This window comes from Bradyrhizobium sp. SOJA106, assembly GCF_059448745.1.
In genome coordinates, this window is record NZ_CM182549.1 from 6958884 (window position 1) to 7073876 (window position 114993).

Annotated in this window: 107 protein-coding genes and 10 pseudogenes (2 of these 117 running past the window's edge); 33 read left to right on the top strand and 84 right to left on the bottom strand. The window is 61.0% G+C overall.

What is annotated here, in order from left to right; all coding sequences use genetic code 11:
* The 4 genes in view from AC5V87_RS32845 to AC5V87_RS32860 are tightly spaced (at most 14 nt apart) and all read right to left on the bottom strand, a layout consistent with a single transcriptional unit that may run on beyond the window.
* A protein-coding gene (locus tag AC5V87_RS32845; protein WP_495368962.1) for a CaiB/BaiF CoA transferase family protein crosses the window boundary here: on the bottom strand, nt 1–1180 show its 5' portion. 47 nt of this gene lie to the left of the window's left edge; only the first 1180 of its 1227 coding nucleotides appear in the window; it begins with the start codon at nt 1178–1180; the stop codon falls past the left edge of the window.
* Complete coding sequence (locus AC5V87_RS32850) at nt 1177–1647, bottom strand: MaoC family dehydratase (protein ID WP_456842961.1); 471 nt, start codon at nt 1645–1647, stop codon at nt 1177–1179. The genes AC5V87_RS32845 and AC5V87_RS32850 overlap by 4 nt, the downstream gene beginning before the upstream one ends.
* A gap of 14 nt (nt 1648–1661) precedes the next feature.
* On the bottom strand, nt 1662–2048 hold the full coding sequence (locus AC5V87_RS32855) for a VOC family protein (protein ID WP_495371987.1): 387 nt from the start codon (nt 2046–2048) through the stop codon (nt 1662–1664).
* Between the two features lie 4 nt (nt 2049–2052).
* Nucleotides 2053–2997 carry a ketopantoate reductase family protein gene (locus AC5V87_RS32860; protein WP_495368963.1) on the bottom strand — a complete coding sequence of 315 codons (945 nt, stop codon included), beginning with the start codon at nt 2995–2997 and terminating at the stop codon, nt 2053–2055.
* 102 nt (nt 2998–3099) lie between these two features.
* Between AC5V87_RS32860 and AC5V87_RS32865 the strand changes: the two genes are divergently transcribed.
* On the top strand, nt 3100–4080 hold the full coding sequence (locus tag AC5V87_RS32865; protein ID WP_495368964.1) for a LysR family transcriptional regulator: 981 nt from the start codon (nt 3100–3102) through the stop codon (nt 4078–4080).
* A 220-nt stretch (nt 4081–4300) separates the two neighbouring features.
* Here AC5V87_RS32865 and AC5V87_RS32870 read toward each other — a convergent pair whose 3' ends face one another.
* Nucleotides 4301–5251, bottom strand: a complete 951-nt coding sequence (locus AC5V87_RS32870) for a sigma-70 family RNA polymerase sigma factor (protein WP_495368965.1) — start codon at nt 5249–5251, stop codon at nt 4301–4303.
* Nucleotides 5252–5271: 20 nt separating this feature from the next.
* Nucleotides 5272–5580 (bottom strand): hypothetical protein, encoded by a 309-nt coding sequence (locus tag AC5V87_RS32875; protein ID WP_495371988.1) that lies wholly within the window; start codon nt 5578–5580, stop codon nt 5272–5274.
* A gap of 265 nt (nt 5581–5845) precedes the next feature.
* On the opposite strand from AC5V87_RS32875, the gene AC5V87_RS32880 reads away from it, so the two are divergent.
* Nucleotides 5846–6049 carry a hypothetical protein gene (locus AC5V87_RS32880; protein WP_456842957.1) on the top strand — a complete coding sequence of 68 codons (204 nt, stop codon included), beginning with the start codon at nt 5846–5848 and terminating at the stop codon, nt 6047–6049.
* Between the two features lie 188 nt (nt 6050–6237).
* On the opposite strand, the gene AC5V87_RS32885 is transcribed toward AC5V87_RS32880, so the two are convergent.
* The 9 genes from AC5V87_RS32885 to AC5V87_RS32925 all read right to left on the bottom strand — a co-directional run bounded on the left by AC5V87_RS32885 (nt 6238) and on the right by AC5V87_RS32925 (nt 14345).
* Nucleotides 6238–7074 (bottom strand): c-type cytochrome, encoded by an 837-nt coding sequence (locus tag AC5V87_RS32885; protein WP_495368966.1) that lies wholly within the window; start codon nt 7072–7074, stop codon nt 6238–6240.
* Between the two features lie 508 nt (nt 7075–7582).
* Entirely contained in the window at nt 7583–8257 is a 675-nt protein-coding gene (locus AC5V87_RS32890; protein ID WP_495368967.1) for a class I SAM-dependent methyltransferase, read from the bottom strand.
* Between the two features lie 330 nt (nt 8258–8587).
* Entirely contained in the window at nt 8588–9304 is a 717-nt protein-coding gene (locus AC5V87_RS32895; RefSeq protein WP_495368968.1) for a substrate-binding domain-containing protein, read from the bottom strand.
* Nucleotides 9305–9342: 38 nt separating this feature from the next.
* Nucleotides 9343–10347 (bottom strand): 3,4-dihydroxyphenylacetate 2,3-dioxygenase, encoded by a 1005-nt coding sequence (gene hpaD / locus AC5V87_RS32900; RefSeq protein WP_495368969.1) that lies wholly within the window; start codon nt 10345–10347, stop codon nt 9343–9345.
* Nucleotides 10348–10430: 83 nt separating this feature from the next.
* Nucleotides 10431–11159 (bottom strand): ribonuclease activity regulator RraA, encoded by a 729-nt coding sequence (locus AC5V87_RS32905; protein WP_495368970.1) that lies wholly within the window; start codon nt 11157–11159, stop codon nt 10431–10433.
* A 22-nt stretch (nt 11160–11181) separates the two neighbouring features.
* A complete protein-coding gene (locus AC5V87_RS32910; RefSeq protein ID WP_495368971.1) occupies nt 11182–11517 on the bottom strand; it encodes a cupin domain-containing protein in 336 nt (111 codons plus the stop codon).
* A 237-nt stretch (nt 11518–11754) separates the two neighbouring features.
* Nucleotides 11755–12396, bottom strand: coding sequence for a glutathione S-transferase family protein (locus AC5V87_RS32915; protein ID WP_495368972.1), 642 nt, complete (start codon nt 12394–12396; stop codon nt 11755–11757).
* A 245-nt stretch (nt 12397–12641) separates the two neighbouring features.
* Nucleotides 12642–13685 (bottom strand): carbon-nitrogen hydrolase family protein, encoded by a 1044-nt coding sequence (locus AC5V87_RS32920; RefSeq protein ID WP_495368973.1) that lies wholly within the window; start codon nt 13683–13685, stop codon nt 12642–12644.
* Nucleotides 13686–13721: 36 nt separating this feature from the next.
* Complete coding sequence (locus AC5V87_RS32925; protein WP_495368974.1) at nt 13722–14345, bottom strand: NAD(P)-dependent oxidoreductase; 624 nt, start codon at nt 14343–14345, stop codon at nt 13722–13724.
* 402 nt (nt 14346–14747) lie between these two features.
* Here AC5V87_RS32925 and AC5V87_RS32930 point away from each other — a divergent pair, with 402 nt between their 5' ends.
* Complete coding sequence (locus AC5V87_RS32930; RefSeq protein WP_495368975.1) at nt 14748–15668, top strand: LysR family transcriptional regulator; 921 nt, start codon at nt 14748–14750, stop codon at nt 15666–15668.
* 94 nt (nt 15669–15762) lie between these two features.
* On the opposite strand, the gene AC5V87_RS32935 is transcribed toward AC5V87_RS32930, so the two are convergent.
* From AC5V87_RS32935 to AC5V87_RS32960, 6 genes and pseudogenes are all read right to left on the bottom strand, one after another.
* Nucleotides 15763–16803, bottom strand: coding sequence for a phenylacetaldoxime dehydratase family protein (locus AC5V87_RS32935; RefSeq protein WP_495368976.1), 1041 nt, complete (start codon nt 16801–16803; stop codon nt 15763–15765).
* 798 nt (nt 16804–17601) lie between these two features.
* Nucleotides 17602–17766 carry a hypothetical protein gene (locus AC5V87_RS32940; RefSeq protein WP_456842954.1) on the bottom strand — a complete coding sequence of 55 codons (165 nt, stop codon included), beginning with the start codon at nt 17764–17766 and terminating at the stop codon, nt 17602–17604.
* A 68-nt stretch (nt 17767–17834) separates the two neighbouring features.
* Nucleotides 17835–18668, bottom strand: coding sequence for an alpha/beta fold hydrolase (locus tag AC5V87_RS32945; protein ID WP_495368977.1), 834 nt, complete (start codon nt 18666–18668; stop codon nt 17835–17837).
* 42 nt (nt 18669–18710) lie between these two features.
* Nucleotides 18711–19027, bottom strand: a pseudogene (gene nuoB, locus AC5V87_RS32950) (NADH-quinone oxidoreductase subunit NuoB); the annotation flags it as partial.
* Nucleotides 19028–19403: 376 nt separating this feature from the next.
* Nucleotides 19404–19565 (bottom strand): DUF2267 domain-containing protein, encoded by a 162-nt coding sequence (locus tag AC5V87_RS32955; protein ID WP_495371989.1) that lies wholly within the window; start codon nt 19563–19565, stop codon nt 19404–19406.
* Between the two features lie 111 nt (nt 19566–19676).
* Entirely contained in the window at nt 19677–20054 is a 378-nt protein-coding gene (locus AC5V87_RS32960) for a hypothetical protein (protein ID WP_495368978.1), read from the bottom strand.
* Between the two features lie 35 nt (nt 20055–20089).
* Between AC5V87_RS32960 and AC5V87_RS32965 the strand changes: the two genes are divergently transcribed.
* Complete coding sequence (locus AC5V87_RS32965) at nt 20090–20893, top strand: TetR/AcrR family transcriptional regulator (RefSeq protein ID WP_495368979.1); 804 nt, start codon at nt 20090–20092, stop codon at nt 20891–20893.
* Between the two features lie 48 nt (nt 20894–20941).
* On the opposite strand, the gene AC5V87_RS32970 is transcribed toward AC5V87_RS32965, so the two are convergent.
* The 3 genes from AC5V87_RS32970 to AC5V87_RS32980 all read right to left on the bottom strand — a co-directional run bounded on the left by AC5V87_RS32970 (nt 20942) and on the right by AC5V87_RS32980 (nt 22345).
* The gene (locus AC5V87_RS32970; protein WP_495368980.1) at nt 20942–21592 is read right to left on the bottom strand and encodes a TetR/AcrR family transcriptional regulator; all 651 of its coding nucleotides are present in this window, start codon (nt 21590–21592) and stop codon (nt 20942–20944) included.
* Between the two features lie 4 nt (nt 21593–21596).
* Entirely contained in the window at nt 21597–21782 is a 186-nt protein-coding gene (locus AC5V87_RS32975; RefSeq protein ID WP_495368981.1) for a hypothetical protein, read from the bottom strand.
* A gap of 308 nt (nt 21783–22090) precedes the next feature.
* Entirely contained in the window at nt 22091–22345 is a 255-nt protein-coding gene (locus AC5V87_RS32980) for a hypothetical protein (RefSeq protein WP_495368982.1), read from the bottom strand.
* Nucleotides 22346–22493: 148 nt separating this feature from the next.
* On the opposite strand from AC5V87_RS32980, the gene AC5V87_RS32985 reads away from it, so the two are divergent.
* The 8 genes and pseudogenes from AC5V87_RS32985 (at nt 22494) to AC5V87_RS33020 (ending at nt 30422) form a co-directional block, all read left to right on the top strand.
* Complete coding sequence (locus AC5V87_RS32985; protein WP_495368983.1) at nt 22494–22694, top strand: hypothetical protein; 201 nt, start codon at nt 22494–22496, stop codon at nt 22692–22694.
* Nucleotides 22691–22846, top strand: coding sequence for a hypothetical protein (locus tag AC5V87_RS32990; RefSeq protein WP_495368984.1), 156 nt, complete (start codon nt 22691–22693; stop codon nt 22844–22846). The genes AC5V87_RS32985 and AC5V87_RS32990 overlap by 4 nt, the downstream gene beginning before the upstream one ends.
* Before the next feature lie 67 nt (nt 22847–22913).
* Nucleotides 22914–23237: a hypothetical protein gene (locus tag AC5V87_RS32995; protein ID WP_495368985.1), complete on the top strand. Its 324-nt coding sequence runs from the start codon at nt 22914–22916 to the stop codon at nt 23235–23237.
* Nucleotides 23234–24604 carry a threonine/serine exporter family protein gene (locus tag AC5V87_RS33000; RefSeq protein ID WP_495368986.1) on the top strand — a complete coding sequence of 457 codons (1371 nt, stop codon included), beginning with the start codon at nt 23234–23236 and terminating at the stop codon, nt 24602–24604. Before AC5V87_RS32995 ends, AC5V87_RS33000 begins: the two co-directional genes overlap by 4 nt.
* 9 nt (nt 24605–24613) lie before the next feature.
* On the top strand, nt 24614–26245 hold the full coding sequence (locus AC5V87_RS33005; protein ID WP_495368987.1) for an NAD-dependent malic enzyme: 1632 nt from the start codon (nt 24614–24616) through the stop codon (nt 26243–26245).
* 910 nt (nt 26246–27155) lie between these two features.
* Nucleotides 27156–27590: pseudogene (locus AC5V87_RS33010) on the top strand (DUF4118 domain-containing protein); the annotation flags it as partial.
* Nucleotides 27591–27720: 130 nt separating this feature from the next.
* A pseudogene (locus AC5V87_RS33015) lies at nt 27721–27852 on the top strand (transcription termination factor Rho); the annotation flags it as partial.
* A 35-nt stretch (nt 27853–27887) separates the two neighbouring features.
* The gene (locus tag AC5V87_RS33020; RefSeq protein WP_495371990.1) at nt 27888–30422 is read left to right on the top strand and encodes a PAS domain-containing sensor histidine kinase; all 2535 of its coding nucleotides are present in this window, start codon (nt 27888–27890) and stop codon (nt 30420–30422) included.
* Between the two features lie 745 nt (nt 30423–31167).
* Here AC5V87_RS33020 and AC5V87_RS33025 read toward each other — a convergent pair.
* On the bottom strand, nt 31168–31596 hold the full coding sequence (locus AC5V87_RS33025) for a hypothetical protein (RefSeq protein ID WP_495368988.1): 429 nt from the start codon (nt 31594–31596) through the stop codon (nt 31168–31170).
* A gap of 46 nt (nt 31597–31642) precedes the next feature.
* Nucleotides 31643–33913 (bottom strand): DUF3141 domain-containing protein, encoded by a 2271-nt coding sequence (locus tag AC5V87_RS33030; RefSeq protein ID WP_495368989.1) that lies wholly within the window; start codon nt 33911–33913, stop codon nt 31643–31645.
* A gap of 318 nt (nt 33914–34231) precedes the next feature.
* Between AC5V87_RS33030 and AC5V87_RS33035 the strand changes: the two genes are divergently transcribed.
* Genes AC5V87_RS33035 through AC5V87_RS33045 form a run of 3 tightly spaced genes read left to right on the top strand, consistent with a single transcriptional unit; the run spans nt 34232 to nt 39316 of the window.
* A complete protein-coding gene (locus AC5V87_RS33035; protein ID WP_495368990.1) occupies nt 34232–35311 on the top strand; it encodes an HlyD family secretion protein in 1080 nt (359 codons plus the stop codon).
* Nucleotides 35308–38091, top strand: a complete 2784-nt coding sequence (gene rbbA, locus AC5V87_RS33040) for a ribosome-associated ATPase/putative transporter RbbA (RefSeq protein WP_495368991.1) — start codon at nt 35308–35310, stop codon at nt 38089–38091. The genes AC5V87_RS33035 and rbbA overlap by 4 nt, the downstream gene beginning before the upstream one ends.
* Before the next feature lies 1 nt (nt 38092).
* Nucleotides 38093–39316 (top strand): ABC transporter permease, encoded by a 1224-nt coding sequence (locus AC5V87_RS33045; RefSeq protein ID WP_495368992.1) that lies wholly within the window; start codon nt 38093–38095, stop codon nt 39314–39316.
* A gap of 44 nt (nt 39317–39360) precedes the next feature.
* Here the strand turns inward: AC5V87_RS33045 and AC5V87_RS33050 are convergent, their stop codons facing one another.
* Complete coding sequence (locus AC5V87_RS33050) at nt 39361–40362, bottom strand: bifunctional enoyl-CoA hydratase/phosphate acetyltransferase (RefSeq protein ID WP_495368993.1); 1002 nt, start codon at nt 40360–40362, stop codon at nt 39361–39363.
* A 17-nt stretch (nt 40363–40379) separates the two neighbouring features.
* Nucleotides 40380–40649 (bottom strand): hypothetical protein, encoded by a 270-nt coding sequence (locus tag AC5V87_RS33055; protein ID WP_495368994.1) that lies wholly within the window; start codon nt 40647–40649, stop codon nt 40380–40382.
* 481 nt (nt 40650–41130) lie between these two features.
* On the opposite strand from AC5V87_RS33055, the gene AC5V87_RS33060 reads away from it, so the two are divergent.
* Both AC5V87_RS33060 and AC5V87_RS33065 read left to right on the top strand, forming a co-directional pair.
* Entirely contained in the window at nt 41131–41454 is a 324-nt protein-coding gene (locus tag AC5V87_RS33060; RefSeq protein WP_495368995.1) for a hypothetical protein, read from the top strand.
* Entirely contained in the window at nt 41451–41702 is a 252-nt protein-coding gene (locus tag AC5V87_RS33065; RefSeq protein ID WP_495368996.1) for an alpha-hydroxy-acid oxidizing protein, read from the top strand. Before AC5V87_RS33060 ends, AC5V87_RS33065 begins: the two co-directional genes overlap by 4 nt.
* Before the next feature lie 1557 nt (nt 41703–43259).
* Here the strand turns inward: AC5V87_RS33065 and AC5V87_RS33070 are convergent.
* The 5 genes from AC5V87_RS33070 to AC5V87_RS33090 form a co-directional block, all read right to left on the bottom strand.
* Nucleotides 43260–45152 carry a TRAP transporter large permease gene (locus AC5V87_RS33070; protein WP_495368997.1) on the bottom strand — a complete coding sequence of 631 codons (1893 nt, stop codon included), beginning with the start codon at nt 45150–45152 and terminating at the stop codon, nt 43260–43262.
* Nucleotides 45149–46174: a TRAP transporter substrate-binding protein gene (locus AC5V87_RS33075; RefSeq protein ID WP_495368998.1), complete on the bottom strand. Its 1026-nt coding sequence runs from the start codon at nt 46172–46174 to the stop codon at nt 45149–45151. Before AC5V87_RS33075 ends, AC5V87_RS33070 begins: the two co-directional genes overlap by 4 nt.
* A 179-nt stretch (nt 46175–46353) precedes the next feature.
* Nucleotides 46354–47364, bottom strand: coding sequence for a transketolase family protein (locus AC5V87_RS33080; RefSeq protein ID WP_495368999.1), 1011 nt, complete (start codon nt 47362–47364; stop codon nt 46354–46356).
* Nucleotides 47361–48200 (bottom strand): transketolase, encoded by an 840-nt coding sequence (locus AC5V87_RS33085; RefSeq protein ID WP_456842914.1) that lies wholly within the window; start codon nt 48198–48200, stop codon nt 47361–47363. The genes AC5V87_RS33080 and AC5V87_RS33085 overlap by 4 nt, the downstream gene beginning before the upstream one ends.
* A 24-nt stretch (nt 48201–48224) precedes the next feature.
* Nucleotides 48225–48974 (bottom strand): SDR family NAD(P)-dependent oxidoreductase, encoded by a 750-nt coding sequence (locus tag AC5V87_RS33090; RefSeq protein ID WP_495369000.1) that lies wholly within the window; start codon nt 48972–48974, stop codon nt 48225–48227.
* A 108-nt stretch (nt 48975–49082) separates the two neighbouring features.
* Between AC5V87_RS33090 and AC5V87_RS33095 the strand changes: the two genes are divergently transcribed.
* The 4 genes from AC5V87_RS33095 (at nt 49083) to AC5V87_RS33110 (ending at nt 53943) form a co-directional block, all read left to right on the top strand.
* Nucleotides 49083–49979, top strand: a complete 897-nt coding sequence (locus tag AC5V87_RS33095; protein WP_495369001.1) for a LysR substrate-binding domain-containing protein — start codon at nt 49083–49085, stop codon at nt 49977–49979.
* Nucleotides 49980–51721: 1742 nt separating this feature from the next.
* Complete coding sequence (locus tag AC5V87_RS33100; RefSeq protein WP_495369002.1) at nt 51722–52033, top strand: hypothetical protein; 312 nt, start codon at nt 51722–51724, stop codon at nt 52031–52033.
* Between the two features lie 31 nt (nt 52034–52064).
* Nucleotides 52065–52541: a S1/P1 nuclease gene (locus AC5V87_RS33105; protein WP_495369003.1), complete on the top strand. Its 477-nt coding sequence runs from the start codon at nt 52065–52067 to the stop codon at nt 52539–52541.
* A gap of 592 nt (nt 52542–53133) precedes the next feature.
* Nucleotides 53134–53943: an effector protein NopP gene (locus AC5V87_RS33110; RefSeq protein WP_495369004.1), complete on the top strand. Its 810-nt coding sequence runs from the start codon at nt 53134–53136 to the stop codon at nt 53941–53943.
* A 147-nt stretch (nt 53944–54090) separates the two neighbouring features.
* On the opposite strand, the gene AC5V87_RS33115 is transcribed toward AC5V87_RS33110, so the two are convergent.
* Entirely contained in the window at nt 54091–54519 is a 429-nt protein-coding gene (locus AC5V87_RS33115; protein ID WP_495369005.1) for a hypothetical protein, read from the bottom strand.
* 319 nt (nt 54520–54838) lie between these two features.
* On the opposite strand from AC5V87_RS33115, the gene AC5V87_RS33120 reads away from it, so the two are divergent.
* Nucleotides 54839–55162, top strand: coding sequence for an AAA family ATPase (locus AC5V87_RS33120; protein WP_495369006.1), 324 nt, complete (start codon nt 54839–54841; stop codon nt 55160–55162).
* Between the two features lie 463 nt (nt 55163–55625).
* On the opposite strand, the pseudogene AC5V87_RS33125 reads toward AC5V87_RS33120, so the two are convergent.
* The 10 genes and pseudogenes from AC5V87_RS33125 to AC5V87_RS33170 all read right to left on the bottom strand — a co-directional run.
* Nucleotides 55626–56370: pseudogene (locus tag AC5V87_RS33125) on the bottom strand (integrase arm-type DNA-binding domain-containing protein); the annotation flags it as partial.
* A gap of 149 nt (nt 56371–56519) precedes the next feature.
* A complete protein-coding gene (locus AC5V87_RS33130; protein WP_495369007.1) occupies nt 56520–57422 on the bottom strand; it encodes a terpene synthase family protein in 903 nt (300 codons plus the stop codon).
* Entirely contained in the window at nt 57419–58969 is a 1551-nt protein-coding gene (locus tag AC5V87_RS33135; RefSeq protein WP_495369008.1) for a hypothetical protein, read from the bottom strand. The genes AC5V87_RS33130 and AC5V87_RS33135 overlap by 4 nt, the downstream gene beginning before the upstream one ends.
* A gap of 287 nt (nt 58970–59256) precedes the next feature.
* Nucleotides 59257–60255 carry a polyprenyl synthetase family protein gene (locus tag AC5V87_RS33140; protein WP_495371991.1) on the bottom strand — a complete coding sequence of 333 codons (999 nt, stop codon included), beginning with the start codon at nt 60253–60255 and terminating at the stop codon, nt 59257–59259.
* 129 nt (nt 60256–60384) lie between these two features.
* Nucleotides 60385–61728 carry a cytochrome P450 gene (locus AC5V87_RS33145; RefSeq protein WP_495369009.1) on the bottom strand — a complete coding sequence of 448 codons (1344 nt, stop codon included), beginning with the start codon at nt 61726–61728 and terminating at the stop codon, nt 60385–60387.
* Nucleotides 61728–62573 (bottom strand): SDR family oxidoreductase, encoded by an 846-nt coding sequence (locus tag AC5V87_RS33150; protein WP_495369010.1) that lies wholly within the window; start codon nt 62571–62573, stop codon nt 61728–61730. The genes AC5V87_RS33145 and AC5V87_RS33150 overlap by 1 nt, the downstream gene beginning before the upstream one ends.
* On the bottom strand, nt 62560–62868 hold the full coding sequence (locus AC5V87_RS33155) for a ferredoxin (protein WP_495369011.1): 309 nt from the start codon (nt 62866–62868) through the stop codon (nt 62560–62562). Before AC5V87_RS33155 ends, AC5V87_RS33150 begins: the two co-directional genes overlap by 14 nt.
* Complete coding sequence (locus AC5V87_RS33160; protein WP_495369012.1) at nt 62856–64157, bottom strand: cytochrome P450; 1302 nt, start codon at nt 64155–64157, stop codon at nt 62856–62858. Before AC5V87_RS33160 ends, AC5V87_RS33155 begins: the two co-directional genes overlap by 13 nt.
* A 92-nt stretch (nt 64158–64249) precedes the next feature.
* Nucleotides 64250–65452, bottom strand: a complete 1203-nt coding sequence (locus tag AC5V87_RS33165) for a cytochrome P450 (RefSeq protein ID WP_495369013.1) — start codon at nt 65450–65452, stop codon at nt 64250–64252.
* A gap of 615 nt (nt 65453–66067) precedes the next feature.
* Nucleotides 66068–66151 (bottom strand): hypothetical protein, encoded by an 84-nt coding sequence (locus AC5V87_RS33170; RefSeq protein ID WP_456843548.1) that lies wholly within the window; start codon nt 66149–66151, stop codon nt 66068–66070.
* A gap of 474 nt (nt 66152–66625) precedes the next feature.
* Here AC5V87_RS33170 and AC5V87_RS33175 point away from each other — a divergent pair, with 474 nt between their 5' ends.
* Together AC5V87_RS33175 and AC5V87_RS33180 are read left to right on the top strand one after the other, a co-directional pair.
* Nucleotides 66626–67255, top strand: a complete 630-nt coding sequence (locus AC5V87_RS33175) for an FMN-binding negative transcriptional regulator (protein WP_495369014.1) — start codon at nt 66626–66628, stop codon at nt 67253–67255.
* Between the two features lie 968 nt (nt 67256–68223).
* Nucleotides 68224–69129: a TauD/TfdA dioxygenase family protein gene (locus tag AC5V87_RS33180; protein ID WP_456842900.1), complete on the top strand. Its 906-nt coding sequence runs from the start codon at nt 68224–68226 to the stop codon at nt 69127–69129.
* Between the two features lie 189 nt (nt 69130–69318).
* Here the strand turns inward: AC5V87_RS33180 and AC5V87_RS33185 are convergent, their stop codons facing one another.
* The 18 genes from AC5V87_RS33185 to AC5V87_RS33270 all read right to left on the bottom strand — a co-directional run bounded on the left by AC5V87_RS33185 (nt 69319) and on the right by AC5V87_RS33270 (nt 86970).
* On the bottom strand, nt 69319–69558 hold the full coding sequence (locus AC5V87_RS33185; RefSeq protein WP_456842899.1) for a DUF2274 domain-containing protein: 240 nt from the start codon (nt 69556–69558) through the stop codon (nt 69319–69321).
* 4 nt (nt 69559–69562) lie between these two features.
* The gene (locus AC5V87_RS33190) at nt 69563–70768 is read right to left on the bottom strand and encodes a TraB/TrbI/VirB10 family type IV secretion system protein (RefSeq protein ID WP_495369015.1); all 1206 of its coding nucleotides are present in this window, start codon (nt 70766–70768) and stop codon (nt 69563–69565) included.
* Nucleotides 70765–71799 (bottom strand): P-type conjugative transfer protein TrbG, encoded by a 1035-nt coding sequence (gene trbG, locus AC5V87_RS33195; RefSeq protein ID WP_495369016.1) that lies wholly within the window; start codon nt 71797–71799, stop codon nt 70765–70767. The genes AC5V87_RS33190 and trbG overlap by 4 nt, the downstream gene beginning before the upstream one ends.
* Nucleotides 71796–72479 carry a conjugal transfer protein TrbF gene (gene trbF, locus AC5V87_RS33200; protein WP_495369017.1) on the bottom strand — a complete coding sequence of 228 codons (684 nt, stop codon included), beginning with the start codon at nt 72477–72479 and terminating at the stop codon, nt 71796–71798. Before trbF ends, trbG begins: the two co-directional genes overlap by 4 nt.
* A gap of 98 nt (nt 72480–72577) precedes the next feature.
* The gene (trbL, locus tag AC5V87_RS33205) at nt 72578–73807 is read right to left on the bottom strand and encodes a P-type conjugative transfer protein TrbL (RefSeq protein WP_495369018.1); all 1230 of its coding nucleotides are present in this window, start codon (nt 73805–73807) and stop codon (nt 72578–72580) included.
* Nucleotides 73804–74181: a putative entry exclusion protein TrbK-alt gene (gene trbK-alt, locus AC5V87_RS33210; RefSeq protein WP_495369019.1), complete on the bottom strand. Its 378-nt coding sequence runs from the start codon at nt 74179–74181 to the stop codon at nt 73804–73806. The genes trbL and trbK-alt overlap by 4 nt, the downstream gene beginning before the upstream one ends.
* The gene (trbJ, locus tag AC5V87_RS33215) at nt 74181–74912 is read right to left on the bottom strand and encodes a P-type conjugative transfer protein TrbJ (RefSeq protein ID WP_495369020.1); all 732 of its coding nucleotides are present in this window, start codon (nt 74910–74912) and stop codon (nt 74181–74183) included. Before trbJ ends, trbK-alt begins: the two co-directional genes overlap by 1 nt.
* Complete coding sequence (trbE, locus tag AC5V87_RS33220; protein WP_495369021.1) at nt 74909–77350, bottom strand: conjugal transfer protein TrbE; 2442 nt, start codon at nt 77348–77350, stop codon at nt 74909–74911. The genes trbJ and trbE overlap by 4 nt, the downstream gene beginning before the upstream one ends.
* Nucleotides 77351–77360: 10 nt before the next feature.
* Entirely contained in the window at nt 77361–77624 is a 264-nt protein-coding gene (locus tag AC5V87_RS33225) for a VirB3 family type IV secretion system protein (RefSeq protein WP_495369022.1), read from the bottom strand.
* Entirely contained in the window at nt 77624–77914 is a 291-nt protein-coding gene (locus AC5V87_RS33230; RefSeq protein WP_495369023.1) for a TrbC/VirB2 family type IV secretion system protein, read from the bottom strand. The genes AC5V87_RS33225 and AC5V87_RS33230 overlap by 1 nt, the downstream gene beginning before the upstream one ends.
* A gap of 34 nt (nt 77915–77948) precedes the next feature.
* Complete coding sequence (gene trbB / locus AC5V87_RS33235; protein ID WP_495369024.1) at nt 77949–78863, bottom strand: P-type conjugative transfer ATPase TrbB; 915 nt, start codon at nt 78861–78863, stop codon at nt 77949–77951.
* 229 nt (nt 78864–79092) lie between these two features.
* Nucleotides 79093–80421, bottom strand: a complete 1329-nt coding sequence (locus tag AC5V87_RS33240; RefSeq protein ID WP_495369025.1) for an MFS transporter — start codon at nt 80419–80421, stop codon at nt 79093–79095.
* Nucleotides 80422–80554: 133 nt separating this feature from the next.
* Nucleotides 80555–80980 (bottom strand): CopG family transcriptional regulator, encoded by a 426-nt coding sequence (locus AC5V87_RS33245; RefSeq protein ID WP_495369026.1) that lies wholly within the window; start codon nt 80978–80980, stop codon nt 80555–80557.
* 6 nt (nt 80981–80986) lie between these two features.
* Complete coding sequence (locus AC5V87_RS33250; RefSeq protein ID WP_495369027.1) at nt 80987–82975, bottom strand: conjugal transfer protein TraG; 1989 nt, start codon at nt 82973–82975, stop codon at nt 80987–80989.
* A gap of 36 nt (nt 82976–83011) precedes the next feature.
* Nucleotides 83012–84775 (bottom strand): relaxase/mobilization nuclease domain-containing protein, encoded by a 1764-nt coding sequence (locus tag AC5V87_RS33255; RefSeq protein WP_495369028.1) that lies wholly within the window; start codon nt 84773–84775, stop codon nt 83012–83014.
* A gap of 400 nt (nt 84776–85175) precedes the next feature.
* Nucleotides 85176–85994, bottom strand: coding sequence for a lytic transglycosylase domain-containing protein (locus AC5V87_RS33260; RefSeq protein WP_495369029.1), 819 nt, complete (start codon nt 85992–85994; stop codon nt 85176–85178).
* A 2-nt stretch (nt 85995–85996) separates the two neighbouring features.
* Entirely contained in the window at nt 85997–86509 is a 513-nt protein-coding gene (locus AC5V87_RS33265; protein WP_495369030.1) for a S26 family signal peptidase, read from the bottom strand.
* Nucleotides 86506–86970, bottom strand: a complete 465-nt coding sequence (locus AC5V87_RS33270) for a DUF2840 domain-containing protein (protein ID WP_456842883.1) — start codon at nt 86968–86970, stop codon at nt 86506–86508. The genes AC5V87_RS33265 and AC5V87_RS33270 overlap by 4 nt, the downstream gene beginning before the upstream one ends.
* A gap of 278 nt (nt 86971–87248) precedes the next feature.
* On the opposite strand from AC5V87_RS33270, the gene AC5V87_RS33275 reads away from it, so the two are divergent.
* The gene (locus tag AC5V87_RS33275; protein WP_495369031.1) at nt 87249–88295 is read left to right on the top strand and encodes an IS110 family RNA-guided transposase; all 1047 of its coding nucleotides are present in this window, start codon (nt 87249–87251) and stop codon (nt 88293–88295) included.
* A 587-nt stretch (nt 88296–88882) separates the two neighbouring features.
* Here the strand turns inward: AC5V87_RS33275 and AC5V87_RS33280 are convergent.
* The 13 genes and pseudogenes from AC5V87_RS33280 to AC5V87_RS33340 form a co-directional block, all read right to left on the bottom strand.
* On the bottom strand, nt 88883–89764 hold the full coding sequence (locus AC5V87_RS33280; RefSeq protein WP_495371992.1) for a replication initiator protein A: 882 nt from the start codon (nt 89762–89764) through the stop codon (nt 88883–88885).
* A 22-nt stretch (nt 89765–89786) separates the two neighbouring features.
* A complete protein-coding gene (locus AC5V87_RS33285) occupies nt 89787–90068 on the bottom strand; it encodes a helix-turn-helix transcriptional regulator (RefSeq protein ID WP_128921270.1) in 282 nt (93 codons plus the stop codon).
* 131 nt (nt 90069–90199) lie between these two features.
* Nucleotides 90200–90461, bottom strand: a pseudogene (locus AC5V87_RS33290) (DUF2285 domain-containing protein).
* Between the two features lie 303 nt (nt 90462–90764).
* Complete coding sequence (locus AC5V87_RS33295) at nt 90765–90959, bottom strand: transcriptional regulator domain-containing protein (RefSeq protein ID WP_456842879.1); 195 nt, start codon at nt 90957–90959, stop codon at nt 90765–90767.
* Between the two features lie 174 nt (nt 90960–91133).
* Entirely contained in the window at nt 91134–91454 is a 321-nt protein-coding gene (locus tag AC5V87_RS33300; RefSeq protein ID WP_456842878.1) for a DUF736 domain-containing protein, read from the bottom strand.
* A 471-nt stretch (nt 91455–91925) separates the two neighbouring features.
* Nucleotides 91926–92393: pseudogene (locus tag AC5V87_RS33305) on the bottom strand (hypothetical protein); the annotation flags it as partial.
* 338 nt (nt 92394–92731) lie between these two features.
* Nucleotides 92732–93793: a DUF7146 domain-containing protein gene (locus AC5V87_RS33310; protein WP_495369032.1), complete on the bottom strand. Its 1062-nt coding sequence runs from the start codon at nt 93791–93793 to the stop codon at nt 92732–92734.
* A 98-nt stretch (nt 93794–93891) separates the two neighbouring features.
* Nucleotides 93892–95385, bottom strand: a pseudogene (locus tag AC5V87_RS33315) (strawberry notch family protein); the annotation flags it as partial.
* 183 nt (nt 95386–95568) lie between these two features.
* Nucleotides 95569–95760 (bottom strand): hypothetical protein, encoded by a 192-nt coding sequence (locus AC5V87_RS33320; protein ID WP_495369033.1) that lies wholly within the window; start codon nt 95758–95760, stop codon nt 95569–95571.
* 29 nt (nt 95761–95789) lie between these two features.
* A pseudogene (locus tag AC5V87_RS33325) lies at nt 95790–96261 on the bottom strand (DNA-binding protein); the annotation flags it as partial.
* Nucleotides 96262–96491: 230 nt separating this feature from the next.
* Nucleotides 96492–97433, bottom strand: coding sequence for an ArdC family protein (locus AC5V87_RS33330; protein WP_495369034.1), 942 nt, complete (start codon nt 97431–97433; stop codon nt 96492–96494).
* Nucleotides 97434–98083: 650 nt separating this feature from the next.
* Nucleotides 98084–99115, bottom strand: coding sequence for an IS110 family RNA-guided transposase (locus tag AC5V87_RS33335; RefSeq protein WP_495369035.1), 1032 nt, complete (start codon nt 99113–99115; stop codon nt 98084–98086).
* A gap of 338 nt (nt 99116–99453) precedes the next feature.
* On the bottom strand, nt 99454–100494 hold the full coding sequence (locus tag AC5V87_RS33340; protein WP_495369036.1) for an IS110 family RNA-guided transposase: 1041 nt from the start codon (nt 100492–100494) through the stop codon (nt 99454–99456).
* 1101 nt (nt 100495–101595) lie between these two features.
* On the opposite strand from AC5V87_RS33340, the gene AC5V87_RS33345 reads away from it, so the two are divergent.
* Nucleotides 101596–101859, top strand: a complete 264-nt coding sequence (locus AC5V87_RS33345; protein ID WP_495369037.1) for a hypothetical protein — start codon at nt 101596–101598, stop codon at nt 101857–101859.
* Nucleotides 101860–101901: 42 nt separating this feature from the next.
* On the opposite strand, the gene AC5V87_RS33350 is transcribed toward AC5V87_RS33345, so the two are convergent.
* Nucleotides 101902–102090, bottom strand: a complete 189-nt coding sequence (locus tag AC5V87_RS33350; RefSeq protein ID WP_495369038.1) for a DUF3606 domain-containing protein — start codon at nt 102088–102090, stop codon at nt 101902–101904.
* A gap of 104 nt (nt 102091–102194) precedes the next feature.
* Here AC5V87_RS33350 and AC5V87_RS33355 point away from each other — a divergent pair.
* Nucleotides 102195–102572 (top strand): annotated as a pseudogene (locus AC5V87_RS33355) (ATP-dependent DNA ligase); the annotation flags it as partial.
* Between the two features lies 1 nt (nt 102573).
* Here AC5V87_RS33355 and AC5V87_RS33360 read toward each other — a convergent pair.
* Nucleotides 102574–102813, bottom strand: a pseudogene (locus AC5V87_RS33360) (cell envelope biogenesis protein TolA); the annotation flags it as partial.
* 142 nt (nt 102814–102955) lie between these two features.
* On the opposite strand from AC5V87_RS33360, the gene ligD reads away from it, so the two are divergent.
* Nucleotides 102956–103903 carry a non-homologous end-joining DNA ligase gene (ligD, locus tag AC5V87_RS33365; RefSeq protein WP_495369039.1) on the top strand — a complete coding sequence of 316 codons (948 nt, stop codon included), beginning with the start codon at nt 102956–102958 and terminating at the stop codon, nt 103901–103903.
* A 75-nt stretch (nt 103904–103978) separates the two neighbouring features.
* Here ligD and AC5V87_RS33370 read toward each other — a convergent pair whose 3' ends face one another.
* The 3 genes from AC5V87_RS33370 to ku form a co-directional block, all read right to left on the bottom strand.
* Nucleotides 103979–104443 carry a metallophosphoesterase family protein gene (locus tag AC5V87_RS33370; RefSeq protein ID WP_495369040.1) on the bottom strand — a complete coding sequence of 155 codons (465 nt, stop codon included), beginning with the start codon at nt 104441–104443 and terminating at the stop codon, nt 103979–103981.
* Complete coding sequence (locus AC5V87_RS33375) at nt 104440–104943, bottom strand: NUDIX hydrolase (protein ID WP_495371993.1); 504 nt, start codon at nt 104941–104943, stop codon at nt 104440–104442. The genes AC5V87_RS33370 and AC5V87_RS33375 overlap by 4 nt, the downstream gene beginning before the upstream one ends.
* 285 nt (nt 104944–105228) lie before the next feature.
* The gene (ku, locus tag AC5V87_RS33380; protein ID WP_495369041.1) at nt 105229–106161 is read right to left on the bottom strand and encodes a non-homologous end joining protein Ku; all 933 of its coding nucleotides are present in this window, start codon (nt 106159–106161) and stop codon (nt 105229–105231) included.
* A gap of 146 nt (nt 106162–106307) precedes the next feature.
* Here ku and AC5V87_RS33385 point away from each other — a divergent pair, with 146 nt between their 5' ends.
* From AC5V87_RS33385 to AC5V87_RS33405, 5 genes are all read left to right on the top strand, one after another.
* Nucleotides 106308–106703, top strand: a complete 396-nt coding sequence (locus AC5V87_RS33385) for a hypothetical protein (protein WP_495369042.1) — start codon at nt 106308–106310, stop codon at nt 106701–106703.
* 46 nt (nt 106704–106749) lie between these two features.
* Nucleotides 106750–107199: a hypothetical protein gene (locus tag AC5V87_RS33390; protein WP_495371994.1), complete on the top strand. Its 450-nt coding sequence runs from the start codon at nt 106750–106752 to the stop codon at nt 107197–107199.
* Between the two features lie 82 nt (nt 107200–107281).
* On the top strand, nt 107282–108310 hold the full coding sequence (locus tag AC5V87_RS33395; RefSeq protein WP_495369043.1) for an IS110 family RNA-guided transposase: 1029 nt from the start codon (nt 107282–107284) through the stop codon (nt 108308–108310).
* 264 nt (nt 108311–108574) lie between these two features.
* Complete coding sequence (locus AC5V87_RS33400) at nt 108575–109300, top strand: SOS response-associated peptidase (protein WP_495371995.1); 726 nt, start codon at nt 108575–108577, stop codon at nt 109298–109300.
* Nucleotides 109301–109766: 466 nt separating this feature from the next.
* Nucleotides 109767–111785, top strand: a complete 2019-nt coding sequence (locus AC5V87_RS33405) for a pentapeptide repeat-containing protein (protein ID WP_495369044.1) — start codon at nt 109767–109769, stop codon at nt 111783–111785.
* Between the two features lie 273 nt (nt 111786–112058).
* Here AC5V87_RS33405 and AC5V87_RS33410 read toward each other — a convergent pair whose 3' ends face one another.
* The 4 genes from AC5V87_RS33410 to AC5V87_RS33425 all read right to left on the bottom strand — a co-directional run.
* Nucleotides 112059–112937, bottom strand: a complete 879-nt coding sequence (locus tag AC5V87_RS33410; protein WP_495369045.1) for a toll/interleukin-1 receptor domain-containing protein — start codon at nt 112935–112937, stop codon at nt 112059–112061.
* Nucleotides 112938–112977: 40 nt separating this feature from the next.
* Nucleotides 112978–113967 carry a DUF2971 domain-containing protein gene (locus tag AC5V87_RS33415; protein WP_495369046.1) on the bottom strand — a complete coding sequence of 330 codons (990 nt, stop codon included), beginning with the start codon at nt 113965–113967 and terminating at the stop codon, nt 112978–112980.
* Between the two features lie 7 nt (nt 113968–113974).
* The gene (locus tag AC5V87_RS33420; RefSeq protein WP_495369047.1) at nt 113975–114100 is read right to left on the bottom strand and encodes a hypothetical protein; all 126 of its coding nucleotides are present in this window, start codon (nt 114098–114100) and stop codon (nt 113975–113977) included.
* 61 nt (nt 114101–114161) lie between these two features.
* A protein-coding gene (locus AC5V87_RS33425) for a ComEC/Rec2 family competence protein (protein WP_495369048.1) crosses the window boundary here: on the bottom strand, nt 114162–114993 show its 3' portion. 368 nt of this gene lie beyond the right edge of the window; 832 of the gene's 1200 nt are visible here — the last part of the coding sequence; the start codon falls outside the window, past its right edge; the stop codon is at nt 114162–114164.

Genomic DNA, 114993 nt, shown 5'->3' on the forward strand with positions numbered 1-114993 from the left:
TCGCCTCGACGAGCTCGGCCGAAAGTCCCAGCGACTCTGCAATGCGGCGATTATCCTGGCCAAGCAGCGGCGCCGGAGTTCGCACCGTGGTGTCGCAATCGGAGAACCGGAACGGCAGGTTCGGCAGCGTCACCTTGCCGAGCACAGGATGCTCCTGCTCGAGCAGCATACCACGCGCATGAATCTGCGGATCCTTCACGACCTCTTCGATGGTCTGCACGGGAGCGGACGGCACACCTGCTTCGTCGAGTGCCGCGAGGCAGGCATCGCGAGACGGCTGCGACAGTGTCCAGTTGCGCACAATCTCCATCGCTTCGCCATAATGGGCGTTGCGCGCGGCAGGCGTGGTGAAGCGTTGGTCGGATGCCAAATTGTCTCCCCCGATCAGGGTCGCCAATCGTCGCCAGGCATCATCGACTTGCGCAGCGATGACGAGATTGCCGTCCCTGGCCGGAAAGACGCCGTAGACAGTAGAATCCGGCTGTCCGCTGCCGGTCTGCTTCGGCAGGTCGGTCCCGCCGGAGAGGAAGTAGCGCTGCACCGCATAGTCGTGCATCGAGACCATGCAATCGTACAGCGCCAGATCGATATGTTGGCCGCGCCCGGACGACGCGCGGCCGACCAGCGCTGCATTGATGGCCGCCACGCCGTGAATGCCGGTGTACATGTCGGCCAATGGCATCCGCAGCAGCGGCGGCGCCTCGCCGGGATTGCCCAGTTGCGCCAGGGCGCCAGACATCGCCTCTGCGATCAGACCGAAGCCTGGACGGTCGGCATAGGGACCGGTGTGACCATAGGCGGAGACCGAACAGTAGATCAGTCCGGGATTCCGCGCCGAGAGCACCTTGTAGCCGAGCCCGAGGCGTTCGAGTGCGCCGGGGCGATAGTTCTCGATGAAGACATCGGCTGTGTCGACCAGCTTCATCATCAGGTCGAGGCCACGCCTGTCGCGGAGATCGATACACAGGCCCTGCTTGCCCATGTTCTGCTGCAGGAAGTAGCCGGATTGTCCGTCCTTGAAATAGCCATGGGCGCGGCCCGCATCGCCTGCCTTCGGACGCTCCACCTTGATGACGTCCGCGCCCATCGCGGCGAGGCAGCGGCCCATGAACGGGCCCGCCAGGAAATGGCTGTAGTCGATGACGCGAATGCCTTTGAGCGGCAGATCTTGTGCGGTCATGCCTGCCCTCCCGCGACGCCGGCCTTCGGGCGCATCGGAATCATCAGCCGGTGCTCGCCGAGCTGCACCACTTCGCCGCGCTGATTGATCAACTCCGAGGGGAGCACCACGATGCCCCACCCATCACGCTTGGTGGCGCGCATCGAGCCGACGCGGAACTTCACGTGCACGGTATCGCCGAGCTTGATCGGCAGCTTGAAATCCCAGGTCCAGCCCAGCGACATTCCCGGAAGGAAGCGGTAGTCGGCACGGGTCTTCAAACCATCGGCCAGCGACAGACCAAACAGCCCGTGCGCGACGCGCGTGCCGAATGGTGTGGTCTTGGCGTATTCCTCGTCGACATGGACCGGCGTGAAATCGCCCGTCAGTTCGGCATAGGCATTCACCATCGCTTCGGTGACCGTCACCGCAGGGGTGATGCATTCGTCGCCGACTTTGGCGTCGTCCCAGTAGCGCTCATCGGTCATGTCGCGTCTTTCCTCTAGGCACGGGGATTGATCGCCAGGGCGGCTTCCACGGCGCCTGCGCTGGCTTGCAAGATCTCGATGTTCAGGCCGCCCGGCAGCTCGAGCCAGTTCGGGCCGGCAGGCAATGCCCTGGCGCCCCAAGCGGCGGCGCGGGCGAGGACGCCTTCGTAGTCGTCGACCATGATGCCGAGATGGGCGAGACGCCCCTCCGGCCCGACAAAGTGCGGATCCTCGATGAGTTGCACGCTTCCCAGTATCCATACCTGACGCGGCCGCGGGCCGTCGGCGGGTTGCTCGTCGCGAATGCCAAGGCCGAGCACCTCACGAAAGAAGTCGATGTGACGATCGACATCCGGCACTCGGATCGCGACGTGTTCGACATAGGCGCGAGGCAACGACATCATCTCAGGCCTTTCCCGGATAATCGCTGCGGGCGTATTCGAGCCCTTTGACCAACGCGACGAGGGTGGAGTTGACGGGCGTAGGGACGTTGAGCTTGGCGCCCCAGCGCACGACCGAGCCGTGAATGTAATCCACCTCGGTCAGATTGCCGGATTGCAAGCTCTGCAACATCGACGTCTTGAACTCGGACGGCAGTCCGGCAGACGCCATCGTCCAGGCCCGGCGCGGATCGGCAATCGAGATCTTCACGCCGGCAGCCTGCGCGACCGCGATGCCCTCCGAGATTGCGGCCAGCGCGCAGTCTTCCAGGATCGGCAGCGAATAGAGACCGCCGTAAGTCAGCCCGGTAACGGCGGTGATTCCTCCTCCGGCGACGTTGATGAACAACTTGTCCCACATCGTGCCCAGGATGTTGTCGCTGAGCACCGTGAGAATGCCGGCACGATTGAACGTCTCTGAAATCCGCTGTGCGCGTTCCGTCAACCGTCCGTCAAGCTCGCCGATGATGGTTTCCTTGCCGACCACTCCGGAGCGAACATGACCGGGGCCGAGCAGCACGCCGCCAACATAGGTCTTGCCTGCCATGACCCTGTCACGACCGACTTCCTCCGAAAGGATGTCCTCGTGACCAAGACCGTTTTGAAGCGACATCACGACCGTCTGCGGCCCGATGATCGGCGCTGCCGCGCGGATCGCATCGCGCGTGTGATAGGATTTGACGAGGACGATGACAAGGTCCGCCACGATGCCGACCTGGTCCGCGGAGATACAGGCAGAGACCTTTACCACGGTCTCGGCGTCACCTTCGAGCATCCGTAGACCAGCAGCATTGATCGCCTCGACATGGGCCTGAAACGGATCGATCAACCAAACCTCGGCACCACCGCGCGCCAGCGTGCCGCCGATAGTCGAGCCCAAGGCTCCCGCTCCGACAAAGCAGATCCTCATCCGAACGCTTCTCCCTCGCCCATTTTGGCGTTGGAAGCGTGCTAGCAGGCTGCTCCATATTTGGATATGATATGATCTTTATATCCATTATTGCAGATCGCAATGAAGCATCGAGACCTCTCAGAGACCCACCTGCTGGAGCCGCGCCTGCTCCGGTTGTTTGACGCATTGTTCTCCTCGGGCAGCGTCACCAAGGCGGCCGAGAAGCTCGGTCAAAGCCAGCCGACCATTTCGATCTGGCTGGCGCGCCTGCGAAAGCAGCTGGATGATCCGCTCTTCATCCGCTCTGCGGAGGGAATGCTGCCGACGCCGCGCGCGGAGGCTCTCATCGGCACGGCCCGACAGGCGTTGGAGATGCTGCGCCGTCTGGCGGAGCTTCGCCCTGAGTTTGATCCGGCGACCGCAAAGCGCCGCTTCGTCATCTGCATGACGGATGCGAGCCACATCACGCTGCTCCCGGCCATCCTCGCCTACGTTCGTCGTGTTGCTCCGGGCATCCGCATCGAGGCGGCGCAGATTGGCAGCGATACGCCACGAATGCTGCAGTCCGGGGAGGCCGACCTGGCGCTCGGCTACATCTCGGATCTCGACGCCGGGCACTTCCAACAGGCACTCTTTCCGCAGGATTGGGTCTGCCTGGCAAACGCAAAACATGCCCGGATCCACGACCGCATCACGGCAAAGGATTTCAGGCGTGAGGCGCACGTCCTCATTCGCTCCGGCACCGGACATCAATTGCTCGCGGACGCGCTACAGGAGCAGCGGATAGTCCTTGACGTTGCGCTTGAGCTACCTGGCTTCTTGGGGTTGCCCGCAATCGTCGGGACGACTGACCTGATCGCCACCCTCCCAAGGCACATCGGCGAAACGCTGGCTCACTACTACGGACTGCGCGTGCTCGACTGCCCGCTGGCGATCGCCGGCTTCACGGTGAAACAATATTGGCACGCCCGCTTCCACCACGACCCCGCAAGCCAGTGGTTGCGTGACGTGTGCGGGGAGCTTTTTCAACAGCAGGAAGTGCGCGGTCTTCACCGTTCCGGTCGACCAAGGAAACGAAAGCCACGCAATTTGACGACGTAGCGGACGCATGCTTCATGATCACGCCGGACTTTTTCTCAGCCATTCGGCGAGCCGCGAGGGCACCCAGGCGCGGTGGGCGGCGCCGCGGGGGATACGGCGTCTTGATAATCCGCCAAAAGCCGCCGTTCGTGCGCGATCCCTCTCCGGTTGAGAGTTGGCTCCGAGCGGGTTAGAATCGCGGCGGTCCCCGCGTCGCCCATAACCTCCCATTTGTCGCCGACTACGTTGCGGTGGACGACCTCGTCGATGCTCGAGAGGATGACGGCGCCTCGCTACGTACACCCATCCGGTCCACCACGCACTCGGCACCGTCGATAACGTACGCTGCGTGACGAAAATCCCTGATGGTGGCGAGCTTGTCGTCGGACCAGTTCAACAGCATGAAATATTTCGGCCGCCCGTCCGGTTCATTCGGATCGAACACCAGGATCGCGGGACGTCCCTCCACCTGCCCCGTCACCAGGTGCCAGTCGCTGATCTTCGAATAATTGCCGAAGTAATTCGACACCTCGGCCTTGCCTTTCAGCCTGGTGCGGTTGACGAGCTCAAGCCTGACGTCATCGGCGATCATGGCGCGGATCGCGTCGAAGTCGCGCGCATTGAAATGGCCGACATAGGCGTTGAGCCGCGTGCGGTCGGCTTCCGACAGGCCCGGCTGCGGCACGTCGTCCGGCTCCTCGGCGAACTCACGCAGCTGCGTGCGCCCACGATGCAGCGCGGCCTTCACCGCCGGCAGACTGAAATCCATGATATCGCAGACCTCGGCAAGCGAGCAGCCAAGCACGTCCATGAGGATCACGCTGGACCGCTGCGCCACCGGCAGCCGCATGAAGGTGCGCAGGCTGGTCGCAGCAATCTGGCGGCTTTCCACGTCATCGAGCCGGTCGGCAATCATCTCCACCTCCTCAGCCGAATGCAGCGCCTCCTGCCGGTTGCGGCGGCGCAGGAAATCCAGCGCGGTGTTGTGCGCGATGCGGAACAGCCACCCCTCCGGATTGGCGACGGGCCCGACCGATTGCAGCGCCTCCATCCCCTTGATCAGTGCATCTTGCAGCACATCCTCACCGTCGATGACCGAGCCGACCATGCGCGCGCAGTAGCGATGCAGTTTCGGGCGCATCGCCGCCAGCAGGGTCTCGATTTCGGTGATGGCCCGTGGATCTGGCGCCATTGCTCCTCCGCCTCACTTGTTCAGGACTCGTCCAGCATACGGTAGTTGCCCACGATCCTCACATCACGAACCAGCGGCGGCTCGACGCAGCGGTCGCGGATGCCGTCCTGGAACGCCTGAAACGCCTCGAGTTTCGGGATCGGGCTCGAGCCGTCCCCAGCAGCGGCCTCGACAAAATGGATGAAGGTGTCGTCCTCCAGCCGCAGCGTCAGATAGCGCACGCCGTCCGGCCTGGCCGCCTTCAATTCAGCAAACACTGCCGAAACCAGCTCGGCATTCCTGTCGGCCAACTCCGGCTTCGCCTTGTATCTGATCAGGGTCCTTCTCATCGCGTGCTCCTTGTTCATGTCGCGACCTCGATCGCGTTATCGCGGGCCGTCTCTCTACCCCAGCGTGATCTTCTCGGAAAACCGGTGCTCACTTTTCCGGTTCAAGCTCGAGTAAAACGGCCGCGTCAGCCCTTAGGACGTTTGCCGGCCGCCGAAGGATGCGGCCGGCGAAAAATTATTTCCGAGCGCTTCCTATGCCCCTCCGGCCTCGTCTAGCCCGCAGAACGCGCCGCGACAGGGTGGCGCGCCACACGGAGAGAGGGCGATGCAGACCCCGACCAATCGCGCCGAGCAGAACTGGGGGCTTGGCGTCACCGCGCTGGCATCTTTCACCCAATCAGCCGCTCTTCGGGCGGCGGCACGCCGGACCTTCAAGGGCCGCGACCATACCCTTGTAACCGGCAAGATCGCGGATCACGGCGCAGAGCTCAACGCGCTTGTTCGTGAAGATTTTTGCCAATTCGATTGAGTGTCATCTGATCGGACAGCGGCAATAGCCAAGGGCGGTTACTATGAGGCGCGGGCCTGGTCGCGCCGCTCCTTCCGTCGGGGCGTCGATCCACGGTCAAGCGGATTGCTGAAATTGACAAGCGTGGCGGCAGCGCAATTCTAAACACGTCCACCACTTGGGACCCAAAAAAACTCCTGGCGGAAGCCTCAGGGGCTCAGAGTGCCGAGGTAAGCGGCGACGGCAATCATGTCTTCTGTAGCCAACCTCTGCACGACAGGGGCCATCATAGCCACGGCGGGCCCGGAACGGGCGCCCGTTTTCATATCGTTGAGCTGGCGGAAGACATAGAGCAGAGGCCGTCCCGCGATGCCGGGTACGTTCCCGGAACCTCTCAGTCCAGGTCCGTGGCAACTGGCACAGGGAACTGTTCTGCCGCCGCCGGTCGTCGCGAGGACGCGCCCCCGCTCTATGCTGCCGACAGGCACATAGTCGATGAAGGTGGCGCGGGGATCCCGCAGATGCATGAGCGGCTCGTTCTCGGGCAAAGAGATGATACGGTTGCCCATCGCCTCTGTGCCGCCGGCGGGATCCGCAACGCGCAGGGCGTGTCCATAGATGATGCTTCTCGGCACTGTATCGACCTCGACCACCCTGGAAACGGAGCGGGGCTTTAGAGATGCGAAATACCCGCTCGCAGCCTTCATGTCATCATCAGACATGCCATCCACGATGACCTTCATCACATTTGCAAGCGAGTGCCCGGCTCGTCGTCCAGACTTGAACTCCAGGAGTTGTTGCTGAAGGTACTGGAACGGAAGGCCTGAAAGACCTGCCGATTGCGGGTGGCCGTTACCTGTCGGAGAGTGGCACCGGGCGCATGCAAATGTCCTTGGTCTCACGCCTTCCGCAACGACCTTCGGCATAATGGGATGCTCATCCGGAAACCAGTCAGCAACCTCGAACAACCCATCGATCTGAGCTTGGGTATATGTCCTGCTGCTGCCTGGAACCTGCCTTTGTTCTATGTTGTCGACGTCGCTCACCGGATTCGCGGGAGGGTACGCCCAAGACACGTCGTCACCAGCTCGCGGAGAATCAATACCGCAAATGAGCAGCATCGCCGCGATTATAGCGACGGAATTTATCGAAAATACTTTCGATGGCATCTCGTTCCCGCTTTCTTAGCATGCCCAAGGAAGGTCTCGCCCACGGATACAGAGAGCTGTTCCTCTGCAACGTACTGAGGCAAAGCGTCCGCAATGCAGGAGGAGAACACTTGAGCCGAAGCTGCGCAATTCGCATTACAGAAAGCCGCGCGGTCGGCAGTTGAAGTTATTGCAGATGATGCAGTTTATCGCCTAAGACGCTCCTGCGAGCTCGCACGTCGTCGCCCGTTCGATGTGGTTGCTCGCATTTTTCGAGAGACGAATAGGTCAAGCAGCGTGTAGAGCGTCCCATCATCATGTCCCCTGCCGCTACTGTGAGGCGGGGTTGAACGGGGCAACCTGCCGTTATCTTCAGGCCCATACTGCAAGGGTTTGTTAGCTGCGGCTACGCCTTGTAGCCGACCCACCCTCTGAAAGTGAATCCTGCATAGAAGAGGGCCACATCGGCGAACCCGGCGTCGCGCAAGATGCCTTCGTCCTGTTCTGGCGACAAGAGAGGCAACCGTTCATACATAGCTTGAATGGCGCTTTCGGCGTTCGCCACTGGTACTCCGGACGCGATGGCGAACGCAGCATAGCGAGAGAGCCATTTTGTCTTCTCTCCATCATTTTGCGGAAAGCTGTGATGAGCAACGACGAAGGGGGCACCTGGCCTCAACCGCTGATGTACCTGCGCGACCGTCCTTCGGCGCTCCTCCTCCGATAGAAAGTGCAAGGTCAAAAGACAGGTCGCTCCATCGAAGGGACCCGTGGGCGCGCCGTCAATGTAGCCTTCGTAGAAGTCGACTCGCGACGTGAGCGCGCCGAGCGTGCGGTCGGCCAATCTCAGCATCTCAGCAGACGGATCGACGCCGCAGAAGCGCCAAGCCGGCTGCGCCTCGGCAAAGGTCTTTAATTCCAATCCGCCCCCGGCGCCGAGAACCAGCACGTGGCCGTCGTCTCGCACCCGTTCAGCAAGGAGTATCGCGCTCATTTGTTGCAAGGCGTGGAAACCTGGAACTTGGCGCACGGGCCCCTCGACATAGCGCGCGACGGCGTCTGGATCGGAAAAGGCTGACAAAGGTTGCTCCCAGTGAAGACTCTTGTTGCTACGATGCGGATGTTTTGTGTCGAATGTACTTCGGATTGGAAACAGCGGCTATTGAATCACGATCTGATATTTCTTGCCGACGCAAGGGCCCCCTATCGCTGATGCGAGACCGGGATATCCAAAAACGGCTCTCTGCACACGAACGGCCAACGCGTACTGCCCGGCTGTATCAACGATACCTCTGATGATCGCGATCAGGTCGCGAGCAGCCGCCTCCAGATCTGGCCGGCGCGGCAGGTCCGGGAGCAGAACAGCCCTCCGAAATTGCATTGTCCTCTCTGAAGCAACTCGACAAGGTGTTCATGCGCCGAAGCCGGGCTCATCGAGGCCGGCTTGCTTTAGTTCTTCGCGAGCGAGGCTACCCGAGAGCGCATGGATAAGTTGACCGGCCAGCGCTGGATGCGCCGCAGTCGCAGGAATCGCCGCCGAAATGGCGGTGATATGCTGCACGTCCGCAGGAAGACGACCTGCAATGGAGATGCCCGGTATCGCTAGCAGCTCGCTCATTTGCTGAAAGCCTATCTCGGCCTCGCCCCGTGCGACCACGGCACCAACCCTTTCTCCCAAAATGCGTCGACATCGGGTTCGGACTTCTTCTGCGATTCCGAGCTTGGGAAGGAGTTGTTCTTCAAGATAGATTCCGCTGCCACTCGCGGAATACGCGATCGACGCCGCGTTGACAAGCACGGAGCGGAGCGCTGTGACCGACGAGATATCCCGGATGGTGGCGCCCGATCGAACAGCCATCCCAATGGACGAGTCGGCAATACGCCGCTTCGAATCGCCACGAAGGATTCCCTCCTGCGCCAATCCGTCCACGATGTCGTCGAATAGCACCGCAACATCGCATGGCTCGTGATTACGCAAACGAGGAGGAATGGCGTTCTTTCCAGAACCTATCGACGATCCCTGCCTGAGATCGAGCTCCACGTTGAGGAGCTTGCTTAGATAGGGTGTCATTCGCCGAAAGGCATCAATTGCCGCGCCGGAGCAGTAGACTATGATCTTCTCTGTCACGACTAATGACTCCGCGCTGCCCTGGTAAGGCGCTGGCTCTATGACTGCCCCGCCAAGAATGTCTCCAGCGTGACTGGATCGGCCTTCAGCAGGGGATCCTGAGGTACAACTCCGTCGAACGGCGTTGCTTCGAAGAACCACCGCTTGGTGGCAGGAAGGCCCCAGAGCTGCGATCGTTTCGTATCGCTGAGATCCCATCGCAGCGGGGCCTCGGACGGGTCTATCGTTTGGTAATGAGTATTGAAAAGTTCGACGCGATGACCGTCTGGATCACGAAAATATACAAACAGGGCATTTCCGATTCCGTGACGGCCCGGGCCGCGTTCGACTGCAGCACGATATCCCTTGCAGGCCGCAACGTCGCAGGCATGAATCAGGTCGCGAAGTTCAGGCACTGTATACGCGAAGTGGTGCAGGCGAGGACCGCGTCCATTGCTGAAAACAATATCATGTGGGTTACCCTTGCGCTGCAACCAGACGGCCCACAATTCGTCTGTACCATCCCTTGCCGTGTATTCGGTGAGCCGGAAGCCCAAGGCCGCGTAGAATTCGAAGGCCGCCTGGATGTTTGACGCAGCGACTTGAACATGATCGAGCCGCTGCGGGCTACCACCGTGGAACCGATCAAAGGCTTGCATGAGGCGAGGCCTGGTTTCCATGTCAACGCAAAACTCTATTGCGCAACCTGCCCCGTCGACGAGCCGCAACGTTCGTCCCTGGTACCTGGACTCGACCCACGTGCTGGATACCTCGTGCTCGTTGCACCATTCCCACGCCAGATCGAGCTCTGCCTCCGTCAGCACACGAAAGCCAATCGCCTGACAGGCGCCAGGTGCGGCGCTTCTGCGAAGAACCAGGCTGTGGTGACAAGCCTCCTCCAGGCCGCGAAGATAAAGTGAATGTTCGTCGCGATCACTCACGACGAACCCCAGCACGTCGCTATAGAACTTGGTGCTTGCTTCGAGATCACGAACCGTCAGAACAACGTGACTGATGCGCGTGACGTTGAAGGGAGGATTGAGGATTGGTGCAGGAATCGTCATTGTGTGCTCCAAGAACGCGCGTGATGCATCGCACCGCAATCGACACATCTCGGTGCGACTCCAAACCGACGCCACGATCACCTTCAGCCCGGGCTGTCCTTCGCCAGGCCCGCGGCCCATTGCCGATAGTCGGCCCGGATTTTATCGTTTATGGGATAGAGACCATTCAATCCTTCGCCCGCAGCGACTCGCATCTGGATGTATCGCTCGATACGTTCCTGCTCAACTGCGTCGCGCGCCACCTCATCCACTATCGCCTGCGGGATGACCGCTACTCCATCGGCATCGCCCACGATGATATCCCCCGGATAGATCGGTACGCCACCGCAGCCGATGGGAAGATTGTAGTCCACCGCATGATGCAAAACGCGGTTGGTTGGAGCGCTTGGCCCGGCGCAGAAAACGGGAATGCCCATTTGAGAGATCTGTTCGCTGTCACGGATCCCTCCGTCTGACACAAGCCCGGCGACTCCACGAACGCGCAACCTGGTCAGGTAGACATCTCCCGCTGAGGCAGCCCGGGCATCCTGGCGGCAATCCATGACCAGAACGTAGCCGGCTGGAACGGCCTCGATAGCTTCCCGCTGCAGGGCATTGGGGTCGGGCTTGACGCCGAACGAGTCGATATCTTCGCGAGCCGGGATGTAGCGAAGCGTGAACGCAGGCCCGACCAGATTCTCCGAGTGCTTTCCGAGAGCCCTGACATCCTGAACGAACGCGTTCCGAAAGCCCCTTCTAAAGAGCTGCGTTGTGATTGTGGCGGTACTCGTCGCCTTAAGGTCCTTGAGTGTTTGCTCGCTTAGTTTGGTCACGATTTGCCTCACCGCTTCCAGATCAACCGGCGTACTCGGACCGCTTTGGTGTGAAGACATCGAGCTCCAGCGCCTCCTTGTCGCCAACAACCTCGATGTAGTGCACCACGTTCGAGGGAATCACGATCAGACCGCCAGGCTCGAGAAAATGCACCTCCTCGCCCACATGAAACTTGGCGCTTCCCTCAAGCATGTAGACGATCTGCTCATAAACATGGCTATGAGGCCTCAATTCGTGTCCAGGCTTGATGCGGTGCAAAGCCAGGGTCGCCCCCTGGCCCGAGAAAGTCTTTCTTTCCATACCGCCGCGGATGGGCTCCCAGTCGATCCCCGCCCAGTTTACGCTGTGAATTGGCATGCGCAGTTCCTCCTGAAGCGGCCACGCAGGTCGACTGTGCAAGTCGCCGCTGATCCTTGTCGTCCGCGAGCCTTGCACGGCCGCTGTCCGGACCAAAACAAGCAAGCTTCATCTTTTCGCATTACGAATGCCGCATCAGATGCCGCGTTGCACGGCCAAGTGACTCGCATTGCGAACCTCCGCGTTGTCTGATGATCGAACTGTTAACTCTCAGCGAGACTGAACCTTGGATAGCCCCTAGTTCAGGGCTGCTTCCTTCGCAAGAATTCGCGCTACCGCGGGTCGCTCCACTACGCGCTCGCTGATCCTCGTCCAGGCTGGGAATCTTTCAGTGACAGGAATGCCAAGCTTCTGTGCGACGCGATAGAAGAAGAGCAAATAGGGATCTGCTATCGTGAAACCTCCTGGTACGGCCCAATCGCGCCCATGAAGCATCTTCTCGATGTATGCAAAGCCGTCATCGAGATTTTGTCGACCCTTGGCATTGATGTTTGGGAAATCATCAGGGTCGGTCGTAAAGCGTTGGGGACGAGACAATTGGCTCAACGCCACCGCATGAACGGAGCTCGCTGCCCACGCCAACCATTCATGGCAGCGGGCCTCAGCTTCCGGCTCGGCCGGCAGAAGCTTCGCCTCGGGATGCCGGCGCGCGAGGAACATCAGAATGGCATGTGTTTCGGTCAATATACGATCGCCAATCTTCAGTGCAGGAACGCGGCCTTTGGGATTGATCGCCAGATAGGCGGGATCCGTGAGCTTCTCGGCCCTGGACGCGATATCCACGCGCACCAGCTCGATGCTGTATGGTTGACCGATTTCCTCGAGCACGATGTGTGGCGCTACCGAGCACATCCCGGGCGAGAAATAGAGATGGTACATAAGTCAACCCCTTGCGGCATGTCCGTAGCGGAAATCGTCATCGACAATAGCGTTTCGCGTCGGAGCGTTAAGCAATCGAATTGTCAACTCTCTGTCTGGTCAGGGTGGACAATCTGATCCACCGCCGGCCTGACTGGGGAGCAAACCGAGCGAGCGCAAACCCTGCCCGTCTCGCTGCTCTCTCGAAAATCCTTTGATGTTGATCGCACCGATCCTCTAGCCAGGCGCATCAAAGGCCCCACCGACTAGCCTGGCGCCGGCAGTCGCATGGCCTCCAGACACGGCGCTCCCTCACCTGAGGCCGGCGGCCGATGCCCCTCCGTCTGAGACAAGTCAAATTCCTGCACCCGGACGTTCTTCGTCCGGTTGATCATCAAGCGAACCACGTCCGGCCGGGAATAATGACCGACCGGGTCCGCCGCTGCCTTCGAAAATGGAATTTGTCCAATGTCGATGTCGGCATAGAGAATGCCTTCCTCGTCTTCTTCAAGCGGCTCGCAAAGAGCGCGTCCATCTGGGCCGTAGATCATTGAATTTCCGCCGCCGGGCTTTCCGGTCTGCGCGCTGAGAATACGCACCTTGTCCGGAGTATCGCAGAGGAGATCAAACATTTCTTGGGAGAGCAGCGACCATGATGAGATTACAAAGCACTGCCCTTCCACGGCATACATCCGGCTCGCGGCGCTGTTTACCTCGGGTCCAAGGACATAGGGCTCGTGGAGCACGCTGGGCCACGAGGCGACATGCACCTGCTCGTTCATTGAATAGAGCGCATATCGCGACAAGGGCTGCAAATGCTCCCAGCAACACAGAGCGCCAATATTTCCATATGCCGTCCTGGCGACCTGGAAGTCGGATCCATCGCCTTCGCCAAACACCATTCGCTCGGCATGGGTCGGCTTCAGCTTCCGACGATTGAACAACAAGTTTCCGCCTGCATCGATCAGGCATTGCCCCATGTAGAGACTGCCTCCGTCCTGCTCACTGTATCCTAGCAAGACGAGTATTGCGCAGCGTTTTGCGGCTTCCCTGATCTTGAGCATCTCCGGACCATCCAGCCGGAGACTGTTTTCATAATACCGCTTTGTGAACTGCATGCTCCAGACTGGAGCCCCAAGCCAAATGAACCACGGATATCCCGGAATCAACGTCTCGGGAAACGCGACCAGTTTGGCTCCATTGGAAGCTGCTTCCTCGATGATGGCGATCGTTTTCGCCACCGTGCCTTCGAGGTCCAGATAGACCGGAGCCGCCTGGACGCAGGCTGCCTTGAATGGTGTGCTCTGCACGGCTACATCCTCGTCTCGCGATTGAAACACAATCGACTAGTACGCAACGGTGAAGCGCGTACGGCTGTGCTTTGGACTTTCGATCTCGTCCAGCATTGCTACGGCATAATCTTCGAGAGAAATCCTGCTTTCGCCTTTCGCGTCGGTAAGCAGTTGATCCTTGCCCACGCGATATGCTCCCGTTCGATCGCCCGGCGCCAATACTGCTGCGGGGCTGACGAATGTCCAATCGAGGCCGTCCTCCCGCCTCAGAATGTTCAGGAATTCAGCGGTAGCCAGGGCTCCTTCCTTCCATTCCTTTGGAAAGTCGGGAGAGTCGACGACACGCTTCCCCGGAGCGGCCTCGAGACTCCCCGCTCCTCCGACGACGACCAGCCGACGAACGCCCGCGCGCTTCGACGCCGCGATGATTGACCTGGCTCCATCCAGTCCTCCCGCGAGACCTGGGTTGAACGAGCTGACAACAGCGTCCTGGCCGGACAGGATCAGCGAGAGCTCATTCATATTTTTGACGTCGGTCTTGCGAGCGGCCAACTTCGGATGCTCAGGCAGCTTTTCGACGTGACGGACAATCGCCGTGACGTCATGTCCCCTGTTGAGGGCCTCCGTAAGGATCTTAGAGCCGACATATCCTGTCGCGCCGATTAACGCTATCTTCATTTGCCGCTTTCCGGTTTGCTTGAATTCAGACCGGAAGCACTATCACTGCTGTTCACGTGCTATAATCCGAGTATCCGCTAATTCTCTGTTCACCGGCGCAGCACAATTCTCATCATGCTAGGGAGAGGTGGCTAGAGGCCGGCCATCGGCTGCTGCTTATCCGACAAGGCGGTTTCTCCTGACGTCGCTTGTGAACGGCTATCGCATGACGATGCGACTTCGTGGCGCCTGCGCTCCGCGCGGCATCCACGCTCGGCTATTGCCGAGCGACAGACAAGCTGGGACAGCCTCCATGGCAAAGCCTAGTGACGTGGAGACTGGCTCCCTACAAACACAGATCCGACGGCCCAGACTTTCCAGAAAGCCCACGTTGCAATATTCTGTGTTCATTCAGGAGGGACAATGGTGACTCAGCTAAGCAGCATCAATCTCAATCGCCTCGTCGTCTTCGTAGCCGTTGTAGAAGCTGGATCGCTGACAGCAGCGGGACGGAAGCTCAATTTAACCAAGACACAGGTCAGCGCGCACATACGTCGATTGGAAGCGGAGGTTGGCGCAAGCCTAATCATTCGATCGACAAGGCGAATTAGCCTAACCCACGCCGGCGAACTGTTTTTCGAGGCAATACGTCGAGTTGTTCGCGACGTCGAGGAAGCGGTCTCCGTAGCGTCGCAAGATGCCCAGGAGCCGCGCGGAATACTGAAGGTGACAGCCCCGGTCGATTTCGGTGCCATGCTCGTAGCGCCTGTAGCTGCCGAGCTGTCCTCAAGATATCCCGACTTGAAGATTGACCTTATAACTGCCGACCGCGTCCTCGACCTCGTCGAGGGCGGAATAGACGTGGCAATTCGCGCCGGGAAGCTTGCCGATTCAAGCTATAAGGCCGTACGTATCGGCAGCTTTTCCGAATGGCTCGTCACGAGCCCGGATCTCCTTTCCCGGAGGCCACTCCCGGAAACCCCGGACGGCCTTGCGGGGTCACCATTCGTCGCATTATCGGTATTACCTCATCCGCTCTCGTGGACATTCGAAGATCCGGACGGAGCGAAGCACCCAGTGCGCTGGGAAGCCGTCATAACCGCGAACACCGCCCTCGCGGTTCGCGAGGTCGCGCTGGCGGGAGGTGGATTTGCAATCCTGCCGGACTTTGCTGTTGCGGAGTACGTGGCGAAAGGTCAACTGACGCGCGTTTTTCCCGAATGGAAACTTCCCGAAGGGGGGATCTACGCTGTGTTTTCCGCTGCGCGCCAGCCGCGCAGAAAGGTTCGCGTTTTCATCGATGGCTTTCGGGAGCACCTGGATCGTGCGTGGGGCCTTAAATGATAACGCCACGCAAGAGTGCTGATCCGACTTGCCGCGGCACCACAGGGCATAGGATCAGGCCTGCCCCGATTTCATCGATCCTGCCCCGGCAGAGCTAAGACTGCTCGATGGCCCGCAGCAAGCCCGTTTTCTCGTGGCATTTGAAGTATTCAAAGAACTGCTCTTTGGAACTGGCGACGGTAACCTCGTGATAGAGCCTGAGCTTTGCAGCCGGCCCCAGCTTGATCTGATACTTCATTGCGGCTCCAAAGATGGCGACATGAGTAGGGTGCGATTCTGCCCATCGTTCCAGGGCAGCGAGGCTCTTCCACCAGCTCATGCCATATGATTTCTCCACTGTCTTTCCGTCGGCGCCCAGAACTGTCATGTATCGATTGGCATAGCAGCCGATCGCCTGCCCCTCATCTCTCAGGAAATCCATTGCTTCGTGCAACACGGGCTCAACCTCCTTGAGGTACATATCGCGTTCGGCATTTTCCGTGTCCGACCAGTCTTGACCCGAACGAATGAGGCAGAGATTGTCATTCGGAAATACGCGGATACGAAGACCATCACGGATGTGACGCACGGGCCCGGCAGGCGACATCTCGCTCGTTTGCGATAGCGGTATCCGATCCCGCATACCTCCCCAATAGGCGTGCTCCTGGATCTCTCCGCTAATCCCTCCGGCAAGGACTGCCACCCCCTCGGGCCTGTCCGTCGAAGAGGCGAGCGTTTCGTAGCCCTCGACCGAGGGTGATAGTACTTCGATGAACCGGCCAGGTTTTTGCAGAAAGTGACGCTCGGCAGTCCATTCGGCACGCGCCGGCGCGAACCATCGATCAAACCTGGCATGATCGTCCCAATAGCCTGCCGACACGATATTGGTATAGCCGCCCTCGTCGACGTAGCAGGCCCTGTCCCAGTGCATCGCTCCGTCTTCCGCGGCAAAGGCAGCGCTGATCCAATCGAGCGCGCTCTGGGTCGACGCCGGCGGATCACCCAAAAACTGAATTCCGAAATAGGCCATGATAACCCGCTTTACGTTCGGCTTGAAACGAGCGACGTATGCCGGCACAGGTGGTTGATAGTCATCCGGAATGCGGCGTGTCCTCGTACGACGGGTGCGCAGATGCTCCGGGATCGCTGATTCCATAGTCATTCTCCTTGCCGATCGATCGTCGGGTGCTTGATCAGTTGAACGATTGCGGTCCTGGTCGGGTAAGCAATTCAAGCTCCGGCGCTGTGTCCCGCCCCATCTCAATACTCAGCGCCAGACTGAACAGCTTCGCATCTCTGCTCGGACCATTTCGGCGTCTTCTAGCCAGCGAGGACGCCGTCAAGCCGATTGAACACCAGCATGATGATCATGAAGTTCAGCATGCCATGGAAGTTCGCATCGTTACGAACTCCTCCGCCGCGGTAGGATCAATGCCAACGGTGCTATCTAACGCGCTACATCAGCTGATATCTTTTTCGCGCCTGACCCTGAAAACAATTCCCACGGCTGCAACGCGACTGATACGGCAAGGCCCTGCTCAAGAGTTGATAGAGCCGGAGCTGCCGCGTAGCACCAGCCGCACAGCGGGTCAAAAATGTAGCGAAGAGCCGGCCGAGAAGCGTAGAGCATTGTCGTCACTCTTACTGGATGCACCACAGATAGCGGCTTCGCGTCTCTTCAGAAAGATCGCGATTTTATTACTCATTGTCCACCGAAAGAGGCCCAATCGACTTTTGCGCTGGCCCGCCTCCCGATCCAAAGGATCTTGCGGCCTGAAAAACGGAAGGAGCGGCTCCCCATCGGGGCCCGGTCTTGGAACGCTCAATTCCGCGCCATTCCCATCGGAAGGGTGATGCTTCCTGAACAGCGGCAACTCAGAGACCGGGACATCGGCTCCGCGGCTAACACAATGACATGCACCGTTGTGGCCGGGCTCTCGAACGTCGAAGCCCATTAGAACTTCACTGTGACGCCGGAATAGAGCGATGACTCGGCGCAGCTTCGATTGCTGGGCGCTGCAATACAGGGAGTTGGTGGCGGGGGGAAGTCGAACCACGGCAGCAGTATCGGCTTCTGGAAGACGATCCCGATGTCGTCGCGCGGCTCGGTGACGGCCATACCGAAGATTTCGAGCCCACCCGAGGTCGGCTTGCGGCCGCTGCCACGCCGAATTCAACGATTGCGGATCACGTCGCCTCCAGCCTCCGCCAAAATTCGAGAACGGCCGCGACAATCGCCTCGGGGGCATCTTCCTGGACGAGATGCTTGGCGTCCGCGATCGCCGTGAACGACGCCCCCGAGATGCGGCGCGCAAGCTCCTCACCGTCCTTTAGCGGGATGAATTCGTCTTCGGCGCCCCACAGGATCGAGACGGGGCACCGGATTTCTCCATATCGCCCTTGCACCTCTTCGGAGTATTTGTCGTCCATCTGCGCGATCTGCCGCCAGAAACCCTTGCGTCCGTCTTGATCCAGCCACGGCTCGAGGTAAGGCCGCATGTCTTCTTCGCGCAGACTGTGCTTCATCGCGGCGCCAATGTAGGCGCGCAGGATCGCCTCGTGAATATAGAGGGGCAAGCCGGCCAACACTTCGGGGTGCGCCTTCGCCGCCTGGACCAACGCCGAACCTTGCGGGCTGATTGCGACTGGATCGATCAGCACGAGGCTTCGGTAATCGACCCTGTCCAAGAGGTGTGCACGCAGAGCGGCCGAACCACCGAAATCATGGGCGACGATGTCGGGCCGGTCGATGCTCCAGTGGTCCAGGAGCGCAGAGAACAACCTGTTCTGGGCACCATGCAAGACGTCGGCGTCCGGCTTGGCCGACTGGCCGTAGCCCAAGAGATCATAGTAGAACACGCGCCTGCGCATAGCGAGCCAAGGCGCGATCCGCCGCCATTCACGCGAGGAGAACGGCGAGCCATGCATCACGATGGCCGGCGGTCCTGCACCGATCGCTCCCCAGGCGATCGCATGTCCCTCGAACGAGAACCGCTCCGGCAGAACCCATTGCGCCATCATTGCTACTCCGGATCAATAAGTACTCATGTGGCTGCGGCCAGGGATGCGGTCGCATCCGCGAACCACCGAGTACGAGTAATGGCAGTACCCGCCGCCATTGGCGCAGGACCCCCATCGAAATGACGTATCGCGGCTCCGGCATCTGATCGTAGACTCTGCGAAATGCAGGCGCCATCTTGTTGCAGAGCGTTCCCGAAACGATCATACAATCCGACTGCCTTGGAGAGGCGCGAGGGGCGCATCCGACGCGTTCGACATTGTAACGAGGCATAGAAACCTGCATCTGCTCGATGGCACAACATGCCAGCCGAACGTGATCCACATCAGGGACCGGAGCGCGCCCCCGTGACGAGATCGTCGAGCGGCGCGACGAAGTAGCCGCGGTCAATCGAGCGTCTCGTTGACGATGTTCCAGGATGTGGCGCTTGCCTCTATCATCCGAATCTCCGATTCAAAGGACGATGCCGCTCAACAAGCGCGTGCAGGAGCGGTTGCTATTTTTCTGCCGATATTCATTGGAATCCAGCGAACGGGGCCGGGCAGCCAGAGACCTCACAGGCAAGACCTAGCGAGCCGAGACAACCAACAAAGCAGAAGAGAACAGCTCCAATCAGTCCGGCCAGGAAGATTGCCCGTCTTGTCCGGGTGCGCAAAATGATCTCACCACCTCTCGCCTTTTCCGCCGGATACGGTTGCTTGGGAGGAGCTGGCTCGGCTGGGCCTTCGCGAACCATATCAGGCGCGGCCGGCGGGCGCCGGATCGTCCCAAAGTGCACGCACCTCTTCAGGCAGCGCTTCTCTGACGTTGGCGGCCTGCCCGGAGGTTAGGTGCCGAGACAGGACGTGAAACACTGCCCGAAGGGCATCCCTCAAATCGACAGTCTTGGTGAACCGCATTTCGGGTTCGATCGTCTTCAGGAACTCGTCGAGTGTGCGGGCGTGCCCTGGCAGTTCCGATGGATGAAACTGGTCGGAGCTCTGGCACGACTTGCGCTGGCGCCCGTTCAACTAATGACGGGCTGGGCCCCGGAGCGCTGGTCTCGTGCGCAGCGCCGATCGCGAGCGCGATGGCGGGCTGACCGTTGTATCTGAACAGCGTTGAGGGTGAACCGCGCGGCGCATGCCACAGCCCAGGTTGCGAATGGAGGTCGCGGCATGGGTCAGCGTGTCGCCCGCGGGCATCGCCAGCGCACGATGCACGTCAGCGTAGCCATGCAGCAGCTCGACGACATCACTGAGAGCGCCCTTGGCTTCCGTCCGCTCGACCCGGATGGCCGCGGCGGAGACCAGGTTGATGGCGAAGGCGATACCGTAGGTGGCCCTGTGATGCAGTTCACGCAGCAGCACGCCATGCAAGCCTGACGACTCTGGGTTGGAAATAGTCACAACATTCTCCTCATTCGGCTCGGACGATCGGGGTCGTGCGCGCCCGCCTTTGCGCCCCGATCATTCAAGAGCACTGGCGATTTCAATTAATATACTATACCGTATATTTTCTTTTCCTTGCCTTTCTTAGCCGACCATGTCAAGGGGGAAAGCGACGCGCACAAACTCGTGATTTCGGAGGACCAATAATGAAGAAGACGAAGCGAGGCAGACCGCCCAAGGATTTCGCCGGCGACGCGCAGGCTCGCATTCTCGATGCGGCCCAGCAGCTGTTTCTGGAGAAGGGCTTTCGCAGCGCCAGCATCGACGACATTTCCGAGCTCGCTCCCGCGAGCAAGCCGACGATCTATGCCCACTTCCCTGGCAAGGAAGCGCTGTTCGCCGCGGTGGTGGCCCGCACCATCGACGGCTTGACCGACTTCGAGGGTTTCTCGCCCGAGGGCCGCACCATCGAGGACAAGTTGATGAGCCTCGGGACAGCCATCGTCGAGAGAGTGGTCGAGGAATCGCTCGGCATGGTGCGCGCGACGATCGCGGAATCGCAGCGGTTTCCCGAATTGAGCCGCAACGTTCACGACGCTGCGCGTGATCGCTCCCTGAATGCGGTGTCGCAGCTGCTGGACGAAGCCACGCAAAAGCTGGCCCGCACCGCGAAGGGGCCTTTCAGCCCCAAACGAAGCCGCGCCACCGCGCAAATTTTCCTCGACCTGATCCTGCTACCGATGCTGTTCCGCTCACTTGTCGGCGAGATGCCGAAGGACCTGAAGAAGGAGCTTCCCGGCTTCGTGCGCGAGCGCGTCGGCTTTTTCCTGGCGGCGTGCGAGACGGACTGGTCGTAGGCGCATGGCGACCCGTCCGCTTTGGGCTGATGGCTGGAGGCGTCAGCGTCAGCCGGCGACCTTCAAATGCAGCTGCGATGTCATCTCGACCGGCTGCCGCGCTGGCATGCGGCTCAGGGCGCCCGCGCAAAATCTCAACATCTCCTCGAACCTTGGCCGAAGCGTCGCAGCACCCATTCGCGAGGGATTGAGATGGACGTCCATGGCTTCGAGCAGGCAGCAGGTCAGCGCCATCGGACTGCCGTCACGCAGTTCGCCGCGTGCTTGCCCGGCACCGATCATTGGCCGCACCAATCCCCTGATCCTGTCGCTGTAGATGAGAACGACCGGCCAGTTCTGACGGACGGCCAGGGCCACCAGATCCTGAAGCTTTCGATGCTTCGCCGGCCTCGATTCATTGCAGTCGGCTATCGCTTCGAGCACTGCAGCAAGGCGCCGCAGCGCCGGTCCATCGCCGCGCGCCGCATTGGCGGCCGCCCCGACCATTTCATCGAGCACGCGTTCGACGACGGCCTCCTCGATCGCTCGCTTTGACGGAACGAAGCGATAGATATTGGCCGAAGACATCGACAGGCGCCGCGCGACATCCGCGACGGTGGTCTTGTTGTGACCGAGTTCGCAATAAAGGTCGACCGCGGCCTGGATGATCCTGTTCCGGACATCGTGCCTGCCGAGGTGATCATCATGTTCTCGATTCATGTGATCACCGCGCCGGAAGGTTCAGCAACTCGCTCCGGCAGGCTTCGCCGAAATCGCGCAGAGGATCCATTTCGTCGATAAAGTTGGGCAGGTCGACGAACGCCCGGTTTGGCGACACATAGGTTTCGATGATCAGGCGACTGGTCCGCTCGGCGGCGTGAACGACGTCGTCACTGGACAGGATCCGCATACGGCCGACAAGCGTATAGAGGCCGACAAGCTGGGGGATTTCCGCCCTGTCGCTGACGAGCGCGTCGGCATACAGCCGGGAAGTTCTTGTACAACCGTTCGCGTTTTTCGAACGAGCGAGCGTGATGACGATCTCGGAGCCTTCGGCGTCGGCTGAACCATGCGCTCATGATTGTCGAGATCGCTCCGAAGGCGGAGCCGCCGAAGGCGGCGAGGGCCGGGATATACATCGTGGTCATCGATCGTTCCGTTTGGTGCGGACGCATCAAGGCGGATTCCCACCAGCGTCGCCGGCCGCGATGTCGCGCCCTATCGGCTCCGCGCCGGTCCCGTGCTTGCCTGCTCGAACACTGCCTTGCACGCTTCGCTCAGGTTCGATTTCCTCTGCCTCAGGCAGGCTTCGACACCCGACGGGTCCGGAATGTAGGCGCTGCACAGACGAAGGGCGTCGGGCGTACAGGCCGCCCTCTGCTCCGCCGTGCCCTGGTTCTCCTGGGCCGATGCTGATGTGCCGCCAAGCGCGATCACGACCGCTGCGAGCAACACCTTCGTCAATCTCGTCATGTCAGATCCCTTCTTTGCCTGGGGTTCTGGTTGGACGGAGCCTCACCCGCTTGATCCTTCACACGCGCTTGTGAGCCACCCGGCTTGACACCAATCGCAGCGAAGATTTATATGAACTATACGGTGTATTTTATTAAGAAGGCGCGGAATGTCAAGTCTGCTGTTCGCCTTGTTGCGCGAAAATCCGCTACCCGGGCTCGCCTTCGCATCGCTCAATGTCATCGTCGCCGTGTGCCTCGTGGCGCTGAGCCTGCTGCTTGGCATCACGATTGCGATGATGGCCTGGGCCCATTCGCTCAGCGAGCGCGAGACCGGCACGGTTCGGCTGCAGCGGAGGACGGCTGCATGACACCAGCCCTGCTGATTGCACGTGACTGCATCATCTATTGGGTCAACGTCTGGCTCGCTCCGGTCGAATTCGTGTTCGACATGATTGAGTCAGAGCTCGCGCGCAGGGGCGTTGCGCCTGACGAAATCGACAGCCTCACGCGTACGGCGTGAAGGAGGACTGGGACCGAACGCAACGGGACGGCGCTTACCGCATCCTGTTCAATCAGCCTCGCCAGTATTGCAACAGGAAACGAACTACACCGGTGTCACTGCCGCCCTCATCGCACGCGAATTCCCGAATTTGCGTGTCATCATGTGGACCTGCCCGATCATTCTTTTGACAACCGAGCCCACCGGCTCGATCCTTTTTGCCGCATTCTGGCGTGGCAGCGAGGTCGTTATCGGCGCCCTCGTCGGCTGGTTCTTCCACTGGGCCGCGGAAGTCGTTGTCGACGCGCTCCCGAGCGCGCCGCAAGCCATAGCGCATCGCCGGGCCAAACGCCGGGCACAACGGCAAGCTGTTGGTCCGCACGCGCCAAAGGCCAAAGGGGCGGCGCGATGACGGGCCGCACTGAGCTGGTGGCACGCGAGATGGTCCGTCTGGGGCGCTCGAAAGCGATCGAGACGGTTGCGCTGGCGGCGGCGCGGCTGCTCGAACACGGACAAACCACTGAGCGAACGGTCGTCGCTGCGGAGCAACTCGGCCATACTCTCGGACTCCGTACGAGAGTGCTGCCGTGCTGGGACGAGATTGTGGTGCATCTCGAAGGCGCACCGTTTGCCGACGTTGTGGCAGCACGGCCGCTTGACGTTCATATGGGGCGCGTCCTGTCGATTATGACGGTCATCGACCAGGTGTGCGACGGCACCACTCCGTTAGAGACTATAGACTCCGCCTTGGCAACCGCCTCGCGGCAGCCGTCGGCTTCGATGCTGCGCTTCGTCCTCTTTGCCGCGATCGGCGCTGCCTCTCTGGGCGTGATATTCGGCGCGCGCGATGCGGTGAGCCTGATACTCATTGCCTTCAATGCAGCGTGCGGTGCCGTGCTCCGGCGCCTCCTGGCCGCCCGAGTTCCTAACCCCTTCATACAGCCCCTATGCGCGGCAGTCGTGGCCGGGCTTGGAGGGGCTGCCGCGGTCCGGTTCCAGCTGTCGGATGCGCAAGGCCTGATAGCAATCTGCCCGTGCATGATACTTGTACCAGGACCGCATATTCTCAACGGCGCAATTGATCTGGTGCGGACGCGCATCTCACTGGGCCTTGCACGGCTCGGTTATGCCGGTCTGATCGTGCTTATGATCTGTACGGGCCTGCTGCTGGGCCTCGCGGCCGGCGGCGCAACACTTCCCTCTGCCGCTCCGACGGTAGCGGTGCCCTTCCTGGCGGACGTGATCGCTGCCGGGTGCGCCGTGGCGGCGTTCGGCACCTTCTTCTCCATGCCGTGGCGGCTCCTGCCGGTGCCCATCGCGGTCGGTATGCTCGCACATGCGACCCGCTGGGCGCTGATCTCGCTTGCCAGCGCGCATGTTGCCGTTGGGGCGCTGGGCGCCTGCTTGCTGGCCGGTCTCATCATCACACCGATCGCCGACCGGCTCCGGTTGCCGTTTGCAGCGCTCGGCTTTTCCGCCGTCGTCTCGATGATGCCAGGGCTCTTCCTGTTCCGAGCCGCAAGCGCCCTCGTTGCAACCCTTTCCATCGGAAATGAGGCGCCGCTTGAGCTTGTCGAGAGCATCGTTACGAACGGCGCGACGGCGTTCCTCATCATTCTCGCCATGACCTTCGGCCTGATCCTGCCGCGCCTGCTGCTTGAGACTCTCCTTAAAAGTCGACGAGAGACCGCTACTGGGCAGGAACATCAACTACGCACTGCGACACGTCGAGGTGAAGCAGCCGCTGTCGCCAAACAATTCGAGACCATCAAGCTATAGGAGAGCGATATGACAGCAATCCATCAGCGCGTGAAAGGATACGAGCTACTTCACGACGCTCGCTTAAACAAGGGAACCGCATTCTCCGAAACGGAGCGACGCGCATATGGCCTCGAAGGTCTGCTGCCGCCAGCCGTACTTCCTATCGAGCTTCAGGTGGCTCGTCGTCATGACGAGATAGCCAACCTGAAGGACGACCTGCAGAAATACCTTGTCCTTTCGGATCTGCAGGCCCGCAACGAGACACTTTACTATGCCCTCCTCATGTCGGATCCTGCTACCTACATGCCGCTCGTCTATACGCCGACGGTCGGCGAGGCTTGCCAGAAGTTCGGCCATATCTTTCGCGGGCCTCGCGGTATCTATCTCCCAATCACTGCGCGGGGCCGGCTGAAGGAGTTTCTGTCCAACTGGCCTGAAAAGGATGTGCGGTTCATTGTCGTGACCGATGGAGAGCGCATCCTCGGCCTAGGCGATCTCGGTGCCGGGGGGATGGGTATACCGGTTGGGAAGCTCGCGCTCTACACGGCCTGCGCCGGCGTGCCCCCGCAGCTGTGCCTCCCGATAGTTCTCGACGTCGGCACCAACAACCAGAACCTGCTGCATGACCCGCTGTATCTCGGTTTGCGGCAGCAGCGCGTGCGGGGCGAAGAATATCTCGACTTTGTCGACGAGTTTGTCGAGGGCGTGCAAGCGCTTTATCCGAAGTGCTGCATCCAGTGGGAGGACTTCGCCAACTTCAATGCGGTGCCGATCCTCGCGCGCTACCGCCACAAAATCTGCTCCTTCAACGATGATATCCAGGGCACCGCCGGCGTTGCGTTGGCTGGTATTTTCGCGGCTCTGCGCATTTCCAAGACGAAGCTCGCCGATCAGCGTTTCCTCTTCCTCGGCGGCGGCTCTGCCGCGACTGGCATCGCCGAATTGATCAGCCAGTCTATGGCGCTCGAGGGGATGGATATAGGCGAGGCGCGATCCCGCAATGCCCTCTTCGATATAAACGGCTTATTGGTCAAAACACGAACCGAACTTGCGGAATTCCAGAAGCCTTTCGCGGTCGAGCATGCGCCGGTGACAAACTTCGCGGAAGCCGTCAGGGCACTGAAGCCCACCGGGATCATCGGAGTCAGCACCGTTCCGAAGCTGTTCAATCAGCAGGTCATCGAGGCCATGGCCGAGATCAACGAGCGGCCGATCGTCTTCCCCTATTCCAATCCGACCTCGCGCTCAGAATGCACGGCGGAGGAAGCGTACCGCTGGTCCGGTGGCCGCGCGATCTTCGCCAGCGGGAGCCCGTTCCAGCCGGTAGAAATCGGCGGACGCAGATTTGTGCCCGGCCAGGGCAACAACGTCTACATCTTCCCCGCCATGGGGATGGCGGTGCTCGCAACGGAAGCGACGCGGGTGACGGATGAGATGTTCATTGTGGCAGCCAAGGCCGTAGCAGAGCAGGTCACCGAGGAGAACCTTGCAGATGGCCTCATCTATCCGCCACAGTGCCGAATCCTCGATTCTTCTCTCCACGCGGCGGAGCGCGTTGCCACGCACATCTTCGATAAGGGCCTCGCCCGCGTCCCTCGACCGGCGAATGTGGGTGCGCTCATTCGCGCGCGCGCCTACCATCCCGTCTATTCAAAGTGAATCCGGTGGCCGGCAGACCGATAAGGCATATGACTTCGGCGCTACCGTTACGGAGCGGCATCTTCGATGCCACAAACTAAAGCAGCCAAAACGCAAGAAGGCGGCGCAGAAAACGTCGCTTTCTTGCATTCTTCGGTTCGGCGACCCGCTCGCCGTTTACCAGGATTTACTAGCCCTGACTGCTCCGCTGCTTCCTCCACGATCGCCCGGACCTCCTTCGGATTTCGGCCCTGACCGACCGCATATTCGCCGTCGGTCTTGCGGCACGATACGCTCGTCTTCATCAGCAGCCGGACTCCCCACGCATCCCCATTCCGGCCGCGGCGGCGCCACGCGTCAACGATCGAACAAAGATCTCCGGTGCTCTCAGCAATGTTGACCAGCTTATTACAAACTCCTTCAGCGCGTGAGAGAGAACCGCGTACCCGATAAAGCGAAGCAAGTCCCCTCAAGGGCGGCAGAGTTCGCACCGCTTCCTGGACTCGATCGGCAGCGCCAAGGGCACTTTCGAAAGCCTCCTGCACGATCGCGCTGCATAGCCGCACTTGGCAATCAACACGTGACCAAGCAGAACGTACAGATCGAGTGCATCTCCGCAACACCATCACGAGTCAATCTCGATAATGCCGCCAGGCCGCGACGCAGTGTAGGCGCCCCGGCCCTTTAGGATCGCCTGCCATTCGATTTTTTCCGATCCGGCTCCAGCCCACGCTGGCAAAACCGGCAAGCGGGTATAAAATGCAGGTTGCACTACCTGACCTGCGACGGCCACACTTCACCTGCTTTGGCGGCGTGATGTCGGTTTTGTCGAAATGGGTGGTTCATCTCGTGGTGCGCCCCTGCCCGGTTCTCTCGACCTCAGGTACGCGCTCGTTTGCGGGAGGAAGGAGGGAGAAAGCTCCTCATGCGGATGAGCTTTTGGAAATCTTCCGCCAAGAGTGCCGATGCTGCGAAATCGGGGTCAGCTATCTCGAGACGGGTGCGTGGTCGAGCCTTTTCCCACATCCCGCCGGCTTTGGTGAGCGTTGTTCGGGTCGTGCTTGGCGCGGACACTACGCAAAAGGCAACAGCCAGATTAAGGGTGACGGCGCAATTCGTGTTGGGTATCGCCGGACTCGCAGCGGTCACCTTCAGCTGCTTTCAACTTGGCCTCGGAGTTGCGAGAACCGGCTTTGCTTACGTGATACTGCTTACGCTGCTTTCGCCGCTGGGCAGCTACAGCGCCTCGGTATTTCTGTCAATCATCGCCGCAGCGTGCCTGAACTTCTTCTTCGCGCCGCCACTGTTCGAGTTTCGCATTGATGTTCCGGAGGACATTGAAAGGATCGCGGCGTTTTTGACGACGTCTCTGGTCGTCACCGCGCTGACGAGCAAGCTTAAGCGCTCGGAGAATGAGCTGCGCCAAAATCAATCGAAGTTGGAAAAGGCACAGCACATAGCGCATTTTGGATGGTGGGAGCGCGATTTCACGACCAGTCACGGGCATGCAGCGCTCGGTCGAGGGCGAGGTGGTATCCTCGACCTTCAACGAGCCGGCGGTGCGCCACGTCCAGGTCGCCGAGATGGTGATCGAGAAGGCCAAGCGCTTGGTCGAGCATGGCCGCGAGTGTTTCTTTCCGACGAGGCTTGCCGGATTTTGGGAGTGCAGCCGGTCGATCTGCCGGATTGGCATGGGCGATGGCAGGATTTAGTTCACCCGGATGACCGGGCGAGAGTAGCGGAAGCCGCTGCAGCCGCGCTTGTGCGCGACGGGCCGCGCTACGACGTGGAATACAGGGTCCTGCGTCCTGACGGCACGCGGTGCGTGGTTCGCAGCCAGGGCGATCTCGCCTGGGACGACTCGGGGCGGCCCCTGCGCCAATTTGGGGTTATCCAAGATATCAGCGAGCTCAGACAGGCGGAGCAGGAGCTGCGCGCGAGCGAGGCACGTTTTCGAACCTTCGTCGACCATGCAACTGATGCCTTCTTCCTGTTTGATGATCACGCGACCGTTCTCGATGTCAATCGGAATGCGTGCGAAAGTCTGGGCTATAGCCGGGAGGAACTGCTTGGGAAACATCCGAGCGATTTCGACATCGGTCTCGACCAATCATCCATCGAGCGTCTCAGAGAGCGCATGCTGGCCGGCGAAACGGTCACTTTCGAGACTCGCCATAAGCGCAAGGATGGCACCTTTTTCCCGGTAGAGATTCGCGCCGGCCAATTTGAGCAAGGCGGACGAAGGTATTTGAGCTTGGCGCGCGACATCACCGAGCGCAAGCAGGCGGAGGAGACGCTGAGGCGGAACGAAACCTATCTCGCCGCGGCGGAATCGCTGAGCAAGATGGGTAGCTGGGCCTGGAGGCCGGCAGAAAACAAGATCACCCACTGGTCGCAAGGGCGATACCGCCTGTTCGGCTTCGATCCGGCGGATGGCGTTCCTTCTCTTGAGGCGGTGCTCGAGCGGATTCACCCGGACGATCGGGCCCTTTGGCTGGAAAATAGATCGCTCGTCGCGTGTGGCGGAGAATCAGATTTTGATTTCCGTATCGTTCTTCCCGATGGCGGGACCAAACACGTTCATGCGGTAGGCCGTCCCATTCTCAATCAATCCGGTGAGGTCGTCGAAGTCATGGGCGCGGCCGCCGACATCACCGACCGCAAGCGCGCCGAGGATGAACTGCGGGAAAGCGAGGAGCGCTTCCGCACCCTCGTCCGGTTCTCCTTCGATGTGTACTGGGAGAGCGATGCACAGCATCGGTTCACTCGCCAGGAGTTTGGCGCAGACGTTGCTGGCGCGCCGGCACCCGGCTCGGAGTGGCCTGCGGTACTGGCCCCGATCGGCAAAACGCGCTGGGAAGTGCCTTATCTGGAGCCTGACGAGGGAGCCTGGTGCGAGCACCGTGCGACCCTCGATGCCCACCTGCCGTTTCGAGATTTCGAGCTCGCCCGGCCTAGGCCAGAGGGCGGCAAACGGTACGTGTCAGTGTCCGGACTGCCGGTATTCGACAAGACGGGTATTTTTGTCGGCTACCGCGGCGTCGCGCGCGACATTACCGAGCGAAAGAGAGCAGAAGAAGCACTCCGGCGCAGCGAAGCCTACTTGTCCGGCGCTCAGGAGCTGAGCCAAAGCGGGGCTTTTGCTCACAATCTAAAGGAAAATCTGTATTGGTCAGAAGGACTTTACCGTATCTGGGGACTTGATCCGTCTCGCGGATTGCCGAGCCGCGAAGCTTGCTTCGAACAAATCCATCCGGACGATCGCGACAGGGTACGGCGAGTGGCCGCGGAAGCCATAGCGCAGAAACAAGACTATACAATCGAATACAGAATTTTACTACCTGAGGGAACCGTCAAACATCTGCGATTAACGTGTCACGCTTCCTATTCTCCGGCTGGAGAGTTCGTTGAGGTGATCGGAACGACCATCGACGTGACGCAGCGCAAACGGGCGCAAGAGGAACACGAGCGCGTGCGGCAGCTGGAAGCAGATCTCGCGCACCTCAACCGTCTGAACGTCATGGGAGGGTTGACCGCCTCGCTGGCGCACGAAATCCTGCACCCGATCGCCACAGCCCGAAACAACGCGCGCTCAGGGATGCGCTTCCTTGAAATGAGCCCGCCCAATCTGCCCGAGGTCGTGGAGGCGCTGGCTTGTGTCGTAAGGGATGCCGATCGAGCCAAGGAGATCGTTAGTCGCATACGTGATCACATCAAGAAGACTCCTCCGCGGATGGAGTTTTTCGACCTTCACGAGTCGATCACAGAGGTTATTGCGATGGTTCAAAGCGCAATCGACAGAAGCAGAGTGTCCGTCCGCACTTTTCTAAGTAGCCAAATGACATCTGTGCGGGGCGACCGTGTTCAAGTTCAACAGGTGGTTCTTAATCTAATCCTGAATGCAGTGGAAGCGATGGAGTTGCTGGAAGGAGGAGCGCGAGAATTATCGATTAGCACCACGGCAAACCACAACGATATCACGGTCGCGGTGCACGACTCGAGACCAGGAATTGACGCCGAGCACATAGAGAGAGTCTTCGCTCCGTTTTACACTACCAAGAACAGCGGGATGGGAATGGGTCTTTCGATTTGCCGGTCAATCGTCGGTGAGCACGGCGGCCGCCTGTGGGCAGAACCCAATCGACCCACTGGCACAATCTTCAAATTCACGCTGCCGGCAGGCTGGCAAGGTTCATGAGTCCGCCTCACCGGCGTCCCCGATTGCAGCGCGGGACGAATGCAACGCTCGAGGTCCTCCTCATCCACCGGTTTGATCCACCGGTTTGCTGAGATAGCACAGGACCCCATCCTTCAGGGCGCGGTTCCGGATGCTATCATCCGGATATCCGGTGACGAGTATCGTCGGGATCCGATATCCCGCCTCAAGCAGGTGACGGCGAGGTAGTCCTTTACGGCGCGCCCGGCCCGTGTCGAGTCGATGCCGCGGCTCCATTTGTCCCCCGGCGTCGAGCGGCACTTGTTGGCGTCCGCGAATTGGGCGACCCCGCTAGAAGTAGTCACGATGAGACATGGCGACTGCAGATCATATGATCACCGCGGTCTACCTCGAGGGCGAATGGTTCCTCCTGGATAACTTGACGAACTTTCTCATAACAGATTCCGAAAGGACAGATTACGAGCCTCTCGCCGTGTTGGATCACAGGGGGCGCGCGCCGCTATCTTTCCGCTTTCTGGCTCGATTAGGCATCGACATCCGCCAGGCGCGACAGTCACACTCTATCCGTCGAACGTGCTCGGAAGCTCCCCTTCCGCAGCCATTTTTGATTGAAATCAATAGGGGCCCCGAAGCGCGAAGAGCTCAGCACAGGCCGAAGGGCACTCTCCCGGGAGCGTGCCTAGCCGATCGCATCCTTGGTGCAGGCGCAACAACGCCTTAGAGGTCTGCTGCGGGTGCGCGACCCCTCGATTTGGTCCCCGGCTGCTCAAGGCCGCAGCTCGGCTCGACAGCATTCCGCAAATTCGCGGAGCACGTCGGATTTCCGGTCGAGTTCGGGCTTCGTCTGGGTATCAAGTCCGGGCGAGTAGTAGGTCGCGATGATCCGCTCCATCAGCCGCTCGGCGGCTTCTATCGTCCGAATGGACGCAAACAGCCGCAGCTTTCCCATGGTCGCGTAAAGAGGCATGACGTGCTTGGCGTCGCCGATGGAAGTCTGCTGCAATGCGTCGACGAAGGCCTTGGAGGACAGGTCGATGAATTCGACGAAGACGCGCTCGCGACGGGCATTCTGCTGGGCCAGTCGCCTGGTCTCATCCTGGTGATGCTGCGTCAGCCAAGTCGTTGCCACCGAGGCAAACGCGCCGATCAGTGAGCCGAAAAGCGCCGAAAGCGCTGAGATGTAGGCCGCAGTCATGGCGTCGTTTCCGCCGCGCCGACTCCAGTGCGATCGATCGAGCCGCTCATTCCGCGGCTACCTCCCGTCCGACCTCGTCTTCCGCGCCCAGCAGCTGCAGGACTTTGCGGAGGCGCCGTTGACCCTCCACATTGAGTTCACCCATCACCGGCAATGCCTTCTGGATCAGGGCCGAGAACTCCCGGCGCGGCTCGGGCTCCGGCGGCAGCAGTTGCGGCAAAGCCGCCATCGCGGCCGACTCATCCACCGCCAGGATCGCCCACTGCTCGCGCACGGCGGCCTTGAACTCCGTTTCCGAGACGTGCGGATACGCCAGCAGCAGCTTGCGAAGGGCATCGAATGTACCCTTTTCGATACGGCGCTGACCCTTTCCGACGTAGACCAGCACACGAGCGGCTGCATCCATCGCGGTCCCCTCGCCGATCTTTCCCCTCAGCCGCGACCGCTCCAGTTCGGCAGCCATCAGCACGGAAGGCGATAGCCCTGGCCGAGGACGCGGTGGTCCGTCATTTTGCGAGATTCCGCACGTTGCCTGAACTAGAGGCGAGCCATAGATGGCATGGAAGCTGCGCTCGACATGCTCATCACGCACGTCACGTAGCAAGTTCAGCGCCTGGACCATTGCCGACGAAAACTGCCGCTGAACGGCAAACAACGGATTGTCTGCCGAGGCGGGGCTGCGCTCCACCTTGACTTGTTCGGCCATCGGCGCAACGAGCCGCATCGTGAGGTTCTTGTCCGAGAAGAAAGAATAGCCGACCCGCAACGGGTTCAGCTCAATCACGGCGCGCGCCACTTGCGGACCACTCACCATCTTGACCCACGGTTGCACGAAGGTCTGATAGAGAGCGTTGTTCAGCTCGGAGACACGCGCAGCCGCGGCGAACTCGCGCTCGTCCTCCATCGTATTGCAGCCCAAGGCGCGGATATCGTCGAGCCCGCGCTCTTCGATAGCCAGATCGTAATCGGCAGCTTCTCCGTCGCCTGCGGGCTTCTCCGTGATCACGATCTCGTAAAGCCCCGGCGGCATCGCATCGATCAGCTCCATGTTGTTGATGAATTGAGCATGATCCTTTGCCGCGATCTTGGTGCCCACGAAGATCGCCAAATGGCCGGCGCTGGCATCGATCGTATAGAAGATCCGCTGTCCGCATTCCCGGATCTCGTCGACACTTCGATAGTTGTCCAGAATCCAGTCGAGCGCCTGCTGGGGCGGCGTAATGTTATCACCGTGCGAACAGAAGCAAACGATCGGCGCCTTGATCTCCCGCAGGTCGAGGCGGATTCCCTCGCTGGTCACGATCTGCCCCGTGGAGAGCTTGTTGCCGATGAACAAATTGTCGACCATCCATTGCATCTCTTCTCCGCGCAAGACGACGAAATCACCCCACCACTTCTCGAACTCCAGATAGCGGGTTCTCTCCTGCTCGGGATTGGCCCAAACGTTGTATTGTTTGGTCCAGAACGTATTCGCCGGATTGAGATTGTCGAAATTGGCGACCAGCCATGCGGCGTCGAAGATGCCGTTTCCCATGTCGCTCATCATGCGATCGAGCCAGCTTCCGCCATACCAGCCGCCGAGATAGCGCATGGCATTCTTGCCATGCACGCCGCCCCAATAGGACAGCGGCGTACCCGCCACGACGATCGGACCGACCAGATCGGGGCGCATGCAGGCGGCCAGCATCGCATGCCAGCCCGCTTGACAATTGCCGAACACAAACGGCTTGCCGAGCGCATGGGGATGCAGGTCTGCCACCTTTTTCAGGAAGATGGTATGGGCGCGAGCCACGTCTTCGATCCGCTGGCCCTCGACGGGCGCGGCGGAGAAGCCTGCGAAGTAGACCGGATGTCCGGCCTTGAATGCATCCCCGATCTCGCTCAGCTGCTTGAACCCCCCGATGCCGGGACCCTGTCCAGCGCGCGGGTCGACGACATAGACCGGACGTTTGCGGTCATCGATCTCGACGCCCGCCGGTGGAATGATGCGGAGCAGGGAGTAGTTGACCGGATGGGGAAGCTCGTCGCCCCGCATCACCAGCTCGCTGTCGTAAATCAGGACAGACGTGGCGCCATGGGTCACCATGTCCTCGTGCTGGTTGCCACGCTCCCGCAGGATGTCCAGGAAGAGAATGGATCGCTGCCAAAAGTCGCGCGCATAGTCGGCAACGGCATTGGATGGAATCGACTTTTCCCAAGCACGCGCATGCGCACCGATTTCGCGAAGAGCGGTTGGCGCCGCTTGTCCTATCTGGCTTAAGACGCCCTCCAGGACGCGGGGCGGCCTCAGCGCTTGAAGTGAGCTCGCATCTGTCATGGCTTAACTCTCGGTGTGGTCCACTCCCCGGCGCGGCTCTTAGATGTTTATCTCCGCTACGTTGGCGATCCGTTGATCGAGATCAATCCGCATCTTGCGAGATTTAGGTTGTTCGCGAAATTCGAGAGCCGACAGGCTTTTTCATCGGCGAACAGAGTTCGGTATGTGCCGATTCGTGGCGCTTTGATCGGGATCAACATGCTGGCTGCTGTTTGCTGCCATCATTCTTATTGCTCCAGAACTGAATAGGCGTTGCGGGCCCGGAATATTCTCGATCGCAATTGGTGAAACGGTTCATTGGGTTACAGGAGAAGCATCGTGTCCGCACATACTTTACCTCCGCGCGAACTGAAGTTGCTGCGGGCGCTTTTGGTCATGCTCATGACTGTAGTGGGGCTTTCCGGCCTCGCGATCGGCAGCTCCAACGCCCAGGAGAAGCCGACGAATCCCGTTGCCGACGCCAAGAAAGCGGTAGACACGCTGATCAATCATCTGCGCGGTCGCGACATGCCCGAAGGCATCGTGAAGACGAACGGTCGTATCGAGGCCACCCAGGTGGACGTGGCCGCCAAATATGGCGGTCGCCTCGCGACGTTGTCCGTCGACGAGGGCGATGAGGTCACCGCCGGCCAGGTTGTCGCCACCATCTCGTCACCGGAAACGGAAGCCCAACTGCGATCGGCGCAGGCCCAGGTGCTGAAAGCGAAGCAAGCCTATGCGGAATCTCTTGCTCTGATCGCGCAGCGCAACAGCGATTTGACGTTCACCAGGACCGACTATGAGCGCGGAAAAACGCTGCTGCAAAATGGGAATATCGCGCAGCAGGTTGTCGACCAGCGGCGCAACAGGTTCGAAGCGGCCGACGCCGCCTTCGTTGCGGCCAACGCTCAGCGCGACGAGGTCGAAGCCTCGATCAAGTCGGCCGAAGCCGAGGTCGAACGGCTTCAATCAATCATTGTCGATCTTGCGCTGGTCTCGCCCAGGAGCGGACGCGTGCAGTACCGACTTGCTCGAGCCGGGGAAGTGGTGTCCTCGGGGCAGCGCATTCTGACGATTCTCGATCTCAGAGACGTCTACATGACGATCTATTTGCCTGCCGACCAGGCCGGCCGTCTCAAGATCGGCGATGAGGCCAGGACCATTCTCGATCTGGTGCCGCAATACGTCTTCCCCAATACAATCAGCTTCGTGGCTACCGAGGCGCAATTTACGCCGAAGAGCGTGGAAACGACGGAAGAGCGTGAGAAGCTGATGTTCCGCGTCAAACTCCAGGGTGACCCGAAGGTACTGGATCAATATCACAAGTTCGTAAAAACAGGCGTCCGCGGTCTCGCCTTCGTGCGCACGGACCCGAGAACCGCGTGGCCCAAAGAGCTGGAAGTAAAGCTCCCGCAATGACAGGAACCTTTGTTGCTCGAGTCGAGCACGTCGTGCACTGCTACGGCAAGGTGCAGGCGGTCGATGATCTCACGCTCGATATTCCCGCCAATTGCATGGCCGGGCTGATCGGGCCCGACGGCGTCGGTAAATCCTCCTTGCTCGCCCTCATTTCCGGCGTGCGAAAGATACAATCCGGCAAGGTCACGGTGCTCGACGGCGACATGGCGGACGAGAGACATCGCCAGGCGAGTTACGGGCGCATTGCCTACATGCCGCAGGGGCTCGGCCGCAACCTCTACCCGACGCTCAGCGTCTTCGACAATATCGACTTCTTCGGACGCCTGTTCGGCCAGGGCGCCTCCGAACGCCGCATGCGCATCGACGAGCTGCTCAAGGCCACGGGCCTCGACCCCTTCGGCGATCGACCGTGCGGCAAGCTCTCTGGCGGCATGAAGCAGAAGGTGAGCCTCTGCTGCTCCCTCATGCACGATCCCGATCTTCTCGTTCTCGACGAACCGACTACGGGCGTCGATCCGCTCTCGAGGCGCCAGTTCTGGGAGCTGATCGATTCCATCCGCGCCCGCCGTCCGCAAATGAGCGTGATCGTCGCAACCGCCTACATGGACGAAGCCAGTCGGTTCGACTGGCTCGCTGCCATGGATGACGGCAAGGTGATCGCCCAAGGCGCCCCGAAGGAGATCCTCGCCAGGGCAAGCAAGAGCAGCCTCGACGAAGCCTTCATTGCCCTGCTTCCTCCGGAAAAGCGTGGTCAACATCAGGACGTCATCGTACCGCCGCGCACCGAGAGCGACGACAACACGCCGGCGATCGAGACCCAAGGGCTTACGCGCCGGTTCGACGACTTCGTCGCCGTGGATCATGTGAGCGTCAGCATCGGACGTGGCGAGATCTTCGGATTCCTCGGCTCCAACGGTTGCGGAAAGACCACCACCATGAAAATGATGACGGGACTTCTGCCCGTCACCGAAGGTTCCGCCAAGCTGTTCGGGAAACCGATGGCGGCCGACGACATGGAAGCGCGACAGAACGTCGGCTATATGTCGCAGGCCTTCTCGCTCTACAGCGAGTTGACCGTGAGGCAGAATCTGGAACTGCACGCCCACCTCTATCATCTGCCAGCGAACGAGATCGATGCCAGGATCGGCGAGCTGCTGGACAAATATGGTCTGAAGGACGTGGACGGCGCCAAGCCGGAAAGCCTGCCTCTTGGAGTCAAGCAGCGGCTGCAGCTCGCCGTTGCCGTGCTGCACCGGCCGCTCATGCTGATTCTCGACGAGCCCACGTCGGGGGTCGATCCGGTCGCCAGGGACGCTTTCTGGCGCACCTTGATCGATTTGTCGCGCAACGACGGCGTCACCATCTTCCTCTCGACGCACTTCATGAACGAAGCGGAGCGCTGCGACAGAATCTCGCTGATGCATCAGGGGCGGGTGCTCGCGGTCGGCGCACCAAAGGAACTGGTCGCAAGCCGCAACAGCGCCTCGCTGGAAGACGCGTTCATTTCCTATCTGGAGGAGGCGGGCGGAGCCGGCAAGGACAAGACATCGGAACCCTCGCCGGTGCAAGCGCACGCGGAAGCCGCCGGGGCTCCCAAGCCTTTGGCATCGCCCCCCGTCAGGGGGACCCGCTCGACGAGACGCTTCGATCCTGGACGGATGTGGGCCTATGCGCGGCGGGAAACGATGGAGCTGTTGCGCGATCCGATCCGGCTGGCGTTCGCGTTCGTCGGCCCCGTCATTCTCATGCTGGCGATGGGTTATGGCATCACGTTCGACGTCGAGAACCTGAAATATGCAGCCTTCGACCAGGACCAAACCCCTGAAAGCCGCAGACTGCTCGAAAGCTTTTCCGGGTCGCATTACTTCACCGAGCGGCCTCCGATCGGCTCCACGGCGGAGTTGGAGCGACGCATGCGGAGCGGTGAACTGGCCGTCGCGGTCGAAATTCCATCCGGCTTCGGCCGCGATCTCGCGAACCTTCATCCGCCAGAGGCGGCTTTCTGGATCGACGGCGCCATGCCATTCCGGGGCGAGACGACTAAAGGCTACGTGACCGGCCTGCTGGCGCGCTACGTGCAGGACCTCGTGACGGAACGCTTCGGCGCCAATCCGCCGAGCAACCTCCGCCTGGGCAGCGTGAAAATCGACAACCGCTTCCGCTACAATCAGGCCTTCAAAAGCGCCTTTTCCATGGTTCCGAGCGTCATCGTGATCATGCTCGTGCTAATTCCCGCCATCATGGCAACCATAGGCGTGGTCCGCGAGGTGGAGACCGGATCGATCGCCAATTTTCGATCGACGCCCATCAGCAAATTCGAATTTCTCCTCGGCAAGCAGTTCCCCTACGTCGTGGTCGGAATGCTAACGTTCGTCATCCTGGTCCTGATGGCCCTCATTGTATTTGGCGTGCCGGTCAAGGGGTCTTTGGGAGCACTGACCTTCGGAGCTCTGCTCTACGTCTTTTCGACTTGCGGTTTCGGGCAACTCGTCTCGACCTTCACGAAAACCCAGGTTGCTGCGGTGTTTGCAACCACAGTCCTCTCCATCATCCCGGTGACGAATTTTTCGGGCTTGCTGGTGCCGGTATCGTCGCTGACCGGCGCCGGCAGGGCAATCGGCCTGGCTTTTCCCGCGGCCTGGTTCCAGCCCATCAGCGTCGGCACCTTCACCAAAGGGCTGACCTATTCCGATCTCGGCTTCAACGCGCTCGTTCTCGCGGTGTTCGCGGCCGGATTCTTCGCAGCCGCTCATTTCTTTCTCCGAAAGCAGGAGACCTAAGATGCCGACGATGCGCGGGGGAGCAGACTCGCGAGAACGATCGACGCCGCAACCAGGGACGCCGACCGCGCGCCCCCGTGGAAAGCGGCTTGCCAAGCTCCGGCTGCACTTGACCAACATCTACCGCTTGACGATCAAGGAGCTGCGCAGCTTCCGCTCCGACCCGATCATGTTGGCGCTCGTCGTCTGGTCTTTCACCATTGCCATCCACGCTGCTGCAACCGGCGCCTCGACCGAGGCGACCAACCTTGCGGTTGGAATCGTCGATGAGGATCGCTCCGATCTTTCACGCCGCATCGCCGATGGCCTGACACCACCCACCTTCAAGCGGGTGCTGCAGCTGCAGGCTTTCGAAATCGACGCTTCCATGAACTCGCAACGCGTCATTTTCGCGATCGAGATTCCTCCTCGATTTCAGCGGGATATTCTGGAGGGTCGGCAACCCACTGTGCAGATCAACGTCGATGCCACGGCCGCCGCCCAAGCCTTCAACGGCATGACCTATATCCAGAATGTGATCACGAAATATGTGATGGATTTTATTTCCGGGCGCGAGGGTTTGGGCGTGCCCCCGCTCAAGATGGTCACACAAGTCAAGTTCAACCCCAATTTGACCTCGAGTTGGTTCACGTCTGTGATGGGAATCGTCAGCAACCTGACCATGATCACGGTGATGCTTACGGGGGCCGCACTGATCCGCGAACGTGAGCAAGGCACGGTCGAACATCTGCTCGTCATGCCCGTCGTTCCCACCGAGATCATGCTGTCCAAGATCCTCGCGAATGGCGTCGTCATCGTGCTTTCGACGGCCATATCACTGGCACTTGTCGTCGAGTGGTGGCTGCAGGTTCCGGTCGCCGGATCGCGTCTGCTGTTCCTGGGCGGCGCCTGCGTCTACGTACTCACTGTCGCCGCACTCGGCATTGCGCTCGGCACCATCGCATCGACCATGGCTCAGTTCGGCTTGCTCTCGATCCCGGTGCTGCTGGTCATGATGCTCCTTTCCGGCAGCACGACGCCTTTGGAGAGCATGCCAGTCTGGCTGAAGTACCTGATGCTCGTCATCAGTCCGACGCCACATTTCGTGATTTTCTCGCAGGACGTGCTCTACCGGGGCGCGGATGCTTCCATTGTCTGGCCCGAGATCGTTGCCATAGCCGCGATCGGCTGCGTTTTTTTTGGCGTTGCGCTGTACCGCTTCCGCCGCGTGATTTTTGGGAGCTGAGCAGCCTGCGCATCCGGCGAGAGGCCCCGCATTGCGGTAAAGATCTATCCGGCCGCCGACAGGACCCGCATCGACCGACGTTTGGCATCGGCAAGCAGCAAAGCAACAGCTGCTGAAGCGAGGCGCGTCCGCAGCTTGTCCGAACTACTTGTCAAGACGATCGGGACGCGGGCTCCCAGCACGATTGCCGCGCCAACGGCTCCCGACATGAACGTTAGCTGCTTGACCAACATGTTTCCGGATTCGATGTCGGGCACGAGCAGGATGTTCGCTCTGCCCGCCACTGGCGATGCAATATGCTCCTGCTGGGCAGCCTCGGTGCTCACCGCGGTCTCAAACGCAAGCGGGCCGTCGATCAGGGCGCCAGAAATCTGTCCCCGATCGGCCATCTTGCACAGCGCAGCCGCTTCCACGGTCGATGGGATCTTCTTGGTGACGTGTTCGACCGCCGAGAGGATCGCAAGCCTCGGTTCATCGAAACGAAGGACGTTCGCCAGATCTATCGCGTTTTGGCAGATGTCCCGTTTCTCGGCCAGACTGGGAAATATGTTGATCCCGGCATCGGTGATAATAAGTGGACTCGCGTAGCTTGGTATATCCATAACGAAGGCATGGCTCATGCGCCGCTCGGTCCGGAGACCTGTCCCGGCCATAACAGCTTCATGCAACAATTCGTTTGCCCGTAAGCTCCCCTTGATGATGACTTCCACCTTGCCTTCTCTTGCAAGCGCCACCGCTGCACCTGCCGCCGCAGCCCCGGGCGCGCAGTCGATAATTTCACACGCCGTCAGAGCCAATGAGGCCGACTCGGCGACCGAACGAATGCCCTTTTCGGGACCGACCAGAACCGGATTGATAAGCCGGGCTTCTGACGCACGGATGGCCGCCTCAAGCGACGCGCGATCGCGAGGATCGGCAACCGCGGCTCGAACGGGTTCGAGCTCTGCGCAGTGCTTGAACAGTTCGTCGTAACGATCCTGCCGTGTGTTTGAGACCTCCGGCAGGGCTGATCCAGGCCCCTCTTTTGTTTCTGCATGATCATCCATGATCACTCCCCTCGGGACTATTGGCCGGACAGGACGCTTTTTGGCGAGGCGGCGGCCTGAGGAACGAGATTGCGTTCAATGATCAACCACCAGGCTTGACCGAAGCAAAATGGACTAGGACGGTGGCGCGAATTCCATCTGGTGACGCCAACATCGTCCCCGTTTGTGACACTAAGCCGGCGGACGTCGATGGTCTTGATGTGGGTCAATGCGATCCGGCGCTGTTCCCGCGTGAAGAGGCTGCCTGCACGCCCCGTCAGGATTTTGAGCAATTGCACGAACAGCAAGGCGCTTCGGATTCAGGGGAGTCTAGTTGAAAAGGCAAGTTGCGATAAAATGAACGGAAAGCTCGGACGGGCAGTTCGGATCGGATTTGGTGGAGCGGTTGGTGGGCGCACCAGGGCTCGACCAGGGGCCCGCCATTCGGCGAGTCATTGCGAGCCCGCTCCGGGTTCGAGCGCGTCGTTTTACGTTCGAAACGGCGACGAGCACATTTGCCTGTATCGGCAGAACTGGCCACGAGCGGTGCGGAATCATTTGGAGTAAGGCGAGCGGCTTCCGCTCGATCGCGGCGCCGCCCGCCGCGTTCTGCACACTTGACGCGCCAACAAAAAAACTATACCGTATAGTATATTTATAACGGAGATATGGAATGCGTTGCATAACGCGTGCGATGACACTGGACGGTCTTTGTCGGGCAGCTCGATCATCGGGACGGCAATGGGCGCGCCCCACTCGCCGGTCTCGTCTGTTGTCGGGAGCAGTGGCATGCCCGTGAAAGGCTTGATCGCAGCCACGATATCGCTGATGTTGACCGCCTCGGCGACTGCTCAAGCTTTGCCGCCGCCCCCACCCCCGCCTGAGATGCCACCGGACGGACCGATTCTGGAGATGGTCGCGGGAATGGTTATCCAAAAATACAAATCTTCGAGCTGCGAGGACCTGAAGGCAAAGAAGGGGGAGCCACCAGCAGAGATTGTTGGAGCAGCAGTCGCATTCTTGAGGGATCACCCTTCAGTGAAAGTCAAGTTCATCAACAAGGTTGCGGCGCCGGTCGCAAATAAGATGTTCGATTGCGGCCTGATTCCATGAAACGGCCACGCGGCCTGAGACGCATTCTTTCCCTCGATGACTTGAGATCACGTCGAGGAAAAATCTGCCTAGATCACTCTTCGGCTACATCGCGGGCGCGCAACGGGGACCGGAGTTACCTTCGAGGAAAATCACAAGGCATTTGCCAATTCGGCTTTCTGCCGCGAGTTCTGGCTGACGTCTCGGCCCACGACAACTCGGTCGAATTGCTCGGGCGACGCTATGCCTCACCCATTGGAATCGCCTGATGGGCTTGAGTGGAGTTGCGTCGCTTGACGGCGACGTCGCGCTGGCTGAAGGCTCACACTTTTGCGATCCTGGTGCGACGCAGCTGACAGCCCTCGAGCGAAGCCGCCTAAGCTGGTAGTCGTTGGTTCTAGGCCTATTTGCCCGGAGAGGACGATCGCATCGCGGCGATGCTCGATAGGGTGGCATGCATCATTTGGATAATCGCAAAGTGCCCTGCCCCGTCGCTCCTTCGGATGTAAGCCCGAGTTTAGGAGGGTCCATTCGTAGTTCGCCACCGTAGCTAATCAAGAGCGCTTGAGCCGCACGGTCGGAAATCGGTGATGCTCAAACATTTTGCCGATTCCGGTGCGGATAATCCTCTAGCTTTCAATCATTGGCTTGGAGATTATGGACTCAAACGTGCAGCGGGGCGGGGCTTCTCGCTGGTCACACGCTGGATGAAGCAACGCAACTTCCTTCGATAAGGTTAAGATCGACCGGCCGTTTGTTGGAACGCCGACCGAAGGAAGCGGATCGATCGGCATCGTGAGAGCAGTAGTTGCCTTGGTGCAGAACATCAAATGTCGACCACGGCTGAGGGAGTCGCCAGCCAGCCGAACTGGTGCTATCCAAGGCGCGGTTGGACCAGGCGATGGGAGTACGGCGAACCACCCGACCGGGAATACAAGAGACGACAAACCAGGGTCCACCGGTCCAGATAAGGCCAGCAGAAAGTAACCTCACCCCACCGCAAACTCAGCCTTCGTGCGGTCTTTCGGAGCGACCGCGGTCCAGGCGCGCCTACGCCGGACGGACCTTCTGAAGCACCGGTGCATGACTTTTCCCGGCCTTGCCCCGACGAGATGAAGATGTGGCAGAGGGGTTCGCGGGAGATGCCCCTCGCCGACTGCACAAATGCACCCCTGCTGCCCGCATCCATCTCTGGCAAGCACACATTTCTCAACGCAGGCAAGCGACCAGGTCTCGCACCTTCTATGCTGCTGTGAAGCGTACCACTTCGTAGAAGATCGCAGCCTGGCGTACAAAATCGCTGGAGTTGGTAGCGGGGGAGCGCTACCGCCTTTCCCCACACCAACCAAACTTACGATATCTCATCCATTCCTTAGCATGAGGCAGTTCTCGAGCCCGAGGTAAGCGCAGTTCTAAGCTGGTATGAAGCTATGTTGTAGGAGATCTTGCCGGCGGTAGCGTCGAAGCGACCCTTTTCGCGAGAAATCGAAGGTGCGCTATTTCGACTTCACTGCCGGCTACGACTGGGACGCCATAGCGAACACCGGTTACCAAATACAGTGACGAAGGGCTCTAGGAGCGGGATCGGCTTTTCGCGGTCGCGGAGATTTGTGCGGTTGCGGCGAGGAGGACTTCGTTGGTCCTGGACGGACCCCAGCCGACCAATTGTGCCTTTGCGCTCGAAGCGGAAGCTACGCGTCACTGAGGTCGGCAAGGGCCAGGTCGAGGAGATTGACGTGACCTGCGATGGCCTGCCGCTGCATCTGCCGAAATTCGCCTGACGGGATGCCCGCGCGATGTTTCCCGCGAGGGCGCCTCGCCCGTTATCAAAGGAAGCCGATCGATAGCCAGGGCACGGCGGCAACGATCAGCGTGCCGATCAGGAGCGCGATCATATAGCCCACGATCGGCTTCATGCCTTCGTCCGGATTGATGCGGCTGATGGCGCAGGCCGCGTAGTAGCCGACGCCGAACGGCGGCGCGAACAGGCCGATGCCCATGGCGAGGACGACCACCATCGCATAGTGGACATCGTGCACCCCGACCTGCCGCGCGATCGGGAACAGCAGCGGACCGAACAGGACGATGGCCGGAATTCCCTCCAGCACGCTGCCCAGGATCACGAAGGTCACGATCGTCACCGCCAGAAAGACGGCGACCCCACCCGGAAGGCTGGTCATGAACTTTGCCAGCGAGCCAGAAAATCCCGATTGGGTCAGCGCCCACGCCATGCCTGTCGCCGCGCCGATGATGAGCAGAATCGCGCCTGACAGCGAGGCTGTCTCGACCAGCATCGGATAGATGCGACGCCAGTCGAACTGGCGATAGACGAAGAGACCCGCGCAGGCCGAATAAAGAATGCCGATGGTCGAGACCTCCGTTGCGGTCGCGACACCTTCGACGACGGCGGTCCGGATCACGAATGGCAGCGCGATGGCCGGTATCGCGATGACGAAGGCGCGGCCAATCTCCCGGGCCCTCGCCCTTTTGACGTGAGACAGGTCCTCGCGGCGATATCGCCACCATACCACGGCCGCGAGCATGACCGCGAGCACCACGCCGGGAAGCAAGCCGCCGGTGAACAGCGCCGAGATCGACACGCCCGTGACCGAGCCGATCGTGATCAGGACCAGCGAGGGGGGGATCGTCTCGGTCTGGGCGCCGGTCGCCGCGAGAAGCGCAACGAGGTCTCCCGGTTTAGCCCCGCGCTGCCGCATCTCGGGAAACAGGACAGGAGCCACCGCAGCCATGTCCGCTGCCTTGGAGCCGGAAATGCCCGAGACCAGATACATCGCTCCGACCAGCACGTAGTGCAATCCGCCGCGCACGTGGCCCAGGAGGCTCGCCAGGAAACTGACCATGGCGCGCGCCATGCCCGTCATCTCGATCAGGAGGCCGAGAAAGACGAAGAGCGGCACGGCGAGCAGGATCAGGTGGCTCATGCCCTCGTCCATCCGTCCGATCATCACCACGTCGGGCGTGCTGGTCGTCAAGGCGAGATAGCCGACCGTCGCAAGACCAAATGCGAATGCGATCGGCACGGCCGCAAAGACCATCGCGCCTACGACGAAAACGAAGAAAATCAGGAGATTCAGATTACCTAGCGGCTTCAAAAAGGGAGCGAGCAGAACGAAGGTCGCGATGATGCCTGCGACCATCGCGACCGAAGCCAGTAAGCTGCGCAGGCTCGCAATGCGGATCAGTCGGAGGGCCGCTGCGATCAGCATTAGTCCCACTCCGGTCGGCAACGCTGCCGCACGCCAACTGTTGACAATCTCGAGCGCGGGCGTCGTGACGAATACCTCATCGGCGGCGAATTCGTAGGCCGGCCAGACGACCAGCACGAGAAAGGCCAGCGTTGCTGCGGCCGCCACGACATCCAGGAATGCACGAACTTCTGCACTGAGGACGCCGACGATTGCGGTCATCCGCATATGCTCGCCGCGCTGAAACGCAATCACCGATCCGAGCATGGCGAGCCAGAGGAAGAGAATGCCGGCTAGCTCGTCAGACCAGACGATCGGCGAGCGAAACACATATCTGCCCACAATGCCCGCGGACAGCACCGCGATTTCCGCCAGCACGAGCAGTGCTGTAGGTACAGCGACGATATGGCCGAGCACAGTGTTCGCTGTCACGACCCAACTGCGCCGGCCCGCCTGCGACGCGCGGGCCGCCACACCGGCATCCAAGTGCGGCGTATGGCTCACGCTGGTCATGATAGCTGGCCCGCGGCTTTCTCGAGCTGCGACCATGCCTCCTCGCCAAATTTGGCTTTCCAGTCAGCGTAGAAGCTGGTTTTCGACAAGGCCTGGCGGAAGGCGGCGCGATCGACGTCGATGAATTTGAGACCCTTGGCCGAAAGATCGGCGCGAAGTGACTGGCTAAGCTTCGCGATGTCGGCGCGCTGATCGACCGCGGAGCGGTCGAGCTCGCGCGTCACGATCTCCTGCACGTCCTTCGGCAGGCGCTCGAAGGCGCGCTTGTTGCCGAGGATCCAGTAGCCGTCCCAGACGTGCCCTGTCAGGCTGCACGTGCTCTGCACTTCATAGAGCCGGGCGGTCGCGATGATTGGCAACGGATTCTCCTGCCCGTCAACGACCTTGGTCTGCAACGCGGAATAGACCTCATTGAAGTTGATCGGCGTCGGCCCGGCGCCGAGCGCCTTGAAGAGCGAAGTGAGCAGCGGCGCGGGCGGAACGCGGATCTGGAAATTCTTCAGATCATCCGGCGTCCGCACCTCGCGGCCGGACGAGGTCACCTGGCGGAATCCGTTGTCCCAGGCCTTCGACACCGCCATGATCGGCGTCTTGGCGATCTGCGCCCGGATGTAGGTGCCGAGGTCGCCGTCCATCGCCTTCCATACGCTGTCGTAGTCGGTGAATGCGAAGCCGGTGTTCACGATGCCGGCGCTCGGCACCAGGGTGGCAAGGATCGAGGACGATTGGTTGAAGAACTCGACGCCGCCGCTGCGAACTTGGGTCAGGAGCTCCGTGTCGGAGCCGAGCTGATTGGCCGGGAACTGCCTGATCTCCAGCCGGCCGCTGGTCGCTTCGCGGATGCGATCGATCGCCTCTTGCGCGCGGAGGTTCACCGGATGGGTCGGGTCCTGTCCGGTTGCGAACTTATAGACGAACTCGGCGGCAGACGCCGGACGGGTCAGAATCGCGCAGAGAGGTACGGCACTCGCCGCCATCAATAGCGAACGGCGGCTGATGCGTCCGGGCTTCGATACAGTCATGTTTTCCTCCTGATCCTGTATTGACGTTGTGCCGGCTGCATGAGCCGGCGCTGGTTTTCAGCTGTCCGGGCTCTTCGACTGCCCGCATTCGGGTAACAGCCATCGCTCGCCCGCCGCAACATGCAGCGGGTGGAACTCTTCACTCGGATTCGGCCTGACTGGCGCTTAGTGCCGGTGCGCTAAAGCCACTGCTTGATCTGCCTTGCGACCTCGGCGGTGGAAATGCCATAGCGGTCGTGCAGCGTCGGAAGTGCACCGGCGTCAAGAAACTCGTCCGGCAATGCAATCTGGCGGAACGGCGGATGGACGCCTGAACGCATCAGGAGTGCGGCGACCGCCTCGCCGAGACCGCCAATCGTCGTGTGGTTTTCGGCAACGACAACCAGGCGGCCTGTCTTGCCGGCTTCACGCAGTATCGTCTCGGCGTCGAGCGGCTTGATGGTCGGAACGTGGAGCACCGCGGCATCGACGCGGTCGTTCTTCAGAGTTTGCAACGCCTCGAGCGCACGCATGGTCATGATGCCGGATGAGATGATCAGAACATCCTTCCCGTCACGGATCAGCTTGGCTTTGCCCAGCTCGAACTTGTAGTCGTATTCGTCGAGCACGACCGGCACCTGGCCTCGCAGCAGGCGCATGTAGACCGGCCCCTGATGCCCCGCGATTGCGGGCACCAGTTGCTCGATTTCATGCGCGTCGCAGGGATCGATGACCATCATGTTCGGCATGGCGCGGAAGAGCGCGAGATCCTCCGCGGCCTGGTGGCTCGGGCCATAGCCGGAGGTCAGCCCGGGCAATGCACAACCGATCTTCACGTTGCGGTCTTCCTCCGCAATCGTCTGATGTATGAAATCGTAGGCACGGCGGGATGCGAACACGGCGTAAGTGGTCGCGAACGGCATGAAACCTTCGGCAGCAAGGCCTGAGGCGGCGCCGAACAGAAGCTGCTCGGCCATGCCCATCTGGTAGTAGCGGTCCGGAAATTCCTTGGCGAAGATGTGTAGGTCGGTGTATTTGCCGAGATCGGCCGTCATGCCGACCACATCGGAACGGCTGCGCGCGAGCTCGACCAGCGCATGGCCAAACGGCGCCGGCTTCGTCTTCTGTCCCTCGGCCGCGATCGAAGCGATCATGGCTGAGGTGGTCAGGCGCGGCTTGCCCTGCTGTGGTGCTGATCTGACGGTCTTCATTCCTGCCTCCCGACTTCCAGCGCGGCCAGCGCGAGCTGCCATTCGTGCTGCTCGACGCGGATGAAATGGTTCTTCTCCCGCTGCTCCAGGAAGGGAACGCCCTTGCCCATCAGCGTGTCGGCAACGATCATCCGCGGCTTGGGCGCGGGATGAGACTTGGCGACATCGAACGCGGCAACCACGGCATCGAGATCATTGCCGTCGATCCGCTGCACGAACCAGCCGAAAGCCTGAAGCTTCTCGACCAGCGGCTCGAACGCCATCACCTGCGTCGGAGGACCGTCCGCCTGCTGATTGTTGACGTCGACGATGCCGATCAGATTGTCTAGCTTGTAATGGCCCGCCGACTGGACGGCTTCCCAGACCGAGCCTTCATCGAGCTCGCCGTCGGAGAACAACGTGTACACCCGTGCGTCCGATTTCTTGCGCTTCAGTCCCAGGCCCATCCCGACGGCGATGCTGAGCCCAAGCCCGAGCGATCCGCCCGACATTTCCATTCCGGGCGTGTAGGAGGCCATGCCCGACATCGGCAGGCGGCTCTCGTCGCTGCCATAGGTTTCGAGCTCTTCCTCGGGGACGATCCCCGCCTCGATTAAAGCCGCATAGAGCGCGATGGCGTAGTGCCCATTTGAGAGCAGGAAGCGGTCGCGTTCGTCCCAGGACGGATCTTCCGGCCGGTAGCGCATCGCGTGAAAATAGGCCACGGCGAGGACGTCGGAGATGTCCAGCGCCTGTGCGATATAGCCCTGGCCCTGGACCTCGCCCATGCGCAGCGCATTGCGGCGAATGTTGTAGGCGCGGTCGGCCAGCTTGGGCGTGTTGGTCAGCGTTTCCATCGATCTAGGTCCTGTCTCGCCTGCTCAGTGGATGAGCATGCCGCCGTTGACGTCGATCACGGCACCAGTCACGTAGGCGGAGAGATCCGAAGCTAGGAAGGTGTAGATGCCAGCGACGTCGTCCGCCGTGCCGAGGCGATTGAGCGGAATGCCTTCCAGGATCTTCGTCCTCATCTCATCGCTCAGCTTTCCGGCGGTGATATCGGTGCCGATCAGGCCCGGCGTCACACAGTTGACGCGGATGCCGTCCGGGCCGAACTCACGGGCCATCGCCTTGGCGAGACCCAGCACGCCGGCCTTCGCCGCCGAATAATGCGGTCCGCCAAAAATTCCGCCGCCCCGCTGGGCCGAGACCGACGACATGCACGCGATCGATCCGGACTTGCGCGCGCTCATATGCGGGATCACCGCCTGGGAGAGGAACAGAATGCCCTTCAGATTGACGTCCTGGATGCGATCCCAATCAGCCGCCGAAATCTCCAGAAACTTGACCGGCTGGGTGATGCCGGCATTGTTGATCAAGATATCAATGCCGCCGAATGCTTCCACTACGCGAGTGACCGCCCGGTCGCATGATGACTTGTCCGCGACGTCGCACGGCACCCCGATATGCTCTGTACCAAGAGTGCTCGCTGCACCCGCTGCAGCTGCGGCATCGATATCGAGAATGGCAACCCGCGCGCCCTCGGTAGCGAACCGGCGCGCCGTGGCAAGCCCGATGCCGCGCGGCGAGGCCGCGCCCGAAATGATGGCCGTCTTACCGCTGAGCAGCATCAGTTCCTCCCGTCGATTGTTTTCTTGGCGAGGCTAAGAATGGACCCCGGACGCGCAACAGACAAACGCACAGTTGTCACGGATGGATGAATCTGGTTCACTTATGGAATGCTGTCGAACGTCCCAATATCGGCAATTCGCGCCTTTGAGGCCGCCGCTCGCACCGGGTCCTTCCGCGATGCGGCGAATGAGCTTCACCTGACGCCGAGCGCCGTCAGTCATGCGATCCGCAAGCTGGAGGACACGCTTCGCACCGTTCTGTTCGAGCGCAGCGCGCGGTCAGTGCGGCTCACGCCGGCCGGCGAAAACCTGATGCGCCACACCGGAGCGGCATTCGATCAGCTCCGCCGCGGTCTCGAGGAAGTCGCCGCGCGCGGGCCGCAATTGGTGCGCGTTCATTCGGCGCCGAGCTTTGCCGCGCAATGGCTTGCCCCGCGACTTGCACAGTTTCTCGCCGCTTATCCGAAACTCGAAGTTCGGCTGGCTGCCAGCACGGATTATGCGCGCTTCAGCAACGACGATTTCGATATCGACATCGTCTACGGCCCGCCCCGAGCGGAAGGTGTCGAAATTGTTTCTCTCCCGGAGGAGACCGTCACGCCGCTCTGCTCCCCTGCACTCGCAAAATCGATCAGGAAGCCTGCCGACCTTCTTGATCAGACGCTGATCCGTTCCGATGTAAAACAGGTTCAGTGGCACCAATGGTTCACTGCCAACGGATTGGAAGCCCCTGCACTTCACGGCATGAGATTCGATCGCAGCTTTCTTGCAATCGCGACGGCTGCGGAGGGATTGGGAGTAGCGTTGGAATCAACGCTCCTGGCCGAACGCGAACTGGCGAGCGGGCGACTAGTTGCGCCGCTAGCAGGGCGCGCCAATGATATCCGCTACGTCGGCCATCGCCTGATCTACCCGCGAGCCAGTCGACAGAGATCTGCGGTACGAGCCTTCGCGGATTGGCTCGTGGCGCAACTCGCTGGCGAGACCCTGGGTTCCTCGCACTAATATCGAAGTCAAGCCGAGCAGCCCGCAACCAACCAAGCGTGCGGCTGTTTTGCGTCTCGAGCTCCGATGGTCGCGTCTTCAGCGCATCGAAGTCGGCGCCCAAGCAAACGGGCCTCCATAAATCCTCACAATCGTATCATTCGTGCCCATTATCCGAGGTGCCACCATCGGGGTGGCGGAAGATCGTAGATTGGCGTGCAAAATCGTACGATTGGTAGCGAGCGCCGCGAGGGCACTTGCTCTGAGACGTCGTTTCAAAGCATCGCGGAGCAGCTCAATGCAGCAGGTATCGAATAGCTGGATCGATGTGTGGAGGATTGAGGCTGAGCGAGCGCTGTTCGTCGGATATATAACCGGGCGCTGACGAACTACTATGCGCGTGCTGAAGGAGGAGCGGGGCCGCGACCATCTGCCGAAACAGGAATTGGGAATGGACAAGGTCGTCTGTATTGAGGGCGCGTTTCACAACGGCGGGCTGCCGAGCTTTGGAGTGAGCTCAGCGAGCGCACTCCGATGACGAAGGCGCGAGCGGGAGCACGGCGCGTGCTCTGCCAAAGGCCCGGATAAATCGCACCGGGTCGAGCCCCATCGGGCGACGATCATGGCTGTGCTCGAGGCCTCGTCCCGATAGCACTATCGATGAACTGCGGCACAGCTTGAGCAAAGAGGGCCTACGCTTTGGCTATGGCACGATCCGCCGCTTCTTCGAGCGTCACAAGATCACGCGCAAAAACAGACTCCCATGACGCAGAGCAAGACCGTCCGGACGCAAGGGCGACGAGGCTCGCGCGAGAGCCAGGACAAGGTCGACCGGGATCGTCTCGTTTTCATGTGTGAGACCTGGGCATCGACCAAGATGGCGCGAACACATGGTCGCTTCAGGCGCGGCGAACGCCTGCGGGCACCATGCCCGATGGCCACTGGAAAACGTGTCGTAGCCGCTCTCGCCAGATATGGCATCATCGGTCCTTGGTTGCTCGATGGCGGCAGGACTCCCATCGGCGTCCAAAAGAGCCTCCTTTGATCAGCGTGCTCTGCTGGTAGCGCGGTAGAGCCGCATCACCGTCGAACGTGGTATTACTCGTGCGAGATCGACCTGGGATTTTGTGGGGCGGTCCGCGCTGCTGCGACGATCGTTGCCGACGATCCCATGTTTGGGAAGGTTTGTCACGGCGGCATCATGGAGACGTTCGCTAACAGCCTGCGTATCTGGCCACGTGATGGCGTGCGGCGACGGCTCAACGTGCGGCTCCAGTCTCTCCGATTGGACTTGGTGCTGCTCGACGCCCGACTCCGGGCGGATCGACCGATCATTCTGAATTTGGGGGAGGGGTGGATCAGCCTTACGCCTGAGCCCTTTGCCCCGTCTGCATCGGGAGTGACGGTCGAATTGCGGTACAATGACGGGAGGAAGCGCAAGGAAGTCGTCGACAGAAGCGGACGACGATCTGCCTGTCCGTGATAGCCGGTCCCCAGCACGTGCTCCAAAACAGGCGGCACAAAACTTACGACGGGAGATCGGTAACACTCGATGGTGTCATACCGCTGAAGGAACAGACCGTGCAGGATATGAAAAAACGTCGGCTATTCACGCGGCACATCGGCCGCTTCGTCCGGGAGGTATCAATGCGTTCGCTTGCTGCGTCAGTCGCCTTCACATGCTTCTCATTTTCGCCTGCCGCGGCTTGGCGGGACGAAGGGCATATGCAGATCGCCTATCTCGCTTACAAGCAACTTGTCCGGTGGTCAAAGAACACGCCGACATACTCCTGAAACTACCGGATTACGCAAACTGGATCGCAGGCGCGCCCCAGGGCGCGGAAAAGCTGTACGCCTTGGTGCATGCCGCTACATGGGCCGATGATATCAAAACGAAGGACGATTGCTACGATGATCAAGTTAAAGATTCCACGGCAAAACAGATCGTCCCATATGGCCACCTCAAGCATGCCTATTGGCATTTCAAAGACGCTCTGTACACGCCGGACGGTACGCCCCTCCCGCAGCCGAATCCGGTTGATACTGTCACGCAGCTCAAGGCTGTTATTCGCTAAGCTGCCAGCCTCAGAGAGTGCTTCGGATGCTATGCGTTCCTACAGTCTCGCCTGGACACCTCATCTGGTTGGCGATCTACACCAGCCGGATCATGCAATTGCCCGCTACACTGCGCAACTGCCCGACAATGATGGCGACCGCGGCGGTAACGCCGAAAGAGTCATACCAGCCACGGGCGAGACGATCCTGCTTCATGCTTATTGGGATAGCTTGTTCGGCGGCTATTCGCCAGTGTTCGGAGCGATCACCGACGCCGAGGATAAATTCAACGGCCCCAAAAATGTCGTGCCAGATTCCGCGAAGGCTCAGATTCTCGAGCCTGCCACCTGGGCCCAAGAAAGCTTCGAGCTGGCCAAGCAGAATGCTTATGCAGCTCCCATCCCGAATGACACGACACCGGTTCAACTAACTCGAGATTATGAGTCCAACGCTCGCAACGTAGCTCGCAATCAGGCTGCGCTTGCCGCGGCACGATTGGCCAATCTGCTGAACCAGATGTTGAAATGAATTCGAGCGTCACACGCTGCGCTGCCAGGCGTTCGCCAAAGGAAAGCGGCGAGGCGGGTAGTCGCGCTGAGTGTTCGGCGCATATCGCCTTGGCTGCAAGTGTTCCTGGTATTACGAAACGTTGAAGAATACTCCTCCTCCCCAAGCACGAGGCCGTGGCGGTTTGCATGCTGATCTCCTATCGAGCTGATTAGGCTCCATAGGAAAGACCGAAATTATGCGCAGTTCGCCAGCCGGACGTCGTCCGAGAATCCCATAGATACAGGCTCCTGTTCCTGCGAGCTGCGCACAATCACGGGGGTGTGCCTAATCCCGCTTATGTCGAGATTTACATAAGCGCGACGACCGGCCCTTCGCCGGGTTTCCGCCGCCGGCAGCGGTGATTACGCCTCGAGCGACCCACGAAGCGAGCATCCCCAGATGCATCTGGCGGTCTTCGCCGGCGTCCTGCAAGCCGGTTGCTACAAAGCCGATCAGAGAATTTTGCTTTCCGTTTATTGTCGCGTCAGCTTACGGACAGCTAAGCTGCTTATCGGCGGCGTCAGGTCTAATGACCTGAACACAATGCAACAGCCATAGGAGTGTGGTCGCCATGGGCGGTCGAATTAACAATTGGTCGGATGCTCCATCCGCTGATGAGTATCATTACGCAAGCTCCCCGGAGCACAGGAATGCTGACTATTTCGCGGACGCGTTCGGTAGAATGGGATTGCAGGATTCGGGTGCCAGCTCATCCTCGCAGCCGAGTTATTACCTCACTTCAAGATCTCCCGTTGTTGAGATCGACCAAGCCGAATTCCGGGAACGGGTGAGGAGTTTTCATGGTGACGAGATCAATCATATCGCCAACAATCCGCAGGAATACTCAGAATTTGTATCCGAAAGAGCCAGGCGCACCGCGGATGTCGCTAGCAGTTACGCGATACGAAGGGATTCTGATGCCGCGCGATATTACAGCTACCAACTGGGAAATAGGAGCGTCGGCCTCCAACGAACGGAAGCCGGATTTCCTATGGCGACTGAGTTCACCAGCCAACGGTGGCGAGAACAGTTCCCCGGACGAACTGACGTCACATCAATCGTGGATTTTCAGGTTGCTCATCCGCTCGTCGGCAACGCCGGCGATATTCTGCTTGAGCACCAACTACAGCAAGACGGCGAACGGCCGCTGGTGAACTGGCGTCCTGCTAATGATGAAGCGAGAGCCCGTGCAGAACAAATGGGCTTCGTTCATGTAGATCACGATGATATGGTACTCGATCCCACCCAGTCCAGACAGTGGAGATACAGGGATGGTGAATGGCAACGTGCAACCAATTCTCCGATGTATCTCTCCAAAATCAAAACGCCGAGTGATGATGAACCTTCACCAGAGTCCGATTCGGATGGAGACTTTATGTGACGTGAGATCTCCACCAATCGATTGAGGTGGAGCAGGAGCGCAGACCAACCGACACCTGCGGCTTACGATCGAGCGTTGGACGGAACGAAGCCGAAGTCAAATTCGGCTCAATCCGGAGGTGCGCTGTGCTGACCGCACCGCCGCGGTTTAGGAGAGTTGGTGCCTGTAACAGCAAAAAAGAAAATCCCGGCTACCAACCGGGGTTTTCGACTTTGGCCCGGGCGGGAGAAGCGGATTGCCTATGGCATGCGCGAGCGTCATTGCGTCCGCGCCATCAGAATCATCAGGCAGCTCCCATTCCCGCAGGCCGGCGACGTATCTGGTCAGAGCGATCACGCCCGCGATCGTGGCTGACTTCGAGCGGATGAGCACATTTGCATGCTCCGTGAGAGCCAGGTTCGTTCGGCCGGTGACTTCGTCGGCGGCAGCAAATTCGGCACCATCCTCGAGCTTATCCGAAAGCGACGCCGCCCCATCGTAGTGCGCGGACAGCTCGCGGTGGCGCTCGATTACTACGAAGATCAGATCCCGATCGGCTGCAGCAACCGACGGCGTGTAAATTTCTTGCGATGACAATGTTGGCCCCGAGCAAATATGAGGCGCCCTAGCCCTTACTGGGGAAGGCTATGAATGTTTGACCGTCCGCAGGCACTACACGTAACTTCAGATCGAGCGTGAGGGCCGCCATGCCAATCCTTTGAACGGGAAAATTGAAGGCGCCCGAAATCGTCCAAGAATCCAAACAGGCTAAATCTCACCAAAGCTGTCGGTCGTGTTGCAGACACTCATACGGAGTCAACCGACGCAGCCGCGACGTTAGCAGCGCCGTCATGACTAAAGTCGGCGCACATTACTCGGTGTGCGCTGGTTTTCTGCGCAGCCAAGCGCTGTCAGTGTGATCGTCGTCGATCCGATCTCGGCGTATATGGGCGGCAGCGATGGCAACGGCAACGTCGAGACCCGCGAAGTCCTGGAGCCGTTGGCCGACATGGCTAACCGCCTGGGCATCGCCGTAGTCGCCGTGACGCACCTTAACAAAGGTGGAGGTGGGAGCAAACAGAGCGCCCTGAACCGGTTCGCCAGGTCGGTCGCGTTCGTGGCTGCAGCTCGAGCTGCGTTTGCCGTGATCGAAGATCTCGATGACGACGAGCGGCGGTTCTTGCTTCAGGCCAAGGACAACCTGGGGAAGAAGTGCAAGAGGCTGACCTTTCGGCTCTAGCAGCGCCTGGTCGGCGACGACGTCATGTCATCGAACGTCATGTTTGAGGGCGACCACGTCAGCAAGTCGATCGACGAGGCGCTGTCTGCCTCGGAGAACCGCGGAGCCAAGAAGAGCCGCGATCATTTTTTATCAATCGAGCCCGTCTGCAGGAGCTGTCTGCTCTTTACCCGAGTGTCCCGCTGGGGCATTTTCCGCGTGTAGTACGCGCGGGAGAGAACGCGCTGGGGCATCTCGAACTCCCGGGCGGTGCGAATTGTCGGATCACCATGAGATGGTTTCGGTCGGAGTTGGTGCGAGACACTCCGGAATCGATAATTGCCCACCTTTTTTGTCTGCCCAAATTGCAGGCGCGCTCAGCGGACCGATACAACCACGCCGGTTCCGTTTCGCCGTACAAAAATGGGCGCCCTCGTTTCCGTGTGATCGAAAGAGGACTGTAAGGTCGCCGCCTTAGCCGTCTATCGGCCTCGGTCCACATCAGACCGATCACCTCGCTCCTCCGGCAGCCGGTTATCTGGCGGATGATGTCGGCCGTCGTGACGTACTTCCCGTCCTTCTTGCTGCTATTTCGCAGCATCTCGCCAATTGTCCGATATCTCGGCTTCTCTGAGCCGGCGGCTCCGCACGTTGTCCGGCTTTCTCAGACCAGGGATTGATGGCGATGATTCCCGCCTCGACGGCGTACGTGAGAATGCCGCCAAGAAGCCCGACCGTCCGCGTTGCCACTGCGAACAATGACTTTCCCGCGTAGCTTTTTGTCTTGACCGAGGCTCGCGTCTTGCCGGCCATGATACCCTTCAGTACCTTTGATGTCGGCCTTGGTTTGTCCTTCACGCGCCGCCTGCTGAGAAGCGGGATGATATAGCGCTCGAATGCGGCGGGTATCGGAGATGATGGTACTGGGCTTCTTCGGCCGTCCACCCTTTCCTAGGATAGGGCCGGCGTTCAGATCGTTGAGGTAAAGAGCGCAGAGCTCCTTGACGGTGATCGCCTTGCGATCGAGCTGGCGTTCCTCCGCGGGATTGTCGCTCTGTGCGACACGCCCCAATTGGACCTTCGCCTCCTGCCTCGCCTTTTGGGCGGTCCAGACGCCATGCAAGCTAATGGTGTAGCGGCGCGAGCGGCCTAGTAATCTGTATTGGATGACGCAGCTACGCTTGGCCGGAAGTGAAGATGCGCAGACCGAAACCAGCAAAGGTCACGTCGTGTCGCGGATCCAACACGATCTCCAGATCGTCGTCCTTGCGCCGGCTCAGAGCGGTGTTGCTCATGCTCGCTCCATCCGTCGCATCGGACCACGGCATTGCGTCGGGCCGGACCGCGGCAGCGCGCGCACGCCGCGCCTCCTGCGACTTCAGGCCGGCGAACGCTGGTCTCGCCCCTGAGGGTCGCTTCGGTAGCGGGTGGCCGAGGTCTGGTAGTAATGCGTGGACATGGCCGCCATGGCCTCGATTAACGATCCCCACGGCGCCGGAAAGCACTCTTCCGCCGTCACCCGGTACAGCATACGCGTATAGCCGGCCAGCTCGTCGTTGAGGAACTCCACCGCAGGCATAGCTGGATAGCGCTGAAGCAGCAGGATCGCCGCGTTGTCGGCCTCGCCGGCCAACGTGTCCTTGTCGCGTCCGTGCAGATCGTTCTGCAGGCGCCCTATCACAGAGATGAGTCGCAGGACCTGGCGAAACGCCGGACGCGCGCGCAAGGTCGCCATGTCCAGCCCCCACAGCAACGACAGGCAACAGAACACGTTGGCGTAGGCTATCGAATCGATGCCGTTATGCAGGTACTCGGCGTAGGACCAGCGTTCCGGCCCCGCCGCCTGCGCGTGTCCGGCGCGGAGCGCCGCGCAGTAGCGCCTGGTATCGGCGAGAAGCTGAGCATAGTCGCGATGATCGTAGGCTAGCGCGGCCAGCGAAGCGCGCAGCACAGCGCAGCCCTCGAATCCGGGGAGCGCGCACGGCTCGCCCTGCCCCAGCGCCAGCTCCACCGCGGTGAGCTGCTCCGGCACGATCAGGCCAAGGTCGTTGCAATCGTCGAGCCAGAACAGCAGCGCCAGTTCACGATAGAACGCCACGATAAGTGTTTCGTCCTGCGGATCGCGACCGGTGCGAGCGCTGATGTCACGCAGGCTCGAGCGGATACGCTGCAGAATGTACTGGCCGCCGCTGACCGCTTCTACGGCATGCTCGTCAGCGAACCCGGGCAGGGAACGCCCCCACTCCAGCACCTGATGCAGCGCGCGTTCTGCCAGGATCATGGGGTCGCTCCTGCTCTCTCGGTCAGGACGGGCCGCCCCCAACGAAGCGCCAGCCACAAGCCGGCGAGTTCGGCCACGCGCACGACCCGAGTGGGGCAATACAGTTCCTTGCCGATCCACAACGGCGTTTTCGGCAATGCATGCGCCGCATGGCGGGCGAGCATCCATTCTAGCGCACGCGCCACCACCTGTGCGATGCGCCGGCGCCCCGTGGCTTTTTCTCTCTCGTCCATCACGCGTAATGCGAACAACGCATAGGCGGTTTCCTCGAATGTGGACGCGCGACCGGCGCCCCAGCCGCCGTCGCCGCGCTGCGCCTGCAGCAGCGCCGCCAGCGCGCGCTCGTCCCGCCACTGGGGCTTGCCTTGCGCCAGCGCAGCGACCGCATGCGCGGTGGGATACAGCCACGAAACGTGCCATTTTTCGTTGTCCCAGAGACCGTGCGGGTTGCGATTGGCCTCGACGTAGGCGCTGCTGCCGACGGCGGACTTTCCCAAGAGTCGCAACGCATGCAGGGCGTGGATGTTGGTCGACAGCGATGCATTGCGCTCGCCGGGGAAGGTGACGAACAGCTCGCCGATTTCAAAATGGCGCAACGCATCGACCGCCGCGTCGCGGCCTGCAAGGTGCAAGACGCATAACGCAACGGCCGTGTCGTCCGCATCAGCCGCGAAATGCAAGGCCGGGCCCAGACCGCGCACGCTCAGGCGGGCGTCGAGCTGTGCGACAATCACGCGGACCGGCTCGGCGAGCGCGGGATGCGCGAACAGCCCGGCCAGATGAAGGGTGTACAGCGACCAGCATGGCTCGAACACATTGATCGGCCACACGTTCGGAACGACGCCTTCAATGCCGCTGCGCGTCGCCCGCGATGCCCTCTGGAGATACGCATCGGCGCGCCCGACCTGCCGCGAGCTTCCCCGCGTCACGGCGTACGTACGCCACGCGGCGGTGGCCGCCGGACTGATGCCGATGCTGCCCTCGTCATCCGGGTATGCGGTCGTCGGCGACGTCCCCCAGGCTTCCCAGGAGTGCAGCAACGGATGACCGCTCGGCAACATCGCCAACGCCCGCAGCTTGTCCAGAGACCCTTGTCGCAACGGCAACAGCGCTGGATGGCGCGGAAACGCCGCGTCACCCAGCAAGGATGCGGCCTCACCGCAAAACTGCGGCAGGATCAACTCCGCGCCGATCGGCGCGTCTTCCGGCACAGCATGCGCGTAGGGATCGGGTTGGACCTGGAGGAACCGGATTGCAGCTTGGACAGCGTCGGCAGCACCGGGAAGAGGATCGGCACGCTGCAATGCCAGTAACGCTGCCCAGGTGGGCGCATGCCGAAACAACGGGAAGTCCGCGCTTCCCCATCCGCCGTCGGCCTGTTGCTGCGCGATGAGCCACGCGTATGCGTCCTGCCTACCGGTGACGTTGCCGTGGAAGCGCAGGGCCCGCGCCGTGTCGTAGACAGACGGACCGACGCTACCGCCATCGCCCATTTCGCTCAGCAGGCCGCGCAATTCGGAAAGGATCTGTTCGGACAGCGCGTTCACGCGGATGTTCCTTATGCAGGCGGTCGAAGAGAACCGGGATCGGGCAGACGCAGCCCATGTCGCCGCATGCTCGTCGCATAGGCAGCGCCGGACGGCCGCCCTGCTCCGGCGCGGCGAGGCCCCCGATGCTGGCGCCGGTCCGCCGCGTAGGCTTGCGCGCGGGCGCCGCGTGCGCCGCGGCGGGCAACCGCTGCGATCGGCACCGCGACTCGCACAAAGTGCAGCATGTATTTCTGTCGCCGGTCGATAGCAGCGGCACGGGGACGTCTCCATCCGGACGGGCGCGCTCATGCGCATGGCGCGTGCTTGAAGAGATACGCGTTGGCCCGCTCGAGGAGTTGCGCCAACCGTTCCGCACGAGGCCCCAGCGGCGCGATGGCCTCCCCGGCCTCGCGCAACAGATCCAGCGCGAACTGGCGGGCCGCCTGCAGTCCCATGATCGACGCGCAGGTCGGCTTCTGCGCTGCCGCGTCCTTGCCGGGGGTCTTGCCCAGCGTCGCGGTATCCGCTGTCACGTCGAGAATGTCGTCGATCACCTGCAACGCCAGGCCGAAAGAGGCGCTGTAGTGATCGAGCGCACAGTACAGCGCGCCGTGCGCGGCATTCTCCGCGAGAGCGCATAGGGCGCCCATGCGAACGGACGCGCGCACTAGCGCTCCGCTCTTCATCCGGTGCATCGCCACGATCCTGTCCAGCTCGACGTGCTTTCCCACCAGAGACAGATCCATGGCCTGCCCGCCTGCGGCACCCTCGGCTGACACCGCGCGCGCCAGTTCGCGCACGAGTGCGATACGGTTATCTCCCGGCGCGTCCAGGCTCGCCAGGGTCAGGAAGGCGTGCGCCTGCAGCGCATCGCCGACCAGTATCGCAGTAGCTTCGCCGAACTTGACGTGCACGGTCGGAAGGCCGCGGCGAAGCACGTCGTCGTCCATCGCGGGCAGATCGTCGTGGACCAGGGTGCAGGCGTGCATCATCTCGATGGCGGCGCCGACGTCATCGAGCATGTGCGCCGGGGCGTCGGCCAGTGTGCCGGCAGCCAGACAGAGCAAGGCGCGGGTGCGCTTCCCGCCATGCAAGGTGGCGTAGCGCATCGCCGCCATCAGCTCGGTCTCACCGTCATGTTCGGCGCTGAGAAGACGCGCCAGCACCTGTTCGACCCGGTTTGCGCCCTCATGCACCCAGATCTCGGGCAGCAGCCGGCCGGATGCGCCCCGCGCCTGCGCGCCCGATCCGCCGAGCGCGGAATCACCAGTTCTGTCATCCTGTGGCGTAGAACCGGTTTGCATGTTGTTCATGTCCTTGTCCCTGACAGGCGAGCCGCCGCGGTGTTATCTGCGCACCGTGCGCGCGCCGAGTGCAGCAAATGCCGCGCGTGGCCGGCGCCGCTGCCTCGCCACAGGGCATGTGATGCCAGCTCATGAGAATCCGATGCGGGTAGTAATGGACGGATGTGCGGTCGGGTAATAGCGCAGGCCTTTTTCGACGCCGCTCAGCAACCGCGGCCGCGCCCCGCCCTCGTGCATGGTGAGCGCCAAGGCGATGCAGAACTGCACCAGTTCCAGACATGCCAGGTGATAGCCGATGCAGACGTGTGGGCCGGTACCGAACTGCAGCATGTCCACAGGCCGGATCGGCTCGGTGCGTTCCAGCCACCGCGCCACGCGAAACTGATGAGGCGCCTCGTGCAGCAGCGCCGAAGTCGAGAAATGCAGCACCGGGATGCATAGATCCGTGCCCGCGGGAATGCGCCGTTGGCCGAGTCGCAATTCACGCACTGCGCGACGCACCAGGAGCGGCGTCGGCGGATGCATGCGCAGCGTCTCGCGGAACAGCGCTTCGGCGACCGGACACTGCGCCAAGTCCGCGTGCCGGGTCGGCACCGCGCCAATGCGTTGCGCCTCCTCGACCAGAGCGTCCCACAGCCCAGGCTGCCGCGCCAGCTCGATTACTATCCAGGCCATAGTCGACGCCGTGGTGTCGTGACCACCGAGCAGCAGCAAGCGGATATTAGCGACTAGGACCTCATCCGAGAGCGCATCGTCGCTCCGGTCGAAGGCGCTCACCATGTCGTTGATCAACCCGGTGGGCGCGGCATGTTCGCGCGCGTCGCGAACGAACTCGCGCAACCGCGCATCGATCCAGTCTCGGGCGGCCCGACCGCGCCGCAAGGGCAGTCCGGGCAGGTCGACCGGGGGCGCGACGATCAACTGCAGCAGTTGCCGGTACTTGCGACGCCATTCCGGCAGGTCCTGCGCGGGGATTCCCATGAGGCTGAAGATGAGTTTGAGCATTAGATCGCCGGTTTCGCGCAGGATGGTTACCTCGCCCCGGTCGCGCCACCTCTGCACCCGGGCCCGGATGACGGGCGCGAACAGCTCGCCGATGCCCGCCTGGGTCAGCGCCGTGGGCAGGAACGCCGCCTGGATCGCGCCGCGCGCCTGCCGGTGCGCGCCGCCGTCCTGGGCGACCAACGTTCCACCGAACAATTCGGGCGCGATATCTTCGATCAGCGCCGAGGACACATCCTTGTGGCGGAGCAGTGCGATCGCATCCGGATCCAGACAGGTCACCATGTGTCCGGCAGGGCCGAAGTCCAGCCAGAAGTGGCTGCCCAGCGTCCGTTCCGCACGCCGCAGCAGGCGCGGCAGGTCGCAAACGATAGCGGGAAGGTGCCCGGCCAAGGGGAAAGCGCCGGGCACGACCGGGATGTCGTGCCGCAGCCGATCTCGACGGTTCAGCGGGTTGAGCAGCATGTCCATCACCAGCGCGGCGACGCAGCCGCTTCGGCGGTCTCGCCGGAAGGCGGCGCGGCGCGGCTGTTTCCACCGTCGGCGTAGGTCGGCACATGCGCCAGCATGCCGCCGTCGATGCACACCACTTGGCCGGTGATGAACGCAGCATCGTCAGAGAGTAGGAACGCCACCAGCGCGGCCACGTCCTCGGGGCGGCCGACGCGCGGCAGGAGCTGGTGCCGGCGCAGATGCCGTTGCATGCACTCGTCCAGCTTGGCCAGGAGACGCTCGGTCATGATGAGACCCGGCGCAACCGCGTTGCAGCGGATCTTCGCATGACCGTACTGGGTGGCGAGCGAGGCCGATAGCATGTTCATCGCCGCCTTCGATGCGGCGTAGGACGTCAGCGTGGTGTCACCGCTGAGCCCCTGGCACGACGACATGTTGACAATCGCGCCACCGCCGCGGGCGATCATCCCAGGGATGGCCCGCCGGCAGCAGAGCAATGTGCCGCGCAGATTGGTTGCCATGGTCTCATCCCAGACCGCCAGGTCCAGGTCGAGGATCGCGCGGTCGCGCGGAGTCAGATGCATGGCGCCCGCATTGTTCACCAGGAGATCGACGGCACTGAAGTGCCGCTCCGCCGCATCGAACAGCGCTGCCACAGCCTGCGCCTCGGCGATGTTGATGGCCAGAGCCAGCGCGTGGCCCGCCTCGGCCGCGATTTGGGTGGAACAAGCCGTGGCCGCCGAACCATCGATGTCGGCGACCACCACTTTGCCGCCCTCGCGCGCGATTGCGAGGGCGCATGCCTTGCCGATCCCGGCGCCGGCGCCGGTCACCACGGCCACCTTGCCTTCAAACCGTCCCATGGTGTCCTCTTGGATTGCGTTGGTCTCTCGCGGCATGCCGCTCCGCGTCCGCTGGAGAAGGCGCACTGTCGGCGCTGGCGCGCTCGTCACGGCTAGCTTCGCTTCTGATGACCCGAATGGCGGCGACCGGGCACTGGCTGGCTGCGAGACGCACGGCCGCGTGCAGCGCCTGCGGAACTGTCGCCCCGCACACTTCGGCCACGCCGTCCGATTCGCGCTGCCGAAAAATACCCGGTAGCGTCAGCGCGCACTGTCCGCTGGTTCCGCACAGATCCTGGTCGACTAAGACTCGCATCGCAGCCCCTGCGCATGCAGCCGCACCGGCAGCGCGCGGAACGTCCTAAGGAATGCGGAGGGCTCCCGGGTCGGCAGCTCGGCCAATGCCAGCGTGGGGAAGCGCGCCTGAATCCGCGGCAAACTTTCGGCCAACTGCACCCGGGCCAGTTGCGCACCGAGGCAGAAGTGGATGCCGTGACCGAAGCTCAGCATGATCTTCCCGTCGGTCGACATGCCGGGACTGGTGCCGTAGAACCGGGAAGGATCGAAGCGGTCGGGATCGGCGAAGGCGTCGGGATCGCGATTCCCAGACGCGATCAGCACGCGCACGTCCGCGTTCTTCGGGATCACCACCCCGCCTAATTCGATGGCGTGCTGGGCGATACGCGGAATGGAGCTGAACATGGCGGGCGCGTCGCAACGCAGGACCTCTTCGACGAATGCCTTCACCCGCATGGCGTCTCCCTGCAGCCAGTGCCGCTGTTCGGGATAGGCCAGCATCGCCAGGACCGCATGGTCGATGGTCGCAGCAGTGGTGACGAAGCCACCCAGCAGCATGCCCCACAACATGCTGATCAACTCCGCGTCTGAAAGCGTGTCGGCATCATCGTCGTGTGCGAGGACCAACATCGACACGATGTCGTGGCACGGATCGGTGCGCTTACGCTGTATGAGAGCGCCGAAGTAGGCCTTCACTTTGGCACTGGCCGCGTCCGCCGCGGCGAGCCGGGAATCGCTGGCGTGTGGGCTCAGGCCTTCCAGAATGGCGCCGGTGCCCGCGGCGAGCCCGAACATGTCGTCCTGGGGCATGCCGAACAGTTCGGCGAAGACCAGGATGGGCAAGGCCAGCGCGAACTCCCGATGCAGGTCCACGGCCTCCCCGCGCTCCAGCGCGGGCGTCATGCCGTCCAACCGCGCTTCGACGATCCGCGCGATGCTCGGCCGCAGGTTGTCGATCTGGCCCATGGTGAAATCGCGCGAGATCAGCCGCCGCAGACGCGTATGCGTCGGTGGGTCCTTCATCGCTAGCGTGGAGGCCAGCAGATTGAGCGACAGGCTGGTCGCCGCATGCGGAAAATAGCGCGCCAGTTCGCCCGGCGGCAGTCCCCGAAACGCATCGCCCGTGGCCTTGAGGGCCCAGTAGATGTCGGCGTGGCGGCTCAACAGAAAGAGGCCCGACGCCGCGCGATGCACCGGGTCGTGCTCGCGCAACCACCGCATGAACGGATACGGGTCGTGGATCCACGCTGGCGACGCCAGTTCGGCGAACGCGTCCCGGCATGCTGCCGTGGTTTCTTGCACGTCCATCTTCGTTACCTGTTGGCTGGCTGATCTGAGCGATGCAGGCAGGTGCGCCGGCAAACCGCGGACACGATTGCGTCCCCAGCGGCGTCCGCACATCACCAGAAAACCGGGAACTCCTCGAACCCGCCAGTGATGATCTCCTTGCGCAACTTCAATTGTTCGGGCGCGACAGCCAAGCGCAGCGCGGGAAAGCGCTGGAAGATCGAACCGAACACCGCCTTGAGTTCCAGCCTGGCCAGCTCTCCGCCGATACAGGAGTGCGGACCGTAAGAGAACGCCAGGTGCGGCTTTTCCTGGCGCCCGATGTCGAAGATTTCCGGCGCGTCGAAATGGCGCGGATCGAACGACGTTGCCGGCAGGCCGACCAGCACCTTGCTCTCGGCGGGAATATGCACGCCCGCGATGGTCACGTCGGTTTTCGGATAGCGCATGATGCCGTCCCAGCCCGCGCCCGGCGGATACATGCGCAGGATTTCCTCCACGGCCTTGTCCACCAGGGATGGATCGCCGACCAGGCGTTCGCGCTGTTGCGGATGGCGGAACATGGCGAGCAGGCCGCATTCGATCTGCGCGACGGTGCTCTCGTGCCCCGCCACCAGCATGCCTGCCGCCAGGCCGATTGCTTCTTCCTCGGTCGCCTTGCCCTGGTCGACCGCCGCGAGCAGATCCGTCAGCAGGTTGTCGCCCGGATTCTGGCGCTTGTCCCGCATCTTGTCGCGAATGTAGGCGCGCAGTTCTTCCCAGGCCAAGCGCGAAGCCCTGCGCGGGCCGCTTTCATGCTGGTGCGTCATCACCTCGTCGGACAGCCGAGCGAAAAAGGCGTGATCCTCATAGAGCAGGCCCATCAGGGCGCTGATGACCATCGCCGGAAGCGGAAACGAGAGGTGGCGCCGCAAGTCGGCGGGCTGGCGCTGGGCCGCCAGGTTCTCGAACAACTGCGCAGCGATCGCCTCGACATGCGGCGTCAGCAGCTTCACCCTGCGGCTGCTGAAGGCCGGCGCGACGAGCGTGCGTAACCGGACATGCTCGCCCCCCTCGTGCGACACGAGCCACCCCGGCGAACCAAGAATCACCGAATCCGGGGTGAACGCCGTCGGCGGCATTCCCGCCGGCCGGAACGCCGCGTCCGACAGCGCCGCCTTGGCCTCGTCGTAGCCTGTCACCCACCAGCCTTCGTGCCCAGACGGGAAACGCACGCGGTGTATCGGACCGTTGGCGCGTAGCGCCAACATCTCGGGCGAGGGCTCGATGTGATCGACGCGCCACATCGGCAGCATCGGCAGGGGTTGTTCGGACACGGTAGCACTTCACTCTCTAAGCGATGGAGGGGCGCAAGGTGCCCACAGGCGCTGCGGTCACCGACTTTACGTGCGCTTGCGCTCACTTCTGTTGGTCGATGATGCGGCGGGGAAGGCGACCGAACCGTAGGGCGTCAAGTTGGCTTTAGCCAGCTACCGAATCTTGTAGTAGCCTCCTAGGCTAAGCGCCTGGTACCGCAAAACATATGCGGAAACTCTGTCGCCATGCGCTACCATAAGGAAACCTATTTTAGATGGGTATCCGCCTATGTTGGTTGGCCTCATGCGCGTCTCAGAACACGGGCCTGCAGCGCGATGCGCTGCTCGGCTCGCCATCGTGACCTCGCTCGAAGGACAATTGGGTGGCGTTCCACTCGCACGGCGATGCCCTCGGGCGAATTCCTTTTCCGGGTGCGCCGCGCTCGCGCAGAGCGCGCTTTAATCTAGGACCATGTTGCAACCCACTTGCGCACGTTCGCGTTGGGACCATTGCCAAACTCAAGAACCGCGTTCTCGTCGATGAAAATACGCGGTTGCGGAATCCGGCGCGCGCAACCTCGCCCGCCTCGGCTTCGTCATCGAACCCAAGGCCGGCTAGCTCTGCCAGCGCCCGCTTCAGACTAGGGGCACCCTCGCTACGGCGTATTCGATCGCGGCCTCAACCTGATCGCGCGTCAGCGATGGAACATCGTCGACGATCTCCTCGGCCGATTGCCCTCGGGCGAGGCGTCCACCATAGACGGGAACTCCCGTGTTTTAATGACCGGTTGGTTGCGATCACCTTCGACTTCTACCAACCGACGCAGTTCAGACGATGAAGACGGCTTTAGACGTCGGTGTCGATCTTGCCAAGATCAAGGACTGGTTCGCCTAACCCGACTCGGTACGGGTCGAGGGACAGCTGCCGGATCGCTTCATACAGGCGAGCCGGGGTACGATCTCTGAAGGTCCATGGATGCCTGGCTCAGCCCGCAGGAAAATAGCTACGGAAACACCAACCCAACGGCAGCTTCACGCACTGAAGCGGCTGAGTGGAATTGCCCGCGTCCCAAATAAATCCGAAGCCGTCACGTCGAAAGAGGAAGCGGAGAAGCTCTACGGGAGCGACTAAACTGGCAGTTTTCTCGCATATCGACTTGCGTCTATCTCGACGACCTGCAACGGAGAGCCTTCATGTACATACCAACCCACTTTCGAGATGACGACATCGAGGATATTCGAGCGACAATCCACTGCGCCCGATTGGCCAACCTAGTCACAGCGACATCAGATGGGCCACTTGCGACGCCTCTTCCGCTCTTCCTCGACGAGAGCGAAGGCGAACACGGCGCACTATACGGGCACTTGGCGAAGGGCAATCCGCAATGGCGCACGGCCCCGATCGGAGAAGCTCTGGCGATCTTTACTGGCGCAGAGGCTTATGTGACGCCATCCTGGTATCCTAGCAAGCGACAAGCTGAACATGTGGTTCCGACATGGAATTACATCGCGGTCCACGCCCATGGGCCGATTGAGTTCTTCGAGGATCCCACTCGCCTGCTTGAGGTTGTGACGCGTCTGACGAATATCCATGAGACATCACGTGCGACGCCCTGGGCCGTCAGCGATGCCCCCGCGGATTTCATCGCCGCCCAGTTGCGTGAAATCGTCGGCGTGCGCATCCCGATCACCATGGTCGAAGGCAAACGCAAGATGAGCCAAAACCGCCCCACGCCTGATCGCATTGGTATCGCCACCGGCCTAGCGGCGAGCAAACTGGCACGGGACCAGGAAGTTGCAGCTCTTATCTTGGTTCAGGACTGAGACGAAAATGCGCATGACCAGCAGCGCCGCAGCCATCTTACATCTACAGCTCTCACAAACCCCAGCGGTCGGGCCATCAATTAACTCGCGAAATTCACGAACGGAAACGTCAGCTCGGGCTTGCCGCACTGCGCAGACACTTGTCCGTATTCTGACAGAGGCACAATCTCGTGTCAGGTCCAGTACAACGCGCATAGTAAGCGTCCAGACTCTCGAAAGCCCATCCGACTCTGCGGCTCCCTGCGCCGCCTGGGACGGCCATTGCTCAAAATAAAGCAATCCAGAAAAGAGCCGCGGAGGCAGCAATGCTCACGCTCTCCAAACTCGATCTCGCACCCGGAAGCAATTACATTGTTGAACCAATTCGTGCACAAGTGACAACGACTTGGAATGGAGACTCACGTCAGCGACATTTTGACAGTTGCGAGCTGCGCAACTCAGTTTAGGAGCATGAGCAAGCAAGAGCCGCTACGCTTGTATATGCGGGCCAATGATTTGCCCCCAGAAAGAACCGTCATCGTCATAGTGAGCGATAGGCCAGTTGAGACGGAACTTGCCCGCAATCTCGGTCTCGTCAACGTATCAATCGTGGGATGATTTTCGAGGCGCGCTTCCGCGCGGCAGGGCCGGACTACATAATTCATGACCACCATAAACTTCTGCCAACTCAACAAAAGCACTGCCTTCTTCAACGCTGTTAGTGATTACAAGAGCATGACTGAAGATCTGCCATTTGCTCGCTCCTGCTCTCGCTTCGCGATTCGACATTCGAAGGGGTGAGCTCGATGAGCGAGTTCTTTCGTCACTCGGCCCAACCACTGGCTCAGTTCGAGGGACTCGCGCCAAATGCCACGATTCGTTTACTGCCCATGATCGAGTACATGCTTGCGTTTTTCTTGGCACGATGCTTGCTGAAGATCATTTGTCGCAAGGGGTGAGGAAGAACTGCAAGGGCTTGGAAAAGCAAGATGAGCACAAACGCTTTGATCGCAGGCGCCATTCCGAGCACCGATGTTGTGAAACGTGCAGCGCGCATCGGAGCCGAAGTCAAAAATATCAAGCTATCAGGCGACCTACCGGACCACACGATCGCCGCGATCAACAGCTTATTGCTCGAGCACAAGGTGATCTTCTTCCGCAATCAAGGACATCTCAATGACGCTGAGCATGAGCGCTTTGCCGCTCGTCTCGGAAAGCTAGTGCCACATCCGATGCTCGGTGCTACCAAAGGGATGGCGTCGCTCCTCGAACTGGACTCCACTCGCGGCGGCGGTCGTGCCGACGTTTGGCATGCGGATGGGACCTTCGCCGACGCCTATCCCAAGATTTTGGTCCTGCGGGCCGTTGTAATGCCAGTGTTCGGAGGCGACACCGTATGGTCGAACACAGCTGCCGCTTATCTTGGTCTGCCGCCGCCGCTACAACGGCTTGCCGAGGCCCTATGGGCCGTTCACAGCAACGTCTTCGATTACGCCGGGATCGCGCGGGTCCGTGAGGTCGACAAGAAACATTTTGACGAGGTGTTCACCAGAACGGTTTTTGAGACCGAGCATCCCGTCGTACGCGTCCATCCCGAAACGGGCGAGCGGACGCTAGTGCTCGGCGCCTTGGTGAAGCACTTTATTGGAATCCGCAAATACGACGGACAAAAGCTATTCGATCTGCTCCAGTCTCACATCACTGCGCCCGAAAACACTGTGCGTTGGAATTGGTTAGAGGGCGATATTGCGCTGTGGGATAACCGCGCAACGCAGCATTACGCGGTCAACGATTACGGGGACCAGCATCGCGTCGTACGTCGGGCCACGATCGAGGGTGACGTGCCTGTCAGTGTCGATGGCCGGAGCAGTGTAACGCGAAAGATGACCGAATAACTGCACGTCGACGCCCAGCGCCCCCCGCTGAAAACTGGGAAAAATTGGCAATCGGAGCTGTTTCGGGGCAAACTCGAAAGCACACACACTTTGCGACGCCATATCTCAGCTCTTGATGCCAACTGGGCAGCGTCTCGCTGTGCTGGCAACGATTTAGCGTGGGCAAGGGCTTCGAGGAGACCACGAGCATCACTGTCCTTCGGTGGCCGGTACGTGGCCTTCACGTTTCAGTTTAGAAAATTCTCGGTCAGTGGCCATAAAGCGCGCCAACATTGGGGCGATGAGTTTAGTTGGATCGACCAGTTGACCACACTGACGCGTAAGCACTTCTGCATATGCAATGAGATCACGATGCACGGCCGCGGGCAGCTCCGCACTCACTTTGACCGGCTTGTCGTCTGGAAGCTCTCCTATTTTAAGTTTGGGCATGTTGTCACCCTCTATACGGGGCAAGTATCAGATCATGATTGACAAGAACGCGAACCGGGAAACCAGGTCGCACGGTCAGCGTGGGCTGGATGTTGAGACTGCGCCGAACTACCTGCTGTCCGGTCTGGTTCAGTGAGTCCGAGGCCCCGTGCCGCAATGCTTGGATGATTGCGCTGTCGTTGCTGTTGGTATCAGTGCCGGCTCCCAGTTCGGTCCCGACCGCCAGAAACGTGGACAGTGCCGCAGCCTTAAACAGCTCACCCCAGTGATTGTCGACCTGGTCTTCGAGGCCTGCATATCCTGCGGCATCAGCGCCAGGCTGCCGCTCCAGAACGATTGAACGTCCATTCGGCATGATCAGCCGTGTCCAGACAAGCAACACACGGGATTGGCTGAACGCGACCTGGCTATCGTAGACCCCGATCAGACGCGCTCCCTGGGGCACAAGCAGAAAGCGGCCGGTCGGTGAGTCAAAAAGGTTCTCCACGACCTGCGCGGTCACTTGGCCTGGAAGGTCCGATCGGATCCCGGTGATAAGCGCCCCTGAAATCACCGTCCCAGCCTGCACGATGTATGGTGAAGAGGGTTTGGCGATACGGTCAGGGCTTACCGCTCGGCGGTCCACAGAGGCGTTCACGAAGGCAAGCTTGCGGTCCTGGCCGTTCTGCGCAGATCCATCGTCGCCAGTGCTCGTTGCATTCGGTGGCGTGACTCGGTCGTTTTCAACCGCCGCAGCGGGCGGACGCGCTCCGCCATTGATCGCAGCGAACAAATGGCTGGTGCGGGCTGCCTCGGTCTCTTGTTCCCGGCGCTGCTGCTCCGGATCGGCGCCGATCGCCGGCGACTGGCCCTGAGCGGCAAGGATCGGCCGACCAAGGTCCCCGGGGAGCGGCGGACCAAGCTGCGGGATTGGCTGGCGCGGAACGCCGGCATAGTCCTTCGGCAGCATCGTAATTCCGTCGGCAACATTGTGATGGTCGGTACTGTAAAGCTCATCGGCCGCTTGATTGCGTGGATGATTGCTCTGCAGCGACCACAGCACCGCTCCGCCGATGACAAGTAATGCAACTGCGCTCCCGCCGGCCAGGATCTTCCGCGACAATCGCGTCACGCGGGGATGCTCTGCTCTCAAGCGGAAGCTCTCTGACCGCTCCCCTTGTGTCTCCGGCGGAACTGCTTGCTCGTGATCGCTTACATTCCGAGTGTTCATGACGACGGCCTCCCGTCGGTCCGGACAATACGTACCTTCTGCTGGTGCTCACCGCCCAGCCGCAGTTCGGCGGCAGCAAACAGCCGATCGACGATCAAGACGTTGCCGTAAGCGCGATAGTTGACGAGTTCAGTCTTGCCGTCTGGACCGATGACGAAGAGCGGAGGCATCTCGCCTTGCACGATGCCTTGCGGGAATTCGACATAGACCTTGCGGCCATCGTCATATGCGGCGAGCGGCCGCCAGGGAGGACTGTCCCCTTCGATGGCATAGCGGGAGATGCGCTGCACCGGGTCCGGAAGAACGGGCTTCAGAGCGCCCGAACGGGATCGTTCGCGTGCCGATTCTGGATAGTACCAGGCAACGGATGGCATGTATGGCCGTTCGCGGGAGCGGAGCTCGATCAGGTAGGTGCGCCGGTCGGTATTGACGACGAGGTTGGTCTCGATCGAAGCGCGGGTCGGCTTGACCAGAATATGGACGCGCCGTGTGTCGCCGCTCCCGCTCTCGGTATCGCCGACGACCCAGCGCACGGTATCCCCGGCCGCGATCGGCCCCGATCCCGTCAACTGCTCTCCTTCCTCGAGTGCGATATCCGTGATCTGCCCGGGTGCGGCATAAATCTGATAGAGAGCCCCGGGACTGTAGGCGTAAATTTGCGCCGCATTGAAATACCCCCGCTTGCGCGGCTCGACCCGGGCGGCGCTGTTTGCCGTCTCGACCCGGCTCACGGGTTCGGCGTCTTCCTTCCCTCCCGACTTGCCGCCAAAAGCCGGTTTCCAGAGGGGTGGAACGTGAAGCGTTCTTGGTCTGTCGTCGAGAGCGACGGGTGGTGCTGGCAACGGAGGGACTTCAGCGTCATAGCTGATCTCCGGCGGAATGTACGTCGCGCACCCACCAAGCACCGATGAGCAAAGCAGGAGAGCCTGCAAACTTGTTCGCTTCAAGGCCACTAACCTGCGCCGGGCCAGGTTGAGCCTGCCTTGCGCGACAGGATGGTTCGAATGAACCTCAGACAGGGTCTTGATCACTGACTCAACTCCTTTGACCAGCTGATGGCGCGGACGTAGACGCCAAGGGGATTCTTGCGCAGACGTTCGGCATCGCGCGGCGTTTCGATCACGATCGTAAGAATCGCGGTCCAGCGCTCAGTCGAGCTCAACGAACCGTTGTCGTAGGTGCGCTCAGTCCAAGCGACCCGAAAGCTTTCCGACGACGCGCGAATGACGCTCGAGACGTCGACGGAAATTTGCGCCTTGCCCAGTCTGGCAAAAGGGTCATTGTTGCGCGCGTAGTCGTTGAGCGCAGCGGCGCCGCGATCAGTCGTAAAATCATAGGCCCGGAGCCAGTTTTGGCGCAGAACGATGCCGTCGGCCGGCAGACCTCTGACATCCTCGATAAAGCGCGCCAGATGGTAGGCGATCTGAGCGTCTGTGGGTTGATAGTCGATATTCGCCGGTGCCACCCTTTGGGCCTGGCCAAGATGGTCGACCTCCACCACCCAGGGCGTGATCGAGCCTTGGCTCGATTGCCAAACAAGGCCACCTGCGAGACCGGCGGATAGCATCAGGGAGCCGAAGGCCATCAGCCGCCAGTTTTTGGCTTGCACACGCGCGGACCCAATACGTTCGTCCCAAACCTGCGCTGCTTTCTGATACGGCGTAACCGGCTCGGGCATGCGCCCGTAATGAACGGATGGTCGTTTGAACATCGATAATTGCCCCCGGATCAGGTGATCGGCTTTTGCTTGGTGTGGAATTCGAGTTTGAGATGCGGCTGCGGGACCGCGGTAAAACTCAGTGTCAGATGTCAGCGCTCTCCTTCAGACAAATCGACGGAAGAGCCGCTGCCGCCGGAATCGCCTGAGCGGACCGCGTGGCCGGCTGCCGACGCACCCTGCCGAATGGTCTCGGCACGTTTCATGCGGCGCGCCCAATCGGGCTGCCCTTCAGCCGAAGTGCTCGTGGCCTGCGCGCCGGCTTCCCCACCTCCACCGAGCGCAGCCGCTGCACGACGCAATGGGCTCATGGCAGCCGAACTGCCCGCCTCCGCGACGCCAGCAAGGCCGCCGCTTCGATAGGCGGCTGACGCTCCGCTTATGACAGCGCCACCACCGCGCGCGGCGCCTGCAATCGCACCGCCAGCGAGACCGGCACCGCCGGCGGCGAGGCCTGCGCCGGCGGCAACAATACCGCCAGCGGCAAGGCCCGTTCCAATCGCCGCGCCGGCGCCGAGTTGCGGTCCGCCCGACACCAGGCCGTTTGCGATACCCGGTCCGAAGATACCCAGGCCCAGCAAGGAGAGCGCTGCAAGTACCAGTGTCATCGCGTCTTCGATGGTTGGCTGATTGCCACCAAAGCCAGCGGTGAACTGAGAGAACAGGGTCGATCCAATCCCGACGATGACGGCCAGGACCAGGACCTTGATTCCTGAAGAGATGACGTTGCCCAGGACCCGCTCGGCCGCGAAGGCGGTCTTGCCAAACAACCCAAACGGAATGAGCACGAAGCCGGCCAGGGTGGTGAGCTTGAACTCGATCAGCGTAACGAAGAGCTGGATCGCCAGAATGAAGAAGGCGAGCAGCACCACAACCCAGGCGAACAGGAGAACGACGATCTGGACGAAATTCTCGAAGAAGCTGATGTAGCCCATCAGATTGGAGATCGAGTCGAGCAACGGTCGGCCGGCGTCGAGTCCGACTTGAGCGATCTTTCCGGGTCTGAGGAAATCTGCCGCAGATAGGCTTGGTCCGGATGCTTTCAGCCCAAGGCCAGCAAAGCTCTCGAAGACGACGCGTGCCAGACCGTTCCAATTACCAATGAGATAGGCAAAAACGCCGACGAAGAGCGTCTTCTTGACCAGGCGCGCGATGATGTCTTCGTCCGGCCCCCAACTCCAGAACAACGCGGCGAGCGTAATGTCGATCGCAGCAAGGGTCGTTGCGAGATATCCGACATCGCTACCGAGCAGCCCAAAACCGTTGTCGATATAGCGCGTGAACGTTTCGAGGAACTGGTCGATGATTCCGGTGCCGGTCATGGCCTGCTCGCCTCGGGTGTCGCCGGCTGCATTTGCGGATATCCTTGCGGGATCCGGCTCTGATCTTTTGGAGCCGGCGCCAACCCTGGGGCGGGTTCTTCTTGGCCAGGAACCGCGGCACCGGATTGCTTGGCCAAGAAGCGTCGCCGGTTTTCGGCCCAGACCTGCCTGCAATGCTGATAGCCAGCCGTTTCCACCGCAGTGACGCTGCGGCAGCGTGCGAGGTCAGAGCTGGTTGTATCAGTCGCCTGGTCCGTCTTCGGCGGCGGCGGAGAACCCTCTCCGCCACGAAGCTGAATCGTGCAGGCAGTGACGACCAACACGCCGATTGTCGTAAGCAGCGACAACGCCTTGAATGCCCTTATGTCGGTCATTAGTGGAACATCTGCACATTGGAGGATTGATAGCCCTGCCCCAGTGCCAGGAATCGACGAAGCTGTTCGCGGCCCTGATCCTGGGCAGAGACGCGCTGAGCCGCTTCCAGACTTTGCGCCCTGCCCTGTGCCGTCACGACAGCGGTGAGGTCAGCGAGCTGCTGCGCGTTCAGCGCGAGAATCTGATTGCCGGCCTGCATTGCCTGCAGGGCGCCGCTGGCGCCTTGACTCGATGTTACAAGCGCGGACGTCTGGATGCGGTTGGTGTCGAGATTACCAACGATGCCAGCCTGGACGCGAAGCGCGTCTTGTGTTGCCGAGTAAGTATTTTGCCACCGGGATTGGGCGTTGGAGATCAGCAACTGGTTCGATTGGCTGCCGATCGCCGGCGCGTAGCTGGTCGAGAAGGCACGATCGACCTGCTGCACGTCATAAGCGATACGCTGGGCCTGGGCCAGCAATTGCTGGGTCCGCTGGATCGAGGATTGCAATTGCTGCAGCGACGAATACGGCAGGTTTGCCAGGTTCTTTGCCTGGTTGATCAACATCTGCGCCTCGTTCTGCAGCGAGGTGATCTGATTATTGATCTGCTGCAGCTCCCGCGCAGCAGTCAGAACATTCTGAACGTAGTTGTTGGGATCAAAGACGATCCACTGCGCCCGCGCGGGCACCGTGACGCCAAGCATCAGCGCGACGGTGCCAACGGCCGCCAATAGGCCAAAACGCCTCATAGCGATTTCTCCAGATTGACGAGATTGGGGATCAGGTCGAGGGCCCAGGCGACGCCACGGTGCTGGAGCCAGGCCGGCACGAAGCCGTCGGGTCCATGTTCGGCGAGGAGTTGCGCGATCGCGGCTTGGTCTGTCTTGGAAGAGGCTGCGGTAAAGGCGAGTGCGACCTCACCAAGCCCAAGTTCGAACATCCGGTTACCCCGACGCGACTGGCAGTAGTAGTCGCGCTTTGGCGTTGCGCGGCTCAGAAGCTCGATCTGGCGGTCGTTGAGGCCGAAGCGACGGTAGATGGCGGTGATTTGCGGTTCGATCGCCCGTTCGTTCGGCAGCAACAACCGTGTTGGACAGCTCTCGATGATCGCCGGCGCAATCGCGGAGCCATCGATGTCCGAAAGTGACTGCGTGGCGAAGATGACGGACGCGTTCTTCTTCCGAAGCGTCTTCAGCCATTCCCGGAGCTGACCGGCGAAATCCTCGTCATCCAGGGCAAGCCAACCTTCATCGACAATCAGGAGTGTCGGACGGCCATCGAGACGGTCCCCAATACGATGAAAGAGATACGCCAGTACGGCCGGCGCAGCACTTGTTCCAATCAAGCCTTCGGTCTCAAACGCCTGGACCGACGCCTCGCCAAGGCGCTCGAATTCAGCATCAAGCAGGCGCCCGGATGGACCGCCGAGGCAATAGGGTTGCAAGGCGCGTTTTAGAGAGTTCGATTGGAGCAAGACTGACAGACCCGTCAGGGTGCGCTCCTCCCTCGGCGCCGAGGAGAGAGATGTCAGCGCCGACCAGAGATGATCCTTGACCTCCGGGGTGATCTCGACCTTTTCCCGTGCCAGGATCGCGCCGATCCATTCCGTGGCCCATCCGCGCTCAGAGGGATCATCGATCCAGGCTAGCGGCTGCAGGGCGACGGGGTTTCCACTCCCGTCAGACAATGCGCCGCCTAGATCATGCCAATCGCCACCCATGGCGAGGGCGGCCGCCCGGATCGACCCGCCGAAATCGAAGGCAAAGACCTGAGAGTTCGGGTAACGCCGGAATTGCAACGCCATCAGAGCGAGCAATACCGACTTGCCCGCGCCAGTCGGGCCGACCACGAGGGTGTGGCCGACGTCACCGACGTGGAGGGAGAAGCGGAACGGCGTTGATCCCTCGGTCTTGCCGAACAGAAGCGGCGGACCCTTGAAGTGCAGGTCCCTCGCCTCGCCCGCCCACACGGCCGACATCGGAATCATATGAGCGAGATTGAGGGTCGAAACCGGCGGCTGCCGGACATTGGCGTAGACGTGCCCGGGCAGACTGCCGAGCCAGGCTTCTACGGCATTCACCGTTTCAATCATACAGGTGAAATCGCGGCCCTGAATGACCTTCTCGACCAGCCGCAGCTTTTCATCTGCAGCATTGGGATCGCGGTCCCAGACAGTGATGGTTGCCGTAACAAAGGCTTGTCCGGTCTGATCCGATCCCAGTTCCTGCAATGCCGCGTCGGCATCGATCGCCTTATTGTGGGCGTCTGTATCGAGCAGCGCCGACGGCTCGTTGGTCATGACCTCCTTGAGGATGGAACCGATGGACTTTCTCTTCGCGAACCACTGGCGGCGGATTTTGGTCAGCAGCTTGGTGGCGTCGGTCTTGTCGAGCATGATCGCCCGGGTTGACCAGCGATACGAAAACGCCAGGCGATTCAGGTCATCCAGAATTCCCGGGGTCGTCGCCCCAGGAAAGCCCACGATCGTCAGCACCCGCACATTGGCCGAACCCAGCATCGGCTCGAGCCCGCCGGTCAGCGGCTGGTCGGCCAACAGCGCATCGATATACATCGGAATTTCTGGCACCCGAACACGATGACGCTTGGTTGAGATCGTCGAATGCAGGTAGGTCAGCGTGTCCTGATCATCGAGCCAGGTACATTCCGGCATGAACCCTTCGACGAGTTGCAGAACACGGTTTGTTTGGTCGACAAACCCGCGCAGCACCTCACGCGCGTCCGCTCCAACGGTACGATCACGACCCTCGTAAAGCAGTTGCTCTGCCCTGGCGGCCCCCTCCTCCGGCGGTAGATAGAGAAAGGTGAGGAAGTAGCTGGATGCATAGTGAGCGCCCGCCTCCTCGAACTGCGCTCTGCGCTCAGCGTCAACCAGTGCGGATGCGACATCCGGAAAGGTGCTCGGAGGATAGGTCCCTGCAAAATGGCGCTGCGCCTCGACAAACACGGCCCAGCCTGACCCCAGGCGACGCAAGGCGTTATTTAAGCGACCGGCGACGGCGACGAGTTCAGCCGGTACTGCACTATCCAGGTCGGGTCCGCGGAACCTTGCTGTCCGCTGGAACGAGCCGTCCTTGTTCAGAATGATTCCTTCGTCGACAAGAGCTGCCCAAGGCAGGAAGTCGGCGAGGCGCGCGCTGCAATGGCGATATTCGGCAAGGTTCATCATGGACAGGAGCTCAGGTGTTGAGATGGGCGGGAATGCGCAGATGCCGGCGCACCACATCGACGAAGGCGGGATCGCGCTTGGTGGCCCAGACGGCGGCCATGTGGCCGATGAACCAGAGGACGAGGCCCGCGATCCAGAGCCGCAATCCCAGCCCAAGGGCTGCCGCAAGCGTACCGTTCACGATCGCAACTGACCGCGGCGCGCCGCCCATCAGGATCGGCTCAGTGAGCGCGCGGTGAACGGGCACGACAAAGCCTGTGACTTGATCATCCATCAGATCACCACGCCGCCGCCGAAGGAGAAGAACGACAAGAAGAAGCTCGAGGCCGCAAACGCGATCGAAAGACCGAACACGATCTGGATCAGCCTGCGGAAACCGCCTGACGAGTCCCCGAACGCGAGCGTCAGTCCGGTCACCACGATGATGATGACGGCGATGATCTTGGCGACCGGACCTTCCACCGACTGCAAGATCTGATTGAGTGGCTGCTCCCACGGCATGTTCGAGCCAGCCGCCCATGCCGGCGCCGCTCCTAAAAGCACCGCGCCGAAAGCGCCCAACATTGAATCTCGAAGAAAGCGAACTTTCTGACGCATGTCAGTCTCCTGCTGATGAAAGGTTGTAGTCGCCAGCGGCACTAAGCCCTGTTACGCGGGCGAGTTCAGCGAGGCGGCGGTCAGCGCCGCGGCCCGCAAGGACGGCGACGAGGTTGATCGTCTCAGCGATCAGGGCGCGCGGAACGGTGATGACGGCTTCCTGGATGAGCTGCTCGAGCCGCCGCAACGCACCGGTCGCGCTGCCCGCATGAATGGTGCCGATGCCGCCGGGGTGGCCTGTGCCCCATGCCTTGAGCAGGTCGAGCGCTTCGGCACCGCGGACCTCGCCAACCGGAATGCGATCAGGTCGTAGGCGCAGCGAGGACCGAACGAGATCCGATAGCGTAGCCACGCCATCTTTGGTCCGCAGCGCCACTAGATTGGGCGCTTTGCACTGAAGTTCGCGGGTATCTTCGATCAGCACGACCCGATCAGCAGTCTTTGCCACCTCGGCCAGGAGCGCATTCGTCAAGGTCGTCTTGCCGGTCGATGTCCCACCGGCGACAAGAATATTTTTTCGTGCGGCGACCGCGTTCTTCAGGATCCTGGCCTGCTCCGAGGTCATGATCTCCCTGGCGACGTAGTCGTCGAGCGTAAACACGGCGACGGCGGGCTTGCGGATGGCAAAGGCGGGTGCGGCAACGACCGGAGGCAAGAGACCTTCGAAGCGCTCGCCAGTCCCGGGTAGCTCGGCCGAAACCCGTGGCGCGCCGGCATGCACCTCGGCGCCTACGTGATGGGCTACCAAGCGAACAATGCGCTCGCCATCCGCTACGGACAGGGTTTCGCCTGTGTCGATAAGGCCATTCGACAACCGGTCGATCCACAGCCGCCCATCGGGATTGAGCATCACCTCGATGATCGCTTCGTCTTCGAGGTAGCCAGCAATCGCCGAGCCTAGCGCGCTGCGCAGCATTCGTGCGCCGCGTGAACTCGCTTCCGATTGAAAGGAATGGATTGCCACCGTTCGTCCCCACCGAATGAGGGCGTCCACAGAGGGCCCTCAGATGGGGATGATTAGAAAAAGCACCAATGGACTTGGCGCAACAACCGCTTTCGGTGATCGTAGGCTGGCGTAGAAAAAGGAAGACTGAGACTGATATTCGGCGGCCACTCAATCGTACCCGTCCACGGCGAGGTGTTGTTTACCACGCGGCATCGTCTTCCGCGGGCGGGAGAATGACCCAATCCTCATACGAGGTTGCCGACAGGGCAAGGTCGAAGACATCAGCCGGCGCCAAGAACGGAGTCGACCTCATCCGTGAAGCTAGGTATCCGCCCCAAGGTAGCGCGAACCAGAGCAGCGCCGCGATCTGAAGTGCTACGTTGAGACCGAACGCGACTTGATAGGCCTGGACGGGCCTATGGCCACCATTCACAGACCATTGCTCCAGAATCAGGCCAGTCCCGAATTGAGCCAAAAATGCCCAACCGAAGTGCAGGACGTTCAGGGCGCCATTGGCGCGACCAGCTACCTCAGGCGGAAAGTAATCCGCTATCACCGCGAAGCTGGCCACAGTGGCCGTTCCGACGATGGCGACTACGGACCAGGGCACAATGGACGGCAGAGGTGCTCGCAAGGTCAAGGCTAACTCGGCTGCGACAAACAGAACTGCTACCATCACTAATATCCTCTCCGCCCCGATTCCCCTCCGCTTGATGAAATGGACCGTCATACCGAACAACCAGGCACCGCCGCTCAAGACGATCGACATCATGAAAAGCAGTTTGACGAGACTTGCACGATCAAGCCCCTCTACATCTGTCAGCCACGGCGATGCCCACAATCCCTGCAGGGACCAGGACGATCCAACGCAAGTCGCCGACAACGGGGCCATTCGCCAGAAGCGTCGATCGCTGAAAACGGAGCCAAGGGTGACGCGCGCTGTTGATGGGACAATGCCTCGTTCAGGCACGACGACATAGATGAGAATGGCCGTCGCACCGGTAGCGGCCGCCAGAACCTCAAAAAGTGGTCGCCAGCCCATCCAGGCGAGCAGGTGCTCGACGGGAGCCGTAGCGGTCACCGCTCCTAGCGATCCCAGCATGACCATGTAGCCGTTAAGCAAGGCGACACGCTCCCTGGGGAACCAGAGGACGATCGACTTCAGTCCTGCGGTCAACGCCGCCGCCACGCCAAGCCCGATCATTGCACGCGCGATCAAAAGTGACAGGAAGCCGGTCGATACTGCGAACAGTCCGGCGCCCACCGCTGCGAGCAAGAGCAGAGCACTCTGAACGCGACGCGGACCAAATCGGTCCAACAAGATGCCGACGGGAATCTGCGCAGCCGCAAAAACAAGGAAATAGACTGACGTGAGCAACCCGAGGTCGGCAGTCCCAAGCCCGGCATCCGAGCTGAGATGACTGGCGATCAAAGCGTTGATCGTTCGAAATAGATACGAAAGATAGTATCCAGCAGCAAAAGGGAGAAAAACGCGCGCGATGAGTCGCCATGTCCCGGAAATTTGCATGCTGGCCCTCTTGCTGTCAGCTCGTGCGAGCCGATAGCGCGACCAGCTTTTCGTCAGTTCGGCTAAATCGCTGCGATCGTAGGCTGGCGTAGAAAAAGAAGGACCGGCGAAGTGGTCTGTCTACATGGTTCGATCAGGTTTCTTCGGCCGGTTCCTGACGGCGGATATCTTCCGGAATTTCGCGCAGAAAGCTTTGCCCCTTTTGCAAGCGGCGCCCGAGCGCTTCGACAAATCCTTCAAACCGCTCCCGGCCTTTTGCCTGCGCGGCCGCCTGCGCGTCATTAGGTAGCGGCGGCGTGATCGTCAGCCAGAACCGAATAAAGAGAGCCAAGGTTTCAGCCGTCAGACCAATGTCGCGCTCCAGCCTTTGCATTTGACGCGACAGCCGATCCAGGCGCCGGACGAACGCCGCCTCCCGCCTGTCCGCGCCGTCCGGCGAGAGAAACGAAGCAACAGCGGCCTCCACGATTGCGGACCGGGAAAGCTTCTTGCGATCGGCGAGATCCGATATCTGCTTCAGAAGCTCAGGTGGGAAGTAGACATTCATCCGGTCGCGCATATCGCCTCAGAGCTCCATACCGTCATTCGGGTCCAGGGCGGCCTGACGGGCGATACCGCGCATCTGTTGGCGTATGAGCCGCGACTGACGGACCGCATCCTCGTCGTCGTCAAGAACGGCCGCAAATTCTTCTGCCGGTGTCGGTTCGGTCGTCTCCTTGGCGATCGCGACGTGATCGGGGAGTTCGGGCTCACGACGGAGTCCGCTATTCGCCGTGTCCTCCTCGGCCTCCGCAGCTTTGTGAGTTGGGCCTGCCGTCGGCTTCAATGGTTCAAGCGCTGACCATCCGTCCGTTCGCTGTGATCGGCCGGCGCTCGCCGGATCCGGCGGCGGCAGCACCCGCTCGGTGAACCGCCGATCCTCGTAGTAGCGGACCTTCTTCGCCCGGATCGGCGCCGTTCCCGCCACCATGACAATCTCGTCCATCGGCGGGAGTTGCATGACTTCGCCCGGGGTCAAAAGGGGCCTTGCTGTCTCCTGGCGCGAGACCATCAGGTGCCCCAGCCAGGGGTTAAGTCTGTGACCGGCATAGTTCTTCATCGCCCGCATCTCGGTCGCGGTCCCGAGCGCGTCGGATACCCGCTTCGCCGTGCGCTCGTCGTTGGTCGCGAAGCTGACGCGGACGTGGCAATTGTCGAGAATGGCGTTGTTGGGCCCGTAAGCCTTCTCGATCTGATTGAGCGACTGCGCGATCAAGAAACTCTTGATGCCGTATCCCGCCATGAAGGCGAGCGCGGATTCGAAAAAATCGAGCCGCCCGAGTGCGGGAAACTCGTCGAGCATCATCAGAACGCGATGCCGGCGATCGCGGGCGTGCAAGTCCTCGGTCAGACGGCGGCCAATCTGATTCAGCACCAGACGGATTAAGGGCTTGGTCCGCGAGATATCCGAGGGCGGCACCACGAGATAAAGCGTTGTCGGGCGGCTATCTGCGATCAGATCGGCTATGCGCCAGGCGCAACGGCAGGTCACCTGAGCCACTACGGGATCACGATAGAGCCCCAGGAACGACATCGCAGTGGACAGGACGCCGGACCGTTCATTCTCCGACTTGTTCAGGAGCTCGCGCGCGGTCGAGGCGACCACGGGATGGGCGCCGTGCTCGCCAAGATGCGGCGTCGTCATCATTGCCTTGAGCGTCGCCTCGATCGGCCGCTTCGGATCTGACAGGAAAGCGGCGACACCGGCCAGGGTCTTGTCCATCTCGGCATAGAGAACATGAAGGATGGCGCCGACGAGGAGCGAATGACTGGTCTTCTCCCAATGATTCCGCTTGTCGAGGGAGCCTTCGGGGTCGACCAGGACGTCGGCGACATTCTGGACATCGCGGACCTCCCATTCCCCGCGCCGGACTTCGAGGAGCGGATTGTAGGCGGACGACTTCGGATTGGTGGGGTCGAACAACAGGACGCGGCCATGCCGCGAGCGGAAGCCCGCGGTCAGTTCCCAGTTCTCGCCCTTGATGTCGTGCACGATGGCCGAGCCCGGCCAGGCCAGCAACGAAGGAACGACGAGCCCGACACCCTTGCCGGACCGGGTCGGTGCAAAACACAACACGTGCTCCGGCCCGTCATGGCGGAGGTAGTCGCGGTCGAGCTTGCCGAGCACGACTCCATCCGGACCAAGAAGACCGGCCGCTCGAACCTCTTCCGCATCAGCCCAGCGTGCCGAACCATAGGTCTCGACATTCTTGGCCTCACGCGCCCGCCAGACCGACATGCCGATCGCCACCGCGATCGAAACGAAGGTCCCCAATGCCGCGATGAAGGCCCCCTCGACAAAAACCTGCGGAGCGTAGGCGTCGTAGACGAACCACCACCAGAAGAAGACGGGCGGGTAATAGATCTTGAAGCCCAACAGTTCGAACCAGGGCCGCCCAAGCTCAGGCTGCCAGGCGAGCCGCCAGGCCGTCCACTCGGTTGCTCCCCAGATGGCCAGCAAGACGATCAGGCCGACAACGATCACCTGCCCCCAGAGTATTTTGGTTCCGGACATCCCGAACGCCCTTCCGCAACTGAACTAGCGAGATTGCTAGAGGCCAAGGTCGCGCTTCCGACCAAAGCCCCATTCGATGCCACCGCCGTCCTTCACGACGCCGGTGACATGTTGGCCGAGGCGCTTTTCGAGTTCGCGCGACCAGGGCACGAGCTGGAAGCCGAGCCCATTGTCGATCATGGCGAAGCGTCCCGAGGCGAGCGTCAGACGCTGGCGATACGTGCCCGCCACATGCTCCCCGGAGTCAGGCTTCACGTAAGGGAGGCTGGTGTCGGCCGAGACTTTTGCTGCCACCTCCTCCACCTCACGCCGGCGCAACGTGTTCAGGAGGTCCCGCTGCAAGATGACGCGTTGGCCCTGCCGCCGTGCCAGGCCCTTCTGGATCAGATGCTCGGTACGGGCTCCCATGGCGTCGCGGGTCTCGCGGCCGAATCCGCCCATGGCCAGCGGCATGGGGTCGCGTTCGACCAGCCTGTAGTCGAGCCAGGTTGCGCCCTTCGCGGTGACCTGCTCGGCTAGATCGAGGTCAGAGCGGATGGCCAGCACCACGGTCGTCCGCGGATCGCCGGCCTGACCGAAGCGTCGGACTTCGACGATGCCCCCGACCGGCGGTGCGTGGTCGAAGGCCTCGATCCCGCGGAAGCGCACGTGGTGTGCACGTCCGTCTGTTCCGTCGATCAAGGCGTAGGCCTCGCCAGTCAGTTCGTCATGCAATCCACGGCCGACCAGCCGTCCGATGATTTGGGACGTCGGCTGTCCACCCTCGATGACGAAGTCGGCAATGCCGCGCGCTTCACCACGCTCGGTAAAAGCGCGGTGCATGGTCTTGATGATGTCGCCGCGCATGCCAAGGTCGCGCAAGCTGCGCTCGGCCTCGAGCCCGACCATCCACTCCCCCGGCCCGGCGGAGACAGCAAGGCCCATCTTCTCCAGGTGTTGAAGGCGGCCGACCATCAGGCGCCGGATCTCGGGATCGGGCTTGCCATGGTTCTGTGGGCGAAGATCGATAGTGCCGGTCTCATCTGCCGCCAGCCGGATTTCCCGATCGAGCCGCGTCCATCGCTCCGCAGTGACTTCCCTCTCCAGCGAATTGCGGATCTCGTGCTCAGGTTTTGGACCGAGTTCAATGGCAACCAGTTCCTCGGCGCGTGAACGCAGGCCCCGGCTGATATAGTCGCGGGACATGACGAGATCCGCCCCTTCCTCATCTACTCCCCGAACCAGAAGATGGACGTGAGGATTGTCGGTATTCCAATGATCGACAGCCACCCAATCAAGCCGCGTGCCGAGGTCGGTTTCCATCTGCTTGGCGAGATCGCGGGTAAAGGCCTTCAAGTCGGTCATATCGCCGGCGTCCTCGGGGGAGACGATGAACCGGAAATGATGCCGGTCGTCCTTGCACCGTTCTGCGAAAGCCGCGCTATCGGCGCGGTCGCTGCCGGCATCGAACATCTCGGCCCGCTCACCACTCCGGGTCACGCCGTCGCGCTTCAGATATGAGAGATGGGCGGTCAATGGTGCTGAACGGAAGGCCCGTCCTTTGTGACGAACCACGCGCGCCTTCACCATGACACGCCGTGTCGGGCTGAACAATCTGGCGCGGCTGAAGGCGAGGCGCCCGCGGCCAAACGTCGAGCGCCCATAGGACGCAGAACGCCTGCTGGCCACGACCTGACCCGAGGTGTGTCCGGCTTTCTTCGCGGCGCGCAGCACCTGGTTGATAAAGCTCTTTTGCTTCGGCGCGCGGGTACTGCGGATGCGCCCGGGCCGAATACGCAGATCGCTGTCGCGCACGCTCACGGCATGGCCTCCAAACGATTAAACACCCACACGGTGCTGAAAACGCCCTTGATTACATTCGTCAAAATGCAAGGCGCGGCACGCGTCCCGACCGACCGGCACGCCAGAACCCAAGCCATGCCAATGGCTTGCGGTTCGACCGGCGAGCCCCTTTTATCTCGCCTGGTCTCCCGGTCGCTGGTCGTGTTCGTGGTCTCGCGCTCGCCGGTTCCCGAAAGAGCCGCCGCAAATTGGCAGCCAACTCGCGAAGCCCCCACTGCTTCCGAGCGCTTGCGATAGCGATCGTTACCCGAAGGGCCGAGACACCCGAAGGGTGGCTCGGTGAGGAGCGAAGCGACGAGTAGAGCGCGGGCCGAAGGCATCGCCCATACGCCATCGGCTTGCGAACCCGCACACTTGGTCATTGCGATGCTCCCGAATGCGATCGAGGGACGAACATGCCAATTGGCCGAGGCACCATGGGCGAAACATCGGGCGCCGAGATTGCGGTCGTGACGCCGCTCGACGGCATGAGCGCCGGTAACCGGTCGAGCGTTTTCATGAGATCGGATCGCCTGACAAACAGCGTCGCAACTGCTGATGCCTGTCCGCTGGATGTCCACCTCGGCGGGAGTTCGATGGCAAGCAGATTTGCAAGCTTTGCAACGTAGGCTCGCGTCTCCTCTGGCAAAGAGCCGCCTGCGAGATGCTCTTCATAGCGAGTTGGTCCCGCGTTGTACGCGGCAAACACGCCAGGCGCGCCATACCGATCGAGCAGTTCGCGCAAGTAGGCCGTGCCGGCCAGAATATTGTCACGCGGGTCGTAGGGGTCGTTCCCGAGATTGTAGCGCTCGCGAAGTTCCGCCCAGGTCGCTGGCATGATTTGCATCAGGCCCATTGCGCCTTTCGGCGATCTGGCGCGCACGTCACCAGCACTCTCGATGCTTTGGACTAATCGGATCCAGTTCGGCGGAATAGCAAAACGTTGTGAAGCTTCGTTGATGAAGCTTGCAAACGAGTTAGTTGTCTGACGTCCGGCTGATGCGCTCTGGGCCAAAGCAGCACTGTCGGACGCGGTCAGAAGAAGCAGCACGGGCAGGACAGCACAAACACACGCGCCCAACTGAGCCAAGCGTGCTGTCGCGCTCGCGCCGGCCTTACAGACCTGGATCGGAATGCAGGAATGGCCCCGCAATCGATCGAACAGAGGAATGGCGGGGTTGGAGCGGGGAACACGCACGATCACTCCTCCCACGTCCATACGGGCAGCGCACGGCCGATCACCGCCGACGCAGGCAAGAATCCGAAATATCGGCCATCCAGGGAGTCGCCGGACTGCCAGTTCATCAGAAACAGCTCGCCGTCTCCGATGACACGGCAGCCCTGCCATTTCGGCAATGGCCGCCCACGTCCGTCGCGATCCCTCGCCTCGCCCACCGCGACGTCGTCGACCGAAATCGTGAGGCCGGTTCTGCAAATGGTCTGCCCAGGAAGGGCGAGCACGCGCTTCAGCATGGGGACTCCAATGGGCAAATAGCCGTTAAGGTCGAGCAAGGTTGCGAGCGGCTCCGGCGGCTGCACGGCGACCAATTCAGTGACTTGGAATTGGTCCGCCGGTCGGAGGCGGTAGAGACCGATCGGCACGCTCGCGGATGCGTTCCAGATGTAAAGCGGAAGCGGCTCCAGGACGATCGTCGCAATGAGCGCAGCAGCGAGCCCAATCGTCGCGGCCACCATCATGAGGCGGCCCCTCATCGCATCACCTTTTGGCGATGAAGCCAGGCCTGATGGCGCGCTTTCGTGTAGGAACGTGGGTTTTCGTTGACGGACAGGCGGTTATGAACGTGGTGCCAATGATCGGGCGCAACATCAACCGGATCGATGGCGAGCGCCTCAATGGCATCGATCATCTGCAGCACGCGCTCGACTTTCGACCAACCTGAGAGACGCAGCAAAATCTCTCCGCCGGGTGTCACATATGGCACGGTCGAGCAGCGCTGTCCCGGTGCGACCGCTCGCAAGATGTCGATGCGAGAAATGATCGTGCCAAAATCATTGGAGGTCCAACGGACGAAGGCAAAGATGCTGCCGGGCGCAAATGACAGGACGCGCCGATGGCGATCAAGCTTCCGTTCCTTGACGACGCGACCAAACCGAATGCGGTTTTCGATCCGCTTCTCGAGCCACAACACTTCCACTTCCGTGTGATCGCTCATGCGGCGACTCCCCGACACTGGAGCTGGCAGCCGTGAGCTTGAGGCTCGGTGGAGAATGTGTATGGCCTGCAAAGCGAGGCTGGACTCTCGGACTGCCGTTGCCGAGCGTCGCCATGTTCGCTTTTGGCCAGGTGTGTTAGAAGAAATCCGAAGGATTTCTGGTTAGCCGGGGTACTGACCGGTGCCCACCCGCCGGCCATGCTGCTGCGAGAATGCTTCACAACGATTCGCGAACGGAACGCGCGGTGCGTTCCGGCGATCGGCGGTGGAGGCGAACGATGGACTTCTATGCAGGGCTCGACGTGTCGCTGGAGGCGACAAACGTTTGCGTGGTCGATGGCGACGGCCAGGCCGTCCGGGAGGTGAAACTCGAGACCGATCCGGACGCGATCGAGCTGTTTTTGGCGGAACGGGGCATCCACCTGAAGCGCGTCGGCCTGGAAGCGTTCTCCTACTCGGCCTGGCTGTTCACGGCGCTTTCCGAAAAGGGCCTGCCGGTGATTTGCATTGAGACCCGGCATGCCAAGGCGGCGCTGAACGCGATGCTGAACAAGACCGATAGGAATGACGCCAAGGGCATCGCCCAGATGATGGGGACCGGCTGGTTCCGTGCCGTCCACGTCAAGTCGGAGGGCGCGCAGATGCGCCGCGCGCTGCTCGTCGGGCGCAAGGCGCTGCTCGGCAAGGTGCTCGACATGGAGAACATGATCCGCGGCCTGTTGCGCCCGTTCGGCCTCAAGGTCGGCGAGATCTCCGTCGGCCGCTTTGACGCGCGGGTGCGCGAGATCGTGGCCGGGAAGAGGGATTTGGAGGCCCTTGTCGCACCGTTGCTGGACGCCCGAGCTGCCATGCGGCTGCAGCTGGCAAAGCTGCAGCGCCTCGCGCTGGCAGCGGCGCGGAGCGACAATGCCGTGCGGCGGATGATGACGGTGCCCGGTGTTGGCGCACTGGTGGCGCTGACCTTCCGCGCCACTGTCGACGATCCGGCGCGATTCAGGAAGTCGACCAATGTCGGCGCACATTTCGGCCTGACGCCGCGGCGTTATCAATCCGGACAGACCGATCGCATCGGCGGCATCTCCAAATGCGGCGACGAGCTGACGCGGGCGATGCTGTACGAGGCGGCGATCGCGATTCTCACGCGCATTCCGAAGAATTTCAAGCTGCGACTGTGGGGCCTGCGGCTGGCCAGGAAGAAGGGTCTGAAGCGCGCGGCAACCGCGGTAGCGCGCGCGCTCGCCGTGCTGCTGCACATCTGGATCGATGGCACCACCTTCCGATTTGGCGCCGGCGGCAAGCGCGGCCGGGTCGCTGCGGTGATGTAAGGGCCTCCGCAACCCGGCCGCTTCCACGCGCGCCTTTTCCTTCCGCCACGGCGGAGCAGCGTCTCCCGAGGAGACGGGGATGTGGGTGAGATCGCAACTTTTCTTGCCGGCGGCTTCATGCAGGCGATTGAAGCCATCATGCACGACGCAGGTTAGCCTGACCGCCCATTCCTCAGATTCTGGCTTGTGGTGGCCATCGCGCCAACCACGGATATTAGCGCGTTCTCCTCGACGAGCGAGTGGCCGCAAAAGGACGTGGCGCGCATCAGGTGATGATGTCGACGTCAACGATCGCGAAGATTTGCGCGCGATCGCGTTGGCGCGCGTGCATTGGCGACAACAATCGTATTGCAGCGAAGCTTTGCGCGTGAGAGAGTGGATGCATGAGGCATCCTCAAGGCACGCGCGGCCGACTTGTTCACAACGTACTGATTCACAACAAGAAGTTAGTGTCAGTATGTTAGTAAAGTTAGAGCGGCTAGAAAACGCGGAGAAACAACCTCTTAAGTCCGATTCCGGTCCTCGATAGCACGAGAGTCGGGTCCCCGATAGCACGAGGGTTGCGGTCCGCGATAGCACGAGCTGATTCACAGGTTGTCCTCCGAATTTTGAATGAGACCGCGCCGGCGCAGGCGTGCCGTTAAGGGATCAACAGGCGTAGGCGCGAAGTTCAGTCTCTCGCTGCCGTTCCGGTCTCGCGTGAGCAGGAGCTCATAACCGGGCAATGTCTGTCGCTGGACGATCTGACGTACGTCGTAAGCAAAGTGCTTGAGCGGCGAGAGAATGCCCGACTTGGCATGGAGGTGCACAAGATCAAGACTCCAGCCGCCGTCCTGGCGTCCACCGTGCTTGCGCACGAGCCGGTAAAGCCAGCGCTCAAGGCCGCCCGTCAGATCGAAATAGGCGCGGTCGATCGTCAGCACGAGCGCGTCATCGATGACGCCGGCATAGAACCAGCCAGGCAGGATCAATTCGAGGCCAAATGGGCGACCATTTGCATCGACCGTTTCCTTCCATTCGTTGATCCAGGAGAAGCGATGCCGTCGTCGTTCTGCCGGCTGGCGGATCGACGTCAGCACGGTCGTTGATTGAAGTCGGTCGAGACCCGCCTTCAACCGGTCGTAGTCGCGTGCGCTGGTGCCGCGGCCCACGAACGTTAGAATCTCGTAAGGCGTTGCAGCCATCAGGCGCGAGGTCTTCAAGCCTGCGTCACGGGCTTCGACGATCTGGGACGCGGCCCAGATCAGAACGTCCGCGTCCCAAATGGTCGCCATGCCGTGTTCCGGAACGGCTTCGACCCGAATTGCGATCGCACCCGCGCGGAAATCGATCGGCACGATCCGCTTGGTCTTTGCGAGAGAGAAGAACGGATAAGCCATCAGATCCTGCGCGTCTCGGGGCGCAAGATCGCTGGGAAGCGCCCGAAAGAGCTCCAGCTGATCGCGCTCGGAATGGCGTCCGCGCCGCATGGTCATTGCTCTCACGCGACAATCAGCGACGTTCCTGGCCCGCATACGGGCGCAGCGCCGGGTGCTTTTTGGCTGGCAGTACGGTCCCTTTCCCGGGGTCCGACGTTGACGTCTTGGCGCCGCGGTCGGCCCACGCTTTCAGATCATCGACGGCGTAGACGACACGTCCGCCGATCTTCCGATACGTCGGTCCGGTGCCGTATGTGCGGTGCTTCTCGAGCGTGCGACCTGACAAGCCAAGATAGCGCGCGGCCTCAGGTGTACGCAGGAAGCGCGGGGGAAGACCGGCCATCGGATCGGACATTTGAGAGCTCCAGGAGGACATCGCACTACGCTCGGCTAGGCCGGCGGCTGTGCGGTCATCATGGAGGGGCAGGATCTCGGAGGGGGATGCCGAATCTTGAGGGAGCGATTTTCGGCACCCTTGGGACTGCGCTACTCGTCCTTGCGCCCGGGCCGCAGGAGTTTGCGGTAACCATCGCGCATCAATGCGATGCCGCCTTGTACCAGGCGGATCGTTCGATTGCGCAGATCATGCGTCTTCGGGGATGCGCTTTTTGCCGAACAGCGCTTCGGCGATAACGCGATAGCTACCGCCGGCGCTATGCGCATCGAGCGCGCGCATCGCGGCGCTCAGACGTTCGCGCCGCTGTTTGGACAGTGTGTGAAATGCCGGACCTGGCCCGCGACCATTCATCGCGCGCCACAGCCGTCGGGCTGCATAGGCGCGCGCGCCGAAATCGCCATCAAACGGCAGTTCGGCTGCGTATTTCGAGTCGAGCACCGGCGGCTCTTTGGAACAGACGCGGTGATCTACCGCACCGATGCGCAGCACGGCGCACCAGCCGTCGACAGTGCGGCGCTCCTGACCTGCTGCAAGGTCAAGCAGCGGCTGAGACGCTGAACTGCGATCGGCGGTCGAGGCAACCTTGACCGGAACGACCGCCCTAGAACCTCGGGCGCCCAAAAGATCGTCTTCTGGTCGAACGCCCCCTGTGGGTCATGGGCGAAAGCAGATGCCCCATTTCCTCCTGAATGCGTCAGTCACTTCGCCGTTCGGACTGTTGGCAATCATCACCTCGTACTCACGCCGATAGTCGGCCTTACGACGAAGACATTCCCAGGCGATGTCGGTGACTTCCGCGTCTTGTAGGCTCTTGTAGGAATCCGGCGACCGCCAGTCGAATTCAGGCATTGCTTCCGCCCCATTGCACTCAGCTAAAAAGGATTCGGGCAATTGCTGAAGCATTGGGGGTCGAACCGGGGGACCTGCTCAAAAAGACTGCACGGCTTAGCAAATCGTAAGCCGCTTCAGGCTGCCCGCGAAGCGCCCCGCCCGGCGGACCGGACGGGGCTTGGTGGGGCGCTCTTAGTCGCCGGTCTTGCGCGGGCGCGACCAGAGCAGGGTGTAGCCTTCTCCGCCCTCGTCGTCGAACAGGCTTGCGTAGATCGGCGCGTTGAACGAGGGATCATCGAGCTTGAGCGAGAGGTAGTCGCGGCCCTCTTCCGATCGCTTCGACCAGGCCGCACCGATCTCCGCGCGACCCACATAGATGCGGTGGCTGGGAGCGTTGTCGTTGGACCGGTTGGTCTCGGCGACGATGCGGACCCCCTTGGCTTGCAGGCTCAGGGTGACGATCTCGCCCTGGAAATCGTTGCCGACCTTCTTGAAAGAACCGATGTTAGCCATGTTACTTCTCCTGTTATGTTTCGAGCCCGCGACCATCGCGGCCTCGATGGCGATCTAGGGCCGAGGACGATCGGCGACGCACCCGACTCGGGCCGGAGCGCAGCGGAGGACGTCGTTGTGGCGACTTTCTTGTCTCGCGAGGAATGGGCGAAGCCCAGGGGAAGAAAGTCGCATCAACGACGTTGCGGCTCAGACGATCGAGGCGAAGCCGGTCTTTGGCCAGATCAAGCCATCAACGAGGCGACGTGCGTCCGCGTGCTGAACCACAATCTTACGGAGAAGCGTGGCTATCTTGGTTTTGACGAACAAGAGGTCGGAACGATTTGGCGCAGAAAGAGAAACAATCTCCTGCAAAGGGCGGTATCGTCTCTCAAGAACGGATCGAGGTAACACCGCTCCGCCGCGGCTGCGTGGGCTAGGCCGAATGCCGACGGCTGGATTGAGGACTTCCGAGGAGGACTGCCTCTCTCGCGCTCGGGGGCGCCAGAATGTGCCGGTTTGAGTCTCAAAGCGCTCGATGGCTTGGTCGCGGAAGAGCTCCAGGCAATTGCGGCGCTCGATCAGTGTGATGCCTTCCGCAGTCACGCGCTCAAGTTCGACTGATCGAACTTCGGAGCCGTCCTGCTCGCGCTGGCTCTTCTGCTGCGCCAGTTCGTTGTCGTCGAGTTGGCGTTCGATGCGGTCGACGGCACGATGGAACAGGTTGACAGTCGACCAGAGCAGATCGTCGAGGTCCGGCTCGAGCCGAGTGTCGCTCAACGTCGCGACCAGGGCATCAAAGATGTCAATAACCGCGCCAGCAACGATTTTGCCGTCGGGAAGCGGCCGTGGATCGGGCTGCTCGTCGAACGGGCGGTACCCGAAGAGCTGCAATTCGGTGATAGCGTGGTCGGTCGGAGATATCGCGTACGGCGGTTCAATATCGTCGTGGTCGGTCATCGGGGAGGTCCTTTGCCGGATTGACCGCGACCATCGCGGCCTTCGTGGCGATCACTCAGACGGCAGGCGGAACGGGCCAGAACCCGGAGCAGAGCGGAGGGCCGAAGCGCAGCGAAGGATGGCGAAGACCGGCTATTTTGCTTCGCGATGCAAAGCGCGCTCCCCAGATGGCTTATGTGCCTTCGCATCTCCGGCGCGCGGCGGAAAATAGCCGAACGCAGCCATTGCCGGCCCGAGCCGCTTGCCGTCCGATCGCCCTCTAGAAGGCCGTGGTCGCGTCCTCTTCCGGCAGTGGCCGCACCGCGACCGACCTGTCGACGCCCATCGAATTGCCGGGGCTATTCCGCGGTTGCCATCGACGAATGCAGGAAACGGACGACGTCCTCCGGTACGAGTTGAAGTAGCAACGCTGCTCGGAGGGCCTCGAGGCCGAAGATGTGCAGATCTTCGTTGAAGTCGCCCAGCCGGGGCGACAATGCGATCGCTTCAATGCCGGCGCCTTCTGCGCGCTGGGTGAGAATAGCCTGTACGGCATCTCCGGCGGCATCTGCGTCACGGGCGATATAGAGTCGGCGTAGGCCAGACGGCAGCAACATGGCTGAGAGGTGATTGGCCGAGAGAGCAGCGGTCATGGGCAAGGTCGGCAGTACATAGCGCAATGACAGCATGGTCTCGATCCCCTCGCCCGCAGCGAGCACGTCGTCCACCACGCCGAAGCGAACGGCGTTACCAAGCAGGTCGCCCATGGCCCGTCGTGGTGTGTCGATCGGGGCCTTGCCGAGCCGCACGCGATCAAAGCCGTGTGGATCTAGCCAGGTGCGATGCACGCCCGTGATCCGTCCCTCGAAGTCCGTGACAGAGCCAATCATCGCCGGCCAGGTTTCTGTCGGCGAATGCTCGTCCGGTCGATAGTAGCAACGAGGATGGAAGCGCAAGCTGCCACCATGGTTGATGCGGGTTATCCCCCGGCGCTGCAAGTACGTCTCGGCTAGCGTCCCTTCGATTCGGCTGGATATTGCAAAGAGCCGACGGGCAGCTTGCTGCGATCCGGCCACTACACCTGGATGAACGGGTTTCGGAGCCAGCTGCGGCTCCAGACGAGGCAGTTTCAGAAACCGCCTCGCCTCCTCGGCGACCTCGCGAAAGTCTCGCAACGCCAGACTCTCGCGGATGACGTCGAGGAGATCGCCATGTTCGCCGGTTGCAGCATCGGTCCACTTGCCGGCGGCGCCCTTCGGCGATTCCTGGAGACGCACGAACAACGAGCGGCCCGGCATGTTGTGGACGTCGCCGACCACCCAGTATCGCCCTGCTCGCTTGCCATTGGAGAGATAGTGTCGGCACACCGCCTCGGCCTCGCGCGCGAGGCGGCGTGCCAGTTCGGAAGCATCGTGGGGCATCACGCGGCCTCCCGCGCACTGATGCGCGCCACTGGATAGGTGCCGAGCACCCTCGACAGGATCTCGACGCCGCTCGAGTCCGTAGGCACGAATATGCGGAGCTTCCAGGAGATGATCTCCCCAAAGAGGCCGTGAGCCCGGAGACGGTGGCGCATCGTGAGGTCGCGCGCCAGCACCTCCATGGCCGCGACGCCGCCCTGCTCGATCGCTTCGACGAGCTCGACGCGTGTGGCGAACGGGAAGTCGGCGCCGCCCCAAAGGCCGACGCGTTGGGCATAAGCGAGGTTATGAACCGTGGTGGCCCCGGTCGCTGACACATAAACCACGCGTGCATTCGGCAAGGCGTGCTGAAGCCTCAAGCCCGCGCGCCCCTGCTGAGAGGCCGCCTGGTCGCCGCGCTCGGCCCTGCCTCCGACCGCATTCTGTATGGCGTGGCTCTCGTCGAAGACGATCACTCCGTCGAAGTCCGAGCCCAACCATTCAACGATCTGCCTGACGCGCGAAAGCTTTTCGCCGCGCTCGTCGGTCCGTAGCGTGGCGTAGGTGGTAAATAGGATGCCTTCCGAAAGCCGGATCGGGGTGTCCCGGCTAAATCGGCACAGAGGCGTAACAAGCAATCGCTCCATGCCCAGCGCCGACCAGTCGCGCTGCGCGTCCTCAATCAGCTTGTCGGACTTGCTGATCCGGACCGCCCAGCGGCTGCCCTTGAGCCAGTTGTCGAGCAGGATGCCGGTGACCTGCCGTCCCTTGCGCGCGGCAGCCACAACTTCAAAAGTGGCGTCGACCGTCCAGGAGCCCGCGAGAAACTCGGAATGCGCTTCGCCGGCATAGATCACGCTCTCGAGCTGCGCGTTCGACAGAAGTCCATCCGCCACCAGGCTCGATGGCAGGTGCGGACGATAGGTCGGCTTCGGTGGCGCGACGGACGCCATTGCCGCGGACTGCACGAGTATCGTCGGATGCATGCGCGATCCCGGGATATGGATCGACTGCAATCCGTCCTCCCCGTAAAGCGCATCGGTCAGCCGGACGCCTTCCGGCGGCGACCATTCGGCCACCTCGAATGCAAGTTCAACGCCTTCTGGCGCTGCGCTGATCGAAGAGGACGATGAGCGAGGCGCAACGGCGCCGGTCGACCGCGACTTCGCGCGGTGCCTAATGAAATCGACCGCGGCCGGCGTGACGAGGGGTAGCGCAAGGGGGATCGGCGTCGAGAATCGCTGAAGCGCCTGGCTGTCCTCGGAACGCCGCGTATGGATCGGCAAACAGCTCGCGATCTTCGCGCGCATCGGCAGCATGGCAGCCGTCGCGCCAGCCCTGGCCCGCATGGCGGGTCCGAACTTGCAAAGAAACAGAACGGCTGCCGCCTCGCAGACATCATAGGCGGTCTTCCAGTTCCAGGCGCCGGTCGCGTCGGCGGCGCCGAAGGCAGCCTCCATGGCGCTACGCAGAACAGCGGCATCGATGCGCCGGCCGCGTCCGAGCTCGGCCAGGAGCTGTCGCGCGGCCCTGACAGCAGCGGAGGTGAAAGTTGCAGCGGCGCGCAACGAAAGCGGCGCGGCGGCAGCGCCGCCAGCGAGAGATTCGGTCATGGCAGGATTTCTTTCGGAGAGCAGGAAGGGTCGAACCGCCAGGCGCTCTCCTCTGACCTCGACGGCTCAAACCCTTCCCGGCTCGGCTCTCCCTCTCAGACCTGGGGCATAAAATGGGGACCGGCGCTGCACACAGGTCCCCGAACAATCGCAGGACAGCTTCAGCCGTCCCGCCACATGATGTCACTCAGCCGCATCGAGTTGTCGCGGATCATCATCGCTGACGATTTCCGAATCCTCCTCGTCGGCGAGGGACTCGGGCAGCGGGCCCGCTTCGCCGTCCTGAGCCACTGGTGCCGTATCGGAATCGATCGGACGGAGAGGCTCCGGCAACCAGCCCGAGCCATCCAGAAGACGCTCGGTCTCCTTGGCCATGTCGGCCTTCTTCAGATGGCCGACGACGTTTCGGCGCCATCAGGATCAGTTGCCTGAATCTCGTCCTCTGGCCGGACGTAACCCCGGTCCACGGGGAGGCGTCCTTCGGAATCGATGCTGATGAAGACACCAGCTCGGGCGATGTCGGTCGCTTCGTAAAGCATCGGCCAGTCTTCAAGTGCCGCCAGTGCCGTCTCGATTTCGCCGAGACGTTGATCGACTTCGTCGGGCAATTCGTCGGCATCTTCGAGCTTGGCCTGCTCGGCGCTCAGCGCATCGAAGGTTGCCTGCTCCTCAGGCGAGAGATCGGCAGGTCTGCGCTCGATTTCTCTTAGGCCTTGGGTGTGACCGTAGGGGAACCCACGGCGACCGATATCCACTTCCAACCTTCGGCGGCAATCATCTCAGCCTCGGCTTTGAGGTTTTCGGTTACGAGGCGGTCGAGCAACACGACGTCCTGAAGCAGCCGCCGTCGTCGTGCTCGAACAGATCGCGCAGAACGCCGGCCTTGACCTTGCGAACATTGGACTGGCTCAAGACCAGCTTGTTGAAGGGAATGTCCCGGGATGGACTGAGTTTGATCTTCTGAACGGCGCGAGCCATGTCGGATTCTCCGCGACGGGCGGCCGAAAGACTCTCTCGACCTCCAACCCGTCACGAACTGCACCGCCCGTCCTCTCACGCTCTGAGGCCCCGCCGCGAAGGCAAAGCCGAAACAGCTGGCGGATGCATTATGCGGCCTCCTCGTCGACAGAGGCGATCGGCCATTGCTGAAAGCCGAGCAGGAAATCGGCGGCCTTCGACGCCGCGCTCGCCGCCCGTACAACGGCGCGGTTGTCCTCACGCAGCACCTCCAGCCAGGAGCCGATATAGTCGGCGTGGCGCACGGTCGGTACGATGCCAAGTGAAGCGCAGACGAACGCACCCGCCATCTCGGCGACCAGTTCCTCGCGCGCGTAAGATTTGGAGCCGAATGACCCCGAAAGATCACGAGCAAGCCGGGAAACAGCTCCACTCCAATGCGACAGTTCGTGGAACGCGGTCCGATGCCAGTTGATGGGTTCGAAATAGGCCGCCGGCGGCGGGACCTGAACGAAATCGCTGCTCGTATTGTAGTAGGCGCGCGCCCCACCAATCCGGAAGTCGGCGCCGGTTGCGGCAATCAAGGCCTCAGCCTGCGGTGCGATCTGATCCGGTGGTGGCGGGACGACCGAGCCAGCGACGTCCTCGGGCAAGCCGTCACACTGCTCTATGTTGAAAACGGTAAAGCGCTTGAGAAACGGGATCGTGCCCGGCTCCTCCCCGGTCTCTGCGGTACGTCGACGCTCGTCCTCGGGAATGAAGCGATCCGCGTAGACAACGGTCGTACCTCGTTCTCCCTTCCTGACATGGCCGCCGAGCCCGAGCGCCTGACGAAAAGTCAGCCAGCTCTGGCTGGAGAAGCCGCACTCAATAACGGCACCCCACAAAATCAGCACGTTAATTCCGGAATAACCACGCAGCGTCGAAGCATTGCGCGGCATGGCGAGCGGCGCCTTGATTGCCGCCGTTCCCCACGGCTGCACCCAAGGGATACGGCCGGCCTCCAGTCCCGCGATGATCTTGTCGGTGATTTCAGTGTAAAGGCTCGCCCGGTCCTTGCCGGCGCGGGCGCAAGCGTTGGGGTTTGACATCGCGGGTCTCCGCGACGGGCACCCGAGCCTCTCTCGCAGCTTGTAACCCGTCACGGAAAAACAGCCTGCACTCTTACTCTCAGCCTCTTCGCAATCTGCCTGAGGGTCGCAGGCCCGATCAGGCGTGCGCCAGCGGCGCATCACCTCAACGGAAAATGGCACCCGGAGAGCGTGAGCATAGCGACCCGAAGGGGCACGCGGGTCCGAGTGCAGCGACGAGACCGGTTCAATAGCGGCACCCGGGAACGGGGCAGTGATAGCGATCGCCGCAGGCGAGCCCCTTTCCCGAGTGCCCCCGGCGAGGAGCACCAAAGCTCTAGCGCGAGGGATCGAAGCCGCAAGGCCGAGACGCGGCTCGGTTCATATGTGGACGTATATGGACCCCGCCCGATTGCAACGACCGGCTTGATCAGGATCGACGGTCACAACTGCAGACGTATATCCGGCTTCTTGATGCGGCTGGACAACGTCTCCGCCGCGAGCCTCGATGGTTTTCGCCGGCTTCCACCTCAACGGCCCCGAGACATCGGCGCAAGCCGTGCCGGTCCACACATCAGGTTCGGGAAGCGACGGGGTGACCGTTTTCGCCATCTCCTGCCATTTGTTGCAATTGCCGGGTGAGACCTCCTTTCCTTGATTGCCGCTTCGTTTCAGGCCGCCTTCACCGACAGCGCCGGCGCATAAGCTGCGTCGCCTGTGAGCATAGCCCACACGATCCGCGCGTTCTTGTTGGCAAGAGCCACGGCCGCGACATTGGGATGGCGCCGTTGTCGGATTTTGCCGAGCCAGAGGCTTTGCGGATCCTGCTTGCCAGTGGCCCGGCTTAAAGCGGCGCGAGCTCCGTGAATCATCAGCGTCCGCAGGTATCGATCGCCGCGTTTGCTGATGCCGAACAAGCGGGCCCGCCCTCCACTGGATCGCTGCGTCGGCACCAGGCCAAGCCAAGCCGCGAACTGGCGGCCGTTCTTGAAACAGCTTCTATCGCCTACGGCTGCGATCAAGGCTGTTGCTGTCACAGGTCCGATGCCTTCGATTTTGCCGAGCCGCTGGCACTGCTCATTCGTACGGAAGATTTCCCTTATCCGCCGGTCATACGCTGCAACGCGGGTATCAAGCTCGGACAACTCCTCTTGCAATTCCCTCATGAGCGCTCGGAGCATCTCGCTGAGGCCGTCATTGATGTTCCCTACGATGACAGCGAGGCCGCGCCGCAGCTGCGCGATGTCACGGGCAATGACAATGCCATGCTCGGACAGAAGACCGCGAATCTGGTTGGCGAGCCTGACCCGGTCGGCGACCAGGCGTCGGCGAATGCGGTGGACAGCCTGTACCGCCAGCTGATCGGTTGATTTCGGTGGCACGAAGCGCATGGACGGACGGCCGACCGCTTCGCAGATGGCTTCCGCATCGTTCTGGTCGTTCTTGTTTGACTTGACGTATGGCGTCACGAACTGAGGGCTGATCAGTCGGACCTGATGGCCAAGCGCGGTGAGCACGCGAGCCCAATAGTGTGCCCCGTTGGAAGCCTCCATGCCGACCAGGCAGGCCGGTAAATTGGCGAAAAAGCCGGCCACCGCATCGCGACGCAACCTCTTTCGCACAACGACTTTCCCGTGGTTGTCGACGCCGTGAACTTCGAAGACATACTTCGCCAGATCTAGACCTATACGAACGACCTGCATGATATCCTCCTTCACTGCAGTTGACGCTCGAGATTCCACCGCGGCGAGGGCGGGGTCCATACCATTGGCCCCCGACTTGCAAGAAATGGCTCTGGCAGCATGCTCGGATCGCTTGCGCTCATATGTCCGGCCTGTTTTCGGGTCTTGCGACCACCGGCCAAGATGGGCTTCGCGGACAGTGAGATCCAAACACGAGAGCGGCATTTTCTGCGGGTAAACCGAGCGGAGCATTTCACTGACCGGCTTGCGCCGAACGTACCACCTCTTCCTGTCCTGCAAGTTCCGCCCCCAGCGTCAAACCTGCCGGTCTGGCGCCAAGCTCTGCATTTCGTTCAAGTCTATGTCGGCATCGGCATGACGCTGCTTGCAGGCCGGTACCGCTCGCCGCTGACCATCAGTTTCCAGGCGATCCGCGCCAGCTTGTTTGCCAACGCTATGGCCACCAGTTTCGGCGGTTTGCGCGCGATGATGTCTTTCAGCCAAGGCCAGGAGCGAGTTTCCCGGCGACGCATATCTGCGATCACAGCCGTCGCCCCAGCCACCAAAACGGTTCGCAACATGCCGTCGCCGGCGCGGGTAATCACGCCAAGCCTGTTCTTTCCAGCCGTCGAATGATTCTTTGGGGTCAGGCCGAGCCAGGCGGCAAAGTTTCTCGCCGACTTGAACCCTCGAGCATCCACGACTTTGATTGACAGCAGCGTCGCACCGATCGGACCGACGCCCGGGATAGCCGCCAGCCGTCGGCTCATCTCGTTGCTCCGGTGGAGTTGCATGAGCTTCTTATCGAGCTTGGCGATCTGGTCGTCGACGCGCGCCAGCTCAACTGCCAAGGCGTCCAACAACTCTTTAGCCAGGTCGGGGACTGTTGCATCGGCCTGAATGTCGATCAGCAATTGTTGAAGACGCGAAAGCCCCTTGGGCGCGGTAAAGCCGAATTCCGCGGCGTAGCCGCGGATCGAATTGGCAAGTTGGGTACGCCTGCCTATGAACTGGTTGCGCACACGCGCGAGCATCTGTGCACCCTGCTGCTCAGGGCTCTTGATAGGCACAAAGTTCTTGCGCAGTTTCGGCCGGCTTGCCGCTTCGCAAATTGCCTCGGCATCCGCAGCGTCGGATTTCCCGCGCTGCACGTACGGTTTGACATATTGAGGCGGAATCATCGCCACGTCGTGCCCGAGCGATTGCAGCTCCCGCGCCCAATAGTGCGACGCCCCGCAAGCCTCCATCGCGACAAATGTGGGCGGCAAACGACTAAAGAACTCCAAAACCTGCCCCCGTCTCAACTTACGCCGCAGAACCGGCTGCTCGGTCTCGTCAACGCCATGCAGCTGAAACACACTCTTCGACGTATCCAGACCGATGCGAACAATCGTTTCCACGGGCGGCTCCTTCGTTTGAGGTCAGCGACGACCTCTTTTTGCCACGCACTGTGGCGGAAGGGGGCCGTCCACCCCAACACGAGAGCCCGGTGCGGCCCTGGCCGCACGCGCCAAAACCTGAGCGAACGTGATGCAGGCAAGGATACGAGAACCGCCCAGCATTTTCATAGGAGTCTCGCAATAATGGAAGAGAGGCGTGTGGACGGAGCGAAAGCGAAAACCACTCTCGGGACGCAGCAAAAGAGGCACCCGCAGGAGGGTCAGCATAGCGCCGACGCGTAGCGGCGGGACCCGGGACCGAGTGCAGTCGCGAGACCGGTTAAGAAGGCACCCGACCCGAAGGGCAGTGATAGCGACGCCGGAACCGGCGGACCCGAGAGCGAGTGCCTCCGGCGAGCGACTCAATGCGGCTTCACGTCTGCTTGGTATCAATTTTGCTTTTGTGATAACGTCTCACTCGTGCGCATGTCTATGCACGGCGTGGGCATGTTCACTGAGAACCAATTCTTACAGAGGACGACATGGCCAAGAAAGCGAAGAAGGCAAAGAAGACCACGAAGGCAGCCACCAAGAAGGTGGCAAAGAAGACTTCAAAGAAAAAGAAGTAGTCGTATCGGCTACTGATCTATTGCCGCCTCCGGGTCGCAACCCGGATGAACAGCGAGACCCTCCCAAAGGATATGAAGCGTCCTTTGCAGCCGTTCGGTATCGCGGCACGCTAAGATAAGGCCGGACCTTTGTGCAGGTGGCTGCTGCATAAAGGTCCGGTTTTTCATTTCTGCCCCGCGATGGCGTGATCTGCTCGCGCGAGGGATCGAAGCCGCAAGGCCGAGACGCTGCGCGGCTCGGTTCACGAGAAGCCCGGTGCGGCGACAGCCGCACACGCAAAACGGACAAGGAGCAACCACCTGAACTCGGACGTCTGAAGTGTCGAAAAAACGGTTTCTTCAATTCGTTCTTGCCCACCCTAGCGCCTGGTCGGGCGGAAAATTCGACTTTCGAAAGACCACGAGATCCCACGATCCGGAATCCCAGTCGTGTGTTAGCGATGGGGAACGTCTGCGGGACTAAACGATTCGTCTCAGCGTGGGAGAACTTTCAATGCTGATGACCGGGCAGAGACGGCCGGCGATCCGCACCCTGCACGGTTGGGCGATCAACGTGCTGAACGAAGCCGGCGCCATCCGCGAGTGCGAGGAGCACGGTTGGATGCAGGACCGCGCCGATCCGCACGCCCGAGAGCGGGCCTTCGATATCGCCCGTCGAGACTTGCCGGAAGGCGTATCCCGTCAAGCAGCGGAGGCCGCGGTTCGCGACTTGTTGGACTCGATTGGTGATACCTGCCCTGAATGCCGCTCTGGCTAGAAGGTCGGCCGCTATCGTAGGACGCTAGCCCGCCTCTCCTACTCAGCGGCCTAGCCGCTTCTCCACGCGCTTGCGCGCGTTTCCGACCTTTTTGACGACCTTTTTCACCGCCGCTGACGACTTCCCTGTCTTCTTCGCCTCGTACTGCACTTCGTAGTCCTGCCCGCCGGCCACCCGTGCCCGGTCCTGTTTTCGTCCGCGCGCCGTCTTGCTCTTCTTCGCTACCGTCATCGGTGCCTCCTGTTGTGACATCGAAGCAACGCGACAAGGATTCGCAGGTTCCGGAACGATTCGAACTGTGCCAATTTGAATCGGCTGTAGCGTGGAGTCCTTCAGTGGCGTTTCAGCGTAAAAAGCTGGCGGCTATCGGCGTCAAGGCGCCTCTCCCCGGCTTCATCGAACCGGCCCTGGCCACCTCGATCGAGAAGGTGCCGACCGGAGAGCGCTGGATTCACGAAATCAAGTTCGACGGCTACCGCGTTCAGGTCCATCTGGCCAACGAGACGGCGAAGATCTTCACCCGGCGCGGCCACGACTGGACGCATCGCTTCAAGAAGGTCGCTCATGACGCCTGGCGGATCAAGGCGAACTCGGCGGTGGTGGACGGCGAGATCGTAGTACCGGCCGCCGACGGCACGACCGACTTCTCGGTGCTGCAGAACGAGCTCAAGGGCAAATCGAAGAGCATCGTGCTCGTAGCGTTCGATCTACTCTAGGTAACTCGGCATGCTCCCTGAATGGTCCGTTGGAGCCGACCGGTCTCTTCAGAACGACGCCCGGCGCAGCCATGGTCGCCTCGATGACGTCCGGATCGTCGCTTTCCTTCGCCGCGCCCTGGTGGAAGAGATTGCTGTCGGCGCACCAGGCCTCGAGGGCCGCTTTCATGGAGGGAGCGGCGATCGCCAGATCGAAGAAGCCGAGCGAAGTCTGATAGGTCTTCAGTTTTCTGGCCATAGGTCTGATCCGCGCTCGCCCGGTCGATCCTCAACGTCTCGCACGCCACGATGCTGCGGAACACGACGGGGTCCCGAAGCGTTCCCTAATCCTTGAAGGACGTCCATGCATTTCGCAACGTGCTCTTAAGGATTGGCCTCGAATGAGCCGGACGTCGACCCTGCCCAAGCCCCTGCAGCCGATGCTCGCTACGCTCACTGATGCGCCGTTCGACGACCCCGGCTGGGTTTTCGAGGACAAGTATGACGGCTTTCGGATGATCGCGGAAATTCGGCGGGGCAAGGTTGCGCTCTACAGCCGCAATGGCAAGATCATCAGCCGCAGCTATATTGAAGTCGCCAAAGCGCTGGAGGGCGTGAAGGGCGACGCTGTGATCGATGGTGAGCTTGTCGCGATCGGTAAGGATGGCGTCTCACATTTCCAGTTGCTTCAGAACGCGCTGCGTCACGAAGCGAAGCTCCTGTATTGCGCTTTCGATCTCATGTTTCAGAACGCAGTTGATTTGCGCAAACAGCCTCTTCTCGAGCGCAAGGAGCGGCTAAAAGCAATCCTGCCGCGCCACCGGCTGATCGCCTTCAGCCGTCGCCGCAAAGCGAACGGCACGAAATTCTTCGCCGAGGCCGAGCGGAAGGGTCTGGAAGGCATCATGGCGAAGCGTGCCGACAGCGCGTATGCGTCCGGAAGCCGGACGGCGGATTGGCTGAAGATCAAGACAGCAAAGCGGCAGGAAGTGGTGATCGCGGGCTTCACGGCGCCGAGGCGCACCAGGCCGTTCTTCGGCGCCCTGGTCCTCGCCGTGCGGCAAGACGACACATGGCGCTACATCGGACATGTCGGCACTGGCTTCAGCCACAAGGTCCTGGAAGACCTCCATGCCAAGCTCGTGAAGCTGACCACCCCGAAATCACCCTTCCCTGCCAAAGTGAAGGACGAGGGCGCCACGACCTGGGTCAAGCCCTCGTTGGTTGCCGAAGTCAAATTTGCGGAGTGGACGAGTAAGGGCGAACTGCGCCAGCCCGTCTACCTGGGGCTCAGGTCCGACAAGCGGGCGAAGGATGTCGTGCGCGAGCGAGAACGTCCGCGCAAATAGCGCTTGCCTCCGGGCGTAACCCGGCAAACGGAAGGATCGACGCGCTCGCCTCCTGCGGCCCTCCGCGGTGGGCACTCAGTCGCCTCCAAGGTCATGGATTTCCGGTCGCATGCCGTCAGGTGTGAGTTCGAGCGTCGCAAACGTGATCGGCAGCTTGAAACGCCGGGGTCCCGCGCTGCCGGGATTCAGATAGAGAACGCCACCGACCATGTTGATCTTCGGCACGTGGGAATGCCCGGAGATGACGACGTCGATGCCGGCACCGGGATTGGCCTGGAGCGTCTTCAGGTCGTGCAGAACGTAGATCGACTTTCCCGCCAGGCGCACAAGCTTCGTGTCGGGGTAGTCGCGAGCCCACTCGGCACTGTCCACGTTTCCACGAATGGCCGTGACAGGCGCGATGCGGCAAAGCGCGTCCACGATCTCGGGGCGGCCGATGTCGCCGGCATGGATGATGTGATCGACGCCCGTCAGGCCTCGTTCCGCCTCGGGCCGCAACAGACCGTGCGTATCCGAAATGATTCCAATCCTGAACATCATTTCCCGGCACTCTCAACCGCGATCGCCAAAAGACGATCGAGAAGCTCAGTTTGAGCGGACAGCATTTTGGCCCGCGCGAGCTCGAGATCGAACCATTCCGCGCGGTCGACTTCGGGAAAGCTCTGCCGTCGGCCGCTTCGGGGCGGCCATTCGATATCGAAGGTATTGCTGGTCAGCGCTGCCGGGTCAAAGTGGCCCTCGCCGGCGAATGCGATGACGCGCTTCCCTCCTCGCTGTCGAACTTCCCCCAGCGCCTGGAGTGGACCAATCGAAGCACTCGGACCGAGTTCTTCGGCAAACTCGCGTCGAGCGACTTTCTCCGGAGCATCATTGGCATCGATTTCGCCCTTAGGAATGGACCAGGCGCCATCATCCTTGTTGCGCCAGAATGGACCGCCGGGATGAACGAGCAGAACCTCGAGCCCCCGAGCGCCCTTGCGGTATGCGAGAATGCCCGCGCTCAAAGTCGATCTTCTGGAAGTCTTTTTCACCGCAGCCATATCGCTCCTACTTGCAGAGCAATCGAGATCCGGCGAGCCGTCACCCCACCATACCGAACCGCGCTCGTCGAGCGCCTGCTTAACCTCGTCCACGATCCTACCACTGTTATTTCGGCCTCGCGGTCGGCCGCCTTCCTGGCGTCGCGCACCGCCCGCCGGGCCGGCATTCGACTGCCGACGAGATGATCTCGCGTGACCTCACGGAGATTAGGATTTGCCATCCGCCAGAGCCTGCCGCGGACGACGAATAGTAGCCGTCCGGCGTCACCGGATGCTTCACGACACCTAAGCCGACTTCCGCTGCGGCTTGGCCGCCGGCTTCTTCGCCGCAGTCTCCTTCGCCGGCTTCTTGCCTGCGATCGGCATCAGCATTTCCTTCTGCCCGGCCGCCGCCTTGCGCGGCCTTTTTCCTGATTTTTTGGGTGCCTCTGTCGCGGTCGCCCCCTCTCTTCCGATGCTCTTTCGCAGCGCGTCCATCAGGTCCACCACGTTCTCGCCGCGGGGGCGCGCTTTCGCGGTGATTGGTTTGCCGGCGCGCTTCTGATTGATCAGATCAATGAGCGCAGTCTCGTACTGGTCTTCGAACTTGTCCGGCTCGAAATGGCCCGCCTTCTGGTTAACGATGTGCTTGGCGAGATCAAGCATGTCCTTGGTGACTTTGACATCCTGGATGTCATCGAAATATTCATCCGCAGCACGGACTTCGTAGGGGTAGCGCAGCAACGTGCCCATCAGTCCCTTATCGAGAGGCTCGAGCGCGATGATGTGCTCGCGATTGGTCAGCACCACGCGACCGATCGCGACCTTGTTCATTTCGCGGATGGTTTCCCGAATGACGGCGAAGGCATCGTGCCCGACTTTGCCGTCAGGACGCAGGTAGTAGGGGCGAATGAGATATCGCGGATCGATCTCGCTGCGATCGACGAACTCGTCAATCTCGATGGTTCTTGTTGATTCCAGAGCGACGTTCTCGAGCTCTTCCTTCGTGACTTCGATGAACGTATCGGTATCAACCTTGTAGCCCTTGACGATGTCCTCGTTGTCGACCTCCTCGCCGGTATCGGCGTCGACCTTGGCGTACTTGATCCGGTGGCCGGTCTTTCGGTTTAGCTGGTTGAACGAGACCTTTTCGGATTCCGAGGTGGCTGGATAGAGCGCGACCGGACAGGTGACGAGGGAAAGACGCAAGAAGCCTTTCCAGTTAGCGCGGGGGGCCATGCCGGGGGAACTCCGATACTGATACCGGATTCAAGACGAACGAGCCGCCTTGGTTCCGACATCGCGCCCCCGTCCCACAGGAGGATTTTTCTCAACCGGCTGCCTGGTCGGACTCGACATTTGTTCTTGTTATGTTCTAATTCGGCATGACCGACCGACCCGCGAGCTGGCGCATGCCGACCCCGAAGCAGATGGAAAAACTGGCCGCTGAAGCGGACCGTAGGCGAGCGCCGTCCACTGCGGGTCCAGACGCCCCCCTCCCGGCCGAATATTGGGAATCGGTCCTCAAGCACCCTCGCGCCGGCGCGACCGTGGCCCAAGCCCGACAGCGGCGCCTTTCGGAAATCAAGGCCCACGTGCTGCGCGTCTCCTGCCGCCGCTGCGAGCGGACCGTGGAAATCCAGACCGCCGATTTGGTCCGATTGTATGGCCGCAGCGCGGTCTGGAAGGACGTCGCGCAGCGGCTGCTCGACAACACCTGCCAGCAGCGCACAGGCAGGCATGAAGAAGACGGGTGCTGGCCAGCATTCGAGACACCGTAGTCGCTTTGGATTTGCCGATCCGATCTCTTTGCGCGTGGATGTCCGGATGGCCCCGAAGTATCACCCTACGCCCCTATCGGGAGGCGATCGCAAGGCTTTGGCAAAAGAGCTCGGCAAGGCGCGCGCAATGGCTAGCATCCTGGCTGCCCAATCGGCGGAGATGCGGGCCAAAGGCGAGGCAATGATCCAGCAAGCCGACAGGCTGCTTTGCGAAAGCTGGAACGAGCGGATGTGGAGTGACGGCGAGCCGATCGATCCGTCGCCGACCATCGACCAGGCTGTGAACGGAGGCTTCCCTTGGCTGGAGATCAGGTGCGCGCGCTGCAAGACGCCGAGCGACGTGGACGTCGCGGCGATGAAGCACCCGCCGACCACCTACGTGCACGATCTCGCCGGCCGGCTGCGCTGCCGTAAATGCGCCAAGGCGGGCCGGCGTCCATCCGCGACTCTGTTACAGTTGACGTGGCAGCCGCGCCACCCTCGAACCGAATCCTGACCGATGTGCTGGTGTGGACGGCCTCTCATCCCCACGGTTCTATGGCGCTGTCAGCGTCACAGCTAGATGAGAGGAAAGTCTGATGAATCTTCCTGTTCGCATCGGTATGGACACTTCCAAGTCGGTTTTCCAGCTTCATGGTGTTGATGAGAACGAGGTGGTGGTGGTCCGCCGCCAGTTCCGGCGCGCCGAGATGATCCGCTACTTCGAGCGGCTTCCACCGGTTCTCGTCGCCATCGAGTCCTGCGGCAGCTCGCATCATTGGGCGCGCCTGCTGCAGTCGTTCGGTCACGAGGTGAAGCTGATCCCACCTCAGTACGTGAAGGCTTACGTGAAGCGCGGCAAGAACGACGCGGCCGATGCCGAAGCGCTGTGCGAGGCGGTCACCCGGCCGAATATGCGGTTTGTACCGGTCAAATCGAAGGAACGCCAAGCGGCCTGCATGTTAATGACTGTGCGGGAACGCCTGGTCAGCGTGAAGTCGCAGCTTTCCAATGCTTTCAGGAGCTATGCGGCTGAGTTTGGCATCGTCGGCCCCGCCGGTCGGCAGAATGTCGCGCAACTTATCAAGCGGGTGCTCGAGGATGATAGCTTGCCGGAAATGGCAAAGGATCTCTTCCGACTCCAAGCAGAGGAATATGCCGCGGTCGAAGCCCGCCTGGCAAAGATCGAAGCCAAGCTGATGAGGTGGCACCGCGACGATGATGTCAGCAGGCGGATCGCGACGATTCCCGGCGTCGGTCCGATTGGGTCGTCCATGCTAAGCATGAAGGCGCCGCCGCCGGAGACGTTCAGGTCAGGCCGCGACTTTGCCGCTTGGCTCGGACTAACACCCAAGGATCATTCGACGGGCGGCCGGCAAAGATATGGCGGAATCACAAAGGCCGGAGACTCAATGCTCCGATCGACGTTGATTGTCGGCGCGACCGCGCTGCTAAGGCACATTCGAAAGGGCCGTCATAGGCCGACACCCTGGCTTGCATCGCTACTGGAGCGAAAGCCGCCGAAGTTGGTGGCGGTGGCCTTGGCTAACAAGTTCGCCCGTATCGCTTGGCGATTGATGATATCGGGCGGAGTATACAACCGACCGGTAGCCGCCATGCCCGCTTGATCTGAAATCGGCACCGCGAGCGAGGTTGCTCGGCGGATAGCCCACGAACTTGCAGGACGCAGTAGATGGAAGGACCGATCGGTCGATACGCGCGAGCTTCCGTAGATTACACTGGCATCATCAAGGTCGCCTATGTGCTTGGAGCGTGCGTAGCGAACACCATCTTGGCCAGCGGACTTTGTCCGCGCAAACAGGCCGGACATCTGATAGCAAGCGATCAGGTCAAAAATCTGCTACCATCCTGACAAGTGGGGGGCCGTCCACATCTGCAATCTTTATTCGATCACGACCAACCAAGCCGCGATCAGCGCGCTGTTCCGCGTCGTGAACCGATACGTTGGAAATCTGGCGCCGATGCCGGGGGTTTTTCCCGACTACAACGCACCGATCGTGCGGAACGGAGCCGAGGGCCGCGAGCTCGCTACGGCGCGATGGGGGATGCCATCGTCATCAAAGGCGCTGATGGACGCGACGAAGAAACGAGCGGAAAAGCTGCAGGCCAAGGGCAAGGCGGTCGATTTCAAGGAATTGCTCAGAATGGAGCCGGACAGCGGCACGACAAACATCCGCAACGTAAAGAGTAAACATTGGACGCGATGGCTGGGAGCCGAAAACCGCTGCGTGGTGCCGTTCAATTCCTTCAGCGAGTTCAACAAGGCGGAGGGCGGCGACATCTGGTTCGCGCTCGACGAATCCCGCCCCCTCGCCTGCTTCGCCGGCATCTGGACCAACTGGACGTCCGTCCGGAAGGTCAAGGAAGGCGAGACGACCAACGACCTCTACGCGTTCCTCACGACCGAGCCAAACGACGAGGTGGCCGCCATCCACCCCAAGGCGATGCCGGTCATCCTGACAACACCGGAAGAAGTCGAGACCTGGATGACCGCCTCTCCAGACGCAGCTCTGAAGCTGCAACGGCCGCTTCCGAACGGAACGCTCCATATTGTCGCCCGCGGCGTCAAGGAAGACTCGCCCGGGCCAGCAGCGTGACTGTCGAGGGCGCACCCCGCCCCCCGAACCATCAGCGCTGGCTTGAAACACGAACACAGCCTATTGCGCGCGCATTCCAATGAACCGCAACAAAGTGGCCACCCAGTCCTTAACGGAATCGTGCCGATCTTGCGTCATGCTCGTCACACATGGATTTCTTTCGGCGAGACGTTTTCGCGGTAAGCGCCGAGCGGCGACAAGCTGGTTCATCCTCTGATCGGCTATTTGATGAAGGCCTCGATCGCTAGCGCCGCCACATGCCGCAGTGCCCGCTGCTGCGCCCGACGACGCTGATGCGCACGACTAGTTTCCTCGGGAAATGCGCCAAACCGCAAGTTGTCGCGGGACGTCGACGATATTAGGATTTGCATGGTCTCAATTCAACGAAACCCATCCGAGCTTGTTACAGCAACACTTGACTTCAATAATTATTCGAGCACTAGCCGGCGATTGAGAGGGTTCGATCGTGAGCGAAAAACAGGTAGATCCGTTTGATATTGCAGCCTTGGAGAAATCAGTTACCGAGGCTTCTGGACGTGTTTCCGCGGTCTGGGTGAGCTTCATATTGTTCGCTTTATACGTGTTGATTGTAGCTGGCTCCGTCACTCATCGACAATTGTTTCTCGAAGACCCCGTAAAGATGCCCGTCCTAAACGTCGACCTTCCGCTTCAAGGGTTCTTCGTAGTCGCGCCAATTCTCCTGGTAATTTTCCAATGTTACGTCCTGATACAAACATTACTCCTAGCTGAGACGACCGCGGCTTACGATGAGGCTCTCAATAAAGTCGTTAGAGTGCGTCTCGACAATGAAGCCATCCGACAACGCATAACGAACTCGCTTTTCGTTCACCTACTCGTTGGCCCTCGAACCGAGAAGAGAATTTGGCTTGGATGGATAATACGAGTTATCGTCTTCAGTACACTATTCGCTGGTCCATTGATTGTGCTGTCAGAGATACAACTGAAGTTCCTCAGCTATCACAGTCATATTATAACTTGGACTCATCGAATAATTATCGCTGTCGATATCATCACGATGTCGTTCTTGCTTCGGCAAATACATGCGAATGACGGCTATTCAGAACGTCGGCCTATCGTCCTTTGGGCGGTAGGACTGGCAATCATGTGCTACGTCGCATTATTCTTAGCGGCGCTCTCATTCCCAGGAGAACCGCATCTCAATCTGGCCGCTTGGCGACCGTGGAATGCCGTCCGATGCGATCGCTGGCAGTCATTCGAGCGGCTTTCGTTAGTCAGGGGAGACTTTGTCGACGACCAAAAACTGGAAAGATTAGTAAGTAACAACAGGGCTAGAGGGCTGCGGACGTTCGAAGGAGAACGCACCCAATCGCTCAGGGATAGAGATTTCAATTGCGCCAACTTATCGGAGACCGATCTGCGTCGGGTAGACCTGACCGGAGCGCATCTCAACGGTGCGAATCTATCCTATGCCGACCTAACAGCCGCCACTCTAAATGGCGTCGAAGCACGCGAAGCCACGTTGACCTCGGCACGTTTGGAGGGCTCTTCCCTAAACGAAATGCAGGCTCAAATGGCGCATTTCGATACCGCACTTTTGCGAGGGGCGGCCATCTCGGAAGCATCGATGCAGGGGGCTTCATTCATTGGAGCCCAGCTTGGCGGTGCGGAGCTCGATAAGAGCAACCTACAGGGCGCTATACTTGATTATGCCGAACTTACCGGCACGGTTCTATCAAGTGCACAGCTTCAGGGAGCAAGCCTAAATATGGCGTTTTTGGAAGGTGCGGAATTGTCCAAAGCCAATCTGGGCGGTTCACAACTCATCCGCACTCAACTGCAGGGGACAAATCTCAAGGGCGCGGAACTCGGTCACGCGGCGGCCTATGGCATATGGATCTGGAACTCTCGAGATGCTGTTTGCGCCCATTCGAAAGTATTGGGCCGTGCGAACGAACCTCTGATCGCTCTTGTGGAAAGATGGCGATACAGCGAAAGCAAGTATCAGTACAGCGCGACCAACCTTGAGCAAATCAAGGTGGATAAGGCCGCAGTTGATCGACTGTTGGCGCCCATAATCACAAGCATTGATGATGATCAGAAGCAGATGGTCATCAAGAGGATCCGAGAAAATCTGCTCGGCAACAGTCCTGACGGGATTGCTGCGGTCGCAGAGAATTGGACTCGCTGCGAGAATAATTCACTAAAGATGACCCAAGGCGACTTCGATGCAGGGCACATCACCTTCCTCCACAATCTAGTCTGCCAAGCCGGTGTGGAGAAGAAAGCCTTGGCTAAGGGAATTCTACGAAATTGGGTATTCTATAATAGAAGTCTACTGCCAGACTTCATCCAAGAAAGCCGGAGATCGTTCGCGGAGAGACTTGCGCAAGAATTCCTCCAAACGCAGAAGGCCAACTGCGCTGTCAGAGATTTCCTTGATCAGTCGGACATTGCCTCGCTCAACTCGGTAGTTGGTCTGCCCAAGAAAGCAAGCCGAAACTAGCGACTTTCGTTGCGAGTTTGCAAGGGATGCCGATGCGCGTGCGTCTTATGCCCGCGACTTCGACCTTGCCGTCACGGACCAACACCCGGGCGGAGCGAAACGATCCGGGTCCAAGGTCCGGCCGCCAGGCTTCCACCGCTGCATCGAACCAGCATTCGGATCATCTTTCGGAAGCATACCCCCGAGAAAGGATGCTTGAGGGGGATCGAACCCCTGTCTCAGCTTTGAGAGGTCTTGATATATCGTCAATTTTCCCGCCATGCAGCCGCCACCTTACGTTCCGGTCAAAATATCAAGACGCTCGCTGATAAATTCGGCAACTTGCTTCGCGCCGAAGCGGCGAATGTCGATATACCCGTCCGTCTTAAAGACGCCTTCCACGACGCCATCATCCGAGCGGATGAACATGATCCGCTCGTTGCCGCGCTCCATAATGATCTCGCGGATGGCTCGGAATTCGATACCGCACCAGTCTTTGCGCTGATAGTCTGCGCCTACAAACACGACCACCAGCTTTGACCGATTGCGGTAGATATCCTGGAGCAGGATGTCGAGCGAAGGTCGGGCGAGCTGTGAGACATAATTGTTGTCGTAGAAGTACGAATTTGGCCCGATCCTGGATTCGAGCTCGCGCGCGACCTCCTCCACGATAGATCTCACTTCGCCGGGAAACGAAAACGCCACCTCAAAATTGTGTCGCGTGATATCGACAGTTTTCGTCGCTTGCCGTGTCCAGGACGGCAGCACGATACCTCGTGCGGCATGCAGCTCTTTTGGCAGGTTGATGTCTTTCACCGCCCAATGGGTGCGATTCAGTTCCCACTGCCCGATATCGAGCTCGAACGTGAGCGACTCCAGGTCCGCGGCCGTCAGGAACGACGTCATGGACTGGATTTCGTATTCTACGCGAACTTGCCCCTGTCGCTTCGTGACGTCACGGACGACACCAAATCGTGGCGGCAACCGATGGACTGCTTCGTATGCGAAGATCGAAGGCAGGCGCTTGAGCTCGGACACAGCTTGTTCGTCAAGCCCGCCAAATCGCTCGGTGATGGCGGTGTCGGTATATTCCCGCACACATCGCGACAGGTCAGTCTGCCAGGGCGATCCGTCCCAAGCTTGCGTGTCATAGGCAACGAAAAGATTGTACATAGCGTCATATCTCGCCGGCTGGCGCTCCCCACCTACTCGTTTAGCTGGCGCGATAAGGAATGTCGGAACGTGTGATGGGGAAATCCACGTCAATCCCGATCGAGCGAAGCATGGTCTTTAGCGTCCGCTCGGTGTCGAGCGGCGCTGCTGGACCCACGACGATCTCGGCAATCTTGTGCGGCTCACGGACCGGCAGCGGATGAGCGATATAGGGTACGATCTCGCTGCCGCGAAAGCGGGTCAAAACATGAGGCGCCAGGTGATCGGGCGTGCCCATGATTGCCAGCCGCACTTCTTGTTCGTGTTGATAGGCGGGATGCTTCGAAGTCAGGCAGTTCCAGATCAATGGAGAAGCTATGACCTCACGCGCCAATTGGCCCAGGAACGGGATCCTGATGTTGCGGTCTGACATCAAATTGGAGTGGCTTTCCGCAGCCGACAACACAATCGCGGCCGCCTCCTCGATACACGCGCCATGTCGGCGGCAGACGTCGTCGAGGTCGTAGCGAACGGGTCCGACGAAATCGGGAAGCTGACCTGCAGGCGGATTGTCGTGAACCGCAAAGATCGAGGGCGAGAGCCCGATCGCGACGCCCCGACCGTTGTCCGCATACGCTCGCCACTGGCCGAGGTCGTCGCGGGCCCGGCTGAAGCAGGCGATGAAGAATTCCAGCGTGGAGGCGAAATTGTCATGACGAAAGAGGTCGAGCAAATGGTCGATAAACAGGCGGACGCTTCCGTCGGCTCCGGTCGCGATGCGTTGTGCAACGTCGCGCGCAATGTCGATTCCGTGCTTCAGTTCACTCGGATCATTGAGATGGCGATAATCCGTGAACCAGAATTTGCCGAATTTGAGAATGCCCTCGAGACCACGCAGGTCGGTGTAGTGATAAAGCGTCGCCGTGATGGCGCTGGCATCCTGTTCGGCTTGAAGATGCTGAGCGAGCCAATCTTGATATTGCTTGAGCGCCTGTTCGAGCTCAGGCGGCAGAACGGTCGCGCCGGTTGGCGGTCTTGTACTCATGGACATGCTAGCCTTACGCTGCGGGTTTGATCAGGTAGCCGATGGTGTCAATCTCGAAATGGATCGGCTGCTCCGCCTGTGCGAACTCAAACCGGTCCCTGCTATCAACGTGCAGCGGGCATTCCATGAGCTGCGACATCTAACCCCTCTGGTGAATCACGAGGCCTTCAAGGCAGCCAGAAGACCTCGGCGCTTTACCGTCAATCCACGATGCGGTCGCCTCTACTGGCGACACCTCTTCGCCCAGCGGTGGTGATATAGGTCGTCCAACCCGACCTCGCATGCTTGGATAGCCCATCCGGGTGCGGATGCCCATAGACGTTGCGATATCCACACGAAATCACCAGTTGGCCCTGCCCGCTATTTGGCTTTGGCACCAACGGCGCGCCTGCATTAAAGCGCGCGCCATGATGAGTTGCGACTAAGTGATCTACCTGCTTGGCATTGGCATGCTTGAGGTGCGTATAGTCTGCGTCGCCGGTCAGCAAAGCTGATCGTCCGCTCGTGAGGGTCGCAAGGATGGTCAATCCGCTGTCGTTGAGATCGGAGGGGCGGCCGCCGCTTCTTACCAATTCGCCAAAAGGAAAACGGATCCTTGCGTTGGCAGGGCGTACGACCAGATTACCCCTCTGGTCCAGCATATGTGCCAGGCGCGCGGCACCAGGTCCCAGCCGCTGGTCCGGGACAATCCAGCGGCAGCCGAGCAGATGCGGGAGAAGGAGCGCGCCATGGAGATGATCCCAATCCCAATGCGAGAGGACGATCGGAAGCTTCTCGGCTCGATCGACAGCGAATCTGGATGGAAAAGTGTGGCGATTGAAAGAGATCGGAAATCCGACATCGAAGTGCAGAATTGCACTGCCGCCATCGTCGCACAGAGAAATGAAATTTGCCTGGCCAACATCCCTGACCCGGATGGATGTCGCTTGTGGCAGGTCTTTGAGGATGGCTGAGACTTCGGCGGGCGTCGCCGGGGGCGGAAGTGCCGCACAGGCCGCAACGAGCGGTTCCGGCAATACCAGCCGCGGGGCC

Coding starts and splice junctions, on each gene's coding strand:
- hpaD (WP_495368969.1), bottom strand. CDS start 10,347: ATGACGATTCCTGCACCAATCCTCAATCCTCCCTTCAACGTCACGCGC.
- AC5V87_RS32970 (WP_495368980.1), bottom strand. CDS start 21,592: ATGAATCGAGAACATGATGATCACCTCGGCAGGCACGATGTCCGGAAC.
- AC5V87_RS33065 (WP_495368996.1), top strand. CDS start 41,451: ATGAAACGGCCACGCGGCCTGAGACGCATTCTTTCCCTCGATGACTTG.
- AC5V87_RS33395 (WP_495369043.1), top strand. CDS start 107,282: ATGAATCTTCCTGTTCGCATCGGTATGGACACTTCCAAGTCGGTTTTC.
- AC5V87_RS33030 (WP_495368989.1), bottom strand. CDS start 33,913: ATGACAGATGCGAGCTCACTTCAAGCGCTGAGGCCGCCCCGCGTCCTG.
- AC5V87_RS33270 (WP_456842883.1), bottom strand. CDS start 86,970: ATGAGCGATCACACGGAAGTGGAAGTGTTGTGGCTCGAGAAGCGGATC.
- AC5V87_RS33090 (WP_495369000.1), bottom strand. CDS start 48,974: ATGCTGCTCAGCGGTAAGACGGCCATCATTTCGGGCGCGGCCTCGCCG.
- AC5V87_RS33180 (WP_456842900.1), top strand. CDS start 68,224: ATGAGCACAAACGCTTTGATCGCAGGCGCCATTCCGAGCACCGATGTT.
- trbJ (WP_495369020.1), bottom strand. CDS start 74,912: ATGAGGCGTTTTGGCCTATTGGCGGCCGTTGGCACCGTCGCGCTGATG.
- AC5V87_RS33160 (WP_495369012.1), bottom strand. CDS start 64,157: ATGGACGTGCAAGAAACCACGGCAGCATGCCGGGACGCGTTCGCCGAA.
- AC5V87_RS32915 (WP_495368972.1), bottom strand. CDS start 12,396: ATGTACCATCTCTATTTCTCGCCCGGGATGTGCTCGGTAGCGCCACAC.
- AC5V87_RS33295 (WP_456842879.1), bottom strand. CDS start 90,959: ATGCCTGAATTCGACTGGCGGTCGCCGGATTCCTACAAGAGCCTACAA.
- AC5V87_RS33190 (WP_495369015.1), bottom strand. CDS start 70,768: ATGAACACTCGGAATGTAAGCGATCACGAGCAAGCAGTTCCGCCGGAG.
- AC5V87_RS33095 (WP_495369001.1), top strand. CDS start 49,083: ATGCTGTCGAACGTCCCAATATCGGCAATTCGCGCCTTTGAGGCCGCC.
- AC5V87_RS33070 (WP_495368997.1), bottom strand. CDS start 45,152: ATGACCAGCGTGAGCCATACGCCGCACTTGGATGCCGGTGTGGCGGCC.
- AC5V87_RS33410 (WP_495369045.1), bottom strand. CDS start 112,937: ATGTACAATCTTTTCGTTGCCTATGACACGCAAGCTTGGGACGGATCG.
- AC5V87_RS33105 (WP_495369003.1), top strand. CDS start 52,065: ATGCGTTCCTACAGTCTCGCCTGGACACCTCATCTGGTTGGCGATCTA.
- AC5V87_RS32880 (WP_456842957.1), top strand. CDS start 5,846: ATGCAGACCCCGACCAATCGCGCCGAGCAGAACTGGGGGCTTGGCGTC.
- AC5V87_RS33370 (WP_495369040.1), bottom strand. CDS start 104,443: ATGATGTTCAGGATTGGAATCATTTCGGATACGCACGGTCTGTTGCGG.
- AC5V87_RS33310 (WP_495369032.1), bottom strand. CDS start 93,793: ATGCCCCACGATGCTTCCGAACTGGCACGCCGCCTCGCGCGCGAGGCC.
- AC5V87_RS33140 (WP_495371991.1), bottom strand. CDS start 60,255: ATGCAAACCGGTTCTACGCCACAGGATGACAGAACTGGTGATTCCGCG.
- AC5V87_RS33175 (WP_495369014.1), top strand. CDS start 66,626: ATGTACATACCAACCCACTTTCGAGATGACGACATCGAGGATATTCGA.
- trbB (WP_495369024.1), bottom strand. CDS start 78,863: ATGCTGCGCAGCGCGCTAGGCTCGGCGATTGCTGGCTACCTCGAAGAC.
- AC5V87_RS32975 (WP_495368981.1), bottom strand. CDS start 21,782: ATGCGGATCCTGTCCAGTGACGACGTCGTTCACGCCGCCGAGCGGACC.
- AC5V87_RS33420 (WP_495369047.1), bottom strand. CDS start 114,100: ATGTCGCAGCTCATGGAATGCCCGCTGCACGTTGATAGCAGGGACCGG.
- AC5V87_RS32930 (WP_495368975.1), top strand. CDS start 14,748: ATGGTGACTCAGCTAAGCAGCATCAATCTCAATCGCCTCGTCGTCTTC.
- AC5V87_RS33080 (WP_495368999.1), bottom strand. CDS start 47,364: ATGAAGACCGTCAGATCAGCACCACAGCAGGGCAAGCCGCGCCTGACC.
- AC5V87_RS33005 (WP_495368987.1), top strand. CDS start 24,614: ATGACAGCAATCCATCAGCGCGTGAAAGGATACGAGCTACTTCACGAC.
- AC5V87_RS33285 (WP_128921270.1), bottom strand. CDS start 90,068: ATGTCCGATCCGATGGCCGGTCTTCCCCCGCGCTTCCTGCGTACACCT.
- AC5V87_RS32910 (WP_495368971.1), bottom strand. CDS start 11,517: ATGCCAATTCACAGCGTAAACTGGGCGGGGATCGACTGGGAGCCCATC.
- AC5V87_RS33050 (WP_495368993.1), bottom strand. CDS start 40,362: ATGGATGATCATGCAGAAACAAAAGAGGGGCCTGGATCAGCCCTGCCG.
- ku (WP_495369041.1), bottom strand. CDS start 106,161: ATGGCCCCCCGCGCTAACTGGAAAGGCTTCTTGCGTCTTTCCCTCGTC.
- AC5V87_RS32945 (WP_495368977.1), bottom strand. CDS start 18,668: ATGATGGCGCAATGGGTTCTGCCGGAGCGGTTCTCGTTCGAGGGACAT.
- AC5V87_RS33415 (WP_495369046.1), bottom strand. CDS start 113,967: ATGTCCATGAGTACAAGACCGCCAACCGGCGCGACCGTTCTGCCGCCT.
- AC5V87_RS33045 (WP_495368992.1), top strand. CDS start 38,093: ATGCCGACGATGCGCGGGGGAGCAGACTCGCGAGAACGATCGACGCCG.
- AC5V87_RS33245 (WP_495369026.1), bottom strand. CDS start 80,980: ATGCGCGACCGGATGAATGTCTACTTCCCACCTGAGCTTCTGAAGCAG.
- AC5V87_RS33230 (WP_495369023.1), bottom strand. CDS start 77,914: ATGTTGGGCGCTTTCGGCGCGGTGCTTTTAGGAGCGGCGCCGGCATGG.
- AC5V87_RS33025 (WP_495368988.1), bottom strand. CDS start 31,596: ATGACTGCGGCCTACATCTCAGCGCTTTCGGCGCTTTTCGGCTCACTG.
- trbE (WP_495369021.1), bottom strand. CDS start 77,350: ATGATGAACCTTGCCGAATATCGCCATTGCAGCGCGCGCCTCGCCGAC.
- AC5V87_RS32870 (WP_495368965.1), bottom strand. CDS start 5,251: ATGGCGCCAGATCCACGGGCCATCACCGAAATCGAGACCCTGCTGGCG.
- AC5V87_RS33085 (WP_456842914.1), bottom strand. CDS start 48,200: ATGGAAACGCTGACCAACACGCCCAAGCTGGCCGACCGCGCCTACAAC.
- AC5V87_RS33075 (WP_495368998.1), bottom strand. CDS start 46,174: ATGACTGTATCGAAGCCCGGACGCATCAGCCGCCGTTCGCTATTGATG.
- AC5V87_RS32865 (WP_495368964.1), top strand. CDS start 3,100: ATGAAGCATCGAGACCTCTCAGAGACCCACCTGCTGGAGCCGCGCCTG.
- AC5V87_RS33375 (WP_495371993.1), bottom strand. CDS start 104,943: ATGGCTGCGGTGAAAAAGACTTCCAGAAGATCGACTTTGAGCGCGGGC.
- AC5V87_RS32860 (WP_495368963.1), bottom strand. CDS start 2,997: ATGAGGATCTGCTTTGTCGGAGCGGGAGCCTTGGGCTCGACTATCGGC.
- AC5V87_RS33150 (WP_495369010.1), bottom strand. CDS start 62,573: ATGGGACGGTTTGAAGGCAAGGTGGCCGTGGTGACCGGCGCCGGCGCC.
- trbF (WP_495369017.1), bottom strand. CDS start 72,479: ATGTTCAAACGACCATCCGTTCATTACGGGCGCATGCCCGAGCCGGTT.
- AC5V87_RS32875 (WP_495371988.1), bottom strand. CDS start 5,580: ATGAGAAGGACCCTGATCAGATACAAGGCGAAGCCGGAGTTGGCCGAC.
- AC5V87_RS33280 (WP_495371992.1), bottom strand. CDS start 89,764: ATGCGGCGCGGACGCCATTCCGAGCGCGATCAGCTGGAGCTCTTTCGG.
- AC5V87_RS33145 (WP_495369009.1), bottom strand. CDS start 61,728: ATGGACATGCTGCTCAACCCGCTGAACCGTCGAGATCGGCTGCGGCAC.
- AC5V87_RS33240 (WP_495369025.1), bottom strand. CDS start 80,421: ATGCAAATTTCCGGGACATGGCGACTCATCGCGCGCGTTTTTCTCCCT.
- AC5V87_RS33390 (WP_495371994.1), top strand. CDS start 106,750: ATGGCCCCGAAGTATCACCCTACGCCCCTATCGGGAGGCGATCGCAAG.
- AC5V87_RS33320 (WP_495369033.1), bottom strand. CDS start 95,760: ATGGCCAAGGAGACCGAGCGTCTTCTGGATGGCTCGGGCTGGTTGCCG.
- trbL (WP_495369018.1), bottom strand. CDS start 73,807: ATGACCGGCACCGGAATCATCGACCAGTTCCTCGAAACGTTCACGCGC.
- AC5V87_RS33000 (WP_495368986.1), top strand. CDS start 23,234: ATGACGGGCCGCACTGAGCTGGTGGCACGCGAGATGGTCCGTCTGGGG.
- AC5V87_RS33060 (WP_495368995.1), top strand. CDS start 41,131: ATGCCCGTGAAAGGCTTGATCGCAGCCACGATATCGCTGATGTTGACC.
- AC5V87_RS32925 (WP_495368974.1), bottom strand. CDS start 14,345: ATGAAGATAGCGTTAATCGGCGCGACAGGATATGTCGGCTCTAAGATC.
- AC5V87_RS33265 (WP_495369030.1), bottom strand. CDS start 86,509: ATGAGGGGCCGCCTCATGATGGTGGCCGCGACGATTGGGCTCGCTGCT.
- AC5V87_RS32985 (WP_495368983.1), top strand. CDS start 22,494: ATGTCAAGTCTGCTGTTCGCCTTGTTGCGCGAAAATCCGCTACCCGGG.
- AC5V87_RS32935 (WP_495368976.1), bottom strand. CDS start 16,803: ATGGAATCAGCGATCCCGGAGCATCTGCGCACCCGTCGTACGAGGACA.
- ligD (WP_495369039.1), top strand. CDS start 102,956: ATGAGCCGGACGTCGACCCTGCCCAAGCCCCTGCAGCCGATGCTCGCT.
- AC5V87_RS32855 (WP_495371987.1), bottom strand. CDS start 2,048: ATGTCGTTGCCTCGCGCCTATGTCGAACACGTCGCGATCCGAGTGCCG.
- AC5V87_RS32955 (WP_495371989.1), bottom strand. CDS start 19,565: ATGCGGTTCACCAAGACTGTCGATTTGAGGGATGCCCTTCGGGCAGTG.
- trbK-alt (WP_495369019.1), bottom strand. CDS start 74,181: ATGACCGACATAAGGGCATTCAAGGCGTTGTCGCTGCTTACGACAATC.
- AC5V87_RS33345 (WP_495369037.1), top strand. CDS start 101,596: ATGCTGATGACCGGGCAGAGACGGCCGGCGATCCGCACCCTGCACGGT.
- AC5V87_RS33335 (WP_495369035.1), bottom strand. CDS start 99,115: ATGCAGGTCGTTCGTATAGGTCTAGATCTGGCGAAGTATGTCTTCGAA.
- AC5V87_RS32850 (WP_456842961.1), bottom strand. CDS start 1,647: ATGACCGATGAGCGCTACTGGGACGACGCCAAAGTCGGCGACGAATGC.
- AC5V87_RS32990 (WP_495368984.1), top strand. CDS start 22,691: ATGACACCAGCCCTGCTGATTGCACGTGACTGCATCATCTATTGGGTC.
- AC5V87_RS33330 (WP_495369034.1), bottom strand. CDS start 97,433: ATGTCAAACCCCAACGCTTGCGCCCGCGCCGGCAAGGACCGGGCGAGC.
- AC5V87_RS33275 (WP_495369031.1), top strand. CDS start 87,249: ATGGACTTCTATGCAGGGCTCGACGTGTCGCTGGAGGCGACAAACGTT.
- AC5V87_RS33225 (WP_495369022.1), bottom strand. CDS start 77,624: ATGGATGATCAAGTCACAGGCTTTGTCGTGCCCGTTCACCGCGCGCTC.
- AC5V87_RS33155 (WP_495369011.1), bottom strand. CDS start 62,868: ATGCGAGTCTTAGTCGACCAGGATCTGTGCGGAACCAGCGGACAGTGC.
- AC5V87_RS33130 (WP_495369007.1), bottom strand. CDS start 57,422: ATGATCCTGGCAGAACGCGCGCTGCATCAGGTGCTGGAGTGGGGGCGT.
- AC5V87_RS33385 (WP_495369042.1), top strand. CDS start 106,308: ATGACCGACCGACCCGCGAGCTGGCGCATGCCGACCCCGAAGCAGATG.
- AC5V87_RS33300 (WP_456842878.1), bottom strand. CDS start 91,454: ATGGCTAACATCGGTTCTTTCAAGAAGGTCGGCAACGATTTCCAGGGC.
- AC5V87_RS32980 (WP_495368982.1), bottom strand. CDS start 22,345: ATGACGAGATTGACGAAGGTGTTGCTCGCAGCGGTCGTGATCGCGCTT.
- AC5V87_RS33185 (WP_456842899.1), bottom strand. CDS start 69,558: ATGCCCAAACTTAAAATAGGAGAGCTTCCAGACGACAAGCCGGTCAAA.
- rbbA (WP_495368991.1), top strand. CDS start 35,308: ATGACAGGAACCTTTGTTGCTCGAGTCGAGCACGTCGTGCACTGCTAC.
- AC5V87_RS32940 (WP_456842954.1), bottom strand. CDS start 17,766: ATGGCCGTCACCGAGCCGCGCGACGACATCGGGATCGTCTTCCAGAAG.
- AC5V87_RS33350 (WP_495369038.1), bottom strand. CDS start 102,090: ATGACGGTAGCGAAGAAGAGCAAGACGGCGCGCGGACGAAAACAGGAC.
- AC5V87_RS33110 (WP_495369004.1), top strand. CDS start 53,134: ATGGGCGGTCGAATTAACAATTGGTCGGATGCTCCATCCGCTGATGAG.
- AC5V87_RS33250 (WP_495369027.1), bottom strand. CDS start 82,975: ATGTCCGGAACCAAAATACTCTGGGGGCAGGTGATCGTTGTCGGCCTG.